General features: G+C 73.0%; 96 protein-coding genes, 1 tRNA gene, 3 pseudogenes and 1 riboswitch (1 of these 101 running past the window's edge). Of the genes and pseudogenes, 41 read left to right on the forward strand and 59 right to left on the reverse strand.

What is annotated here, in order from left to right:
• Positions 1 to 282 precede the first annotated feature (282 nt).
• Both ACH4PU_RS27950 and dapA read right to left on the reverse strand, forming a co-directional pair.
• A complete protein-coding gene (locus ACH4PU_RS27950) occupies positions 283 to 1,968 on the reverse strand; it encodes a ribonuclease J (RefSeq protein ID WP_398277734.1) in 1,686 nt (561 codons plus the stop codon).
• A 184-nt stretch (positions 1,969 to 2,152) separates the two neighbouring features.
• On the reverse strand, positions 2,153 to 3,052 hold the full coding sequence (gene dapA, locus ACH4PU_RS27955) for a 4-hydroxy-tetrahydrodipicolinate synthase (RefSeq protein WP_398277737.1): 900 nt from the start codon (positions 3,050 to 3,052) through the stop codon (positions 2,153 to 2,155).
• A 380-nt stretch (positions 3,053 to 3,432) separates the two neighbouring features.
• Between dapA and ACH4PU_RS27960 the strand changes: the two genes are divergently transcribed.
• Entirely contained in the window at positions 3,433 to 3,669 is a 237-nt protein-coding gene (locus ACH4PU_RS27960; RefSeq protein ID WP_398277740.1) for a hypothetical protein, read from the forward strand.
• Positions 3,670 to 3,737: 68 nt separating this feature from the next.
• Here ACH4PU_RS27960 and ACH4PU_RS27965 read toward each other — a convergent pair whose 3' ends face one another.
• The 6 genes from ACH4PU_RS27965 to eccD form a co-directional block, all read right to left on the reverse strand.
• Complete coding sequence (locus ACH4PU_RS27965) at positions 3,738 to 4,196, reverse strand: hypothetical protein (RefSeq protein ID WP_398277743.1); 459 nt, start codon at positions 4,194 to 4,196, stop codon at positions 3,738 to 3,740.
• Between the two features lie 6 nt (positions 4,197 to 4,202).
• Positions 4,203 to 4,955, reverse strand: a complete 753-nt coding sequence (gene dapB / locus ACH4PU_RS27970) for a 4-hydroxy-tetrahydrodipicolinate reductase (RefSeq protein ID WP_398277746.1) — start codon at positions 4,953 to 4,955, stop codon at positions 4,203 to 4,205.
• Between the two features lie 26 nt (positions 4,956 to 4,981).
• The gene (locus ACH4PU_RS27975; protein WP_398277749.1) at positions 4,982 to 6,361 is read right to left on the reverse strand and encodes a M16 family metallopeptidase; all 1,380 of its coding nucleotides are present in this window, start codon (positions 6,359 to 6,361) and stop codon (positions 4,982 to 4,984) included.
• A complete protein-coding gene (locus ACH4PU_RS27980; RefSeq protein WP_398277752.1) occupies positions 6,358 to 8,580 on the reverse strand; it encodes a polyribonucleotide nucleotidyltransferase in 2,223 nt (740 codons plus the stop codon). The genes ACH4PU_RS27975 and ACH4PU_RS27980 overlap by 4 nt, the downstream gene beginning before the upstream one ends.
• Positions 8,581 to 8,874: 294 nt before the next feature.
• Positions 8,875 to 9,162: a 30S ribosomal protein S15 gene (gene rpsO, locus ACH4PU_RS27985; RefSeq protein ID WP_185945964.1), complete on the reverse strand. Its 288-nt coding sequence runs from the start codon at positions 9,160 to 9,162 to the stop codon at positions 8,875 to 8,877.
• A gap of 180 nt (positions 9,163 to 9,342) precedes the next feature.
• The gene (eccD, locus tag ACH4PU_RS27990) at positions 9,343 to 10,821 is read right to left on the reverse strand and encodes a type VII secretion integral membrane protein EccD (protein WP_398277756.1); all 1,479 of its coding nucleotides are present in this window, start codon (positions 10,819 to 10,821) and stop codon (positions 9,343 to 9,345) included.
• Positions 10,822 to 11,025: 204 nt separating this feature from the next.
• Between eccD and eccCa the strand changes: the two genes are divergently transcribed.
• A complete protein-coding gene (gene eccCa, locus ACH4PU_RS27995) occupies positions 11,026 to 14,988 on the forward strand; it encodes a type VII secretion protein EccCa (RefSeq protein WP_398277759.1) in 3,963 nt (1,320 codons plus the stop codon).
• A gap of 41 nt (positions 14,989 to 15,029) precedes the next feature.
• Here the strand turns inward: eccCa and ACH4PU_RS28000 are convergent, their stop codons facing one another.
• The 5 genes from ACH4PU_RS28000 to ACH4PU_RS28020 all read right to left on the reverse strand — a co-directional run bounded on the left by ACH4PU_RS28000 (position 15,030) and on the right by ACH4PU_RS28020 (position 19,384).
• A complete protein-coding gene (locus tag ACH4PU_RS28000) occupies positions 15,030 to 15,620 on the reverse strand; it encodes an SUKH-3 domain-containing protein (RefSeq protein ID WP_398277762.1) in 591 nt (196 codons plus the stop codon).
• 95 nt (positions 15,621 to 15,715) lie between these two features.
• Positions 15,716 to 16,696, reverse strand: a complete 981-nt coding sequence (locus ACH4PU_RS28005; protein ID WP_398277765.1) for an SUKH-3 domain-containing protein — start codon at positions 16,694 to 16,696, stop codon at positions 15,716 to 15,718.
• Positions 16,693 to 17,079 carry a YwqJ-related putative deaminase gene (locus tag ACH4PU_RS28010; protein ID WP_398277768.1) on the reverse strand — a complete coding sequence of 129 codons (387 nt, stop codon included), beginning with the start codon at positions 17,077 to 17,079 and terminating at the stop codon, positions 16,693 to 16,695. Before ACH4PU_RS28010 ends, ACH4PU_RS28005 begins: the two co-directional genes overlap by 4 nt.
• Positions 17,076 to 17,552, reverse strand: a complete 477-nt coding sequence (locus ACH4PU_RS28015) for an SUKH-3 domain-containing protein (RefSeq protein ID WP_398277771.1) — start codon at positions 17,550 to 17,552, stop codon at positions 17,076 to 17,078. The genes ACH4PU_RS28010 and ACH4PU_RS28015 overlap by 4 nt, the downstream gene beginning before the upstream one ends.
• 17 nt (positions 17,553 to 17,569) lie before the next feature.
• Positions 17,570 to 19,384, reverse strand: coding sequence for a YwqJ-related putative deaminase (locus ACH4PU_RS28020; RefSeq protein ID WP_398277774.1), 1,815 nt, complete (start codon positions 19,382 to 19,384; stop codon positions 17,570 to 17,572).
• A 228-nt stretch (positions 19,385 to 19,612) separates the two neighbouring features.
• Here ACH4PU_RS28020 and ACH4PU_RS28025 point away from each other — a divergent pair, with 228 nt between their 5' ends.
• Positions 19,613 to 19,843: a DUF397 domain-containing protein gene (locus ACH4PU_RS28025; RefSeq protein WP_004947576.1), complete on the forward strand. Its 231-nt coding sequence runs from the start codon at positions 19,613 to 19,615 to the stop codon at positions 19,841 to 19,843.
• Between the two features lie 69 nt (positions 19,844 to 19,912).
• Here ACH4PU_RS28025 and ACH4PU_RS28030 read toward each other — a convergent pair whose 3' ends face one another.
• The 6 genes from ACH4PU_RS28030 to eccB form a co-directional block, all read right to left on the reverse strand.
• Positions 19,913 to 21,268, reverse strand: a complete 1,356-nt coding sequence (locus tag ACH4PU_RS28030) for a S8 family serine peptidase (protein WP_398277778.1) — start codon at positions 21,266 to 21,268, stop codon at positions 19,913 to 19,915.
• A 1,552-nt stretch (positions 21,269 to 22,820) separates the two neighbouring features.
• Positions 22,821 to 23,315 carry a hypothetical protein gene (locus ACH4PU_RS28035; RefSeq protein ID WP_398277781.1) on the reverse strand — a complete coding sequence of 165 codons (495 nt, stop codon included), beginning with the start codon at positions 23,313 to 23,315 and terminating at the stop codon, positions 22,821 to 22,823.
• Between the two features lie 123 nt (positions 23,316 to 23,438).
• A complete protein-coding gene (locus ACH4PU_RS28040) occupies positions 23,439 to 23,720 on the reverse strand; it encodes a WXG100 family type VII secretion target (protein WP_398277784.1) in 282 nt (93 codons plus the stop codon).
• Between the two features lie 41 nt (positions 23,721 to 23,761).
• On the reverse strand, positions 23,762 to 24,118 hold the full coding sequence (locus ACH4PU_RS28045) for a WXG100 family type VII secretion target (RefSeq protein ID WP_398277787.1): 357 nt from the start codon (positions 24,116 to 24,118) through the stop codon (positions 23,762 to 23,764).
• 184 nt (positions 24,119 to 24,302) lie between these two features.
• Positions 24,303 to 25,562, reverse strand: coding sequence for a type VII secretion-associated serine protease mycosin (gene mycP, locus ACH4PU_RS28050; protein WP_398277790.1), 1,260 nt, complete (start codon positions 25,560 to 25,562; stop codon positions 24,303 to 24,305).
• A gap of 25 nt (positions 25,563 to 25,587) precedes the next feature.
• Positions 25,588 to 27,129, reverse strand: a complete 1,542-nt coding sequence (gene eccB, locus ACH4PU_RS28055) for a type VII secretion protein EccB (protein WP_398277793.1) — start codon at positions 27,127 to 27,129, stop codon at positions 25,588 to 25,590.
• Positions 27,130 to 27,470: 341 nt separating this feature from the next.
• Between eccB and eccE the strand changes: the two genes are divergently transcribed.
• Positions 27,471 to 28,733, forward strand: coding sequence for a type VII secretion protein EccE (gene eccE, locus ACH4PU_RS28060; protein ID WP_398277796.1), 1,263 nt, complete (start codon positions 27,471 to 27,473; stop codon positions 28,731 to 28,733).
• Complete coding sequence (locus ACH4PU_RS28065) at positions 28,733 to 29,566, forward strand: hypothetical protein (protein WP_398277799.1); 834 nt, start codon at positions 28,733 to 28,735, stop codon at positions 29,564 to 29,566. The genes eccE and ACH4PU_RS28065 overlap by 1 nt, the downstream gene beginning before the upstream one ends.
• A 44-nt stretch (positions 29,567 to 29,610) precedes the next feature.
• Here the strand turns inward: ACH4PU_RS28065 and ACH4PU_RS28070 are convergent.
• The 3 genes and pseudogenes from ACH4PU_RS28070 to ACH4PU_RS28080 all read right to left on the reverse strand — a co-directional run.
• A pseudogene (locus tag ACH4PU_RS28070) lies at positions 29,611 to 30,254 on the reverse strand (serine/threonine-protein kinase); the annotation flags it as partial.
• A gap of 46 nt (positions 30,255 to 30,300) precedes the next feature.
• Positions 30,301 to 32,577 (reverse strand): PQQ-binding-like beta-propeller repeat protein, encoded by a 2,277-nt coding sequence (locus ACH4PU_RS28075; protein ID WP_398277802.1) that lies wholly within the window; start codon positions 32,575 to 32,577, stop codon positions 30,301 to 30,303.
• Positions 32,577 to 33,611: a serine/threonine protein kinase gene (locus ACH4PU_RS28080; protein WP_398277805.1), complete on the reverse strand. Its 1,035-nt coding sequence runs from the start codon at positions 33,609 to 33,611 to the stop codon at positions 32,577 to 32,579. The genes ACH4PU_RS28075 and ACH4PU_RS28080 overlap by 1 nt, the downstream gene beginning before the upstream one ends.
• Before the next feature lie 392 nt (positions 33,612 to 34,003).
• Here ACH4PU_RS28080 and ACH4PU_RS28085 point away from each other — a divergent pair, with 392 nt between their 5' ends.
• A complete protein-coding gene (locus ACH4PU_RS28085; RefSeq protein ID WP_398277808.1) occupies positions 34,004 to 37,087 on the forward strand; it encodes an SCO5717 family growth-regulating ATPase in 3,084 nt (1,027 codons plus the stop codon).
• Positions 37,088 to 37,274: 187 nt separating this feature from the next.
• Here the strand turns inward: ACH4PU_RS28085 and ACH4PU_RS28090 are convergent, their stop codons facing one another.
• The 3 genes from ACH4PU_RS28090 to ACH4PU_RS28100 all read right to left on the reverse strand — a co-directional run bounded on the left by ACH4PU_RS28090 (position 37,275) and on the right by ACH4PU_RS28100 (position 42,537).
• Positions 37,275 to 38,222: a bifunctional riboflavin kinase/FAD synthetase gene (locus ACH4PU_RS28090; RefSeq protein WP_398277811.1), complete on the reverse strand. Its 948-nt coding sequence runs from the start codon at positions 38,220 to 38,222 to the stop codon at positions 37,275 to 37,277.
• 53 nt (positions 38,223 to 38,275) lie between these two features.
• Positions 38,276 to 42,157 carry a serine protease gene (locus tag ACH4PU_RS28095; RefSeq protein WP_398277814.1) on the reverse strand — a complete coding sequence of 1,294 codons (3,882 nt, stop codon included), beginning with the start codon at positions 42,155 to 42,157 and terminating at the stop codon, positions 38,276 to 38,278.
• Between the two features lie 306 nt (positions 42,158 to 42,463).
• Positions 42,464 to 42,537 (reverse strand) — tRNA-Thr (locus ACH4PU_RS28100).
• A 208-nt stretch (positions 42,538 to 42,745) separates the two neighbouring features.
• Here ACH4PU_RS28100 and ACH4PU_RS28105 point away from each other — a divergent pair.
• The 3 genes from ACH4PU_RS28105 to ACH4PU_RS28115 all read left to right on the forward strand — a co-directional run bounded on the left by ACH4PU_RS28105 (position 42,746) and on the right by ACH4PU_RS28115 (position 45,312).
• A complete protein-coding gene (locus tag ACH4PU_RS28105; RefSeq protein ID WP_398278098.1) occupies positions 42,746 to 43,882 on the forward strand; it encodes an ABC transporter ATP-binding protein in 1,137 nt (378 codons plus the stop codon).
• A gap of 224 nt (positions 43,883 to 44,106) precedes the next feature.
• Positions 44,107 to 44,523 (forward strand): hypothetical protein, encoded by a 417-nt coding sequence (locus tag ACH4PU_RS28110; RefSeq protein ID WP_185941551.1) that lies wholly within the window; start codon positions 44,107 to 44,109, stop codon positions 44,521 to 44,523.
• A 66-nt stretch (positions 44,524 to 44,589) separates the two neighbouring features.
• Complete coding sequence (locus tag ACH4PU_RS28115; protein WP_398277817.1) at positions 44,590 to 45,312, forward strand: NDP-sugar synthase; 723 nt, start codon at positions 44,590 to 44,592, stop codon at positions 45,310 to 45,312.
• Between the two features lie 68 nt (positions 45,313 to 45,380).
• Here the strand turns inward: ACH4PU_RS28115 and ACH4PU_RS28120 are convergent, their stop codons facing one another.
• From ACH4PU_RS28120 to cysS, 3 genes are all read right to left on the reverse strand, one after another.
• Entirely contained in the window at positions 45,381 to 46,985 is a 1,605-nt protein-coding gene (locus tag ACH4PU_RS28120; protein ID WP_398277820.1) for a DoxX family membrane protein, read from the reverse strand.
• A 141-nt stretch (positions 46,986 to 47,126) separates the two neighbouring features.
• A complete protein-coding gene (rlmB, locus tag ACH4PU_RS28125) occupies positions 47,127 to 48,077 on the reverse strand; it encodes a 23S rRNA (guanosine(2251)-2'-O)-methyltransferase RlmB (protein ID WP_398277823.1) in 951 nt (316 codons plus the stop codon).
• Positions 48,078 to 48,167: 90 nt separating this feature from the next.
• Positions 48,168 to 49,556: a cysteine--tRNA ligase gene (gene cysS, locus ACH4PU_RS28130; RefSeq protein ID WP_398277826.1), complete on the reverse strand. Its 1,389-nt coding sequence runs from the start codon at positions 49,554 to 49,556 to the stop codon at positions 48,168 to 48,170.
• A gap of 235 nt (positions 49,557 to 49,791) precedes the next feature.
• Between cysS and ACH4PU_RS28135 the strand changes: the two genes are divergently transcribed.
• Positions 49,792 to 50,985, forward strand: coding sequence for an acyltransferase family protein (locus tag ACH4PU_RS28135; protein WP_398277829.1), 1,194 nt, complete (start codon positions 49,792 to 49,794; stop codon positions 50,983 to 50,985).
• 146 nt (positions 50,986 to 51,131) lie between these two features.
• Positions 51,132 to 52,355 (forward strand): acyltransferase family protein, encoded by a 1,224-nt coding sequence (locus ACH4PU_RS28140; protein ID WP_398277832.1) that lies wholly within the window; start codon positions 51,132 to 51,134, stop codon positions 52,353 to 52,355.
• 52 nt (positions 52,356 to 52,407) lie between these two features.
• Here the strand turns inward: ACH4PU_RS28140 and ACH4PU_RS28145 are convergent, their stop codons facing one another.
• The 4 genes from ACH4PU_RS28145 to ACH4PU_RS28160 all read right to left on the reverse strand — a co-directional run bounded on the left by ACH4PU_RS28145 (position 52,408) and on the right by ACH4PU_RS28160 (position 55,032).
• Entirely contained in the window at positions 52,408 to 52,806 is a 399-nt protein-coding gene (locus ACH4PU_RS28145; RefSeq protein WP_398277835.1) for a PPOX class F420-dependent oxidoreductase, read from the reverse strand.
• A 118-nt stretch (positions 52,807 to 52,924) separates the two neighbouring features.
• Positions 52,925 to 53,419: a 2-C-methyl-D-erythritol 2,4-cyclodiphosphate synthase gene (gene ispF / locus ACH4PU_RS28150; protein WP_398277838.1), complete on the reverse strand. Its 495-nt coding sequence runs from the start codon at positions 53,417 to 53,419 to the stop codon at positions 52,925 to 52,927.
• On the reverse strand, positions 53,406 to 54,200 hold the full coding sequence (ispD, locus tag ACH4PU_RS28155) for a 2-C-methyl-D-erythritol 4-phosphate cytidylyltransferase (protein ID WP_398277841.1): 795 nt from the start codon (positions 54,198 to 54,200) through the stop codon (positions 53,406 to 53,408). Before ispD ends, ispF begins: the two co-directional genes overlap by 14 nt.
• A 349-nt stretch (positions 54,201 to 54,549) precedes the next feature.
• Entirely contained in the window at positions 54,550 to 55,032 is a 483-nt protein-coding gene (locus ACH4PU_RS28160; protein ID WP_003953493.1) for a CarD family transcriptional regulator, read from the reverse strand.
• A 522-nt stretch (positions 55,033 to 55,554) separates the two neighbouring features.
• Here ACH4PU_RS28160 and ACH4PU_RS28165 point away from each other — a divergent pair.
• Positions 55,555 to 56,274 (forward strand): DUF461 domain-containing protein, encoded by a 720-nt coding sequence (locus ACH4PU_RS28165; protein ID WP_398277844.1) that lies wholly within the window; start codon positions 55,555 to 55,557, stop codon positions 56,272 to 56,274.
• A gap of 88 nt (positions 56,275 to 56,362) precedes the next feature.
• On the opposite strand, the gene ACH4PU_RS28170 is transcribed toward ACH4PU_RS28165, so the two are convergent.
• Both ACH4PU_RS28170 and ACH4PU_RS28175 read right to left on the reverse strand, forming a co-directional pair.
• Positions 56,363 to 57,043 carry a response regulator transcription factor gene (locus ACH4PU_RS28170; RefSeq protein ID WP_185941562.1) on the reverse strand — a complete coding sequence of 227 codons (681 nt, stop codon included), beginning with the start codon at positions 57,041 to 57,043 and terminating at the stop codon, positions 56,363 to 56,365.
• A 76-nt stretch (positions 57,044 to 57,119) separates the two neighbouring features.
• Positions 57,120 to 58,376 (reverse strand): sensor histidine kinase, encoded by a 1,257-nt coding sequence (locus ACH4PU_RS28175; protein WP_398277848.1) that lies wholly within the window; start codon positions 58,374 to 58,376, stop codon positions 57,120 to 57,122.
• Between the two features lie 211 nt (positions 58,377 to 58,587).
• Between ACH4PU_RS28175 and phoU the strand changes: the two genes are divergently transcribed.
• A complete protein-coding gene (phoU, locus tag ACH4PU_RS28180; protein WP_398277851.1) occupies positions 58,588 to 59,277 on the forward strand; it encodes a phosphate signaling complex protein PhoU in 690 nt (229 codons plus the stop codon).
• A 353-nt stretch (positions 59,278 to 59,630) separates the two neighbouring features.
• On the opposite strand, the gene ACH4PU_RS28185 is transcribed toward phoU, so the two are convergent.
• Entirely contained in the window at positions 59,631 to 60,392 is a 762-nt protein-coding gene (locus ACH4PU_RS28185; RefSeq protein WP_398277854.1) for a phosphoglyceromutase, read from the reverse strand.
• A gap of 143 nt (positions 60,393 to 60,535) precedes the next feature.
• Here ACH4PU_RS28185 and ACH4PU_RS28190 point away from each other — a divergent pair, with 143 nt between their 5' ends.
• Positions 60,536 to 61,807, forward strand: coding sequence for an MDR family MFS transporter (locus ACH4PU_RS28190; protein ID WP_398278101.1), 1,272 nt, complete (start codon positions 60,536 to 60,538; stop codon positions 61,805 to 61,807).
• A gap of 7 nt (positions 61,808 to 61,814) precedes the next feature.
• Here ACH4PU_RS28190 and ACH4PU_RS28195 read toward each other — a convergent pair whose 3' ends face one another.
• Entirely contained in the window at positions 61,815 to 62,342 is a 528-nt protein-coding gene (locus ACH4PU_RS28195; RefSeq protein ID WP_398277857.1) for a YbjN domain-containing protein, read from the reverse strand.
• Positions 62,335 to 63,702, reverse strand: coding sequence for a D-inositol-3-phosphate glycosyltransferase (gene mshA / locus ACH4PU_RS28200; protein ID WP_398277860.1), 1,368 nt, complete (start codon positions 63,700 to 63,702; stop codon positions 62,335 to 62,337). The genes ACH4PU_RS28195 and mshA overlap by 8 nt, the downstream gene beginning before the upstream one ends.
• Before the next feature lie 189 nt (positions 63,703 to 63,891).
• On the opposite strand from mshA, the gene ACH4PU_RS28205 reads away from it, so the two are divergent.
• The gene (locus ACH4PU_RS28205) at positions 63,892 to 64,707 is read left to right on the forward strand and encodes a class I SAM-dependent methyltransferase (RefSeq protein ID WP_398277863.1); all 816 of its coding nucleotides are present in this window, start codon (positions 63,892 to 63,894) and stop codon (positions 64,705 to 64,707) included.
• A 166-nt stretch (positions 64,708 to 64,873) separates the two neighbouring features.
• On the opposite strand, the gene ACH4PU_RS28210 is transcribed toward ACH4PU_RS28205, so the two are convergent.
• From ACH4PU_RS28210 to mshD, 7 genes are all read right to left on the reverse strand, one after another.
• Complete coding sequence (locus ACH4PU_RS28210) at positions 64,874 to 65,311, reverse strand: NUDIX hydrolase (protein WP_185941567.1); 438 nt, start codon at positions 65,309 to 65,311, stop codon at positions 64,874 to 64,876.
• Complete coding sequence (locus tag ACH4PU_RS28215; protein ID WP_398277867.1) at positions 65,308 to 66,456, reverse strand: CHAD domain-containing protein; 1,149 nt, start codon at positions 66,454 to 66,456, stop codon at positions 65,308 to 65,310. Before ACH4PU_RS28215 ends, ACH4PU_RS28210 begins: the two co-directional genes overlap by 4 nt.
• Positions 66,437 to 68,818 carry an RNA degradosome polyphosphate kinase gene (locus ACH4PU_RS28220; RefSeq protein ID WP_398277870.1) on the reverse strand — a complete coding sequence of 794 codons (2,382 nt, stop codon included), beginning with the start codon at positions 68,816 to 68,818 and terminating at the stop codon, positions 66,437 to 66,439. The genes ACH4PU_RS28215 and ACH4PU_RS28220 overlap by 20 nt, the downstream gene beginning before the upstream one ends.
• Positions 68,819 to 69,070: 252 nt before the next feature.
• Entirely contained in the window at positions 69,071 to 70,099 is a 1,029-nt protein-coding gene (locus tag ACH4PU_RS28225) for an ABC transporter permease (RefSeq protein ID WP_398277873.1), read from the reverse strand.
• On the reverse strand, positions 70,096 to 71,031 hold the full coding sequence (locus ACH4PU_RS28230) for an ABC transporter ATP-binding protein (RefSeq protein ID WP_398277876.1): 936 nt from the start codon (positions 71,029 to 71,031) through the stop codon (positions 70,096 to 70,098). The genes ACH4PU_RS28225 and ACH4PU_RS28230 overlap by 4 nt, the downstream gene beginning before the upstream one ends.
• A complete protein-coding gene (locus ACH4PU_RS28235) occupies positions 71,028 to 71,525 on the reverse strand; it encodes a GntR family transcriptional regulator (RefSeq protein WP_398277879.1) in 498 nt (165 codons plus the stop codon). The genes ACH4PU_RS28230 and ACH4PU_RS28235 overlap by 4 nt, the downstream gene beginning before the upstream one ends.
• 100 nt (positions 71,526 to 71,625) lie before the next feature.
• Positions 71,626 to 72,558 carry a mycothiol synthase gene (gene mshD, locus ACH4PU_RS28240; protein ID WP_398277882.1) on the reverse strand — a complete coding sequence of 311 codons (933 nt, stop codon included), beginning with the start codon at positions 72,556 to 72,558 and terminating at the stop codon, positions 71,626 to 71,628.
• Positions 72,559 to 72,769: 211 nt separating this feature from the next.
• Here mshD and ACH4PU_RS28245 point away from each other — a divergent pair, with 211 nt between their 5' ends.
• On the forward strand, positions 72,770 to 74,593 hold the full coding sequence (locus ACH4PU_RS28245; protein ID WP_398277885.1) for a bifunctional metallophosphatase/5'-nucleotidase: 1,824 nt from the start codon (positions 72,770 to 72,772) through the stop codon (positions 74,591 to 74,593).
• Positions 74,594 to 74,668: 75 nt separating this feature from the next.
• Here ACH4PU_RS28245 and ACH4PU_RS28250 read toward each other — a convergent pair whose 3' ends face one another.
• The 4 genes from ACH4PU_RS28250 to ACH4PU_RS28265 form a co-directional block, all read right to left on the reverse strand.
• The gene (locus ACH4PU_RS28250; protein WP_398277888.1) at positions 74,669 to 75,583 is read right to left on the reverse strand and encodes a hypothetical protein; all 915 of its coding nucleotides are present in this window, start codon (positions 75,581 to 75,583) and stop codon (positions 74,669 to 74,671) included.
• A gap of 286 nt (positions 75,584 to 75,869) precedes the next feature.
• On the reverse strand, positions 75,870 to 77,267 hold the full coding sequence (locus ACH4PU_RS28255; RefSeq protein WP_398277891.1) for a sensor histidine kinase: 1,398 nt from the start codon (positions 77,265 to 77,267) through the stop codon (positions 75,870 to 75,872).
• Entirely contained in the window at positions 77,264 to 78,049 is a 786-nt protein-coding gene (locus tag ACH4PU_RS28260) for a response regulator transcription factor (protein ID WP_398277894.1), read from the reverse strand. The genes ACH4PU_RS28255 and ACH4PU_RS28260 overlap by 4 nt, the downstream gene beginning before the upstream one ends.
• Before the next feature lie 228 nt (positions 78,050 to 78,277).
• Positions 78,278 to 79,519 (reverse strand): S1C family serine protease, encoded by a 1,242-nt coding sequence (locus ACH4PU_RS28265; RefSeq protein WP_398277897.1) that lies wholly within the window; start codon positions 79,517 to 79,519, stop codon positions 78,278 to 78,280.
• Between the two features lie 377 nt (positions 79,520 to 79,896).
• Between ACH4PU_RS28265 and ACH4PU_RS28270 the strand changes: the two genes are divergently transcribed.
• Entirely contained in the window at positions 79,897 to 81,150 is a 1,254-nt protein-coding gene (locus ACH4PU_RS28270) for a damage-control phosphatase ARMT1 family protein (RefSeq protein WP_398277899.1), read from the forward strand.
• A 155-nt stretch (positions 81,151 to 81,305) separates the two neighbouring features.
• Here ACH4PU_RS28270 and ACH4PU_RS28275 read toward each other — a convergent pair whose 3' ends face one another.
• A complete protein-coding gene (locus ACH4PU_RS28275; RefSeq protein ID WP_398277902.1) occupies positions 81,306 to 82,334 on the reverse strand; it encodes a LacI family DNA-binding transcriptional regulator in 1,029 nt (342 codons plus the stop codon).
• A 24-nt stretch (positions 82,335 to 82,358) separates the two neighbouring features.
• Entirely contained in the window at positions 82,359 to 83,162 is an 804-nt protein-coding gene (locus tag ACH4PU_RS28280) for a winged-helix domain-containing protein (RefSeq protein ID WP_398277905.1), read from the reverse strand.
• Positions 83,163 to 83,433: 271 nt separating this feature from the next.
• On the opposite strand from ACH4PU_RS28280, the gene ACH4PU_RS28285 reads away from it, so the two are divergent.
• A complete protein-coding gene (locus ACH4PU_RS28285) occupies positions 83,434 to 84,324 on the forward strand; it encodes an alpha/beta hydrolase family protein (protein ID WP_398277908.1) in 891 nt (296 codons plus the stop codon).
• A 205-nt stretch (positions 84,325 to 84,529) separates the two neighbouring features.
• On the opposite strand, the gene ACH4PU_RS28290 is transcribed toward ACH4PU_RS28285, so the two are convergent.
• Both ACH4PU_RS28290 and ACH4PU_RS28295 read right to left on the reverse strand, forming a co-directional pair.
• A complete protein-coding gene (locus ACH4PU_RS28290) occupies positions 84,530 to 86,425 on the reverse strand; it encodes an ABC transporter ATP-binding protein (protein WP_398278104.1) in 1,896 nt (631 codons plus the stop codon).
• A 224-nt stretch (positions 86,426 to 86,649) separates the two neighbouring features.
• A complete protein-coding gene (locus ACH4PU_RS28295; RefSeq protein ID WP_398277911.1) occupies positions 86,650 to 88,383 on the reverse strand; it encodes an ABC transporter ATP-binding protein in 1,734 nt (577 codons plus the stop codon).
• Positions 88,384 to 88,617: 234 nt separating this feature from the next.
• Between ACH4PU_RS28295 and ACH4PU_RS28300 the strand changes: the two genes are divergently transcribed.
• From ACH4PU_RS28300 to ACH4PU_RS28330, 7 genes are all read left to right on the forward strand, one after another.
• On the forward strand, positions 88,618 to 88,929 hold the full coding sequence (locus ACH4PU_RS28300) for a MoaD/ThiS family protein (RefSeq protein WP_398277914.1): 312 nt from the start codon (positions 88,618 to 88,620) through the stop codon (positions 88,927 to 88,929).
• Positions 88,930 to 88,950: 21 nt separating this feature from the next.
• Positions 88,951 to 90,387, forward strand: a complete 1,437-nt coding sequence (locus ACH4PU_RS28305) for a hypothetical protein (RefSeq protein ID WP_398277917.1) — start codon at positions 88,951 to 88,953, stop codon at positions 90,385 to 90,387.
• Between the two features lie 173 nt (positions 90,388 to 90,560).
• Positions 90,561 to 91,265, forward strand: coding sequence for a DUF2993 domain-containing protein (locus tag ACH4PU_RS28310; RefSeq protein WP_185941583.1), 705 nt, complete (start codon positions 90,561 to 90,563; stop codon positions 91,263 to 91,265).
• 169 nt (positions 91,266 to 91,434) lie between these two features.
• Complete coding sequence (locus ACH4PU_RS28315) at positions 91,435 to 91,515, forward strand: putative leader peptide (protein WP_398278107.1); 81 nt, start codon at positions 91,435 to 91,437, stop codon at positions 91,513 to 91,515.
• Positions 91,516 to 91,631: 116 nt separating this feature from the next.
• The gene (locus ACH4PU_RS28320; RefSeq protein ID WP_398277920.1) at positions 91,632 to 92,474 is read left to right on the forward strand and encodes a sulfurtransferase; all 843 of its coding nucleotides are present in this window, start codon (positions 91,632 to 91,634) and stop codon (positions 92,472 to 92,474) included.
• Between the two features lie 39 nt (positions 92,475 to 92,513).
• Positions 92,514 to 92,801 carry a DUF1416 domain-containing protein gene (locus tag ACH4PU_RS28325; protein WP_398277923.1) on the forward strand — a complete coding sequence of 96 codons (288 nt, stop codon included), beginning with the start codon at positions 92,514 to 92,516 and terminating at the stop codon, positions 92,799 to 92,801.
• A gap of 156 nt (positions 92,802 to 92,957) precedes the next feature.
• Positions 92,958 to 93,236: a DUF3099 domain-containing protein gene (locus tag ACH4PU_RS28330; protein WP_004949158.1), complete on the forward strand. Its 279-nt coding sequence runs from the start codon at positions 92,958 to 92,960 to the stop codon at positions 93,234 to 93,236.
• A gap of 27 nt (positions 93,237 to 93,263) precedes the next feature.
• Here the strand turns inward: ACH4PU_RS28330 and ACH4PU_RS28335 are convergent, their stop codons facing one another.
• The gene (locus tag ACH4PU_RS28335; protein WP_004949161.1) at positions 93,264 to 93,629 is read right to left on the reverse strand and encodes a DsrE family protein; all 366 of its coding nucleotides are present in this window, start codon (positions 93,627 to 93,629) and stop codon (positions 93,264 to 93,266) included.
• A 279-nt stretch (positions 93,630 to 93,908) separates the two neighbouring features.
• On the opposite strand from ACH4PU_RS28335, the gene ACH4PU_RS28340 reads away from it, so the two are divergent.
• The 6 genes from ACH4PU_RS28340 to ACH4PU_RS28365 all read left to right on the forward strand — a co-directional run bounded on the left by ACH4PU_RS28340 (position 93,909) and on the right by ACH4PU_RS28365 (position 99,146).
• The gene (locus ACH4PU_RS28340; protein ID WP_185941587.1) at positions 93,909 to 94,514 is read left to right on the forward strand and encodes an FABP family protein; all 606 of its coding nucleotides are present in this window, start codon (positions 93,909 to 93,911) and stop codon (positions 94,512 to 94,514) included.
• A riboswitch (cobalamin riboswitch) is annotated at positions 94,509 to 94,639 on the forward strand. (Overlaps the previous gene by 6 nt.)
• Positions 94,640 to 94,738: 99 nt before the next feature.
• The gene (locus tag ACH4PU_RS28345) at positions 94,739 to 95,827 is read left to right on the forward strand and encodes a FecCD family ABC transporter permease (RefSeq protein WP_398277928.1); all 1,089 of its coding nucleotides are present in this window, start codon (positions 94,739 to 94,741) and stop codon (positions 95,825 to 95,827) included.
• The gene (locus ACH4PU_RS28350) at positions 95,827 to 96,597 is read left to right on the forward strand and encodes an ABC transporter ATP-binding protein (protein ID WP_398277931.1); all 771 of its coding nucleotides are present in this window, start codon (positions 95,827 to 95,829) and stop codon (positions 96,595 to 96,597) included. Before ACH4PU_RS28345 ends, ACH4PU_RS28350 begins: the two co-directional genes overlap by 1 nt.
• A gap of 32 nt (positions 96,598 to 96,629) precedes the next feature.
• A complete protein-coding gene (locus ACH4PU_RS28355) occupies positions 96,630 to 97,655 on the forward strand; it encodes an ABC transporter substrate-binding protein (RefSeq protein WP_398278110.1) in 1,026 nt (341 codons plus the stop codon).
• A 19-nt stretch (positions 97,656 to 97,674) separates the two neighbouring features.
• Positions 97,675 to 98,112, forward strand: coding sequence for a Fur family transcriptional regulator (locus tag ACH4PU_RS28360; RefSeq protein ID WP_398277934.1), 438 nt, complete (start codon positions 97,675 to 97,677; stop codon positions 98,110 to 98,112).
• Between the two features lie 53 nt (positions 98,113 to 98,165).
• The gene (locus ACH4PU_RS28365; RefSeq protein WP_398277937.1) at positions 98,166 to 99,146 is read left to right on the forward strand and encodes a YgfZ/GcvT domain-containing protein; all 981 of its coding nucleotides are present in this window, start codon (positions 98,166 to 98,168) and stop codon (positions 99,144 to 99,146) included.
• A 246-nt stretch (positions 99,147 to 99,392) separates the two neighbouring features.
• Here the strand turns inward: ACH4PU_RS28365 and dtd are convergent, their stop codons facing one another.
• The gene (gene dtd, locus ACH4PU_RS28370) at positions 99,393 to 99,818 is read right to left on the reverse strand and encodes a D-aminoacyl-tRNA deacylase (RefSeq protein ID WP_398277940.1); all 426 of its coding nucleotides are present in this window, start codon (positions 99,816 to 99,818) and stop codon (positions 99,393 to 99,395) included.
• Positions 99,819 to 99,965: 147 nt separating this feature from the next.
• Here dtd and ACH4PU_RS28375 point away from each other — a divergent pair, with 147 nt between their 5' ends.
• The 5 genes from ACH4PU_RS28375 to ACH4PU_RS28395 all read left to right on the forward strand — a co-directional run bounded on the left by ACH4PU_RS28375 (position 99,966) and on the right by ACH4PU_RS28395 (position 104,225).
• Positions 99,966 to 100,619: an AmfC protein gene (locus ACH4PU_RS28375; RefSeq protein ID WP_398277943.1), complete on the forward strand. Its 654-nt coding sequence runs from the start codon at positions 99,966 to 99,968 to the stop codon at positions 100,617 to 100,619.
• A gap of 38 nt (positions 100,620 to 100,657) precedes the next feature.
• Complete coding sequence (locus tag ACH4PU_RS28380) at positions 100,658 to 101,650, forward strand: asparaginase (RefSeq protein ID WP_398277946.1); 993 nt, start codon at positions 100,658 to 100,660, stop codon at positions 101,648 to 101,650.
• Between the two features lie 156 nt (positions 101,651 to 101,806).
• Positions 101,807 to 103,045 carry a GNAT family N-acetyltransferase gene (locus tag ACH4PU_RS28385; RefSeq protein ID WP_398277949.1) on the forward strand — a complete coding sequence of 413 codons (1,239 nt, stop codon included), beginning with the start codon at positions 101,807 to 101,809 and terminating at the stop codon, positions 103,043 to 103,045.
• 180 nt (positions 103,046 to 103,225) lie between these two features.
• Positions 103,226 to 103,819 carry an NADPH-dependent FMN reductase gene (locus tag ACH4PU_RS28390; protein WP_398277952.1) on the forward strand — a complete coding sequence of 198 codons (594 nt, stop codon included), beginning with the start codon at positions 103,226 to 103,228 and terminating at the stop codon, positions 103,817 to 103,819.
• A 61-nt stretch (positions 103,820 to 103,880) separates the two neighbouring features.
• Positions 103,881 to 104,225: a winged helix-turn-helix transcriptional regulator gene (locus ACH4PU_RS28395; RefSeq protein ID WP_398277955.1), complete on the forward strand. Its 345-nt coding sequence runs from the start codon at positions 103,881 to 103,883 to the stop codon at positions 104,223 to 104,225.
• A gap of 52 nt (positions 104,226 to 104,277) precedes the next feature.
• Here ACH4PU_RS28395 and ACH4PU_RS28400 read toward each other — a convergent pair.
• Positions 104,278 to 104,697, reverse strand: a pseudogene (locus ACH4PU_RS28400) (GNAT family N-acetyltransferase); the annotation flags it as partial.
• Positions 104,698 to 104,782: 85 nt separating this feature from the next.
• Complete coding sequence (locus tag ACH4PU_RS28405) at positions 104,783 to 105,508, reverse strand: TetR/AcrR family transcriptional regulator (RefSeq protein ID WP_398277958.1); 726 nt, start codon at positions 105,506 to 105,508, stop codon at positions 104,783 to 104,785.
• Between the two features lie 104 nt (positions 105,509 to 105,612).
• On the opposite strand from ACH4PU_RS28405, the gene ACH4PU_RS28410 reads away from it, so the two are divergent.
• Both ACH4PU_RS28410 and ACH4PU_RS28415 read left to right on the forward strand, forming a co-directional pair.
• Positions 105,613 to 106,236 (forward strand): NADPH-dependent FMN reductase, encoded by a 624-nt coding sequence (locus ACH4PU_RS28410; protein WP_398277961.1) that lies wholly within the window; start codon positions 105,613 to 105,615, stop codon positions 106,234 to 106,236.
• A 296-nt stretch (positions 106,237 to 106,532) separates the two neighbouring features.
• Complete coding sequence (locus ACH4PU_RS28415) at positions 106,533 to 108,083, forward strand: MDR family MFS transporter (RefSeq protein ID WP_398277965.1); 1,551 nt, start codon at positions 106,533 to 106,535, stop codon at positions 108,081 to 108,083.
• 124 nt (positions 108,084 to 108,207) lie between these two features.
• On the opposite strand, the pseudogene ACH4PU_RS28420 reads toward ACH4PU_RS28415, so the two are convergent.
• Positions 108,208 to 108,906: pseudogene (locus ACH4PU_RS28420) on the reverse strand (LysR family substrate-binding domain-containing protein); the annotation flags it as partial.
• Positions 108,907 to 108,998: 92 nt separating this feature from the next.
• On the opposite strand from ACH4PU_RS28420, the gene ACH4PU_RS28425 reads away from it, so the two are divergent.
• Positions 108,999 to 109,496 (forward strand): GNAT family N-acetyltransferase, encoded by a 498-nt coding sequence (locus tag ACH4PU_RS28425; protein ID WP_398277968.1) that lies wholly within the window; start codon positions 108,999 to 109,001, stop codon positions 109,494 to 109,496.
• 16 nt (positions 109,497 to 109,512) lie between these two features.
• Here the strand turns inward: ACH4PU_RS28425 and ACH4PU_RS28430 are convergent, their stop codons facing one another.
• Positions 109,513 to 110,496, reverse strand: a complete 984-nt coding sequence (locus ACH4PU_RS28430) for a DUF5937 family protein (protein ID WP_398277971.1) — start codon at positions 110,494 to 110,496, stop codon at positions 109,513 to 109,515.
• 56 nt (positions 110,497 to 110,552) lie between these two features.
• Here ACH4PU_RS28430 and ACH4PU_RS28435 point away from each other — a divergent pair, with 56 nt between their 5' ends.
• Positions 110,553 to 111,845, forward strand: coding sequence for an MFS transporter (locus ACH4PU_RS28435; protein WP_398277974.1), 1,293 nt, complete (start codon positions 110,553 to 110,555; stop codon positions 111,843 to 111,845).
• 381 nt (positions 111,846 to 112,226) lie between these two features.
• On the opposite strand, the gene ACH4PU_RS28440 is transcribed toward ACH4PU_RS28435, so the two are convergent.
• Entirely contained in the window at positions 112,227 to 112,688 is a 462-nt protein-coding gene (locus tag ACH4PU_RS28440) for a hypothetical protein (protein ID WP_398277977.1), read from the reverse strand.
• A 359-nt stretch (positions 112,689 to 113,047) separates the two neighbouring features.
• Here ACH4PU_RS28440 and ACH4PU_RS28445 point away from each other — a divergent pair, with 359 nt between their 5' ends.
• Positions 113,048 to 113,342, forward strand: the 5' portion of a protein-coding gene (locus ACH4PU_RS28445) for a putative quinol monooxygenase (RefSeq protein WP_398277980.1). The gene runs 11 nt beyond the window's last position; the window shows 295 of its 306 coding nt (coding positions 1–295); the start codon lies at positions 113,048 to 113,050; its stop codon lies beyond the right edge, outside the window.

Below are 113,342 nucleotides of genomic sequence, written 5' to 3' on the forward strand. Positions count from 1 at the left end.
TTACCAGATCCGTTTTCCGTTCCGTTTCCGGTTCGGATTCCGTTTCCGGCCCCCTGTTGGAGCGGGGTTTCGCCTTCTCGCTTTCGCTTTCCGGCAGTTCCGACTTTATCAGATCCGATTCAGTCGGTTTTTCCGACCGCCTGACGTTCTTCCCTTCACGCCGAAGCGCTACAGGGTTCCCGTCGCGGTGGAGCCGTAAACGTACTGGACGGCCGCGCCCGGATGCAAATCGAGGCGGGCGCGGCCGTCCATGCGGCTGACGGAGCGTCAACCGGAGGTGCGTCAGACCTCGATGACCACGGGCAGGATCATCGGGCGCCGGCGGTACTGGTCGGAGACCCAGCGGCCCACCGCGCGGCGGATCAGCTGCTGGAGCTGGTGCGGCTCGGCGATGCCGTCCGCGGCCGCCTTGGCGATGGACTCCTCGATCTTGGGCACCACGGCGTTGAACGACGCGTCGTCGATGCCGGAGCCACGGGCCTGGATCTGCGGGCCGCTGACGACCTTGCCGGTCGTGGAGTCGACGACCACGAAGACGGAGATGATGCCCTCGTCGCCCAGGATGCGGCGGTCCTTCAGGGAGGACTCCGTCACGTCGCCGACCGAGAGGCCGTCCACGTACACGTAACCGGCCTGGACCTTGCCGACGATCTTCGCGGCGCCGTCGACCAGGTCGACGACCACGCCGTCCTCGGCGATGACGATGTGGTTCTTCGGCACACCGGTGAGCGCGCCCAGTTCGGCGTTGGCGCGCAGGTGGCGCCACTCGCCGTGCACCGGCATCAGGTTCCGCGGCTTGCAGATGTTGTAGAAGTACAGCAGCTCGCCCGCGGAGGCGTGACCGGAGACGTGGACCTTGGCGTTGCCCTTGTGGACGACGTTGGCGCCCCAGCGGGTCAGGCCGTTGATCACGCGGTAGACCGCGTTCTCGTTGCCCGGGATCAGGGACGACGCCAGGATGACGGTGTCGCCCTGGACGATCCGGATCTGGTGGTCCCGGTTGGCCATCCGGGACAGCGCCGCCATCGGCTCGCCCTGGGAGCCCGTGCAGACCAGCACGACCTGCTCGTCCGGCAGGTCGTCCAGTGCCTTGACGTCGACGACCAGGCCGGCCGGGACGCGCAGGTAGCCCAGGTCACGGGCGATGCCCATGTTGCGGACCATCGAGCGGCCCACGAAGGCCACCCGGCGGCCGTACTCGTGCGCGGCGTCCAGGATCTGCTGGATGCGGTGCACATGGCTGGCGAAGCTGGCGACGATGATGCGCTTCTGGGCGCCGGCGAAGACGGTCCGCAGCACGTTGGAGATGTCGCGCTCCGGCGGGACGAAGCCGGGGACCTCGGCGTTGGTGGAGTCCACCAGCAGCAGGCCGATGCCCTCCTCGCCGAGCCGCGCGAACGCGGGCAGGTCGGTGAGGCGGCGGTCCAGCGGGAGCTGGTCCATCTTGAAGTCGCCCGTGTGCACCACCATGCCGGCGGGGGTGCGGATGGCGACCGCCAGGGCGTCCGGGATGGAGTGGTTGACCGCCACGAACTCCAGGTCGAAGGGGCCGAGGGCCTCGCGGTGGCCTTCGACGACCTCAAGGGTGTACGGGCGGATGCGGTGCTCCTGGAGCTTCGCCTCGATCAGCGCGAGGGTCAGCTTCGAGCCGATCAGCGGGATGTCCGGCTTCTCGCGGAGCAGGTAGGGGACGCCGCCGATGTGGTCCTCGTGGCCGTGCGTGAGCACGATGCCCTCGATGTCGTCCAGGCGGTCCCGGATGGACGTGAAGTCCGGCAGGATCAGATCGACTCCGGGCTGCTCCTCCTCGGGGAAAAGCACTCCGCAGTCGACGATCAGCAGACGGCCGCCGTACTCGAAGACCGTCATGTTGCGGCCGATCTCGCCGAGACCGCCGAGCGGCGTGACGCGCAGGCCGCCCTCGGGGAGCTTCGGCGGGGGACCGAGTTCAGGGTGCGGGTGACTCAAAAGACTCTCCTCACCACGCACGCCACATGTCCCGGGGACACATGGCGCGCGTGACATTCGTGCACTTGCAGTTGTGGATGACCGGTGTTCGGTTGTTGGGCTTGTTCAGTTGTGAAGCGGTATTCGGTTGTGAAGTCTGCGGGCGGCCCGTCGCGCGGTGACGCGGACGGTCGCGCGCCCTCTCTTAGAGCTGTACCCCGCCGGCGGTCAGATCGCGCTTGAGCTGTTCGGTCTGCTCGGAGCCGAGCTCGACCAGCGGCAGCCGCAGGGGCCCGGCCGGCAGGCCCTGCAGGGCCAGTGCCCGCTTGGTGGTGATCACACCCTGCGCCCGGAAGACGCCGGTGAAGACCGGCAGCAGCCGCTGGTGGATCGCCGTCGCCTTGGTGACGTCACCCGAGAGGTGGGCCTCCAGCAGGGCGCGCAGCTCGGGGGCGACGAAGTGGCCGACCACGGAGACGAAGCCCACCGCGCCGACGGCCAGCAGCGGCAGGTTCAGCATGTCGTCGCCGGAGTACCAGGCCAGTCCGCTGCGGCTGAGGGCCCAGCTCGCCGCGCCCAGGTCGCCCTTGGCGTCCTTGTTGGCGACGATGCGGGGGTGCTCGGCGAGCCGGACCATCGTCTCGGTCTCGATCGCGGTGCCGCTGCGGCCCGGGATGTCGTAGAGCATCACCGGGAGCTCGGTGGCGTCCGCGACCGTGGTGAAGTGCTGGTACAGGCCCTCCTGAGGGGGCTTGTTGTAGTACGGCGTCACGGCCAGCAGGCCGTGGGCGCCCGCCCGCTCGGCGGCGCGGGCCAGCTCGACGCTGTGCCGGGTGTCGTTGGTGCCGGCTCCGGCCACGATGTGCGCCCGGTCGCCGACGGCCTCCACAACCGCCCGTACGAGCTGCGCTTTCTCCGCGTCGCTGGTGGTGGGCGACTCGCCGGTGGTGCCGTTGACGACGAGGCCGTCGTTGCCGGCGTCGACCAGGTGGGCGGCGAGCCGCTGCGCGCCGTCGAGGTCGAGAGCGCCGTCGGAGGTGAAGGGGGTGACCATCGCGGTCAGGACCCGTCCGAAGGGCGTCTGCGGTGTGGAGATCGGAGCCATGGGGGCCACGCTACTCGTTGCTCACCGTGAGGTACTCCCTCGGGGAGTGTGCAATGGATCCCGGCACTGCCTGCTCGGGGGTTCAAACAGTGCCGGGTCCGTTTATTCAGCCTAAATGAAGAGGTCGAAAGGTCGCAATACGGACAACCCGCCACCGGGGCTCATCGGGGTGCCCGTCCCTCCCCCGGGCTCCCGCGCTCCGGAGCGGCACGGCCCTTCCGGGGCGGCGACGGCGTGGATCGACTGCACCGACCCCGTCCGCCCGCCAGGTGTCCGGCGGTTGAGATTTTTCACAGACGTCCCAGAAATCGGGCACCAAATCGGGCGTTCGAGCGTCTTTACGGGTGACAACACCTTCGAGGTTCCTAGGAGAGCCCACCATGTTCCGCCGGCGAGAGCCCGTACCGTTCGCCTTCGTCGCCGAAGCCGAGCGGTATCGCAGCAACATCACGCCGCCTCCTCAGCGCGCCAGTCGCTCGCAGATCGTCGGGCGGGTGCTGATGGGGCTGACGGTCACCGCCGGGCTGGCCGGAGCGCTTCTGTTCGGCATGCCCGCGATGGACACCAGCCCGCAGAACACCCACCACTCGCAGAGCACTCAGGCGTCCAACCGCTGAGGGCGGTTCACCCGAAAAGGGCCCGGTCGACAAGACGACCGGGCCCTTTTCCGTACCCCGAGGGAGTCTCAGCGCGCCGCGCGCACCGGCTTCCCGTCGTGCAGCGCGATCGCCCGCTGCATGGCCTTGCGGGCCCGCGGAGTGTCCCGCGCGTCGTGGTAGGCCACGGCGAGCCGGAACCAGCTGCGCCAGTCGTCCGGGGCGGCCTCCGTCTCGGCCCTGCGGCGGGCGAAGACGGCGTCCGCCGAGTCCCGGTCCACCCGGCCGCTGGGGGTCCGCTCCAACTCGTCGACGGGCAGTCCGCCCTCGGCCTCCAGCTCGCGCGCCAGCCGGTTGGCGTCCCGCGCGAACTTGGTGGTCTGGTAGAGGAACCAGGCGCCGATGAACGGCAGGATGAGGACGGCGACGCCGAAGGCGACCGTGATGGCCGTGCCCTGCTCGATGAGCATGACGCCGCGGCTGCCGACCAGGACGAAGTAGACGACCAGGACGGCGGCCAGCCCGAAGTAGACGATCTTCGCGCGCATCGTCGATCAGCCCAGATCCAGGAAGTGCTCGAGGCCGAAAGTCAGCCCCGGAGTCCGCGGCACCCGGCGGGCGCCCAGCAGGATGCCCGGCATGAAGCAGCTGTGGTGCAGCGAGTCGTGCCGGATGGTGAGCGTCTCGCCGGTGTCGCCGAGCAGCACCTCCTGGTGGGCCAGCAGGCCGCGCAGCCGGACGGAGTGCACGGGCACCCCGTCGACGTCGGCACCGCGTGCGCCGTCCAGCGCCGTGGTGGTGGCGTCGGGCTGCGGCGCGCAGCCGGCCTCGCGCCGCGCGGCGGCGATGAGCTGCGCGGTGCGGGTGGCGGTGCCGGAGGGGGCGTCCGCCTTGTTCGGGTGGTGCAGCTCGACGACCTCGACCGATTCGAAGAACCGGGCGGCCTGCCGGGCGAAGGCCATGGTCAGGACGGCACCGATGGAGAAGTTCGGCGCGATGAGCACTCCGGTCGACGGGGAGGCGTCGAGCCAGGAGCGGAGCCGGGCGAGGCGGTCCTCGGTCCAGCCGGTGGTGCCGACGACGGCGTGGATGCCGTTGCGGACACAGAACTCCAGGTTGTCCATGACGGCGTCGGGGTGCGTCAGTTCGACGGCGACCTGGGCCCCGGCCACGGTCAGGGCCTCCAGGTCGTCGCCCCGGCCCAGCGCGGCCACCAGTTCCATGTCGTCGGCGGCCTCGACGGCCCGGACGGCCTCGGAGCCGATGCGGCCCCGGGCGCCGATGACCGCCACGCGCAGCTTGCTCATCGTTCCTGCTTCCTTCGACGGTGACACTAGGAGACGGCCTCGTGCAGGCGGGCGGCCTGCCTGTCCTTCAGCGGGCCGATCACGGACAGCGAGGGGCGCTGCCCCAGGACGTCGCGGGCCACCGCGCGGACCTCGTCCGGGGTGACGGCCGAGATGCGGGCCAGCATGTCGTCGACCGACATCTGCTCGCCCCAGCACAGCTCGCTCTTGCCGATGCGGTTCATCAGCGCGCCGGTGTCCTCCAGGCCGAGGACCGTGGAGCCCGAGAGCTGGCCGATCGCGCGGCCGATCTCCTCGTCGGACAGGCCCTCGGAGGCGACCAGGTCGAGCTGGTCGCGGCAGATCCGCAGCACGTCGTGGACCTGGCTGGGCCGGCAGCCGGCGTAGACGCCGAAGAGGCCGCAGTCGGCGAAGCCGGACGTGTACGAGTAGACCGAGTAGGCGAGGCCGCGCTTCTCCCGGACCTCCTGGAAGAGCCGGGAGCTCATGCCGCCGCCGAGCGCCGTGTTGAGCACGCCGAGCGCCCAGCGGCGCTCGTCGGTGCGGGCCAGGCCGGGCATGCCGAGGACGACGTGCGCCTGCTCGGTCTTGCGGCCGAGCAGCTCCACGCGTCCCGCGGTGCGGAGGGTGCGGGAGCCGGAGCGCGGCGCGACGGGCACGGCGTCCGTACGGGACAGCGCGCCGGCCCGGTCGAACGCGGCGCGGACCTGGCGGACGACCTTGGCGTGGTCGACGTTGCCGGCGGCGGCGACGACGAGGCGGGTGGGGTCGTAGTGCTTCTTGTAGAAGCGGGCGATCTGGTCGCGGCCGAGCGCGTTGATCGTGTCGACGGTGCCGAGGACCGGGCGGCCGAGGGGGGTGTCGCCCAGCATGGTGTGCGCGAACAGGTCGTGCACGCAGTCGCCGGGGTCGTCCTCGGTCATGGCGATCTCTTCGAGGATCACCCCGCGCTCGGCGTCCACGTCCGCGGCGTCGATCAGGGACCCGGTGAGCATGTCGCAGACGACGTCGATGGCCAGCGGCAGGTCGGTGTCGAGGACACGCGCGTAGTAGCACGTGTACTCCTTGGCCGTGAAGGCGTTCATCTCGCCGCCGACCGCGTCGATCGCGGCGGAGATGTCGAGCGCGCTGCGCTTGGCCGTGCCCTTGAAGAGCAGGTGCTCCAGGTAGTGGGTGGCGCCGTTGAGCGTCGGGGTCTCGTCGCGCGAGCCGACGTTGGCCCAGATGCCGAAGGTGGCGGAGCGGACGGACGGCAGGGTCTCGGTGACGACGCGGAGGCCGCCGGGAAGGGTGGTCCTGCGGACCGTGCCGATGCCGTTCTCGCCCTTGAGAAGCGTTTGGGTACGGGCGACGGCCCGCCCCTCCGAGGAGGTGCGGGCCGTCTTCCGTGTACTACGGGACGTCACTTGGCGGACTCGTCCTTGGTCTCGGCGGTGTCGTCGTTCTCGCCCTCGATCACGGGGACGAGGGAGAGCTTGCCGCGCTGGTCGATCTCGGCGATCTCGACCTGGACCTTGGCGCCGACCCCGAGCACGTCCTCGACGTTCTCCACGCGCTTGCCACCGGCGAGCTTGCGGATCTGCGAGATGTGCAGCAGGCCGTCCTTGCCGGGCATGAGGGAGACGAAGGCACCGAAGGTGGTGGTCTTGACGACCGTGCCCAGGTACCGCTCGCCGACCTCCGGCATGGTCGGGTTGGCGATCGCGTTGATCGTGGCGCGGGCGGCCTCGGCGGCCGGGCCGTCGGCGGCACCGATGTAGATGGTGCCGTCGTCCTCGATCGTGATCTCGGCGCCGGTGTCCTCCTGGATCTGGTTGATCATCTTGCCCTTGGGGCCGATGACCTCACCGATCTTGTCCACCGGGATCTTGACGGTGATGATCCGCGGGGCGTTGGGGGACATCTCGTCCGGCGTGTCGATGGCCTCCATCATCACGTCGAGGATGTGCAGGCGGGCGTCGCGGGCCTGCTTGAGGGCCGCGGCCAGGACGGAGGCCGGGATGCCGTCCAGCTTGGTGTCGAGCTGGAGGGCGGTCACGAACTCCTTGGTGCCGGCGACCTTGAAGTCCATGTCGCCGAAGGCGTCCTCCGCACCGAGGATGTCGGTGAGGGCGACGTAGTGGGTCTTGCCGTCGATCTCCTGGGAGATCAGGCCCATGGCGATGCCGGCGACGGGGGCCTTCAGGGGCACACCGGCGTTCAGCAGCGACATGGTGGAGGCGCAGACCGAGCCCATGGACGTCGAACCGTTGGAGCCGAGGGCCTCGGACACCTGGCGGATCGCGTAGGGGAACTCCTCGCGGGTCGGCAGGACCGGCACGATCGCGCGCTCGGCGAGCGCGCCGTGACCGATCTCGCGGCGCTTGGGCGAACCCACGCGGCCGGTCTCGCCGACGGAGTACGGCGGGAAGTTGTAGTTGTGCATGTAGCGCTTGCGCGTCACCGGCGAGAGCGTGTCGAGCTGCTGCTCCATGCGGAGCATGTTCAGCGTGGTGACACCCAGGATCTGGGTCTCGCCGCGCTCGAACAGCGCGGAGCCGTGCACCCGCGGGATGGCCTCGACCTCGGCGGCCAGGGTGCGGATGTCGGTGACACCGCGGCCGTCGATGCGCTTCTTCTCCTTGATCACGCGCTCACGGACCAGCTGCTTGGTCAGCGAGCGGTACGCGGCGGAGATCTCCTTCTCGCGGCCCTCGAACTCCGGGAGGAGCTTCTCGGCGGCGACCGCCTTGACGCGGTCCAGCTCGGCCTCGCGGTCCTGCTTGCCGGCGATGGTGAGCGCCTGGGCGAGCTCGGGGCGGACGGCGGCGGCGAGCGCCTCGAAGACGTCGTCCTGGTAGTCCAGGAAGACCGGGAACTCGCCGGTGGGCTTGGCGGCCTTCGCGGCGAGGTCGGCCTGGGCCTTGCAGAGCACCTTGATGAAGGGCTTCGCGGCCTCGAGACCGGCGGCGACGACCTCCTCGGTGGGCGCCTCGGCGCCGCCCGCGACCAGCTGGATGGTCTTCTCGGTGGCCTCGGCCTCGACCATCATGATCGCGACGTCGCCGTCCTCCAGGGCGCGGCCCGCGACGACCATGTCGAAGACGGCGTCCTCGAGCTCGGTGTGCGTCGGGAAGGCCACCCACTGGCCGTTGATCAGCGCGACGCGGACGCCGCCGATCGGGCCGGAGAAGGGCAGGCCGGCCAGCTGCGTGGACGCGGAGGCGGCGTTGATCGCCACGACGTCGTACAGGTGGTCGGGGTTGAGCGCCATGATCGTGGCGACGACCTGGATCTCGTTGCGCAGGCCCTTCTTGAAGGAGGGGCGCAGCGGGCGGTCGATCAGGCGGCAGGTGAGGATCGCGTCCTCGGAGGGCCGGCCCTCGCGGCGGAAGAAGCTGCCGGGGATCTTGCCGGCGGCGTACATCCGCTCCTCGACGTCCACCGTGAGCGGGAAGAAGTCGAGCTGGTCCTTGGGCTGCTTGGACGCGGTGGTGGCCGACAGCACCATGGTGTCGTCGTCCAGGTACGCGACGGCGGAGCCGGCGGCCTGCTTGGCCAGGCGGCCCGTCTCGAAGCGGATGGTGCGGGTGCCGAAGGCGCCGTTGTCGATGACGGCCTCGGCGTAGTGGGTCTCGTTCTCCACCAGGGATATCTCCTCGTCGGATCCATGTGCCGTCCGCGCCCGTGTGGCGGGGACGGTGGTGGAGGGGCGCGCTGTGCTCTGTGCGGGCCGGTCTTCGATCGAAGCACCCGGAATTCCCCGTTCCGGGGGCCACTACCGAGGACCGGCGGAGAGTCCGCGCTCCTCCTGACATGCGTCGTGTTCGTTATGCCGTGCGTTGTGCCGTTGTGGGACCAGAGTACAAAGCTTCCGTGTCCCACGAGATACGCGAAGGGAGCGGCCCCCCGAAGTGGGAACCGCTCCCTCGTTCACGTCTTACTTGGCGCCGGCGGCACCGCGGCGGATGCCGAGGCGCTCGACCAGGGCGCGGAAGCGCGTGATGTCCTTCTTCGCCAGGTACTGCAGCAGGCGGCGACGCTGGCCGACCAGCAGCAGCAGACCACGGCGGGAGTGGTGGTCGTGCTTGTGCTTCTTGAGGTGCTCGGTCAGGTCCGAGATGCGGCGGGTCAGCATCGCGACCTGGACCTCGGGGGAGCCGGTGTCGCCCTCCTTGGTGGCGAACTCGGACATGATCTGCTTCTTCGTAGCGGCGTCGAGCGACACGCGATACTCCTTATGAGTCTCGTTTGGCCACCGAGTGCCCCTGGTCTTGGTCTCAGGGGAGCTTCCGTTACTCGGGAGGCGGGGTCCGCTGGGCGCTGTCCCCAGACACCGCGAAGGGCGGTCCGGGGGCGCGTACACATACGGCCGTCACACAGCGTACCAGCAGCCCTGACCGGGGCGTCACCCGCTGGTCATGCTCCGGGCCGCGGAGTACACGTCCAGTACCGCCAGGCACAGCGGCACCAGGGCGAGCAGGAAGGCGCTCTCGGCGAGGTCGGAGAGGCGGCCCCAGAACGGGGAGAGCCCCTTCTTGGGGACGATCAGCGCGATGCCGACGATCAGCGCGGCCCCGGCGGCGACGGCCGCCGCCAGCCACACGGTGTGCACGTCGAGCGGGCCGCGGTCGCCCTCCATCACCATCTTGCGGACCGCCTCGCCCGGCGGGTTCAGGGACAGGCCGAGCACCAGCAGCCCGAGGCCCGCGAGACCGGCCGTGAGGACGGCCGCGACCTGCGCGGTGTAGCGGAAGAGGCGGGCGCGCAGCAGCATGGCGGCGCCGGTGGCCAGGGCCAGCAACTGCGCCCACATGTCGTGGGAGAAGCCGAGGACGGCACAGGCGCCGACGACGACGGCCGCGCTGCCGCCGACCAGGCCCAGCAGCATCTCGTGGCCCCGGCGGGCCTGCGCGGCGACGCGGTCCGCGTTGACGGGGTCCACGGGCCCGCCGGCCGGCACGCCCGGCTCGCGGTCGGGGTCGCCCGCGGTCGCCGAGCGCGGGGCGGCGTAGCCGATGGGCAGCCGGGCCACGCGGGCGGACAGCCCGGGGAGGAAGGCCAGGGCGCCGACCGCGACGACGGCGCAGACGGCGGCGGTGTCGGTGGGGCTCGCGCCGGCCAGGATCGCGCAGAAGGTGGCGAGGGTGCCGACCGCGGAGGCGAAGACGGCGGCGACGAAGGGGGCGTCCCCGCTGGGCATGACCGCGGCGAGCACCACGGAGGCGACGAGCACGGTGACGCAGCCGAGCAGGAACTGGAGGCGGCCGACGCCCTCGCCGCCCCGGAGGGCGATCAGGCCGGATCCGGCGATCATCAGGTGCGGCAGGGCGGAGAGGCCCATGGCGACGGCGGAGGGCCGGTCGTCGTAGACGCGGGCGCGGACGCCGGAGAGGGCCGTCAGCAGGATGCCGACCGCGGCGGCGATGATGCCGGGCAGGCTGTGCATGTCGTGCCGCGCCGGGTCGGCGAACCAGAGGACGAAGCCCAGCAGGACCAGCAGCAGGGAGCCGCCGGCCAGGCCGGAGCCGCGCAGCAGCCGCTCGTTCCACAGGGTGCGGTCGCGGGTGACGGCGGCGGCGACCGCGTCGGCGACGTCGTCGTAGACGGCGGGCGGCAGCGACTCGGTGAACGGACGCAGACGCAGGAGCGCGCCGTCGAGCACGCGCTGGGCACCGAGCGAACGCGCCGGTTCGAGCACGGTGCCGTCGGTGCCCACCAGGTGGTAGCCGGGCGGGGTGGTCCCCTCGGCGGTGTGCCCGGTGAGCCGGAGGATCTCCGGGAGGAGATCGGCGACGGCGACGTCGTCGGGGAGGGCGACGTCGATCCGGCTGTCGGGCGCGACGACCGTCACTCGGCTGTAACCGGTCGTTGTGGTCGGACTCACCTTGGAGGGCCCCCTCGTTGCCTGCTGTTCCACCCGCCGGTCCCGCGGTCTGCCGCCGGTGGTCCCGCGTGTTGACGGGCCGACACCATACCGGGGCCCACCGCTGTGTTATGCACGTAGGATCATCGTCGCGCGGAGACAGGCCACCACCAGGGGGGCGCCGGTCGCAACCGCCCAGTCCGCACGCGAGGGATTGATACTCCGGTGAGTCAGATCGTCGTCAAACGTCCGCCCCGGGTCATGCCGCCCGAGCCCGACGCGGATGAGCTGCAGCTCGAATCCCCTCCCGAACTGCCCCGCGGGCAGCAGGAGGGCATGGCGATGCAGCTGCTGCCCATGCTCGGCATGGGCTCGTCGGTCGTCTTCTTCTTCATGCCCGGCACCCAGCCGTTCATGAAGATCATGGGCGTGATGATGCTGCTCTCGACGGTCGCGATGGCCATCGCGCAGGTCGTCCGCTACCGCAAGGGCTCACAGGGGGCGGCCGTCGACGGCCGGCGCGACTACCTCAAGTACCTGGCGCAGACCCGGCGGAAGGTGCGGCGTACGGCTCGGGCGCAGCGGGACGCGCAGTTCTATCTGCACCCCGGGCCCGAGCAGCTGTGGGCGCTGGTCGCCGAGCGGAGCCGGCTGTGGGAGCGGCGCGTCTCCGACAAGGACTTCGGGCAGGTGCGGATCGGTCTGGGCCCGCAGCAGCTCTGGACACCGCTGGTGGCGCCGACGACGGCGCCGGTGGAGGAGCTGGAGCCGCTGTCGGCCGGTGCCATGCAGCAGTTCCTGGCGACGCACGGCTCGCTGGACGGGCTGCCGGTGGCGGTGTCGATGCGCGCCTTCTACCACGTGGTCGTCACCGGCGAGGCGGACGCCGTGCGGGGCGCCGCGCGGTCGATGGTGGCGGGCCTGGCCGCCCTGCACTCCCCCGACGACCTGGTGATCGCGGTGGTCGCGGACGGCGAGGCGGCGCCGGAGTGGGACTGGACCAAGTGGCTGCCGCACACCCAGGCACCCGGCACGGCCGACGGCGCGGGCACCAAGCGGCTGTTCAGCGACCACCTGCCGGAGGTCGAGGAGTTGCTGGGCAAGCGGCTGGAGGGGCGCACCCGGTTCAGCCGGGACGCCCAGCCGGTGCTGGACCAGCCGCACGTCGTGGTGGTGCTGGACGGCGGCGCGGTGCCGCCGGAGTCGCTGCTCGCCTCGCCCGAGGGGCTGCAGGGCGTCACCGTCCTGGAGATCGCCCCGGGCGAGGAGGACGAGCCGCGCGGCGGGCTGTGCGTCACCGTCCGGCCGGGCGCGCTGCGGCTGGAGTCGGCGACCGCCGTCTACCAGGGCGTGCCCGACGACCTGCCGGTGCCGGTCGCCGAGGCGCTCGCCCGGCAGATGGCCCCGCTCTGCGCGGGCGCCGCCGGGGACGACGAGGAACCGCTGCTGGCCAACCTGGAGTTCACCGACCTGCTGGGGCTGGGCGACGCCGCCTCCGTGGACACGGCCACGACGTGGCGGCCGCGCTCGCGGGCCGACCGGCTGCGGGTGCCGATCGGCGTCGGCGAGGACGGCGCGCCCGTCATGCTCGACCTCAAGGAGGCGGCGGAGGACGGCATGGGCCCGCACGGCCTGTGCGTCGGCGCCACCGGTTCCGGCAAGTCCGAACTGCTGCGGACGCTGGTGCTGGGCCTGGCCGTCACCCACTCGTCCGAGAACCTGAACTTCGTCCTCGCCGACTTCAAGGGCGGCGCGACGTTCTCCGGCATGGCCGAACTGCCGCACGTCGCGGCCGTCATCACCAACCTCGCCGACGACCTCACGCTCGTCGACCGCATGCGCGACTCCATCACCGGTGAGCTCCAGCGCCGCCAGGAGCTGCTGCGCGCCGCGGGCAACTACGCCAACCTCAACGACTACGAGAAGGCGCGGGCCGCGGGGGCGCCGCTGGAGCCGCTGGCCTCGCTGGTGCTGGTCATCGACGAGTTCAGCGAACTCCTCACCGCCAAACCCGACTTCATCGACATGTTCATCCAGATCGGCCGCATCGGCCGGTCCCTGGGCGTGCACCTGCTGCTGGCCTCGCAGCGCCTGGAGGAAGGCCGGCTGCGCGGCCTGGACACCTACCTGTCGTACCGGATCGGTCTGCGGACCTTCTCCGCCGCCGAGTCCCGTACGGCGCTGGGTGTGCCGGACGCGTACCACCTGCCGTCCGTCCCGGGCTCCGGCTACCTGAAGTTCGGCACCGACGAGATGACGCGGTTCAAGGCCGCCTACGTGTCGGGCACGTACCGCGACGGCGCGGGCGCCCTGACCCGTACCGGCCCGCTGCCCGCCGACCGCCGACCGGTGCTCTTCACGGCGGCGCCGGTGCCCGTCCGCTACCAGGCGCCGGACCCGGACTTCAGCTACACCCCGGCGCGGCCGGACGACGACGCGCTCGCCGACACCGTCCTCGACGTCATCGTCCGCCGGCTGGAGGGCCAGGGCCCGGGCGCCCACCAGGTGTGGCTGCCGCCGCTCAACAAGGCGCCGTCCATGGACCAGCTGCTCCCCCGCCTGACGGCCACCCCCGAGCGCGGTCTGCACTGCCCGGACCCCCAGACGACCGGCGGCCTGCGAGTCCCGCTCGGCCTGCTGGACAAACCGTTCGAGCAGCGGCGCGACGTCCTGGTCCGGGACTTCTCGGGCGCGGCGGGCCACATGCTGATCGTCGGCGGTCCGCGCTCCGGCAAGTCCACGCTGCTGCGCACCCTGATCGCCGGGTTCGCGCTCACCCACACCCCGCACGAGGTGCAGTTCTACGGGCTGGACTTCGGCGGCGGCGGGCTGAGCGCCGTCGAGGGGCTGCCGCACGTCGGCGGCATCGCGTCCCGGCTGGACCCGGAGAAGATCCGCCGGACGGTCGCCGAGGTGACCGGCGTCCTCAACCGGCGCGAGGAGTTCTTCCGCGACAACAGCATCGACTCCATCGCCACCTACCGCCGGCTGCGCGCATCCGGGCGGCTGCCCGACGAGCCGTGGGGCGACGTCTTCCTCGTCATCGACGGCTGGCAGACGTTCAAGACGGACTACGAGATGCTGGAGCTGTACATCGCCGACATCACCACGCGCGGTCTCGGTCTCGGCGTCCACCTCGTCGTCACCGTCTCCCGCTACATGGAGATGCGGGCCGCGCTCAAGGACCAGTTCCTGAGCCGGCTGGAGCTGCGGCTCGGCGACCCGCTCGACTCCGAGCTCGACCGGAAGGTCGCGGTGAACGTCCCGGTGGGCGTGCCCGGGCGCGGTATCACCGCCGAGAAGCTGCACTTCCTGGGCGGTCTGCCGCGCGTCGACGGCGGCTCGGGAGGCGGCGACGACCTCTCGGACGCCACCGCCGACTTCGTCAAGGCGGCGGTGGACGCCTGGCCCGGCCCGCACGCGCCGCAGGTCCGGATGCTGCCGCGGATGCTGTCCGCCCGCGAACTGCCCGACGGGCACGCGCAGCCGGGCCGCGGCGTGGCCATCGGCCTCGACGAGATGAACCTCGCGCCCGTCTTCGTCAACTTCGAGACCGACCCGTTCTTCGCGGTCTACGGCGAGAGCGAGTCCGGGAAGACGGCGCTGCTGCGGCTGCTGATCAAGCAGCTCACCGAGCGGTACACGCCCGAGGAGGCGCTGTTCCTCGTCGCCGACTACCGGCGCAGCCTGCTGGAGTGCGTGCCGGAGCCCTACCTCGTGGGCTACGCCACCACCCAGAACGCCTTCACCGAGTACCTCACCGACATGAACACCCTGATCGGCAGCCGCATCCCGGGCACGGACGTGACCCCGCAGCAGCTGCGGGACCGGAGCTGGTGGAAGGGCCCGCGGGCGTTCATCATCGTCGACGACTACGACCTGGTCGCCACTTCGTCGGGCAACCCCATGGCACAGCTGGTCGACAACCTGCCCTACGCGCGCGACGCCGGCGTCAACATCATCCTCGCCCGCAGCAGCGCGGGCGCGGGCCGCTCCGCGTACGAGCAGTTCATCCAGCGCTTCAAGGAACTCGGCGCCCAGGGCGTCCTGCTGTCCGGCAACTCGACCGAGGGCGAACTCCTCGGCAACGTCAAGCCGCGCCCGCTGCCGCCGGGGCGGGGGTTGTTCGTGTCGCGGCGGGGCGGGGCCTCGCTGGTGCAGACGGGGTGGGTGGCGGCTGCGGAGTAGGCGGGGCGTGGGGGGCCGTTTACTGCGCGGCCGGCCCGGGATCACGGTGTCCCGGGCCGGCGTGCGGGGAGCCTCCAGGCGTCGACGAGGGCGTGGCGGCGGCGGTTGGCGAACGCTTCCCGGGATCCGGTGCCGAGGTAGGAGGTGCCGGAGGGGTGGAGGAGGAAGAAGCGGTCGGTCTCGTCCAGGAGGTGGACTGACCCTTCGTACGTCTCGTAGGCCACGGGGAAGAGGCGCTGTCCCAGGTGCGCCGCGAGTTTCGCGACGTCCTCGGCGATGCCGACGTGTCCGCCGTCCGGTTCGGTGATGAGGCGCACCCGGTCCGCGAGGGGCAACTCCAGGCCGCCGTATGTGCGGAGGAACGCCTCCGCCGTCCGGGTCGGGGCCAGTTCCTTGCCCTGGTCGCGGAAGTCCCGGACGCGTTCGGCGACGTGGCCGGCGAGCGCGTCGCCGACGTCGCGGCCGGGGTACCAGCCGTGGGCCTTGAGCCAGAGCTCGGTCTCGTCGGTCCGGTCCGTCGTCGCCGGTCGGTCGTCGCGTTGCCATGGCTCCGATTGTTCCGGGAGGGCGGGGGCGCGTCGTCGGCTGTCTGCCAGCCGGTGGCCGGCCGGAGGCGAGCCGGTGAGGGGCATCGCCGGTGGGTGACCGGTCGGCCGTCGGCTCGGCAGGGGCCCGCCGACCGGTCGCGGATCGGCGGCCGGGTGAGAGCCCGCTTGTCGCCGGCCGGTCAGGGGGCAGCGCCGGCCGTCGGCTCGTTCTCGGGGACGGCCGTCGGAGTGAGCGGGCGCTGGCCCGCGTACCCGGACAGTTCACCGAGGGCCCCGGCGAGGCCGTCCCCCTTCTCCAGAACCGTGCGGGTCTCCGCCGCCAGCCGCACACCGATGCCCTCGGCGCCTTGCCGGCCGGCGGAGACGGTGCAGGTCACGCCGGGGTGCGGACGCTTGCTCGAGGTGCCGGGCAACAGCTCGACGGCCTTCTCGGCGGCCCCGAGCGGGATCGCGCCCACCGCCTCCCGGACGTCCTTCAGCAGCCGCTCCGCGATGTCGTCGAGCGAGCCGGCCGCGAGGCGGAAGGTCTCGTCCAGCCGGACGGGTCCGTGCCCGCGCAGGCCGACGACGCGGAAACGGGTGGCCCGGGTCGCGAGCAGGCCGTGCCGGTGCAGGACGTAGACGAGCACCATGGCCGTCTTGACGAGATCCGCCACCACGTCCTCGTCCGGCAGGCGGCCGAGCCGCCACTCGTGCGCGGCAGCGGCGATCCGCCGGGGCGCGCGCCCCTCGGCGAGAGCGGCCAACCCCTCTTCCACGGACTCCCCGAGGACCCACCAACCGCCGGTGTCGGCGGCGAACAGCCGCCCCCGCTCGTCGACGAGCAGCGGCGTCTCCCCGTCCGCGACGCCCAGCGGGAACAGCCGCGCCCCGATCTCCCGGCCGAAGTCGGCCGCGGCTCGGACGGTGTAGCGGGCGCGCGTCGGGTCGACGACGCAACCGCGTGCCGCCACCTCAGTGCCCGGCCCGGCGGGTGGCACGGTCAGGCCGTGAAACGACCGCAGCGCGTCCTCCGCCGCGGGGAAGGGCTCCCAGGACGCCTGGCCGTCCGGCGAGACGGTACTCACCGCCGTCAGCATGCCGTGCAGGGCGTTGTATCCGGCGTCGCGGCCGGGGGCCCAGCCCGCCGCGAGCAGGGCTTCGCGACCTCTCCCGCTCATGGGCGGCTGATCCCGACGCCCAGGCGGTCGAGGAGCGCGGTGCAGGAGCGGCAGGGCAACGTGACCTCGCCATGTTCCGGATCGCCCTGCTCGCGGATCTTGCGCGACATGACCAACGCCCCGGCGAAGTGCGGCGCCCCCTCCTCAAGGGTGGTGCTCCGACCGTCGCCACGGCTCTCGTCCAACCCCCAGAACTGGTCGGACACGAGGGCGGATTCGGCGCAGTAGCCGATGTAGGGCTCGCGAAGTTCGGCGGAGAGGGTGTCGAAGAACTGCCGCACGGCCGGGTGAAGATCCGGCTCCCCCTCGCCCACGAGGTTCATCATGCTGAAGATGCGCCCCTGGACAAGAAGGCTGGCGGCCGTACTGGGAAACGTACTCACGGCGCCTCCTCAAGCTCGTAGTGACGTCCCGTGAACAGACAACCGAGCACTTCGTAGCGTTCCTCACCCAAGTAATAGTCACCGGACCAGTGAGTGAGGAAAAACCTGCCGGACGGGTCCGCAAGAGCCATGGCCCGATCGTTGTTCACGTAGGCCACGGGAAACAGCGGGCGGTCCAGCCATTCCGACAGCTCGGCAATCGACTGGGAGAAGATCTCGTCCACGTGCCGGATGGTGAACGTGACGTAGTCCCTCTCCGGATCGAACCCCGGGAAGGGGACCCGTAGAAAACAAAACTCGCGGACGAAGTCCACTGCAGACGGGAACGGCTGCACCTCATACCCGTTACGCGCCATCGAAACGACTGCAGATTCGACCAGTTCGTCCGCTTCCGCCCCTTTGTCGCGCCCAGGCTCCCAGCCCGCGTCAACCAATCGACGCTCGATCTCCTCACGAGCCAGCTGAACGGCCACCCAATTCCCCTCGCTTCCTAGCCACTCCGACCGATGATACCCAGCTTCGGCAATACCTGGCGGCAGGACATACACGCGGGCTGATGCATACCGTGCGTCAGCACTTCACCCGTGTCAGGGTGACGTTGCTTGCCGATGACGCGCGTTTCCATAATGCCCCCCTCAAGAACCTTTCTGGCATCCTCGGGAGTCCGGATCGACTTACCCGTCGGATCCATCTGATGCAGACGGTCGGAGACCAAAGACATCTCTGCGCACTTGCCGTGCCCGACCCCGGTGGGCCCCCCGGAATTCAGTACGTCGTCGTACATTTTTCCCAGGACCGGGTGCACATCGGGCGTCTGCGCGGCGCGCGCTATCGCCCTCTTGTCTTCAGGCAGGTCCTGCGAGACCTTCTTCTGCTGAAAACTCGTATGGGAGGTGATGACTCCGTTGTGCAGGAACGCACCCGCACAGCCGGAGGGCATCTTGGCCTTCCCGGGTGGCACTTGGCCACCTGGCCACTGAACGGACTCCGTGGCCTTGTCCGCCAGATCCTTGGACTCGCGGGACAGTTCCTTGCTCTGCTGCTCCGGGCTCAGGTGCGCGACGTCCAGCGGCTCCCCCCGGTGGTGACGCGTCTCCTTGGCGGTACGGCCGTGCCAATCGGGACTCGGGTCCATCGGACGTCCCCGGTCGCCATCTCCCGAGGAACCGTTCCCTTGACCACCCGAACCGCCCGAACCGTTCCCTCCGTGGCCGCTGCCCCCGCCGGAGCCGTGCGCCGTTTTCTGGTCGGGGTGGCGGTTCTTGACGCCGTCCATGCTGTCCTGGACGTGCTTGTCGTGCTTCTTCTGGGCCTTGCCCGCCTCGGAGAGGCCGTCGCCGACGTCGTTCAGGTGCTTCTTGAGCTGCCCGTGCGCGTCACCGAGGGACTTCATCGCCTTCTCGGTGACCTCTTCGATCGCCTTGGCCAGCGAACCGCGGCCGCGCGTGCGGCCGAAGTGGTGGAGGGAAGCGTGGAGGTGCTTGCCGCCCTTCTCGTCGAGGTGCTTGGAGTGCTCGTGCACCTTGCCGGTGAAGGTGTTGTGCTCGTACTCGTCGAAGACGAGGTCGCCGCCGCCTCCGCCGCTTCCGTCTGCGCTGGCGAGGATGAGGCCACCGCCCCCGCCCCCTCCATAGGCGCCACCAGCGCCGCCCGCGCCGCCCGCGCTGGCGATCTTCAGGTTGTCCTTGCCCGCCTGGAGCGTCTGCTTGAGGTTGATGCCGTCCTGCGCGCCGAGGCCGTCGGAGACGACCTGGACGACGAGGTCCGTCGTCATCGAGTCCAGGGCGGCGAAGACCGGACCCGTCACCACGGACATCACTTCCTGCACGGCGGCCTCGGCCGCGCCCTTCAGGATGCGCTTGACGACCGTCCGCGTCACCGCGACCCCGCCCAGCGCGCCGAGCTCCGACAGGCCCAGGGTGAACGGCGCGGCGGCCTGCGCCGTCGCCACCTCGGCGGCGAGGATGCCCAGTTGCACGATGGCCGCGCCCTTGGCGCCCGCCACGACGACCGCCGCCGCGTCCAGACCGCCGGCGAGCAGCCGCCCCGCCTCCGCGAGGTTGTGCAGGTGTTTGCCGTTGAGCTTGCGGACGTGCCCCTCGATGGCCTGCGTCATCTCGCCGCGGTTGGTGGAGATGAGCCGGTTCAGGGCGACGTTGGAGTCACCCCGGCCCGCGTCCACGTCGGTCGCGAAACCGCGGAGCGACTTGGCCATCTCGCGGTAGTCGTCCTCGTCGACGTTCGGCCAGTTGACGCCGATCAGGTCGAGCACGAAGGCCAATTTGTCCGGTAGGACGACTCCCATCTCTGTTCCCCCGTCAGAACACTGTCAAGATCCGAACCCTCCGACCTTAGGCAAGAATCCGTTCGTCCTCAATTTCATTGCCCGTGGCGGAGCGCACACCTCCGTCGGCCCCCCTGCCGCACTTGCCGAAAGCCCCCGTGGCGCAAGCCCGGTGGCCGGTAGCCTGGCCGCGGGCTCGCGGGTGCGGGCCCGCGGCGCTCGTCATCCGTGCGGAAAGGAACTCCTCTGATGGCCACCCAGCGTGAGACGGAAGAGCTGTACGCCATGGACATCTCCGGCGTGGAATGGCTCAGCGCTCCGGACACCCCGACGAAGGAGCGCGTGGAGATCGCCTATCTCCCGGGCGGCGCCGTCGCCATGCGCAACTCCGAGGACCCGGACACGGTGCTGCGGTACACGGCGAGCGAGTGGCGGGCGTTCGTGTTGGGAGTGCGGGACGGGGAGTTCGACATCACGTGAGACGCGCGTGGCCTCCGCCGTCTCCTGAGGAGACGGCGGAGGCCACGGTGCGAGTTCCGTTCTCGCCGCTCAGGACCCGCTCTGCGTCGGCGGCTGCTGCGGCGGGTAGGGCGGCTCCGCCGGCGTCGTGCCTCCGTAAGGACCGCCACCGTACGGCCCGGCGGCCGCAGCCGCCTGCTGCCGCTGCTGCTTCGCCCTAGCCTTACGCCGCCCCCGCCGCACCATCAGCGCCACCAGCACCGCCCCCGGCACGGCGACGGCGATGGCACCGCCGATAAACCACGGAAGATTGTCGTCCTTGTCCTTGGACTTGCTCTTCTTGCCCGTCGCGAGGGCCGGTTCGTGGGTCACGGGAGCACTGGGCGTCGCGCCCTTCGCCGACGACTTCCCGTCCTTCTCGGCGGCTTCAACCAGCGGGTTGACGTCAGGCGGACCAGGGTTGCCCTTGTTTTCCAGCGCGTTCTCGCGCGGGCGGATCAGTCCGTAGCCGACGTATTCGCTGGGCACCTTGCCGCGCGGCGGCCTACCGGCGGTGTCCAGAAGGACGCGCAGGACCTGGTTACCTGTCCACTTGGGGTGCAGGGACCAGACGAGGGCGGCGCTGGCAGAGGCCAGAGCAGTGGCCTGGCTGGTGCCCCTGCTACGGCAGTACCCCGTCTTACCGCCGCATATCGTGGGAATATCGACTCCGGGAGCGGACAAGGCTGTCTGCGGGCCGTGCGTCGAGAACTTCCCCGCTTGCAGACGTGTATCGACAGCGCCGACGCCCACGACTCCTCGCATCGCCGCCGGATACTCGACAGCGTTGGTCTTGTCCCCCTCGTTTCCGACGCCTGCGAAAAGGAGCTTTCCCCGCTTTACCGCGTAGTCCACGGCACGCTGGATCTGCGCCTTCTGCTTGTCATCCACTGAGGCCGCAGCACTGGCAATGGACATGCTGATGATGCGCGCATCGCTGTCGGCCGCGTACCTAATGCCATCGGCAATGGCTGCGGTGTCGCCCAAACCCGACATGACCTTAACGGGCAGAATGTGCGCTCCGGGGGCGAGTCCCCTCACCTGCATGTCGCTTTGGCCACTGCCGGCGATGAGCGCTGACATAGCCGTGCCATGAAGATCGTCGGCTTCTCGACCGTCCTTGCCTTCCTCACCGAGAACATAACTCTTCCCGGGAAGCACCTTCCCCCGCAGCTCCGGCTGGGAAGCACGCACACCGGTATCCAGCACCGCAACGGTGATGCCTTTGCCTGTGGTCTTTTCCCACATGCGCTCGGCTTGCATGGTCTCCAGGTACCACTGTCCTTCGCGGACCGTTCCGGCATGCGCGGAGGGGGCGGCGACGCCCCCGACGGCGAGCAGAGAACTCAGGGCGGGCGCCAAAACCAGCAGGCGGCGACGAGCGCCCCTCATCATCGTCTTGTTCACGTGTTCTCTGCTCACCATCCGACGTCGGGTACGGGTGTTACTGGACCACTGGGGGAACGTTATCGGGCCCGCCCCCGGTCCAAGTTTCCTCGTCCTCTGTAAGGTAGCCGGGACCCTGAGCCTGCTTACGCTCCTTCTCCGCCTCGCGTTTGCCCGTTCCCGCAGCACCGCCCCCACGGATGAGCCCGCTTCCGCCCGGCGTGAATTCACGTCGGGCTCCCATGGCTCCCGCAGGACCTCCCACGACACCGCCGGACTGCGACGCATACCGCCTCGCAGCAGCCCCGGGTCCGCGAGAAGAGAAGCCTGAACCCATGCTCCCCGGAGCGCCCATCATTCCACGGCCCATTTGCTGCGCTTCGCCACCGATGACGGTTCCCCGCGGAATGCCGCGGCCGCTTGCCGCCCCGGGTCCCGATACGGGCGTGCCACCGATGACACCGGGATCGACTCTCGGCACGGCGGGCACTTTCCCCACCCCGGGGACACCGACACGGCCAGGGTCGACAGCGCTCCGGCCCGTCCTGCCCGTGTTCACCGGCGAAGTCCGCTGAGGGCCCGTTCCGTTGGGGCCTTGCGGCCATCCGCCCCCAGGGCGGGGATACCCGGGAAGTACCGGACCCGTCGGCAACTGCGGCATCGGTGGGACCGACCGGGAATGGTCGGTCGGGATCTGGGGTCCCGTGCCGGACGGAGTCGTCGTCGGAGCGGGCGCAGGAGGCGCAGCAGGGCCACTGTCGATGCGCGTGCCGGTCGTGCCCTGGTCGGAACCCGTGCCGTCGTGCCCACCCGCGGGCACGTGCACCGGACCCGTTCCGGTGTCGCCGTGTGCCGGAGGCGGGACCTGTGCGCCTGAGGCGTCCGGGTAGGCGGAACCGACCGTATGCGTCGCCGCACCACTCCCGCCTCGGGCTCCGCTGCCCGCCGCTGCGCTGTAAGGCTGCCTCCCGGCAGAACCGCCGGCGGCGGACCCGCCGGACGGGCCGTACGGCTCGCTCGAGTCACCATACGGGTCGTCAATACCCCATGAGCCGGGCATCGGCCGGAACTCCGGGATCTCCAGCTTATGGATCGTGGAAGCGGCCACCCTGCACTTCGAGGCAGCCGTTCTCACGAAAGGCATGACCTTTTCGCGCTTGGCCTCCACCGTCTTCATGCGGGCCTTTTCCTTGTCCGCATCCGCATAGCATTGCGCAACGGCATCGACTGGAGTGTCCGAGACGTGCTTGACAGCCGTCTGGAGGTCGCTGCCGGCATCAGCCATCTCCGCGCCGGTCACTCCGGCGACGTGGGCCAGTTTGATGATCTGCTTCGCGAAAGTGTCACCCCAGTCGCGGAAGGCATCGCCCCCCTCGCCCTTCCACTCCGTTCGGCCGACGTGTCCCTTCAGCTCGTGGCCGATACTTTCGATCTCCTCCTTGGCGTCCTTCAGGGCGTTGCCCTTGGCGCTCAACTCCTGGCCCTTGGCTCGGATAAAGGAGTAGTAGATGGTCTCGTAGGACAGCGACTCCACACTCGTGGACCCGTCACTCATACTGTGCCTCCCCCCGCATCACGGCGTGGCCTGGTCGGAGGATTCCTCGCCTCCGCCCTGCCCGGAGTGGTCTCCGGGCTTTCTGTGCTTGTTCTGCTCGTCCTGCTGCTTCAGCTTCTGCTGCTTTTCCCAGTTGGCGATGGATCGCTTCTGGATTTCGGCGAGCCGTCGCGCGTGCTCGTGATCAACATTCTTGTAGTCACGGTCCGCCATGCCCACCGCGAGGCTCATGGCCTCCAGTTGGTCACCCAGCATCTGGGACAGGAGTTCCAACCGCTCATGGATCCTGTCGTACTCCTTCGACAGGGCCTCTGCCTCGTCGAAGCTTCCGAACGCTTCCTTGCTGACCTTCTGGTCGGCGATGTGCTTGTGCGAAGCCGCCGACTTGTCCAGTTTGCCGAGGAGGCGGTCCACACGCTTTTTCAGGCCCTGGAGGTTGTCCTCGTCCCCCACATCCAGATCCGACGGACTGCCACCGCCCCCGCCGTGCTGTGCCGGATCCCCGGATCCCATGAGTCAGCCCCCTGTTGGTGAAAGTGCATGCACGATGAAGTCTGTTGGAAACGCCCGAGGGCGCGGTCTGCGGACAACCGGCCGCATCCGCGCCCACGGACGGAGAACGAGTGCGAGGACGGCTCAGTGGCCGAAGCGGGCCGCCTGGCGCTTGTCGTTGGCCTGGTAGCCGTCCGTGGCCTCCATGAGGAGGCTCGAGATCTTCAGCAGGGTCTGGTGCATGTCGTCCACGTTGGTCTTCCAGCCCTTGTGGCGGGAGTGGAAGGCCTGCCGGGTCTCACCGTCCCACTTGGCGACCTGTGCCTCGACGCGGGCGTCGAGCGAGTCCAGCTCGCTCTTGATGTTGTTGGCCGCCGACTTGACCGAGTTCGACGCCTCGACGACGGTGCCGTACTTGATTTCCATGAAACTGTCTCCTGACGCGATGCGGAAGCGGGAAGCGGCGGTCAGCCGTGGAACCTGCCCAGGACGCCGGTGACGCCGCCGCCCATGCCGTGGGTGCCGCCTTCGCCCACGCCCTTGAAGCTGTTGAGGCGGTCCTGCTCCTCCTGGTCGAAGCCCTGACGGCTCGACTGCATCGCGTCCTTGGTGAAGGCCAGCAGCTCCTTCAGCCGGCGCGTGTCCTCGTTCACGCGCTCCTGGAGGGTGTGGTACGCGGACGCCGCCTCGCCCTTCCAGCCGCCCTGCACGGTGGCGACGACGCCCTTGAGGCTGTTGATCTTGGCCTCGAGCGTGTCGTGCATGGTCCCCAGATCCTTGACCAGCTGATCGAGGTCTCCTACTTCAAGCCGAAGGTCGGCCATCGTTACACCTACCCCCCATGAATCGGATGTCCTGCGGGAGCCCTGAGAACGGCTCCCCCTTTGCATCGGACCGCAGTTGTCGGCTGCCACTCTAGCCACTCACACGAGGGCGTCCAACCGGTATGCCTTTGACGTGAGTTCGCGCACTCATGTCACACGAGTGCGAGGGTCATTGGTCCAGACATCAACCAAGCCGTCCACCACGTCGTCGCCGATCCCGCAGCGCCACTGCCGTTCCCGCGACCGCCGCGATGAGAACACCCGCCGTTATCAGTGCGTACGTGGCGAAGCGTTCGTCACGTTCGCGCGGCGTTTCGCCGATGGTGAGCGGGGCCGCTTTCGGTACGGCACGGCCGGCCGAGACGGCGCGGTCGGCCACCGGGGCGTCGATGGGGTGTTCGTCCTCGGTGAGCGCGCGCACCGGATCGGCCACGCCCCAGCCGACGAAGTCGTCACGGCCCTTGACGGCCCTTTCCGCGGTCTGCTCGATCTGGGCGACGACCTGATGCTGTTTCCAGTTCGGGTGTTTCGCGCGGAGAAGCGCCGCGATTCCGGCGACGTACGGCGCCGAGAAACTCGTTCCGCTGTCCACGCATTGGCCGCCCTTCGGCACGGTGGAGACCATTTCGACGCCGGGCGCGGCCACTCCGACGAAATCGCCCGTCTGGGAAAAGGCGGCGCGTTCATTGTTGCGGTCGGAGGCGGCCACGGCGAGTACGCCCGGATATGCCGCCGGGTACGTTTTCCTCACCTTGCCCTGGAGCCCGTCGTTGCCCGCCGAGGCGACCACGACGATGTCCTCGTTCAGGGCCTCCCGGACGGCCTGGGCGAGATCCGAGTCGGCGTGCAGCGGTTTCGCCGTGTCCTGCGAGATGTTGATGACGCGGGCGTGCCGGCTGATCGCGTGCCGGATGGCGGTGGCGAGCGTGCGCTCGGTGCCGGTGCCCTTCTCGTCGTTCTGCCGGATGGGCAGGATCGTGGCCTCGGGGGCGAGTCCGACGAAGCCCGTGCCCTCGCGCGGGCGGGCGGCGATGATGCCCGCGACCTTCGTGCCGTGGCCGACCGGGTCGGTGGTGCCGTCGGTGCGCGCGCCCTTCTCCTGCGGGGCGTTCTTGTCCTTGGGCAGCAGGTCCAGGCCCGCGGACCGGTCGACGGCCGGGGTCAGCTGGGGGTTGTCGATGTCGACGCCGGTGTCGATGACGGCCACCCGGACGCCCTTGCCCTTGGTGTCCTGCCAGAGCCGGTCGAAGACGACTCGCTGCAGGGCCCACGGCATGCCCGATATCTGCTGCTTCATCGGGAAGGTGCACTCGCCGTTGCCGTTCAGGACCAGCGCACCCGGAGCCGAGGCGCGCGGTCCGGCCGCCGCCGCGCCCGTGCCCGCCGCCGTCAGAACCGTGGCCATGACCATGGCCGACGCCGCGGCCGTTCTCCGTACCGTCATCGCAACCGTCATCGAACGGCCCCCCTCACGAGCTCTGCGGCTGGCCGGCGCTGTTGACGTCCAGCCGCGGTCCCTTGGGCAGGAAGGCGGACCAGTTGTCCGGCACCGGCACCGGCTTGACGTCCTTGTACCCGAGCCGGATCTGCGCCTCGTTGGCCTGCTTCGCCAGCTCCTCCGGCGTCTTCGGCTTGTCGTCGTCACCGATGCCCGAGCGGCCCGCGCTGCTGTCGTTGTTCGTCTGCACCGCGTACCGCAGTCCGGTGTCGGTCACCAGGAAGAGCGAACCGACGCTCGTGGACGAGCCGTTGATCTGGCGGTAGAGCAGGCCGCTGCCCGGGGTGACGTAGGCGCTGGTCGCGCCGTCCACGATCTCGGCGGGGTACTTGGCGCCGGCCCAGGTGGTCAGCTGGGGCACGCCCTTGCCGTCCACGCCGTGCATCACGTTGCAGACCGTACGGACGCCGGTGCCCGCGTCGTTGACCTGGGTGGGGACGAGCCCCGGCCAGCCGTACTGGCCGTAGAACCACTCGGGGGACGAGGTGAAGGACTGCGGACCGACCTCCTCCGCCCGCGCGTTCTGGTGCAGCACCACCGCGTCCGGGCTGGTGAGCAGCAGCCGGGCGACGAGGTCGGAGACGGGCGCCACCTGGCCCGGGAGCACCACGTAGTGCTGCATGCCCTTGCCGGCGACGGCGCGGATGACGGTGCCGACCCGGTTGAGCCGCGGGTCGAGGCTGCCGACGCCCGCCGGGGCGCCGATCCGGCCGGGGAGCCGGGGGAAGGTGATGGGCGTGCCCTCGTGCAGGGTGCCCAGCCACTCCTTGTCGACCTTCTGCGGGCGGGCGCCCTCGCTGAACAGCGAGCGGCGCAGCACCTGGTCGCGGGGGGACGGTTGGTCGCCGTCGGGCAGGCCGACGAGGTGCTTGGTGCCGCCCGGGTCGACGAGGTAGCGGTCACCGGTGGGCCCCTCGACGTACAGGGCCTGGCCGTCGCGCAGTTTCCCGCTGCCGGCGACCTTCGCCGCGTCGCGGGAGGCCAGGAGGAACACGGCCTTCTGCACCGTTTTGCCCCCGCTGCCCGGCTGTTCGCAGACGGCCCAGCTCTTCTCCTTGCCGGCGTCCTCGGGCGCGGGCAGCCGGTCGGGGGCGTACGGGATGCCGAGGGTGGGGCCGCGCTGGATCTTCCCGTTGTCGAGCTCGCCCTCGTCGACCTTTATCACCGAGGACTTCTCGGGCTTCAGGAGGAGTTTCGCGGAGGAGAAGTTGAGGACCGGGTGCAGCCGCTTGGTGCCGTCGGTCTTGAGGACGACGTACCGGGTGGTCGACTTGCTGCCCACGATGACGTGGGCCCCGGGCTCCGACCAGCCGGCCGGCGCCTTGGGCTTGAAGATGCCCCAGCCGCCGAAGCCCGCCAGGACGAGCGCCCCGACGACGATTCCGGGCAGGATCGCACGCACCGGGCGCGGGGCCGCCTCGTCCGTCCCCGCCGCCGAGGGCTGCAGGAACGCGGCGACCATGCGCTTGCGCGCGAAGGTGTAGGCGTTGAGCTCGTCCCGCCGTGTTGCCATGTGCCGAAGTACTCCCCCCGTCGCCGGGTTCCGTTCGCCGGGTTCCGTCCGGGCCCGCCGCCGGGCCGGCCGTCGGAACCGGCCGGACCCGCTGGTCGGACCTGCCCTCGGTCCGCGTTGTCAGACCGGCCCCCTACTATGCCTGTTGACGATCCGGTTCCGCCGTCCGGGTGCGATCGTCGCGCGGGCCCGGGTCCGCGGCGGCCGGTCCGCGCCCGTGGCGGGGGCGGTTCTTAGGACGATCCGGCACGCGTTCCGGCGCGTGTTCCGGCGCGATTCCGGTGGATGTGCCGGCACGTTTCCGATGAGTGTTCCGACGAGGATGAGGGGGGTGCGCGGGTATGGCGTCCGCGGCGCGATCGGCGCAGCAGGCCACGGTGGTGCGCAGGCGGTCCGGGCCGGGCCGGCTGGGCCCGGTGCGGCTGCAGCAGCTCGTGCTGCTGGAGGTGGCGGCGGCGCTGGTGCTCGTGGGGTACGCCGTCGACCCGCTGCTGACCGCCCCCGCCGGCGGAGTGGCCGTCGTCCTCGCGGCGTTGGCGCTCGCGCGGCGGCGGCAGCGGCCGGTGCCGGAGTGGCTGGGCGCGGTCCTCGCGCTGCGCCGCCGTACGCGCGGTGCCACCGGCGCGCCGGCCTCCCCCGATGTCGCGCCCGCCCTGGCCCCGCTCGTCGAGTGCGAACCGGCGCTGCGCGTGGAGTCGTTCACGGACCGCGAGGGCCGGCACATAGGCGTGGTGGGCGACGGGACGTTCGTGACCGTCGTCCTCCAGGTCGAGGCGGTGGACGAGCCGCTGCGCCCCCTGCGGGTCGAGAAGGCGCTGCCGCTCGGTCTGTTGCGGGACGCGCTGGACACGGCGGACGTCCGGCTGGAGTCGGTGCAGGTGGTGCAGAGCGCGCTGCCGGCGCCCGCCCCTCATCTGTCCGCCCAGGCGCTGGCCGCGCGGAACTACGCGCCGCTGCAGGCGCTGACGGGTGCCCCCGCGGTCCGGATGACCTGGGTGGCGCTCAAACTCGACCCGGAGCTGTGCCCGGAGGCCGTCGCGGCCCGGGGCGGTGGTGTCCGGGGGGCGCGGCGATGTGTGCTGCGCGCGGCGGACCAGCTGGCGAGCCGGCTGCGGAGCGCCGGCTTCCGGGCGGTGCTGCTCGCGGAGGAGGAGCTGGCGTCGGCCCTGTCGACCGCGGCGAACGTCAACCCGGCCGCCACGGCGCAGGCGAGCCGTTCGGGTACGGGCGCGCGGCGGACCGCCGAGACGTCCCGGACGTGGCGGTGCGACGACCGCTGGCACACCTCCTACTGGGTGGGCCGCTGGCCGCAGTTGGGCTCCGGGGCGGCGTCGCTGCCGCAGCTGGCGGCGCTGCTGACGTCCTTGCCCGCGCTGTCGACGACGCTGAGCCTGACGCTCGGCCGCGGGCGCGCCCAGGACGGCGGACATGTGCCGACGGTCACCGGGCACATACGGGTGTGCGGGCGCAGCGCCGACGAACTGGGCGACGTCCGGCGGGAGCTGGAGCGGACGGCGCGCGGGGTGAAGGTCGGGCTCGTCCGGCTGGACCACGAGCAGGCGCCGGGCCTCCTCGCCACGCTGCCGCTGGGAGGGACGCGCTGATGGGTCTGTTGTCGAGAACGACGCGGGCACGCCGGGACCCGGCCGCGCCGGCCGGTTCCCCGTCCGTCCCGCCGCCGGCCTCCCCGGCAGCCCCGGTCTCCCCGGCAGCCGCCGGCCGCACCCCGGCCCGGCGCCCGGCGCCCGGCTTCGGGCTGCTCGGCCCCCGCCGCGAGCGGCACGAGCTGGATCCCGACCGCTTCGCGGAGCTCGGCCTTCCGGTCGGTGACGACGGTGTGGTCGTCGGTACGGACGCCCAGGGCGCCCCGGCCGTGCTGGGGCTGGTCCGCCCGGCCGCGTTCGACGTGGTCCTGGTGGGCGGCGCGTGGACGGCGCAGGTCATCGCGCTGCGCGCGGTGGGCACGGGCGCACGGGTCGCCGTGGAGAGCGGACGCCCGCAGCTGTGGACAGCGCTCGCGCAGGCCGCCAACACCGGCCAGCAGTCCATCACCCTGCACGACGTGGGCCGCGTACCCCCGCAGGGCCCCTCGGTGCCGAGCCCCGTCCTCATCGTCCGCGACTGCGGCATACGCCCGCCGCTCGGCCGCGTCCGCTCCGCCCCCTGGCAGCCGGTACTGACCCTGCTCCCCTACCCCGGCCCCACGACCGCGCGCCTGATGTCCCAGGCGGACCTCGTCGGCGTCCAGCGGGTCGCCCCCGAGGAGGCCGTCGCGATCGGCCGCACCATGAACCTGCCCCGGGAGGACGTGGAGTCCCTCTCCACCCTCCCCGACGGCGTCACCCTGTGGTGCACCCGCTCGTCCCGGACGTACGTCACCACCCGGCCGACGGACCCGGAGGCGGGGTTGTTGGGGGCGGCGCGGCGGTTGGAGTAAGCGGGTCGGTCGCCGGGAACGGCATTGCGCCCGGGCCGTGTTCCGGCACTGTCGTACGCGCGGCGGCCGGTCGCCGCGTAAGCGAGGACCGCGCCCAGGGCGAAGACGTCGCCCGGCGGACCCACACGCAGCCCGAGCACCTGCTCGGGCGGGCCGTAGCCGGGGGTGACGGGGCTCGTTCCGGTGGCGGTGAGGGTGAGGCCGTATTCGGGGCGGGCGATGCCGAAGTCGATGACGCGCGGGCCGGCGGAGGTCAGGACGATGTCGGCGGGCTTGAGGTCACGGTGGACGAGACCGGCGGTATGGATGTCCTGGAGCGTGCGGGCGAGGGCCGCTCCCAGAGCGCGTACAGCCGTCTCGTCCAAGGGGCCCAGCCGTTCGGCCATCTCGTCCAGCGTCGGACCGGCCAGGTACTCGGTGGCGATCCAGGGCCGTTCACCCTCCGTCCAGGCGCCGAGCACGCGGGCGACGCCCGGGCTGGTCACCGCCTGCGCGGCCCGCGCCTCGCGGGCGAAGCGCCGGGACATGTGCGGGTCGTGAGCCAGCTCCGGAAGAAGCACCTTGATGGCGATGGTCCGGCCGGCGTCGTCCCGCCGAGGTAGACCTTGCCCATGCCGCCTTCCCCGAGGACTCCGAGGATCCGGTGCGGACCGAGGCGGATCGGGTCACCGGCGGCGAGTGGCTTCACGGTCGGAGAATTCCTTTCACAGGTGGCGCCGGGAGAGGGCGGAGCGCTATTCGAGCGGCCGGGCGCACACGTAGTCGCCGGACGTCCAGACAAGACGGCCTGCCCGCTCATGGGCGACGGGCGCAGCGCCGATCCGTCCCGGGACGTCCATCGACCAGGCGATCCGATGGGTGCGCAGATCGACCGCCCGGATCTGGTCGCGCGCACCGTCCGTCGCGGCGACGTACACGTACTTCCGGCCGGCCACCGGCGGCATGAGGCCGGGCGGCATACCGGGAAAAGGCGTCTCCCACAGCAGCTTCCCGGTGTCCGCGGACAGGGCGACGATGCCGCGCGTGCCCTCCGCCGCGTACACGACGCCGTCCTTGACCGTCGCCGGGCCGTAGGGGCTGGTTTCCGCGGGGACGTCGCCCTTGGGCCGGCCCTCGCCGAACGTCCACGCCGGCGTGCCGTCGGCCAGGTCGACGGCGACCACTTCCTCCCCGGTGAAGTAGACGCGCCGGTCGTCGAGTGCCAGCTTCCCGACATCCAGGAAGGCATCGTCGAGCCGCTGCCTCGGCATCTCCCGGTCCCACTCCCGCCGGCCGTCGGAGAGCCGGTGGCAGACCAGGAGGTTCTTGCGTGCGAAACGCATGGGCCGGGCGTACACCAGGTGGCGGCCGGCGACGCCGGCCACGATCCTGTCCGTCGAGCCGCCCGGGCTGTGGTCCCCGAGAGGCTGACGCCAGAGTCCTTTGCCCGTCCTGGTGTCGACGGCGAGAAGACACCAGGAGTCGCCGTTGCGGTCGCCTGCCTTGTCGGCGGCCAGGTAGACCACTCCGTCGGCGGCGGTCAGGGGTTCGGCGTGAGCGGTCGCCGAGGAAAGGTCGTCGAACGGGCCCGCGGCGTATTCCAGACCACCGGTTTCCGAGACGCTGTAGACCTTCAAGCCCGTGGTGCGCTGGCCGTCCGGCGCGTAGCTGTAGACGCGTTCGCCGTCCGCCGTGAACTCGTAGGACTCCTTGACCGCCGTGGCGGTCCATCGCTTGCCGCCGGTCTTCGCATCGTAGGCCACCAGGCCCGGTCCCCCGTGTACGGCCACGCGGTCGCCGACGGCAAGGGGCGGACGGCCGCCGTCCGCCTTGTCGAGGCGGGCCCACCAGGTGACGCCGTCGGGGATGTTGGCGGGGCGGGCGAAGTGGGTGGGGCCGGGGGTGTCGGTGTGCTTGCGGTTGTTCCACCAGAGCCAGCCGCCCGCGCCGGCCGCCGCCACGCCCAGGGTCGAGCCGCCGGCGATGCCGAGGAGGCGGCGGCGGGAGAGGGCGGGGCGGGGGCCGGTGGCGGTCGAGGTGGCGGCCTGGTCCGGGGGTGGGGGCAGGCGGTGCGGCTGGTGGCGCCAGACCTCGGTGGAGCGGCGGGCGATCTCGGCGAGGAGGGTGTCGGTGAGGGCGGTGGGGAAGCCCTCCGCGGTGGGCCATCTCTCCGCGGAGGGGGTTCTCCCCGCAGCGGGGAATGCCTCCGCGTCGTCCTCCCTGCCCGCCTCCGTCCCGGCCAGCAGCGCGGACAGTTCGGCCGTGCCGGGGCGACGGGTCGGGTCCTTGTCCAGGCAGCGGGACAGTACGGGGGTGAGGGCCGGGGGCAGGCCGGTCAGGTCGGGGGCCGCGTAGCGCACCCGGTAGAGGAGGTCCGCGGCCTGGCCGCCGCCGAACGGGGCGCGGCCGGTCGCCGCGAAGACGAGGACGCCGGCGAGGGCGAACACGTCGCCCGCGGAGGTGTGCTCGGTGCCCGCCGCCTGTTCGGGTGACATGTAGGCGGGGGTGCCGGCGGCCGTGCCGAGCCGGGTCAGCCGGTCGTCGCCGAGCGCCCGCGCCACCCCGAAGTCGATGATCTTCGGGCCGGTGGCGGTGACGAGGACGTTGGACGGCTTGAGGTCGCGGTGGACGACGTCGGAGCGGTGCAACTGGCCGAGTGCGCGGCACAGTACGGCGCCGAGCGCCCGTACCGTCCGCTCGGGGAGCGGGCCACACAGCTCGACGGCCTCGTCCAGGGGCGGGCCCAGTACGTACTCGGTGGCCAGCCAGGGCCGGGGCGCGAACGGGTCGGCGTCGACGACCCCGGCCCCGTACTCCCCGCCGATCACCCGGGCGGCGTCGGACTCCAGCCGGAACCGGGTGCGGAACGCCTCGTCGGACGCGAACCGGGGGTGCACGGCCTTGAGCGCGACCGTCCGGCCGCCCGCGGAACGGGCCAGGTACACGGTGCCCATGCCGCCACCGCCCAGCCGGGCGACGAGCCGGTAGGGGCCGAGCTGCCGGGGGTCATCGTGGTGGAGGGGCAGGGGCATCAGAACGGTCCGCTGTGGGGTGAGAGGGACGGGTGGAGTGATACGGCCGGAGGCGGCGGTTGCGCGGCGAGGACGGCGGCTGACTGCCGGACGAGCGCGGCGACCGCCCGGGCCGGCAGCCAGCCGGGGCCCAGGAGCGCGGCCGCCCGGCTGGGACCGCCGTCCACCACGGTGGCCCGCGGCGGACCGGCCATGACGGGCGGAGGGCCGAAACCGGGCGCGGTGCCCGGGAGTTCGTCCAGCAGCCGGCGGACCGACGGGCGGTGGGCGGGGTCGCGGGCGAGGCAGGCGGAGACGAGGGCGCGCAGGCCCTCGGGGAGTTCGTCGCGCTCCGGGACGGTGTGTCCCGTCGCCGCGCAGGCCAGGACCGCGCCCAGGGCGAAGACGTCGCCGGGCGGCTCGGGCCGTGCCCCGGCGAGCTGTTCGGGGGGCACCGTGCCCGGGGCCGGGCCGACGGGTCCGGTGCCGTCCGGTCCCGCCGGGGCCGCGGCGCGCACCGCGCCGTAACCCGTGAGGCGCGGGCCGTCGGACGTCAGCAGGACGGCCGTCGGGGAGACTCCCGCATGCGCCGCGCCCGTCGCGTGCACCGCCGCCAGGGCCTCGGCGAGGGCGGTGCCGAGCGCGCGGACGGTCCGTTCGGGCAGCGGACCACCGTGCGCGGCGAGCGCGGCGGGCAGCGGGAGGGCGGGGAGGTACGGGGTGGTGTACCAGGGGAGGGAGTTACCGCCCGCGGTTCCCCCGCTTGCCTCCCCTTCCGCTCCCACCTCGTCCACCACGGCCGTCCAGGGGCCGAACAGCCGCCGGGCGGCCTCCGCCTCGGCCCGGAAGCGGTCCGGGTCGGTGCCATGCGGAGGCGTGGTGAGGATCACCGTGCGGTCGCCGTCCCGGGACCGCGCGACGAACCGGTGCGCCGCGGCGGGGACAGCGCCCGCCAGGGCACCGACCGTCAGACCACCGCCCGCCAGGGCGTCGAGCCGGCCCAGCACCGCGTACGGGCCGATCCGCTCCGGGTCGCCCGGACGCGACGGTTCCATTCCGGCCCCTTCCCTCGGTCCCCTTCGTCCCCTCCCGGGGGACGGCATGCGTATGGATGACGAGCACAGATGACTGCCGTACGCGAGTACGACAGACGGACACAGGAGCCTACTCATGCGCCCGTCCGGCCCGGACACGGGCCGGACGCCCGGGTGGTGACGGGGGCTCCGGCGGCGATATCAGGCCGTGACCCGCGGGGCCGGTGCGGGAGCGTGCGGCCCTGCCGCAGTGCTACGGATGACGATTAGTCTTGATGACCGTACGCATGGAGAACCCGACGCCGGGGGCCCGCAGCGTGACGTATGGGGGAATCGGGCGGTCGTGCCCCGGGAACGGCCCGGTGCCGGCAGGCGATTCCCCGAAGCGCCGGACCACACCAGCAGGAGGCATTGTGAGCAGCGATCGGAACGAGATCCGCGCGGCCGGGACCACAGCCGGCGAGAACCGGTCCGACGCCGACCACGAGCTGGACCAGGAGCAGGAAGTCGAGCACACGGGCGAGTTCACCATCGATTACACGCCACCCGCCTGGTACGTCCAGACCTCCCCGCCCGCTCCGGCGGTCCCCCCGGTGCCTCCGGCCCCTCCGGCACCGCCCGCCTCGGGAGAGGGGACGGACGCCGGCGCGGCGCCGGCCACGGCTGAGGGCGCGGGGGAAGGCCGTGCGGCGGACACGCCTGCCGTCGACACTCCTGCCGTCGACGCCCACGCCGTCGGCGGGAAGGACGCCGACGGGAGCGCGGACCGCAGCGGCGACGCGCGGCCCGGCATCGTGGCCGGACACGGCCTCGACGGCTCGGGCGCCGGCGCCGACGAGGAGCCCGCGCCGGCCGGGGGGACGACGACGCCCGCGACCATGCGGTTCTCGGCCGCGGCGCTGCGGGACGAAATCGCCGCGCACGCACCGGAATCCGGGCGGCCGGAATCCGGGCGGCCGGAAGAATCCGGCGCGACCGTCGCGTCCGCGGAGGCGGACAAGTCGGTGGAGACAGACAAGTCGGCAGAAACGTCGGAGATTTCGGGCGAAGCCGACAACAGTGGCACTCTGCGCAGTGAGGGCACCATGCGGTTCTCGGCGAGCTCCTTGCGCAACCGGGCGGGAGCGGCGGCGTCCGGTGACGCGCCGTCGGCTCCGTCGCCGTCGCCGTCTGCGTCCGCTTCCGTTTCCGCTTCCGTGACGCCGGAGGAGACGGAGGCGCCCAGCGCGTCCACCGAGTCCTGGACCCCGCCCTCCGTTCCGCCGGCGTCCCTCCCGCCCCTGCCGCCGGACTTCCGTCCCGCGGAGCCCGCCGACGGCCAGGCCTCGCCGGCCCCGTGGACCGCGCCCGCGGCACCTCAGGCGGCACAGCAAGTGGTTCCGCAGACGGCGCAGCAGGCGCTTCCGCAGGCCCCCGCGATGCCGCCCGCGCCGCCCGCCGCTCCGACCGCTCCCCCGGCCTCCCCAGCCTCCCCGGCTCAGGCGGACACCGCGGGCGCGCCCGCATCCGCCGCGGCGGATGGTCCCGGGGCCTTCGCGCCGCCCACGGCGCCCGGCCCGGAGGCCGCTCCCTATGCCGGGAGCGCGGGCACCCCGTTCGCCACGGCACCGGCGCCCGCTCCGCAGGACGGCGCTCAGCCCGGCCCGTACGCCCCGCCCGCACCGCAGGCGCTCCCGGCGTACGGCACGCCGAACATCCCCGCTCCGGCCGCCGAAGCGGCATCCGACCAGGGCGATTTCCCGCTGGCCGCCGCCGGACAGCCGACTCCTTTGGCGGCACCCCCGACCCCGACCCCGCCTCCCGCGTACGGCGGCTACGGCGGGCACGGCGGATACGGCACCCCGCAGCCGGATCCGGCGGCGGCCCCGCCCGCGCCCACTCCGGCTCCGGCCCCCGCGCCGCAGGCACCCGTCACCCCGCCTGCTCCGCACGGCGGTTACGGCTTCCCACAGCCGACGGCATCTACGCCCGAAGCGCCCGCGTCCGCGCCCGCACCTCAGAGCGGTTACGGCTTCCCGCCCCCCGCGGCACCCACCGCCGGAGCCGCCGCGCCCGCGTCCACGCCGCAGGGTGGATACGGCTTCCCCCACCCGACGGGCGCCGCCCCGCAGGGCGGTTACGGCTTCCCGCATCCCGGAACTCCCGCCGGGGAGACGCCCGCGCCCCCCGCGCAGCACGCGTACCCCCTCCCCCAGACGCAGCCCCAGCCGCCCGCCGCCCCCCAGGGCACCCCGGCCCCCGGCCCGTACGCGCCCCAGCCGCAGGCCGGCCCTGCCGACGCCGGCGCCTTCACCCAGGGATTCCAGAACCCCCAGGGCGCGCAGGGACCCCAGGGCACTCCCGGCGCACAGCCCGAGCAGCCCGGTCCCGTCCAGCCCGTCCAGCCGGCCGACGCGTCGGCCGCCGGCCCCGTCGACCCGCGCACCGGCGGCTGGCCGACGGTGACGCCGGAGCAGCGGCAGCGGTCCGTGCACGGCGCGCCGCTCGGCTACACGGCCGCGGTCGAGCTGTCCTCGGAGCGGCTGCTCAAGAGCAAGCCGAAGCCGAAGAAGCAGAGTTCGGGCCGGTTCAAGTTCGGCGGGAAGAAGGAGGAGGCGGAGCGGCAGCGCAAGCTGGAGCTGATCCGCACGCCCGTCCTGTCCTGCTACCGGATCGCCGTCATCAGCCTCAAGGGCGGTGTCGGCAAGACCACGACGACGACCGCCCTCGGCGCCACCCTGGCCAGCGAGCGCCAGGACAAGATCCTGGCCATCGACGCCAACCCGGACGCCGGCACCCTCGGGCGCCGGGTGCGCCGCGAGACCGGCGCGACCATCCGTGACCTGGTGCAGGCCATCCCCGGCCTCAACAGCTACATGGACATCCGCCGTTACACCTCGCAGGCGCCGTCCGGCCTGGAGATCATCGCCAACGACGTGGACCCGGCCGTCTCCACGACCTTCAACGACGAGGACTACCGGCGGGCGATAGACGTCCTGGGGCGGCAGTACCCGATCATCCTCACCGACTCGGGCACCGGTCTGCTCTACAGCGCGATGCGCGGCGTGCTCGACCTCGCCGACCAGCTGATCATCGTCTCCACCCCGTCCGTCGACGGCGCGAGCAGCGCCAGCACCACGCTCGACTGGCTGGCGGCGCACGGATACGGCGAGCTCGTCGGGCGCAGCATCACCGTCATCTCGGGGGTCCGCGAGACCGGGAAGATGATCAAGGTCGAGGACATCGTGTCCCACTTCGAGACGCGCTGCCGGGGGGTCGTGGTCGTGCCCTTCGACGAGCATCTCGCGGCGGGGGCGGAGCTGGACCTGGAGATGATGCGGCCCAAGACGCGGGAGGCCTACTTCACTCTGTCGGCGATGGTGGCCGAGGACTTCGTCCGGGCTCAGCAGCAGCAGGGGCTGTGGGGGACGAGTGGGCAGCCGCCTCAGGCGGCTGCGCCGCCCCTTCAGCCCGGGCAGCAGAATCCGGCGGCCGGGGGGTGGCCGCAGCAGCAGTGAGGTCCGGCGGGGCCGGGGGGATGCCCCGGTCCCGCCCTTTCTCCCCCGGCTACCGCTGGGAGGTGCCCCCAGTTTCTTGCAGGGGCTGCGCCCCCGCACCCCCGAAGCGCGCTGAGCGGCGGAGCCGCGAAAAAGGGGGTCTGGGGCGCAGCCCCAGGAAACGGTGAGAGGGCGGGACCGGGGCCCCTCACCGAGCCGCCGCCACCAGCTCCCGCGCCCGCTTCACATCGTCAGCCATCCGCTCCAGCAGCGCGTCGAGCGTCTCGAACTTCTCCATCCCCCGCAGATAAGCGAGGAAGTCCACCGCGGCGTGCAGCCCGTACAGATCCAGGTCGACCCGGTCGATCGCATACGCCTCCACCGTCCGCTCCGTCGCGTCGAACTGCACGTTCGTGCCGACGGAGATCGCCGCGGGCATCGATTCGCCCTCGACGACGAGCCAGCCGGCGTAGACGCCGTCGGCGGGGATGGCGGTGTGGGGCAGGGTCTCGATGTTGGCGGTGGGGAAGCCGAGTTCGCGGCCGCGCTGGGCGCCGCGGACGACGACGCCCTCGACGCGGTGCGGGTGGCCGAGGATCTCCATGGCGCCGGCCACGTCGCCCTCGGCGACCAGGCGGCGGGTCAGCGTCGAGGAGAACGGCAGGCCGGCGCCGGCCTCGCCGGTGAGCTTGAGGTCGATGACCTCGACGCCGAAGTCGTAGGTGGTGCCGAGCTCCTCCAGCAGCGCGACCGTGCCCGCGGCGCGGTGGCCGAAGCGGAAGTTGGGGCCCTCGACGACGAGCTTCGCGTGCAACTTGTCGACCAGGACCTTCACCACGAAGTCGGCCGGCGACAGCTTGGAGAACTCCGCCGTGAAGGGCAGGACGAGCACCGCGTCCACGCCGAGTTCCGCGATCAGCTCCGCGCGCCGGTGGTGCGGCGCCAGCAGCGGCGGGTGGCTGCCCGGCCGTACGACCTCGCTGGGGTGCGGGTCGAAGGTCACCACGACCGACGGCACCCCCAGCTCGCGCGCCCGCTCCACCGCACGACCGATGATCAGCTGGTGTCCGCGGTGGACACCGTCGTACGAGCCGATGGTGACGACGCTGCGCCCCCAGTCCTGGGGGATGTCCTCCAAGCCACGCCAGCGTTGCACTGTGCCCGCTCCTCGCCCGAACCCGAACTCTTGTCTCTGTCGATTACGCAGGTCTAAGAGTGCCATGCCGGTTGGCGGCGGTCCGCATCGGCCGGGGCCCCCGGACCGTCCGCACCGCCCGGGCCACCGGAGCCTCCCGCCGTCAGCCGGATCCGCGCCCCCGGCCCCACCACGGGCGCCCACTGCGCGGGCGCGGTCCGCAGCCAGCGGCGCAGCCGGGCGCCGAACGCCGGGACCTCGCCCGCGAGCTGCACCAGCCGGCGGTCGAAGCGGGCCGCGCCCTCCGTGGTGCGGGCCAGCAGCTCCCCGACCCGGAGCACGAGGTCGCGGGTGCGCGCCTCGGAGCGTTCGGACGCGCCCTCGGCCGCCGCCCGCAGCAGCGCGTCGAGGACGTCGCCGCCCCGCTCGTACGGTTCCTGCTCCTCCCGTTCCAGCAGCACTTCCAGCAGCTCGCGCCGCAGCCCCCGGGAGGCGGCCGTGCCGGGCGCGGCGAGCACGGGGGCGAGGGCGCGGCGGACGGGGGCGGGGCGGGTGCGCAGCAGGTGGGTGACGAGCGGGAAGAGAACGGCGCGGGCGGACGGGCCGTCCTCCAGCCGCCGGTCGATGAAGGCGGCCACGTGCGGGGCGTTGTCCGGCCGGTGCTCGACGTGTTCGCGGACCAGGGAGGCCGCGCGGCGGGCCAGCGCCGGGTCGGTGACCTCGGCGAGGATCCGCAGGACGTCCGCCGGCCCGTCGCCGGGCTGGTAGAGGCGGGCGCGGAAGGCGCCGAGCACCGGCTCGGGGTGGGTGGTCAGCGCGGCGGCCAGGGCGGCGGCCGGGACCTGCGGGTCGCCTGCGGCGAACCGGGCGACGGCCTCCGGCAGGTGTTTGGCGCGGGTGAGCGGGTCGCGGACCAGGACGGCCAGCGCCGGCCCGCGCAGGGCGTCCTCGGCGGGACGGGCGAGGAGGGCCAGCGCGGAGTAGCGCAGCAGCTCGCGGTCGGCCTCGGTGGTGACGTAGGGCACGGCCCTCAGGCCGTACGCGGCGGCGGCGACGTGCAGTTCCACCCGGTCGTCGTGGGCCCAGCGGTCGACGGCCCGGCAGACGGCGGACGGCTCGTCCTCGGCGAGGGCGGCCAGCAGTTCGTCGGCCTTCGGGTGGGCGGCGCCGACCAGGGCGTCGGTGAGGTCGTCGAGGGCGCGCCTGCGGTGGGTGTGGAGCATGGCCTGGGCGGCCGTGGCGACGGTGGGCGCCGCGAACTCGGCGCCGCCGTCCGGTGCGGTCAGCAGCGTGCGGTCGTCGTCGAACCAGCGGCAGATCAGCGCCTGGGCGGCACACGGCTCGTCGCCGAGCAGGGCGGCCGCCGCCGGGAGGAAGCGGTCGGCGGCGGGCGGCTGGGGCGTCCCGCCGGCCGCGCCGGGCGGTGGGGCGTCGGCGGGGACGAGGCGGCGGAGCAGGTCGAGGCGGTCCCCGAGGCCCAGGCGCAGCCGGAGCCAGAACGGCGGGCCGAACCGGGTCAGGCCGCCGAGCGCCTCGGTGGCGGTGGAGTCGAAGCCGCCGGCCGCGCGGGCGCAGCCGGCGACCCGCTCGGCGAGCAGCCGCAGCACCCCGAGGTACGGGGTGGCGTCCGGGACCCGCAGCAGGGTCTCGGAGAGCAGGTGGGCGGCCCACCAGGCCGGGTCGGTGAGCACCGGAGGCCGGCCGTCGAGACGTTCTCCGGCCTCGACCGCACCGCCGCCCGCCGCCGGGGCGGGCGCGCCCTCCCGGCCGGAGAGCGTCTCGACGGCGTGGACCAGACCCGTCAGCCGCCGGGAGAGCTCGGTGGGGCCCGAGCGGCGGCCGAGCAGCAGCAGGGACTGGAGGACGGGGCCGATGCGGTGCCGTGGGACGGGCAGCAGCGTGGGCCGCTCCTGCCGGTCGTCGCCGCGCCGGCCCCGGCGTCTGGTCGGTGGCCGGGAGCCGGGAGGCGGCGGGACGTGCCCCTCGGGCGCCCGGGCCGGGCCGCCGCCGCGGCGGGACGGCAGCCGGACGGCCGCCTCGGCGGGCGGGCCCTCCGGCTCGTACCAGCGGTGGACGAGGGCGTGCAGGGCGGCGTCCAGGTCGAGGTGGGTGCCGTGCAGCCAGTCGGCGAACTCCTCGTGGGCGAACCGGTAGCCGCTGCCCGCCGGGACGAGCAGCCCCTCGGTGAGCACGGCGGAGGCCCAGCCGGTGCGCCAGGGGAAGAGCTGCTCGAACGTCTCCCGCTCCAGCTCCCCCTGGCCCGGGCCGAGGCACTGCCGGGCCGCCTCGTGCACCTGCCCGGCCACCTTGGCGGCCAGCCGGCGGACGGCCGTGCCGCGCAGCGGGGGCCGCCGGGCGGCGGCGAGGCGGACGGCGATGCGCAGGCAGACGAGGTCGAGGTGGGCGGCGAAGACGTCCCACCGGTCGGGGGCGGGGGCGCCCTCCGGCCGGTCCGCGCCGTCCGGGAGCGCGGCGTGGACCTCGGCCAGCAGCCGGAGGGCGAGCGGATGCCCGGCGTCCGCCGGGGCGAGCCCGCCGGCCGGGACGCCGTACGAGGCGCGGGCGCGCTCGGCGAGCTCGGGGGTGAGGCCGGTGAGCCGGACGCAGGCGGGCAGCGCGGCAGGCGGCGCGGCGGTGAGGGCCGGGGCGCCGGTGCCGAGGGCGGTGGCCGGGGAGTGCAGGGCGGCCGGCGGGAAGAGGGCGCCGGCCGTCTCCCAGTGCTCGGGCCGGCAGGCGACGACCAGCCGGGTGCCGGTCCGCTCCAGCCAGCGGGCGGTGGCCGCGGTCCAGGCGGGCAGCGCGTGGGCGAGCAGCGGCGGCATCTCCTCGGGCCCGTCGAGGAGGACGAGCAGGGGGCGGCCGACCCGGTGGCCGAGCCGGGCGACGGCCTCCGGGGTGGCCGCGGAGGTGTCGCCGACGGTGCCCTGGGCGCCCGCCGAGGCGGTGACGATGCGCCCGGCGGCCCGCAGTGCGCGGGCGATGGCGTCGCGCAGGCTCTCGTCGTCGGCGCGCAGGTCGGCGCCGCGCAGCCAGAGCGTCGGCGCCGGTTCCGCGCCGCGCGAGCGCCGGGCGGCGAGGGCGCCCAGCTCCGTGGTGCGCCCGGTGCCGGGCTCGCCGACCAGGCCCAGGACGTACGGCCCGCCGGGCCCGTGCCCGCCGGCGGCCCGGGTCAGGGCCCGCGCGCCGGGTGCTCCGCCGGCCAGGAAGCAGTCGAACTCGCGGATCGTCTCGGGCCGCTCGACGGGTTCGCGCCAGGTGCGGGGGGTGACCACCGAGCCGAGGGAGGTGCCGGTGAGCTGGAGGGCGCCGGCGAGGTTGAGGTCGCGGCCGTAGGCGGGCACGGTGGCCGCGTTCCGGTCCAGGAGCCGGGCCAGCGGCCCCTCGGGGTCGGCGGCGGCCGTGGCCCGCAGCGGGATCGCGTAGCCGCCCGCCCGGCGCTCGGCGTGCAGCGCGGTACCGAGGACGGCGACGACCGCTCCGGTGCCCGCGTCGAGCACCGGGCCACCGGTGGCCTCCTCGCCCAGCCGCAGCGGCGTCCGCTCCGGCAGGGACAGCTCCAGGGCGGTGCGCAGCAGGTGGAAGCGGTCCGTGGCGGTGTACGTGACCAGGGGTTCGCCGACGACCGCGGCGTCGTGCCAGCGGCCGGCCCGCAGCCGGACCTCGGTGCCGCCCTCGATGTGCTCGGTCGCGGCGACGGGGAGCGGCGGCAGGTCCAGGCCCTCCGTCCGGACCAGGGCCAGGTCGCAGTCGGGCAGCGGGGTGACGGCGTCGGCGCCGACCACCACCGTGCGGTCGCCCGCGGCGTGCAGCACCAGGCAGGCGAGGCCGTCGACCGCCTCGTGGCTGGTGATCAGGGTGGACCTGTCGTCGACCGGGAAGCCCGTGCCGCGCCGCCGCCCGGCGAGATCCCTGATGCGCACCAAGGACTCGTCCGCGTCGGCCCGCCGACCGCTCATCCGCCGAACCTCCCCGCGTGACCGTACGTGCGTACGCCCGTACGTTCCGAAGGTAGGCAGCCGGTGATCGGCAGGACAGATCGCGAGCCGAACGCGCCCCCTTGCACCCCCCTGGTTCACTCCGAGCGCCTGCCCGTTGGGGTGAATCGTGCGTATCAGATGGATAGAGATGGAGGGAGGGGGGTCGTGGGGGGGGGGGGGGGGGGGGGGGGGGGCCCCCCCCCCGGGGGCGGGGGGGGGGGGGCGGGACCGGGGCACGACAAAGCCCGGGCCACAGGGCCCGGGCTTCGCGCTACGCGCGACAAGAGCCGCCTGTCGGATTCGAACCGACGACCCCCTGTTTACAAGACAGGTGCTCTGGCCAGCTGAGCTAAGGCGGCACGCACAAACACGCGGCAAGCACGCGAGAGCAGTCTAACCGCAGACAGCCTCGTCGCTCCCCCCAATTTTCGCGACCGCGACCTGCTGACAACGGCCCCCTCCCCGGGTACCGTCACCGCATCCGTCCGAATTGGACTGGACCACTCAACACCACTCCCTCTACTCGGATCGTCCGGCACGTTCCTGCCGGTGAAGGGACCCACCACCATGGCCACGGTCACGTACGACAAGGCGACCCGGATCTATCCGGGCTCCGACAAGCCCGCCGTCGACCAGCTCGACATCGAGATCGAGGACGGCGAATTCCTCGTCCTGGTCGGCCCGTCGGGCTGCGGGAAGTCCACCTCGCTGCGGATGCTCGCGGGGCTGGAGGACGTCAACGGCGGCTCGATCCGCATCGGCGACCGCGACGTCACCCACCTGCCGCCGAAGGACCGGGACATCGCCATGGTGTTCCAGAACTACGCGCTCTACCCGCACATGACCGTCGCCGACAACATGGGCTTCGCCCTGAAGATCGCGGGCGTGCCCAAGGCGGAGATCCGGCAGAAGGTCGAGGACGCGGCGCGCATCCTGGACCTCACCGAGTACCTGGGCCGCAAGCCGAAGGCGCTCTCGGGCGGCCAGCGGCAGCGGGTGGCGATGGGCCGGGCGATCGTCCGCGAGCCGCAGGTGTTCCTGATGGACGAGCCGCTGTCCAACCTGGACGCCAAGCTCCGCGTGCAGACCCGCACCCAGATCGCCGGCCTCCAGCGGCGTCTGGGCATCACCACCGTCTACGTCACCCACGACCAGGTCGAGGCCATGACGATGGGCGACCGGGTGGCGGTGCTCAAGGACGGGCTGCTCCAGCAGATCGACTCGCCGCGCAACATGTACGACCGACCGGCCAACCTGTTCGTCGCGGGCTTCATCGGCTCCCCGGCCATGAACCTGGTCGAGGTGCCGATCACCGACGGCGGCGTGAAGTTCGGCAACAGCGTGGTGCCGGTCTCCCGCGAGGCACTGGCCGCCGCGGCCGACCGCGGCGACCGGACGGTCACCGTCGGCGTCCGGCCCGAGCACTTCGACGTCGTCGAGCAGAACGGCGAGACGGCGCGGATGCTGGGCAAGGAGGCCGCCGACGCCCCCGCCGGGCTGGCCGTCACGGTCAACGTGGTCGAGGAGCTGGGCGCCGACGGCTACGTGTACGGCACGGCGGAGGTCGGCGGCGAGCAGAAGGACCTGGTCGTCCGCGTCAACGGCCGGCGGGTGCCGGAGAAGGGCTCCGCCCTCCACGTCGTCCCCCGCCCGGGCGAGCTGCACGTCTTCTCGACCTCGTCGGGCGAGCGCCTGAGCGATTGATTCCCGCCGTCGTGCCGCCCCGGCGCGGGCGGCACGACGGCCGCCCGACGGGGGACGCGACGCCCCCTCACGGCCGGTCAACCGGACGCGTCACCGATTTGGCGCCGTCCTTCCCTGGTCCGGCACCCCGGGCGTCAACCCTTCCCACCGAAGGGCCGAGGTAATGCCACCCGATCGGGTGACTAAATGTCGCGGTCTCATTACGCCTCGCTACCATCTGCGGCATGAACCAGGCCGCCCGCCGCATCGGCAGAACCCTCGCCCTCGTCCTCCCCGTCGTCATGGTGCTCTCCGGGACCCTCGCCGTCACCCGGGTCCCGTGGGCGGCGCCCAACGCCGAGTCCCAGGTGCTCACCGCGTCCTCGGACACCGCCTCCAGCCAGGCCAGGGCCCGCGCCCCGCACGAGGTGCTGCGCGACAAGCTGCTCACGGAGCTCCAGGAGAAGAACCCCGGGGTGGCCCTGACCCACCTCCAGGCCGCCACCAACGGCCGTCCCTCGCTGGCCCGTTACTGTGTGGACATCGCCCGCGTCCTCGGCCAGGCCGCCGTCGCCAAGTACCACTCCGCGAAGAAGGCCCAGGCGTACTCGCGCCCGGTCTGCGACACCTCGTACGCCTCCGGGGTGGCCCAGGGCCACTGACGGCCCTCCCGCCCCCGGCGGCGGCCGGTCGCACCGCACCCCGCGGCACGGCATATCGTGCGGGGCATGACCGGCACGCACCCCGTCCCCACGCCCGCGCAAGCCGTGATCCTGGCCGGAGGCCAGGGGTCGCGGCTTCGCCCTTACACCGACGACCGTCCCAAGCCGATGGTCGAGATCCCCGGCACCGGCATGCCGATCATCGGCCACCAGCTGGCCTGGCTCGCCGCCGAGGGCGTCACCGACGCCGTCGTCTCCTGCGGCCACCTCGCCGAGGTGCTCCAGGCGTGGCTGGCGTCGGCCGATCTCCCGCTGCGGGTGACGACGGTGGTCGAGAAGGAGCCGCTCGGCCGCGGCGGCGGCCTCCGGCACGCCGCCGCCTCGCTCCCCCACCCGGACCGGCCCTGGTACGCCACCAACGGGGACATCTGGACGCGGTTCTCGCTGCGCGAGATGGCCGCCTTCCACCACGAGCGGGACGCCACCGCGACCCTCGCCCTGGCCCGGCCCCGGATCCCCTGGGGTGCGGTGGAGACCGACGAGTTCGGACACGTGCTGGACTTCATCGAGGCCCCGCCCTCGCCCTACCTGATCAACGCGGGCGTCTACGTCTTCTCGGCGGAATTCGCCGGCCTGCTGCCCGAGCGCGGCGACCACGAGCGCACCACCTTCCCCCGCCTCGCCCGCGAACGGCGGCTGGCCGGCTACCCGTTGCCGCACGGCGCCTACTGGCGGGCCATCGACACGGCCAAGGACCTGACGGAGGCGGCCAGGGAACTCGCCGGCTGACGCCCACCGCACGCGCCGCGGCCCCGTACCCAACCGGGTACGGGGCCGCGGCGCGCGATACCGGTGTGTCAGCCCAGGAGGCCGCCGAGGGCGCCGCCACCGCCCGTCGAGCCGCCGGACGTTCCCGTGCCGCCCGACGACGTCCCGCCGCTGCCCGAGCCGCCGGTGTTCGCGGCGCCCGAGGGACTGTGCGGTGCGGCCGGGGCGGCGGGACGCTGGTGAGGCGTCCGGGGCGCGGGGCGCGGGGCGCCGGTGCCGGCCTCCGCGTGGCCGGAAGTCGCCGCTCCCGTAGGCGTCTTGGCCGACCCCGGGACGGCCGGCTTCGCGCTCGGCGACGGGGACTTCCGGCCCGTGGCGCTCGGCCGGGGCGTCCCCGGCGTCGCGGGGCCGTGCGTCCCGCCCCGCGGGGAGGAACCGGCCGACGGACGCTGCGGGAGCGGCGAGCCGGGCAGGTTGTTGACCGGCGGGGCGGACGGGCCCGGCGCCGGAGCCGGCCGCGAGGAGCGGACCGCGCCACCGAGCATCGAACCGACCAGCAGGGAAAGGCCGATGAGCACCGTCGCCATGACCGTGCCGCGGCGCAGCACCCGCCGCCGCAGCTGCCCGATCCCGGCCCGGGGGCCGAGCCGCCGCCACGCCTCGCCGGCGAGCCGGCCGTCGACGGAGTACACCGGGGCGCCCGCGATCACCAACGGGCTCCAGGCGGCCAGGTAGATGATGTCCGGCGCGTCGTAGGCCGGCACGGTCCGCCAGCTCACGGTGACCAGCAGGGTGGCCGAGAGCAGGACGCCGATGGACGCGGCGAGGCGCTGCCAGAGGCCGAAGATGGTGAGGACGCCGACGATGATCTGGAGGAAGGCCACGGTCAGGCCCGCGCCCACCGGGTGGGCCAGCGCCAGTTCCCGGAGCGGGGCGGCGGCGGGCCAGGGGTGCAGCGAGGTCAGCCAGGTGACCATGGAGCCGCGTTTGCCGCCGTCGAAGTAGACGGGGTCGCAGAGCTTGCCCATGCCGGCGTAGACGGAGATCAGTCCGAGGAAGACGCGCAGCGGCAGCAGGACGACGCCCAGGTTCATCCGGCGCCCGGGGTAGTAGGCGTGCAGGACGGAGTCGCCGCGGTCGCGGCCTTCGCCCTCGTCGTCCTCGTCGGACCAGTCGTCGTCGGCCTCGTCGAACCCCCCGTGGCCATACGGCTGTTCGTCGAACGCGCCATGGGTCGGGCGGACGCCGCTGAGCAGCGGCTCCCCCGGCTCCAGGGGCCCGCGGGGGCCGATGACGGTGGTCGGGGCGTCGTCGACGCCGATCCGCGGCAGGACCTGGGTGGCCCCGGCCTCGCCGCCGCCGGCGGTGCGGGCGGCCCCGGACTCCCGTACGGCGTCGAGGAGCCGGGTCGGCGCCGCGTCACCGGGCTCGGCCCGCCCGCTCCACACCACGGGGGCCCGGCGCCTGGCCGGGCCCTTGACGGTGGGCAGCTGCGCCGTGTCGGCGGCGACTCCGGCGTAGTGCCGGGCGGCGGCGTGCGGGGGACGCGCGAGCTGCACGCGGAAGCTCAGGTGGTTGCCGGAGACCTGCGCGGGGTCGGACGGGACTTTCACCGTACTCAGCGCGGGCTGGTCGTCGTACCCGGAAGAGCTTCCCCCCGTAGGTGTGCGGGGTGTTCTGGTGTCCACGCTCATCTAACCGAGTGACCGGAGCTTAGGACACTGCCTTGACCGACACGGGTGTCCGAGACCCGTCAAGGCGGACAACGAGCGGGCCCGCAAGGGCCGGACGGGGCGCGAATCAGCCCGTCCGGGGCCTTGCGGACGGCGGGAAGCTCACGCCCGGCGGCGCGCCGCCTCGTACAGCACGACGCCCGCCGCGACACCGGCGTTCAGCGACTCGGCGCCGCCCGGCATCGGGATCCGCACCCGGAAGTCACAGGTCTCGCCGACGAGCCGGGAGAGGCCCTTGCCCTCGCTGCCCACGACGATCACGACCGGACCCTCCAGGGCGTCCAGCTCGTGCAGCTCGACGTCGCCGTCGGCGGCCAGGCCGACGACCATCAGGCCCTCCTTCTGGTACGCCTCCAGCATCCGCGTCATGTTGGTGGCGCGGGCCACGGGCGTCCGGGCGGCGGTGCCGGCCGAGGTCTTCCAGGCGCTGGCCGTCATGCCGGCCGCGCGCCGCTCCGGCACGACCACGCCGTGCCCGCCGAAGGCGGAGACGGAACGGACGACGGCGCCGAGGTTGCGCGGGTCGGTGATGCCGTCGAGGGCGACGATCAGCGCGTCCTCGCCGTCGGCCTGCGCCGCCGCGGTGAGGTCCTCGGGGTGCGCGTAGTCGTACGGCGGCACCGAGAGGACGAGGCCCTGGTGGTTGAGCCCGTTGGTCATCCGGTCGAGCTCCGGACGCGGGGCCTCCATGAGGTTGAGGCCCTTCTCCGTGGCGAGCTGGATCGCCTCGCGGACGCGCTCGTCGTTGTCCAGGTACTGCTGGACGTAGAGCGTGGTCGCGGGGACGCCCTCGCGCAGCGCCTCGACCACCGAGTTGCGGCCGACGACGAGCTCGTTGGTGCCCTTGGGGCCGCCGCGGCGCGGGGCCGGGCGGCGGGCGGCCTGCTTGGCCGCGGCGTTGGCGACACGGTTCTTCTTGTGGCCCTTCCGCATGCTCGCGGGCGGGGTCGGGCCCTTGCCTTCCAGGCCCCGGCGTCGCTGGCCGCCGCTGCCGACCGTCGCGCCCTTCTTGTTGGACGTGCGGCGGTTCCTGCGCTGGCTGTTGCCGGCCATGGGGTCACCTGTTTCTTCACTGCCAGAGCCGCTGGCCGCGGCTCAGTAGACGTACGTACGAAAAGTGTCGCTCAGGACGGCGACCGGCGCTCAGGACAGCGACCAGCGCGGGCCGGACGGGGTGTCCTCGATCGCGAGACCGGACTGCTGGAGCTGGTCGCGGAGGGCATCGGCGGTGGCGTAGTCCTTGCGGACGCGGGCCGCCTGGCGCTGCTCCAGCACCATCCGGACCAGCGAGTCGACCACGCCGTGCAGGTCGTCGCCGCGGCCGCCGCCGGACCACCGCTCGTCCAGCGGGTCCAGGCCCAGGACGCCGAGCATCGCCCGCACCTCGGCCAGGCGGGCGACGGCGCCCTCCTTGTCGTCGGCGGTGAGGGCCGCGTTGCCCTGCCGGACCGTGGTGTGCACCACGGCCAGCGCCTGCGGGACGCCGAAGTCGTCGTCCATCGCCTCGGCGAACGCGGGCGGCACCTCGGCCGCGGGCTCCACCGGACCGGCCTTCTCGACGACCCGCTGCGTGAACCCCTCGATCCGCGCGAACGCGGACTCGGCCTCGCGCAGCGCCTCCGGGCTGTACTCGATCATCGAGCGGTAGTGCGGGGTGCCCAGGTAGTAGCGGAGGACGATCGGGCGCCACTCCTTGACCATCTCGGAGACCAGCACCGAGTTGCCCAGCGACTTGGACATCTTCTCGCCGCTCATGGTGACCCAGGCGTTGTGCACCCAGTAGGCGGCGAAGTCGTCGCCGAAGGCCTTGGCCTGGGCGATCTCGTTCTCATGGTGCGGGAAGATCAGGTCGAGGCCGCCGCCGTGGATGTCGAAGGCGGTGCCCAGGTACTTGTGCGCCATGGCCGAGCACTCCAGGTGCCAGCCCGGACGGCCGCGGCCCCAGGGCGTCTCCCAGCTGGGCTCGCCCTCCTTGGCCGCCTTCCACATGGCGAAGTCGCGCGGGTCGCGCTTGCCGGTCTCGCCCTCGCCGGAGGGCTGGAGCAGGTTCTCCAGCTCCTGGTTGGAGAGGCGGAGGTAGTCGGCGTAGGAGCGGACGTCGAAGTAGACGTTGCCGTCCGCGGCGTAGGCGTGACCGCGCTCGATCAGCCCGCGCATCATCTCGATCATCTCGGGGACGTGGCCCGTGGCCCGCGGCTCGACGGTCGGGGGCAGGCAGCCCAGGGCGTCGTAGCCGGCGTTGAACGCGCGCTCGTTCTCGTAGCCGATCGCCCACCAGGGGCGGTTCTGCTCGGCCGCCTTCTTGATGATCTTGTCGTCGATGTCGGTCACGTTGCGGACGAACGTCACGTCGTAGCCGCGGTAGGCGAACCAGCGGCGCATGATGTCGAAGTTCAGCCCCGACCGGATGTGCCCGATGTGCGGCGCGGCCTGCACGGTCGCGCCACACAGGTAGATCGAGACGCAGCCCGGGACGAGCGGGGAGAAGTCACGGATCTGCCGGGCGCTGGTGTCGTACAGGCGAATAGTCACGGAACCAGGGTAGTGGGCCCACGGCAGTGCCCCGGGCGCCCGGCACCCTGATCCGACCCTGATCCGGACCCCCGGTGTCCTCGGGGGCGTGCGCGGCCGGGCGCGGAGCGGTCCGCGCGCGCCCCCTCGGGATGCTTTGCCCGCTATTTAATGTTTTGCGGCAAAAATGCAATTCCGCGTGGTAACTTCCCGGGCACACCTCGGGACCGGAGCGCCGCGGACACCAGGAGGGGCGTTGCACTCCACTCTGCCGGTACAACAGGACCACCCCCAACCCCGGGAGCGGCCACCGGCACCCCCCGCGCGCCGCCCGGGCCGGCTGGCCGCCCTGGACGGGCTGCGGCTGTGCGCGGCGCTGATGGTCGTCGCGTACCACTGGATCGCCTTCGACAGCGGCGCCTGGGGCCACCGCTCCGCCCGCGCCCTCTTCCCCACCGCGTACCTGCCGGCCTCCTACGGCTGGCTGGGCGTCCAGCTCTTCTTCCTGATCAGCGGGTTCGTGATCTGCATGAGCGGCTGGGGCAAGGACGTCGGGCGGTTCGCCGTCTCCCGGATCACCCGCCTCTTCCCCGCCTACTGGTTCGCGGTGCTGCTGGTCGCCCTCGTCGTCCGGCTGTGGCCCGTGGTCAACTCCCCCACCGCCCTCCAGGACGTCGCCGTCAACCTCACGATGCTCCAGGACCCCCTGGGAGTGGAACCGGTCGACGGCGTGTACTGGACCCTCTGGATCGAGGTCCGCTTCTACCTGCTGTTCGCACTCGTCGTCCACAAGGGGCTCGACTACCGGCGCGTGGTGGCCTTCTGCGGGATCTGGGGCGCCGGGGCGGTCGTCGCCCGGGCGACCGGCGACCCGCTGCTCGAACGCGTCCTGCTGCCCTACGACTGCTGGTACTTCATCGCGGGCATCGCCTTCTACCTGATGTACCGCTTCCGCCCGGCCCCGCTCCTCTGGCTGATCGTCGGCGGCACCTTCCTGATCGCCCAGCACGATCTGCTGGTCGCGGAGCGCCGCGCGGAGGCGTACATGGGCCACCGGGTGCCCCACTGGCCCACCCTCGCCCTGGTCGGCGTGTTCTACCTCTCCGTGATGGCGGTCGCACTGGGGTGGACACGGCGGCTCGACTGGCGTTGGCTGTCCACCGCGGGTGCACTGACCTATCCCCTCTACCTGCTCCACGAGCGCGTCGGGTGGGTGGTCATCCGGCACGCGGACGGACACCTTCCACGCCTGGTGCTGCTCCCCCTCCTGCTGGCGGGGGCGCTGGCGGCCGCCTGGCTGGTGCACCGGGGGATCGAGCGCCCGCTGGCCCGCCGGCTCGGGGACGCGCTCCGGCGCGCCGTCACCCGGCGGGGAGCCGGACCGCCGGGTGCCACCGGCACCGTCCGGTCACCCGGTCGTCACCGAACCGTCGGCGAAGGGCGTGGATGAATACCACCATCCAGGGGAGACGGTGGAGAAAAACAGGGACAGGAGACCACGGTCGCAGCCATGCGCACGTCCTCTGTGTCAGCATTCCCGCACACCCCCGCTCTGTATGACGATCCGACTAGCCCACGGAAACGGAAGAGGACGACATGCGCTTCGCCAGGCGAGGTGAACTCGACGGCGCCCCACGAGCCGTCCGGCGCCCGGCACCCCGGCTCGCCGTACTGGACGGACTCCGTCTGGTGGCGGCCCTCATGGTCGTGGTCTTCCACTACACCGCCCTGCGCGGCGGCTGGGACCAGCACCCGGACAAGGTCTTCCCCGTCCTGCGGACGGTCACCCGCTACGGCTTCGTCGGCGTCGAGGTCTTCTTCCTGATCAGCGGGTTCGTCATCTGCATGAGCACCTGGGGGCGGTCGCTCGGCGACTTCGTGGTCTCCCGCGTCTCCCGGATCTACCCCGCCTACTGGTTCGCGGTCTTCCTCACCGCCGGGGTGATCACGCTGTGGCCGCAGGTGCGCAGCGTGGAGAGCTGGGACGTCGTCCTCACCAACCTCACGATGGTCCAGGAGGCCTTCGGGGTGTGGGACGTGGACGGCGTCTACTGGACGCTGTTCATCGAGCTCAAGTTCTACGTCCTCTTCGCGATCGTGGTGGCCACCGGCGTCACGTACCGCAAGTGCGTCCTGTTCTGCGGCGTCTGGACCGTCGCGGCGGTCATCGCCCCGCAGTCCGGCAGCAAGCTGCTGGAGATGTGGGCGACACCGCTCTACACGCCCTACTTCGTGGCCGGCATCGCCTTCTACCTGATGCACCGGTTCAAGCCCACGGCGCTGCTCTGGGCCATCGTCACGGTCTCCCTGCTGATCGCGCTGCACGGGGTGCCCAAGCGGGTCGCCGACAACACCAACAGCAGCATCCCCACCTGGCCGGCCAAGCTGCTGGTGGTCGCGGCCTTCGTGATCATGGCGCTGATCGCGCTGGGGTACTTCAACCGGATCCAGTGGCGCTGGCTCACCACCGCCGGCGCGCTCACCTACCCGCTGTACCTGATCCACCAGTACATCGGCATGACCGTCATCCACGGCCTGCGCTCGTACATCCCGCCGTACCCGCTGGTGGCCGGCCTGATCGCGGTGATGCTGACGGCCGCCTGGCTGATCCACCGGTGCGTCGAACGCCCGGTGGGCAAACGTCTGAGGCGCGCGATGCAGCAGGGCATGGAGGAGATGCGCCGCAACTCCACCGTCCCCGCCCTGCGCGCACCCGACCCGCAGAGCGGCCTGACGATCCTCCAGGAGCCCCGCCACCCCAAGCCCTTCGAACCGGCCGACTCCGGCCGCGTGGGCGCCGGTACGGGCGACGGCGGCTGACGGACGACCGCACGTGCGCGCCCGCCGGGGAACGGCGGGCGCGCACGGCCGCTCAGAGGCTGCCGACCACCTTGCGGGGCGAGACGCGCACGACGACCCGCCGGCCGTCGTTCTTCGCGTCCGGGTTGAAGTCCGCGTACGCCTTGCCCGTGTACTTCCGGGACAGCTCCTCGATGAGCTCCTGACCGCCCTCGGTGGTCAGCTCCGCGGTACCGCGGACCTCGGCGTAGGTGTAGGGGGCGTTCGGCGGGTTCACCATGACGGTGATCCGCGGGTCGCGGCGGAGGTTCTTCTCCTTGCGGCGCCCGACGGTCGTGGAGATCAGCAGGTCGTCGCCGTCCCGCTTGACCCAGGTGACGGACAGCTGCGGGCTGCCGTCCGGCTGGACCGTGGCGACGGTGACGAAGGCGGGGTTGTCGTCCAGGTACTGCTTCAGGTCGTCCGAGAGCATCCGGGCCCTTCCCTCGAGTGACGGGCGCGCGCCGGGCGGGCGCGCGCACGACGGAGTGTCGGTACCCGATCACGGTATGCCACCGCGGCGGCACACAAGGGGACAACGCCCCAGGCGCTCAGCGCGGGAACACCAGCGCCGTCGCCACCGCCGCCAGGCCCTCCGCACGGCCGGTCAGGCCGAGCCCGTCGGAGGTCGTCCCGGAGACGGACACCGGCGCGCCCACCGCCTCGGACAGCGCGCGCTGGGCCTCGGCCCGCCGCTTGCCGATCTTCGGCCGGACGCCGATGACCTGCACCGCCACATTGCCGATCTCGAAGCCCTCGGCACGGACGATGCGGGCGGCCTCGGCCAGCAGGGTCACGCCGGAGGCGCCGGACCACTCGGGCCGGTCGGTGCCGAAGTGGGCGCCCAGGTCGCCGACGCCCGCGGCGGAGAAGAGCGCGTCACAGGCCGCGTGCGCGGCGACATCGCCGTCGGAATGGCCGGCCAGGCCGTGTGTCGCGTCCTCCCAGAGCAGGCCCGCGCACCACAGCTCGCGGCCCTCCTCGAAGGCGTGCACATCCGTGCCGATGCCCACCAGAGGCAGGAGCCCCGGGCTAAAAACCGTCATTTGCCCTCCTCCGGGCGATCACTGCCTCGGCCAGCACCAGGTCCAGCGGCCTGGTCACCTTGAACGCCTCCTCGTGGCCGGGGACGACCACGACGGGGACGCCCAGCCGTTCGACCATCCCGGCGTCGTCGGTGGCGCCGTCGCCGACCGCCTTCCCGAACTGCGCGTGGGCCGCGTCCAGCGTGCGCCGGTCGAAGCCCTGGGGGGTCTGCACGGCGCGCAGCAGCGCGCGCTCCGGGGTGCCGGTGACGGTCTCGGGAGCGGTCGCGTCCGCTCCGTCCCGCGGGGCGACCTGCTTGACCGTGTCGGCCAGCGGCAGGGCCGGCACCACGGCCGGGTGACCGGCGCGGACGGCGGCGACGACGGAGTCGACCGTGTCGACGGGGACGAGCGGACGGGCCGCGTCGTGCACGAGGACGGTCCCGACGTCGTCGGGCAGCGCCCGCAGGCCCAGGCCCACGGACTCCTGCCGGGTGGCTCCGCCGGGGACGACCACCACGTCGGTCCGGTCGCCCGCGAGCGGGAACTCGTCGAGCAGGGACCGCACCTCGGCCTCGCCGTCCGGCGGGGCGACGACCACGACCAGGGAGACCGCCCGGGAGGCGGTCATGGCGCGGACGGCGCGGACCAGCATGGGCGTGCCGCTCAGGGCGCGCAGCGCCTTGGGGGCGCCGGGGCCGAGCCGGACGCCGCGGCCGGCCGCGGGGATCACCGCGGCGGTCCGGGGCGCGGGCGCGCCGGAGCGCTCCGGCCGAACGGGAACGGTGGCTCGATCAGACATCGCGTTGGCGTTCAGGTTTGCTTCCTCGGCCGAGTTGGGTATGGCCTGGGGGAACCCCGAGCGCGCAGGGCTCGGGACGTGCCGGGCGCTCACCGTGACCAGCCCCTTCCGTGAACGACTGGTCCGGCCGCTCGCTCACCGGCGTCCGCGCACCGGCCTTCGGGGCGGTGGTACGGACATGGGTGGCGCGGGCGGGGAAACACCGGTTCCCGGCCGGAGCAGAGATGCCGCAGCGCCCGTCGGACGAGCTTTCGTTCGTCGGCGGGCACCGCGGCACTTCCACGTCGCGACCTCTGCGTCGCACTTCTGTTGTGCGGCGGGGAGCCGGCACCTGAGCGTCAGGTGTGCGTCAGGACGCGAGGACCTCGTCGAGCAGGGCCTCGGCCTTGTCCTCGTTCGTGTTCTCCGCGAGGGCGAGCTCGCTGACCAGGATCTGGCGGGCCTTGGCGAGCATGCGCTTCTCACCGGCGGACAGACCGCGCTCGCGCTCCCGGCGCCACAGGTCGCGCACGACCTCGGCGACCTTGATCACATCGCCGGAGGCGAGCTTCTCCAGGTTCGCCTTGTAGCGGCGGGACCAGTTCGTGGGCTCTTCGGCGTACGGCGCCCGAAGGACCTCGAAGACCCGGTCGAGCCCGTCCTGGCCGACCACATCGCGAACACCGACGAACTCCGCATTGTCCGCCGGCACCCGAACCGTCAGGTCACCCTGGGCGACCTTCAGCACCAAGTAGGTCTTGTCCACGCCTTTGATCTGGCGAGTTTCGATGGCCTCGATCAGCGCGGCCCCGTGATGGGGATAGACCACGGTGTCGCCAACCTTGAACGTCATGTGACAGGTACCCCTTCCGTGGCTATCCAGTCTAACACGGGAAGTGTTCGTTCTGAATGGCGTTTCCGCAGGTCAGGGCATATCTCGGGGCTTGACAACAACGGCCGGGACGTGCTGCGCGGGGGTTCCGGAAGCAGGTATTCGCAGGTCGGAGCGGTTGTCCGGGGCAAGCGAAACGGGCACGTTACACGTACCGGGACGGGCGCGCGAGCGGTCGAACGTCCCGTTTTGCCGGGGTCCGTTCGCGGCAGTTCCGGTACTCCGTTCGGGGCGGCGGGACCTTCCGCGCGCGCATTACGGAATTGATCAAGCCGAACTTGATCAATTCCGGAACTCGTTCCCCCTCACCACTCACATTCCTTACGGATAATCCACCGGACAGCTCCTCCGATAAGCCGGTGGTAGGACGCTCGGCGGCCGAGTGGACCTTGAGGGGCGGGTCGGGTGCGGGGGCCACGCGACGGCTCGGTAACCTAAGCCCGCTGACACACCTCTTACTTCGTCCAAGGAGATGCCGCCGCCGTGAGCAGCAGCCTTCGACGCGGCGCTCTCGCCGCCACCGTCCTCGCGCTCTCGATCGCCTCGCTCTCCGCCTGCGCGGCGGGCAACGACGCGCAGACGCTGCAGGTCAAGCCGGACAACGTCGCCGCCTCCGTCGGTGACATCAAGCTCCAGAACGTCAACGTGGTCACCCAGCCGGGGCAGACCACCACCGGACCGGCCGTGATCACGGGCCAGGTGTTCAACAACGGTGCCAAGGACCAGACGCTGACCGCCGTCAAGCTGCCCGGCAAGAACGTCGCGGTGCAGCTCACCGGCGCCAAGGGCAGCGGCCCGGTCGTCGTCCCGGCCGGGGGCTCGGTGACGCTGGGCGGCAAGGGCAACGCCTCCGCCGTCCTGCCGAACGGCCGCGAGAGCCTCAAGGACGGCGCGCAGCAGCAGCTGTCGTTCGTCTTCAGCAGCACCGGTGACGTGCGGATCGGCGCCTTCGTCGTCCCGGCCACCAGCTACTTCAAGGACTGGGGCCCGGCGGAGCCCTCCCAGTCCCCGCAGACCTCCCCGTCCCCGCAGCCGGGCAAGCCGGGCGGCGGCAAGCAGGGCAAGCCGGGCGGCGCGACCGCCCCGGCGTCCGGCAAGGCCGAGGACAAGTCCAAGAAGGACGGGAAGCCGGAGAGCGGCGACAAGAACGACAAGGGCGACAAGAACCGCCAGACCCCGGCGGCGCCCGACGCCGAGCACTGAGTCCGTCCCGGAATCCGGGACGGAAACGCGGCAGGGCCCGGGAGCCGTCGGCTCCGGGCCCTGGCCGCCGCCGCGGTGACTCCGCGGCCTACGGCTCGAACTTGTAGCCGAGGCCGCGCACCGTCACCAGGTAGCGCGGGGCCCCCGGGTCCGGCTCGATCTTGGCGCGCAGCCGCTTGACGTGGACGTCGAGCGTCTTGGTGTCGCCCACGTAGTCGGCGCCCCACACCCGGTCGATGAGCTGCATCCGGGTCAGCACCCGCCCGGCGTTCCGCAGCAGCATCTCCAGCAGGTCGAACTCCTTCAGCGGAAGGTCGACCTTGCCGCCGGCGACGGTGACGACGTGCCGGTCCACGTCCATCCGCACCGGGCCGGCCTCCAGCGCCGCGGGCGCGACCTCCTCGGGCTCCCCCCTGCGGCGCAGCACCGCGCGGATGCGGGCGACCAGCTCGCGCGAGGAGAAGGGCTTAGTGACGTAGTCGTCGGCCCCTATCTCCAAACCCACGACCTTGTCGATCTCGCTGTCCTTGGCGGTGACCATGATGACGGGCACGTTGGAGCGTCCCCGCAGCTGCCGGCAGACCTCGGTGCCGGGCAGGCCCGGCAGCATCAGGTCGAGCAGGACGAGGTCGGCGCCGTTGCGCTCGAACTCCTCCAGGCCCTCGGGGCCGGTGGCCGCGATGGCGACCTCGAACCCCTCCTTGCGCAGCATGTAGGACAACGCGTCGCTGAAGGACTCTTCGTCCTCGACGACGAGCACTCGGGTCACGGGGCGACCTCCGGTCGGATCTCGTTCTGGCGGTGCGGGCGGAAGAAGGCATCGGGGCGCGCGGGGCGCGGGAGCCTCACCGGAGCGGCTCCGAGCCGGCGAGGCCGTGGAGGTGGCCCGTCGCCTCGGCCGCGTCCCGGGGATCGTCGGAGTCGAGGTGGCGCAGCCGGAGCCGGTCGCGGCCGACGCCCGCCTCCGGGAGGCGGAGGGTGAAGGTGGAGCCCTGGCCCTCGGCGCTCCAGACGGTGACCTCGCCGCCGTGCGACGCGGCCACGTGTTTGACGATCGACAGGCCGAGGCCGGTGCCGCCGGTGGCGCGGGAGCGGGCGGGGTCGACCCGGTAGAAGCGTTCGAAAACCCGCTCGCGGTCCTTCTCGGATATGCCGATGCCCTGGTCGGTGACGGCTATCTCGATCAGGTCGCCGCCGGGTGCGGCGACCCGGCGGGCGGCGATTCCCACTCTGGTGCGGGCGGGGCTGTAGTTGACGGCGTTCTCGACGAGGTTGCCGAGGGCCGCGGCGAGCTGGCCCCGGTTGCCCCAGACGTGCAGGCCGGCGGCGCCGCCCGAGGCCATGGTGATCTGCTTGGTGCCGGCCTGGTGGCGGCAGCGGTCGACGGCCTCGGCGACGAGCTCGTCCACGCGGACGGGCTCGGCGTCCTCCAGGGGGTCGTCGTTCTGCACCCGGGAGAGGTCGATCAGCTCCTGGACCAGGTTGGTCAGCCGGGTGGCCTCGATCTGCATCCGGCCGGCGAAGCGGGTGACGGCCTCGGGGTCGTCGCTGGCGTCCATCACGGCCTCGGAGAGCAGCGACAGCGCGCCGACCGGGGTCTTCAGCTCATGGCTGACGTTGGCGACGAAGTCCCGGCGGACCGCCTCGATGCGGCGGGCCTCGGTGAGGTCCTCGACCAGCAGCAGCACCAGGCGGGAGCCCAGCGGCGCCACCCGGGCGGAGACCGCGAGGGCCTCCCCGCGGCCGGTGCCGCGGCGCGGGAGGTCCAGCTCGACCTGGCGTATCTCCCCGTCGCGGCGGGTGTCGCGGGCCATCTGGAGCATCGCGTCCACGGCCAGCCGGCCGCCGCGCACCAGGCCCAGGGCGTACGCCGCCGAGCTGGCCTTGACGACGGCGTCGCCCTCGTCGAGGACGACGGCGGAGGACCGCAGCACGGACAGGACGGTGTCGACACCGGGTGGCAGGACCGCGTCGGTGTGCAGCGAGCTGCGGCTGGGGCGTGCCTGGTCGCGCTCGCTCCAGCGGAACGCCAGCATGGCGATCACACCGGTGCACAGGCCGGCGAGGGCTGCCGCTGCGGCGACGGCCGCGTCCACGTTCATGCCTCCAGGTTATGCGGGGGCACCGACAGCCCCACAGTCAAAAGGGGGGCGCCTCGAACACACGTTGCCGAGAGTTCACCTTGAGGTCGGCGGTGGTTCACTCCGGGGGTCGACACCCGTCGCGTTCCGGCCGGATCGTGGTACCGGGCGGCCCCGAAGAGCACCGGCACGGCCCCGGCCGCCGCACCACTCGAAGCGAGAGAAGGACACGATGCGGGACGCGTACCACGAGGAGCTGGACTCGATAGGCGACGGGCTGGTCGAAATGGCGCGGCTCGTCGGCTCCGCCATAGGGCGCGCCACGACGGCGATCCTGGACGCGGACCTCAAGCTCGCGGAGGCCGTGATCGCCGGCGACAGCAAGGTGGACGACCTCCAGCGCGACCTGGAGGCGCGGGCCATCGCGCTGCTGGCCCGGCAGCAGCCGGTCGCCACGGACCTGCGGATCGTGGTGACGTCCCTGCGGATGAGCGCCGACCTGGAGCGTTCGGGCGACCTGGCGCAGCACGTCGCCAAGCTCGCCCGGCTGCGCTTCCCGGACACGGCGGTCCCGCGCGACCTGCACTCCACGGTGCTGGAGATGGGCCAGCTCGCCCAGCGGCTGATGGCCAAGGCGGGCGAGGTGCTGATCACCAAGGACGTGGACCTGGCGCTCCAGCTGGAGCAGGACGACGACGCCATGGACCTGCTGCACCGCGCCCTCTTCCAGCACCTGATGGACGACCGCTGGCAGCACGGCATCGAGACGGCCGTGGACGTGACCCTGCTGGGCCGCTACTACGAGCGGTTCGCCGACCACGCCGTCTCGGTCGCCAAGCGCGTCGTCTACCTGGTCACCGGGGAGCACGCCGACGAGCTCAACCAGACGGCGGGCGCCCCCGGCGCGGGCGAGGCTTCGTGATACCCCGCGTGCGCCCGTACGCCCCCTGGCGCATCCCGTGCGCCCACACACTCGTACATCGAGCGCATTGACGACCACCGCCGAGTGAGCGTTGAGTGGGGTGTGGCAGACCACCCATCGAGGAGGTACCGCATGACCGGTTCTCTCGCGCACACCCCTGAGCGTGTGGCCCCCGCAGCCCCCGCGATGAGCGGATGCAACTGCGGTCCCGGCTGCACGTGCGGCTGCCAGAGCGGCGGCTCGTGCAACTGCGGCGGCGGCTGCGGCTGACACGCCTCACACGTCACTCACGGGAAGGGCCCCCGGGCGGCCGATGCCGCCTCGGGGGCCCTTGCCCGTACCGCGCTGGTGCCTTACTTCTTCTTGCCCTGGTTCTTCACGGCCTCGATCGCGGCCTTGGCGGCCTCCGGGTCGAGGTAGGTGCCGCCGGGGACGACCGGGCGGAAGTCGGCGTCGAGCTCGTAGGCGAGCGGGATGCCGGTGGGGATGTTGAGGCCCGCGATGTCGGCGTCGGAGATGCCGTCCAGGTGCTTGACCAGGGCGCGCAGCGAGTTGCCGTGGGCGGCGACCAGGACCGTGCGGCCGGCCAGCAGGTCCGGGACGATGCCGTCGTACCAGTACGGCAGCATGCGGACGACGACGTCCTTGAGGCACTCGGTGCGGGGGCGCAGCTCCGGGGGGATGGAGGCGTAGCGCGGGTCCTCGCTCTGGGAGAACTCGGAGCCGTCCTCCAGGGCGGGCGGCGGGGTGTCGTACGAGCGGCGCCAGAGCATGAACTGCTCCTCGCCGAACTCGGCCAGCGTCTGGGCCTTGTCCTTGCCCTGGAGGGCGCCGTAGTGGCGCTCGTTCAGGCGCCAGGAGCGGTGGACGGGGATCCAGTGGCGGTCGGCCGCCTCCAGGGCCAGCTGCGCGGTGCGGATGGCGCGCTTCTGGAGGGAGGTGTGGACCACGTCAGGGAGCAGGCCGGCGTCCTTGAGCAGTTCTCCGCCGCGGACGGCCTCCTTCTCGCCCTTCTCGTTGAGGTTGACGTCCACCCAGCCGGTGAACAGGTTCTTCGCGTTCCACTCGCTCTCGCCGTGGCGGAGGAGGATGAGCTTGTACGGTGCGTCGGCCATGCCCTTGAGCGTAATCGACGGGTTGGGGGTGCCGCTCACGGCGCCGTTTGACGCACCTTGTCAATTGAATGGCGTGCCCACGCCAGACGCTCGTAACGTGCGTACTGCCGAGACGGCACTTACCACAGGGGGGCGGACGCGTGATGACGCGGATGGGCAGAGCGGCGAGGGAAAGCGTGGCGGGGCTCCCCCGCGCGTTCTGGTGGCTGTGGGTCTGCACGCTGGTCAACCGGCTGGGCGGGTTCGTCGCCACGTTCCTCGCGCTGTACCTGACGCTGGAGCGCGGCTACTCCGCGTTCTTCGCCGGGCTGGTCGCCGCCCTGCACGGGCTCGGCGGGGTGATCGCCTCGGTCGGGGCGGGCGTGCTGACCGACCGGCTCGGACGGCGGCCCACCCTTATGATCGCCCAGGTCGGGACGGCCGCCTCGGTGGCGCTGCTCGGCTTCGTGCATGACCCCGTGTCGATCTCGGGCGCCGCCTTCCTGGTGGGGCTGGCGAGCAACTCCTCGCGGCCCGCCGTCACCGCGATGATGGCCGACATCGTCCGCCCCGAGGACCGGCTCCGGGCGTACTCGATCAACTACTGGGCGATCAACCTCGGCTTCGCGATCTCCTCGACGGCGGCCGGGTTCGTCGCCGAGTACAGCTATCTGGCCGGCTTCCTCGGGGAGGCCGCGATCACGCTGGTGTGCGCCGTCCTGGCCTACTTCACGCTCCCCGAGTCGCGGCCCGAGCCGGCCGCGCCGTCGGCCTCCGGCGAGGCGGCGCCCGCCGTGGGGCTGGGCACGGTCCTGCGGGACGGCCGGTTCATGGGCGTCACCGGCCTGGCCTTCCTGGTGGCGCTCCTCTTCACGCAGAGCTCCGTCGCGCTGCCGGTGGCGATGGGCCGGGCCGGGCTCTCCACCCAGGACTACGGCATGGTCATGGCCGTCAACGGCATCATGATCGTCGCCCTCCAGATCCCGGTGACCCGCCTCATCGAACGCCGCGACCCCCGGATGCTGCTGGTCTTCTCCGCCCTGCTCGCCGGGTACGGCTTCGGCCTGACCGCGTTCGCCGGCTCGGTCGGCTTCTTCGCGCTGACCATCGCCGTCTGGACGCTCGCCGAGATCGTCAACGCCCCCACCCAGTCCGGCATGGTGGTGCGCTTCTCGCCGCGCCACGCGCGAGGCCGCTACCAGGGCGTGTTCTCGCTGTCCTGGACCCTGTCGTCCCTGGTCGCGCCGCTGACGGGCGGCGCGGTCATCGAGGAGTTCGGCGCCGACGCGCTCTGGGCCGGGTGCGCGGTGATCGGCACCTTCGCGGCGGCCGGCTACTGGCTGCTGACCCGGAACCTGCCGGAAGAAGGCGCCATGGACGCGGTCCGCGCGACCGGAGCGGAGCGGGAGGAGCGGCCCGTCCCGCAGTCCGCCTGACCTGCCGTCAGGCCGACGGGGTGTCAGGCCCCGTACGCCCCTCCCCCGTCAGCCGTCCGAACGCCTCCAGGTTGCGCGTGGACTCGCCCCGAGCGGTGCGCCACGCGTACTCCTTGCGGATCGCGCTCGCGAACCCCATCTCCAGCAGGGTGTTGAAGCTGCCGTCCGCGTTCTCCAGCACCACGCCGAGGATCCGGTCGACCTCCTCCGGCGTGACGGCCGCCAGCGGCAGCCGGCCGACGAGGTAGACGTCACCGAGGTGGTCGACGGCGTAGGCGACGCCGTACAGCCGGGTGTTGCGCTCCAGCAGCCAGCGGTGCACCGCCTCGTGGTTCTCGTCGGGGCGGCGCACCACGAAGGCGTTGACGGAGAGGGAGTGGTTGCCGACGACCAGCGACACGGTCGTCGACAGCTTCCGGGTGCCGGGCAGCTTCACGACGTACGTGCCGTCGGCCGGGCTCTCCCACTCGATCGCGGCCTCGGCGAGCGTGCGCTCGATGACGGTCCTCGCGTCGGACATCTGCCGTTCAGCCATGCGACGAGCGTAGGCGACGCCGCCGCTCGCCGATCGCCTCGGTGTACACCGCGGCCGTGGCGGCGGCCGCCGTGTCCCAGCCGAAGGACCGGGCGTGCGCCGCCGCCGCGGCGCCCATCGTGTCCGCGAGGCCGGGCGCGTCCGCGAAGCGTTCGAGCGCCCGCGCGTAGTCGACGGGGTCGTGGCCGTCCACCAGGAAGCCGCTGGTCCCGTGCCGGACCGCCACCGGAAGCCCGCCCACCGCCGCCGCGACGACCGGCGTGCCGCACGCCTGCGCCTCCACCGCCACCAGGCCGAACGACTCGCTGTACGAGGGCATGACCAGCACGGACGCCGCGCGGTACCAGTCCGCGAGCCGCTCCTGGTCGACGGGCGGACGGAATCTGACCACGTCGGCGATGCCCAGCCGGGCGGCGAGCTTCTGGAGCTCCTCCGGCTTCGCCAGGCCGCTGCCGCTCGGACCGCCGACCACCGGGACGACGATCCGCGACCGCAGCGCTGGCCGGCGGTCCAGCAGCTCGGCCACCGCGCACAGCAGCACGTCGGGCGCCTTCAGCGGCTGGATCCGGCCGGCGAACAGCGGGACCAGCGCGTCCTGCGGCAGCCCCAGCCGGTCGCGGGCGGCCGCCCGGCCGTCGGCCTCCCGGAACCGCTCCAGATTGACGCCCGGATGGACGACGGCGACCTTGTCCGGAGCCGCGTCGTAGTGCCGGACCAGCTCCTCCGCCTCACCCTCCGTGTTGGCGATCAGCCGGTCGGCCGCGCGGACGATCTGCGTCTCGCCGATCACCCGGGCCTGCGGCTCCGGGGTGTCGCCCGCGGCCAGCGCCGCGTTCTTCACCTTGGCCATCGTGTGCATCGCGTGCACCAGCGGCACGCCCCAGCGGTCGGCCGCCAGCCAGCCGACGTGGCCGGACAGCCAGTAATGCGAGTGGACGAGGTCGTAGTAACCCGGCCGGTGGCCCGCCCACGCCTGCGTCACCCCATGGGTGAAGGCGCACAGCTGGGCCGGCAGCTCCTCCTTCGCCAGCCCCTCGTACGGGCCGGCGTCGATGTGCCGGACGAGGACGCCGGGCGCCAGCTCCACGGCGGGCGGCAGCTGCCCGGTGGTCGCCCGGGTGAAGACCTCCACCTCGATGCCGAGCGCGGCGAGCCGCCTGGCGAGCTCGACGATGTAGACGTTCATGCCGCCCGCGTCACCCGTGCCGGGCTGGTGCAGCGGCGACGTGTGGACGCTGAGCATCGCGACACGGCGCGGCAGCCGGCCCTGCGCGCGGCGCAGGAACTGCTGGGGCCGGGAGAAGGGGCTGCCATGCGTACGGGTGCGGCGCGTGCCGCGCCGGGGTGCGTACTGGCTCACCGTTCGGGTCCTCCGTCCGCCTGTGGGGGGGGCGTGCGTGGGTCTGATGCGTCAGGGGGCCTCGTGCAGGGCCTGATGCAGGGGTCAACCCTTCGAACACGAGGCCGGGGGTTCCCCTTCCCTCCTTTACCAAAGAGTGATGCGGCCCTCACGGTCCGGCGCCGAACCGGAACCGCTTACGCTCGGTGCATGGCCGCCGCCCGACCCGCCCCCGCCCCGCCGCACCGACCCGTCGGGACGGCGACACGCGGCACGACCAATCCGAACCGGTTGCGCCGGATGGACCGCTGGATCACCGCCGCCCACGCCGCCGCCCTGCGCCGCGCCGCCGACCCCGTCGCCGTCGACCTCGGCTACGGAGCCGCCCCCTGGACCGCCGTCGAACTGCTGGACCGGCTGCGCCGGGTACGCGCCGACGCGCGGGTGGTCGGCGTCGAGATCGACCCGGCGCGGGTGGCCGCGGCCGTGCCCTACGAGCGGGACGGGCTGACCTTCGCCCACGGCGGCTTCGAAGTGCCCCTCGCGCCCGGTCGCCGGCCCCTGATCATCCGGGCGGCGAACGTGCTCCGGCAGTACGACGAGGCTTCCGTCGCCGACGTCTGGGCGCGGCTGTGCGCGCGGCTCGACCCCGACGGACTGCTCGTCGAGGGCACCTGCGACGAGATCGGACGCCGGCACGTATGGGTCGCGCTCGGCCCGGAGGGTCCGCGGACCGTCACCTTCGCGACGCGGCTGGGGTCGCTCGGGGCGCCGTCGGACCTGGCGGAGCGGCTGCCGAAAGCGCTCATTCACAGGAATGTGCCCGGGGAGCCCGTGCACGCCTTTCTGCGGGATTTCGACCGGGCCTGGGCGGCGGCCGCTCCTTACGCTTCGCTGGGGGCCCGGCAGCGGTGGATCCGGGCGGTGTCCTCGCTGGCCGGGGACTGGCCGCTCGCGGACGGGCCTCGGCGGTGGCGGCAGGGGGAGGTCACGGTGCGGTGGGAGGCGGTGGCCCCTCGGGGGTGACGGTGCCCCGGCCCCGCCCCTTCGCCGCTTCCTGGGGCTGCGCCCCAGACCCTGCTTTTCGCGGCTCCGGCGCTTGAGGACAACCGCGCGGAGCGCGGTTTCAGGGGCGCGGGCCCTCCCGCAGAAACGGTGAATGGGGGTGCCCCCTCTGGGGGAGGGACCGGGGCTACTCCACCCCCAAGACCACCAGCAAGGCGTCCACCAACCCCCGGTCCCGGTCGTGCGTCAGACGAGTCCGCGCCTCGTCAGGGGACAACCACGCCAGGCGGTCGACCTCCCGGTTGGGGACGAACGTGCCACTGACGGGCCCGGCCGCCCAATAGCGCACCTCTTTGGTGCGGCCGTCGGCCACCGGGTACCGCGAGGTCGGCAGGGGCGGCCCCAGGACGCAGTCCAGACCCGTCTCCTCGCGGACTTCGCGGAGCGCCCCGGACCGCGCGTCCTCCCCCCGCTTGAGCTTGCCCTTCGGGAACGACCAGTCCAGATACTTCGGCCGGTGGACGAGAGCGAGCTCGATCCCCTCCGGCCCGCGCCGCCACAGCACGCACCCCGCCGCGCGGACGACCGCGTTCTCCGCCCCGGCGGGCGGCCGCACGGGCTTCACCGGGCAGGCACCCCCATCCGCTGCCAGACCCGGACGAAGGCGAAGCGCGCGGCCTCCACCTCGTACCGCTGGTCCGCGTGGAGCACGCCCAGGGCGTACGCGGTGGCCGGGGCGATGCGCGGGGTACGGGCGGCGGCAGCGGCGTAGGAGGCGGCCTCGGCCGCGTCGCGGTGGCGGTCGAGGGCCTGGCCGGCGCTCAACAGCCTTATGGTGAGGCCGGGTTCCACTTCCGTCTGGTGCTGTTCGTCGAGCACCTCCTGCGCGTACCGGCGCAGCCGCACCAGCAGGCGCACCTGGTGCCAGGGGGCGTCCTGCCGGCTCTCGGCCGCGGGGACGCCCGCGTCGGCGAGGCCGCGGGAGAGCGCCTCGGCGTTGTAGGGCAGGCCGGCGGCGGCCAGCGGCAGGGTGTCGGCCGCCTCCAGGAGCAGCCGGTGGCTCTGCTCGGCCAGCAGCGGCAGGGCCTCCCGGGCCCGCAGGTCGTGGGCGGCGGAGTCGAGCGGCGGGTCGGTGGACAGGACGGCGACGGCGTCGGCGACCGCGTGGAAGCGTGCGGAGCCGAGCGCCTGGAGGGCCGCCGAGTGGGCGCGCGTCCGGGCCAGCGTGAGCTGGCGTTCCAGCAGCGCGCCGGCGCGTGCGGCGCCCACGGCGGGTGCGGCGGCGCTCCCGGCCTCGGCCGCGCCGGACAGCCGGTGCAACGCGCCCCGCAGCCGCGCGAGCCGGGCCGCGCACGCGTACTCGCGGCCCAAGGTCTCGGTCAGCCAGGCGAGTTCGGAGCGGAACTGGTCGGTCCAGGGCACCTCGGTCAGCGGGCGGAAGACCTGGAGCGTCCCCGCGATGCGGCGGGCGGCGCCGCGCAGCAGCCGGACGGCCTCGGCCGCCTCCTCGGCGGCGGTCCCGGCGCCGTGCCCGCTGTCGCCGTGCAGCCGCAGGCCGCGCAGGAACTCCGTCGCCTGCTGGTGGAGATAGCGGGCGAGGACGTCGGCGGCGCTGCCGGTGCCGTGCGGCGGCCGGTCCCTGCCCTCCGGCGCGCGGCGCGCCTGGGGCGGCGGTCCGCCGGTCGTCTCCGTCGTCGTGTCGGTCGCCATGTCGGTTCGCCCACCGGCCGCGGTGAGGGCGTCCGAGGCGTCACGGGGTCGCTGTGCCACGCCGGCGCCTCCGGGCGTCGATGAGGATTTCCTGGACGTTGCGCAGCGGCCGGCCGTCGGCGTCGGTCGCGTGCCGGGTCCAGCCGCCGTCCGGGCCGAGGTGCCAGGACGCGGTCCGGTCGGACATGCCGAGTTCCAGCAGCCGGCTGAGCGAGGCGCGGTGCGCGGGGTCGGTGACGCGGACGAGCGTCTCGATGCGCCGGTCGAGGTTGCGGTGCATCATGTCGGCGCTGCCGAGCCACACCTCGGGCTCACCTCCGTTCGCGAAGGCGAAGACACGGGAGTGTTCCAGGAACCGCCCGAGGACGCTGCGCACCCGGATGTTCTCCGACAGCCCGGGCACCCCCGGCCGCAGGGCGCAGATGCCGCGCACCCACACGTCCACCGGGACCCCCGCGCGCGAGGCGCGGTAGAGGGCGTCGATCACCGTCTCGTCCACCATCGCGTTGACCTTGATCCGGATGGACGCGGGCCGGCCGTCCCGGCGGTGGGCGACCTCGCGCGTGATGCGGGCGACCAGGCCGTCGCGGAGCGAGCGGGGGGCGACGAGCAGCCGCCGGTAGGTCTGCCGGCGGGAGTAGCCGGACAGCCGGTTGAAGAGGTCGGACAGGTCGGCGCCCACCTGCGGGTCGGCGGTGAGCAGCCCCAGGTCCTCGTAGAGCCGGGCGGTCTTCGGATGGTAGTTGCCTGTTCCCACATGCGAATAGCGCCGGAGGGTATCGCCCTCCTGCCGTACCACCAGCGACAGCTTGCAGTGCGTCTTCAGGCCGACGAGCCCGTAGACGACGTGACAGCCGGCCTCCTCCAGCTTCCGCGCCCACTTGATGTTCGCCTGCTCGTCGAAGCGCGCCTTGATCTCGACCAGGACGAGCACCTGCTTCCCGGACTCCGCGGCGTCTATCAGCGCGTCGACGATCGGGGAGTCGCCGGACGTCCGGTACAGCGTCTGCTTGATGGCGAGGACGTCCGGGTCGGCCGCGGCCTGTTCGAGGAAGGACTGGACGGAGGTGGAGAACGAGTCGTACGGATGGTGGAGCAGCACGTCCCGCTCGCGCAGGGCGGCGAACACGTCCGGTGCGGTCGCGGACTCCACCTCGGCCAGATCGCGGTGCGTCCCGGCGACGAACGTGGGGTACTTCAGCTCCGGCCGGTCCAGGGCCGCGATGTGGAACAGCGCGGTGAGGTCGAGCGGCCCCGGCAGCGGGTACACCTCCGCGTCGGAGATCTTCAGCTCGCGGACGAGCAGGTCGAGGACGTACGGGTCGATGGACTCCTCGACCTCCAGCCGCACGGGCGGGCCGAAGCGGCGGCGCATGAGCTCCTTCTCCAGCGCCTGGAGCAGGTTCTCGGCATCGTCCTCCTCGACCTCCAGGTCCTCGTTGCGCGTCACCCGGAACATGTGGTGCCCCAGCACCTCCATCCCCGGGAACAACTCCTCCAGGTGCGCCGCGATCACGTCCTCCAGCGGCACGTACCGTTCCGGTGACGCCTCCAGGAACCGCGACAGCAGCGGCGGCACCTTCACGCGCGCGAAGTGCTCGTGCCCGCTGACCGGGTTGCGGACGACCACGGCCAGGTTGAGCGACAGCCCGGAGATGTACGGAAACGGGTGCGCCGGGTCGACGGCGAGCGGGGTGAGGACGGGGAAGATCCGCCGCCGGAAGAGGGAGAAGAGGCGGGCCTGCTCCTTCTCGGTCAGCTCGGCCCAGCGGATCAGGTGGATGCCCCGCTCGGCCAGCTCGGGCGCGACGTCCTGCTGGTAGCAGGCGGCGTGCCGGGCCATGAGCTCGCGGGAGCGGGTCCAGATCAGCTCCAGCACCTCGCGCGGCTGGAGGCCGGACGCGGAGCGGGTGGCGACGCCGGTGGCGATGCGGCGCTTGAGGCCGGCGACGCGGACCATGAAGAACTCGTCGAGGTTGCTCGCGAAGATCGCCAGGAAGTTGGCGCGTTCGAGGAGCGGCGTCGCCGGGTCCTCGGCCAGCTCCAGCACCCGCTCGTTGAACGCCAGCCAGCTGCGCTCGCGGTCCAGGAAGCGGTTCCCGGGCAGCGGCTCGCCGTCCCGGGACGGGTCCTCCTGGCGGTCGTCGTAGCCGTCCGCGTAGTCGATCCCGGCGTCCGCCGCGCGGGCCTCCGCGTAGGGGGCCGTCGTGCGGGGGGCGGGCTCGTGCCCGTCGTACGCCTCGTACTCGGCGTAGCCGTCGAGGTCGGCGTCCAGGTCGGGTTCCGGTTCGGGGATGTCCGGGGCGGCCGGGCCCGCCCGGTGCGCGGCGGCGAGGAAGCCGCCGGGGCGCGGGCCCGCGTACCGGTCACCGGAGGGCCCCTCCGCCTCCCGGGGGCGCGAGAACGCCGGAGGATCTGCCATACCCTCATTGTTCCGCTCGTCCGGGAGGGCGGGCACGGCGGAGACCGCGGCGGCGCGTGGCCTGCGTTGTCGTGCGTGGGGGGCGACCGGCTGCATCCCGCAAGACTGGCAACCGCGGTTGAATCACGGGTAACGCCCACATGGCGTGCGGGGAACCCGGGAGCCTCCCAGGGGTGACCGGGGGATTCCGGTGCCGCGCCGCGGGGCGCCACCTGAGGATTGCCGTGCCGCGGCCGCGGGGCGCGGCCGGGCCTACGGCACGATGTGCCGTACCCACCGCAGCGCCGCCCAGGCGGCGAGCGCGGCCAATGCGGCGAGGATGCCCGCCTCCAGCCACGCCAGGGGCCAGTGGTCCCCCGGCGGATGGTGGTCGAGGTACCAGCGGTCGGCGTTGTGCGTGGTCAGACAGCGCTCCGGGGAGACTCCGACGCCGCACGCGTCGTCCGATATGTGTTCACCCGAACGAGTGAGCATCCCGCGCCCGATGACCCAGGTACCGTCGTTCGGGTACCCCGGCATGCGGAGCGAGACCGTCCGGGTGCGGGGCCACAGGTGGGGGCGGAGGTAACCCAGCGCGGAGCGCACCGTCCCGTACCCCACCAGCGTCAGGACCATCGCCGGCACCGTGCGCCGCGTCGCCAGCGCCGCGAGCGCCCCGAACGCGACGCCGCACAGGGCATCGGCGACCGGCATCGGGCCGAGCATCCCGAACGAGTCGTACCAGCGCTGGCCGGGCAGCAGTTCGGTGGGTACGGCGGTCCAGCACCAGGTGTAGAGCGCCGACATCAGCGACACCCCGACGAGCACCAGCACCGTGGGCACCGCGAGTTTGGCCGCGAGCCAGCGGGCCGGCGGGAGGGACTGGGTCCACGCCAGCCGCCACGTACCGCTCTCCAGCTCCCGGGCGACCATCGGGCCGGCCGTGAACAGGCCTGCCAGCAAGGGCACATACTGCACCAGCAGTCCGTTGAAGTGCAGCGCGTCACCGTACCCGGCCCGGAAGTCGGCGGCCGGCGACCAGCGTTCGGCGCACTCCCGGTCCCCGCCCGCGCAGAGGTCGGCGAGGGCCCGGATGTCCGCGTCCTTCCGCAACAGGTATCCCAGCAGCGCCAGTTGCACCAACTCGGCGACCAGCAGCAGCGTCAGGACGACCAGGGTCGCCCGGTGCTGGCGCAGGACGAGCCAGACGAAGCCGCGCGGCCGGAACCGGCCGCGTCCGGCCTCCGGTGCGGTGGAGGCTGCGGGTGCGGGTGAGGAGGCGGGGGGCAGAGTGGCGGTCACGCGGTGGCCCTCCCGGACCGGGGTTCGGCGCTCGGGGTGAGCAGCGGGGGGACGGCGGGGGCGCGGAGGTGGGCGAGGAGCAGGTCCTCCAGGGTGGGTTCCGACGTCTCCCACCGACCCGCGATCGGCCCTTCCGGCCGGAGGACGGCGGTGAGCTGCCGGCCCGTCGTCCGCGCCGAGACGACCGTGTGCGCGGCGAACGCCTTCGGCAGGCCCGGTCCCTCGTGGCGGCCCACGACGACGCGGTGGACGCCGATCAGGTCCTCGACCTCGCCCGCCAGCCGGATCCGGCCGCCGCCCAGCAGCAACAGGTAGTCGCAGACGCCGTCGAGCTCGGAGAGGACGTGCGAGGCCAGCACGATCGTGGTGGCGTGCTCGGCGGCCTCGGTCATCAGGGCCGCCGTGATCTCGTGCCGCACCAGCGGGTCGAGGTCGGCCATCGGCTCGTCCAGCAGCAGCAGGTCGGGCCGCTTGCCGAAGGCCAGGGCGAGCGCGACCCGGGTGCGCTGGCCCGCGGAGAGCGCACCGACGCGCGCGTGCGACGGCAGGTTCCCCTCCCGCACCAGACGTTCCGCCGCCGCCGGGTCCCAGCGGCCGGGGTTGAGCTCGCGGCCCATGCGCAGCGTGTCGGCGATGGTGAACTGCGGGTACAGCGGCATGTCCTGCGGCAGGTACGCCACCCGGGGCCGCGTCCCCCGGTGCCCCACCGGCCCGCCCAGCACCTCCAGCCGCCCCGACTCCGGCCGCCGCAGCCCCGCGACGACGGAGAGCAGGGTCGACTTGCCGGCGCCGTTGGGTCCGACGAGCGCGCAGACCCGTCCCGTGGGCACCCGGAACGAGCAGTCCCGCAACGCCCAGGAGCGCCGGTGCTTCACCCCCAGCCCGGCCGCCTCGACGGCGGTTCCGCCGGGGGTGTAGGTCAGATCGGTCATCCGGTCCCCTCGTCGGCGTGGTGGGCGTGACCAGAGCGGTCGGCGTGACCGGTATGACCGACGTGGTCGGTGCGGTCGGCACGGTCGAGGGCGTACGGACCGCCCGGCGGCGCGTCGCCGAAGCACTCGTCCAGGACGGACGCCATCAGCGCGGAGACGTCGTCCCGGTCGAGCCCGGCCGCGCGGGCCCGTTCGGCCCAGCCGGCCAGCTCGGCGCGGAGCGGCGAGTCGGCGGCGGCGCCCGGCCGGGCCAGGGAGCGCCGGACGAACGTCCCGAGTCCGGGGCGCGCCTCGACCAGGCCCGCGCGGTCGAGTTCGCGGTACGCCTTCAGGACGGTGTTGGGGTTGATGGCGGTGGCCGCCACGACTTCGCGGGCGGTGGGGAGCTGGTCGCCCGGCATCAGCAGGCCCAGCCGGAGGGCCTGTTCGACCTGCCGGGCGATCTGCACATAGGGAGCGACGCCGCTGCGGCGGTCGATGCGGAACTCGACCACGCCCTCACCCTGCTTCCACTGACCTATTCCACTAAATGCCTAGTGAAAGCAGGATGACGTCACTCCGCTTCCTCCGTCAATCCCCGTTCTCCGCAGGGGATCAGGACTCCGTGCGGTACATCAGGTCCGTCTCGTGGATGGTGAAGCCCAGCCGCTCGTACACCGTCACGGCCGGCACGTTGTCCGCGTCCACGTAGAGCATCGCCGTCGGCAGGCCGGCCGCGGCGAGGTGGCGGAGGCCGATGGTGGTCAGGGCCTTGCCGAGGCCGCCGCCCTGGGCGCCGGGCCGGATGCCGACCACGTACACCTCGCCGAGGCCCTCCTCGGCGTGCACCTTCGTCCAGTGGAAGCCGACGATCGCGCCGTCGCGTTCGGCGAGGAAGAAGCCCTCGGGGTCGAACCAGCCCTCGGCCTTGCGGTCGTCCAGGTCGCGCTGGGTGAGCGAGCCCTGTTCCGGATGGTGGGCGAACGCCTCGGCGTTGACGGCGAGCCAGGCCGCGTCGTCGTCCCCGGGCCGGAAGGTCCGGACGGTGACGCCGTCGGGCAGCCGGGGCTCGGGCAGGTCCAGGCCGTCCAGCGGACGCCGCATCTGCCGCAACTCGCGGAACAGGCTCATCCCCAGTACCTGCGCGAGGTGGCGCGCGGCCGGGTGGCCGCCGTGCGCCCAGACCCGCAGCCGCTTGCCGGACTCCCGCAGCAGCGCGTTGCCCAGCGCCCGGCCGTGGCCGCGCCCCCGGTACGCCGGGTGCACCACGAGCTCGCCCGCGGGCGCCTCGACGGGATCGGTGTCCTCCAGTTGCGCGTACCCGGCGAGGACCTCGGCGCCGTCGGTCACGTCGTGCAGCAGCAGGTGGCGGACGCCCGGCCGGCCGCCCTTCAGCTGGAGCCGGCCCTGCTCGGAGACGGCCTGCCGGCCGTCGGCCGCGGCGGCCTCCGCGATCAGCCGCAGCACGTCCCGCGCGCGCTCGGGCGCCGGCTCGTCCAGCACCTCGATCCGGCACCGCCCGCTGTCGTCGTTCCACTCGTCAGTCATGGCACCGAGCCTATGCCGCGGCCGGAGCCGGACGAGGGGGGTGTGAGGGGAGGGGCTGGGGCATACGGCGTACGGCACGGGGGAAACGCCCGAGCGCTACCGATTCGTCACCTCAAGGCTCCTGTGCACTACGCGCGTTGACCGTAGGCTGCGGCAGACCGCATCACCTGGCATGCGCCAGACCAGCACGAACATTCACAAAGGGGAACCCATGCACGCGACGCCGCCACGGAAGCGTCTCGCGAGACGGCTGACCGCCAGCGCCGCCGTCCTCGCCGCCACCGCCGGTGTCCTCGCCGCCGCGCCCGCCGGGGCGGCGACCGCGCACGGCCACGGCCACGGCCGCGACCACGGCCGGACCGTCGACGTCCAGCTGCTGTCCTTCAACGACCTGCACGGCAATCTGGAGCCGCCGCAGGGCTCGTCCGGCACCGTCACCGAGACGCAGAAGGACGGGACGAAGAAGGTCATACCCGCCGGCGGGATGGAGTACCTGGCCGACGCGCTCCGCACCGCGCGCAAGGGGCACGAGTACTCGATCACCGCCGCGGCCGGCGACATGATCGGCGCCAGCCCGCTGATGTCCGGCCTCTTCCACGACGAGCCCACCATCGAGGCGCTCAACAAGCTGAAGCTCGACGTCACCTCGGTCGGCAACCACGAGTTCGACGAGGGCCGGGCCGAGCTGCTGCGGATGCAGCGCGGCGGCTGCCACCCCAAGGACGGCTGCTTCGAGAAGGGCAAGAAGTTCCGGGGCGCGGACTTCCCCTACCTCGCCGCGAACGTCACCGACGAGAAGACCGGCAAGCCCATCCTCAAGCCGTACACGATCTGGCGGCACAAGGGCGTGAAGATCGGCATCATCGGCCTCACGCTCAAGGGCACCCCCGACGTCGTCACGGCCGAGGGCGTCAAGGGCCTGAAGTTCGCCGACGAGGTCGCGACCATCGACAAGTACGCCAAGGAGCTCGACCGCCAGGGCGTCAAGGCGATCGTCACCCTCGTGCACGAGGGCGGCATGCCGGCCTCGGGCGCGTACAACGACGACTGCGACTCGCCGGGCGCCGGCGCCGGCATCTCCGGCCCGATCGTCGACATCGCCAAGAAGGTCACACCGAAGGTCGACGCCTTCATCACCGGCCACACGCACCAGGCGTACGCCTGCACCATCCCCGACCCGGCGGGCAACCCGCGCACGGTGACCTCGGCCGCCTCCTTCGGCCGGCTGTACACGGACACCACGCTGACGTACGACCGCCGCACCCGTGACTTCGTCCGCACCCCGGTCGCCCGGCCGCACGCCACCAACCACGTCGTCGGCCGCGACCGGCCCAAGGCCGCGGACATGACCTCCCTCATCGCCCGCTGGAACGCGCTCGCCGCCCCGATCGCCAACCGGCCCGTCGGCTACATCAGCGCCGACATCAACGGCCGCGGCTCCGAGGCGTACGAGAAGCCGCTCGGCGACGTCATCGCCGACTCCCAGCTCGAGGCCCTGGCCCCGGCCGACAAGGGCGGCGCCCAGATCGCCTTCATGAACCCCGGCGGCATCCGCTCCGACCTCGCCTACAAGGCGGCGGGCGGCGAGGGCGACGGCATCGTCACCTACGGCAAGGCGTTCACCGTCCAGCCGTTCACCAACATGATGCAGACCGCCGACCTCACCGGCGCGCAGGTCGTCTCCGTCCTCCAGCAGCAGGTCAGCGGCGCGGTCAACGGCCCCCAGCCGAAGATCCTGCAGATCAGCAAGGGCCTGTCCTACACCCTGGACCTGACGAAGACCGGCGCCGAGCGCGTCGTCGCCTCGTCCGTCAAGCTCAACGGCACGGCGATCGACCCGGCGAAGACGTACCGCGTCGCGGCGAACGAGTTCCTGATGGGCGGCGGCGACGGCTTCGTCACCTTCAAGGAGGCCAAGAACAAGCGCGTCGGCGCGTCGGACCTGGACGTCTTCCTCGCCTACCTGGGCGCGCACTCCACCAAGACCAGCCCCCTGTCTCCGCCGAAGGCGGACCGGATCACGGTCGTGAAGTAGCCGGCCCCCGGCCGGTGGCCTCCTCCGCCGGGCACCGGCCCGGCGGAGGAGCGGCGGCCACACCGTCGCCCGCCGTCAGCGGCTTACGGCGAAGATCTCCTCGGCGCGGGAGACGGTGCAGGCACGGTCCACCCACGTGCCCAGTACCTCCAGGTCGGAGCAGCCGATGACGCGCTCCCGGACCTCCGACGGCACGGTGATCCCACGGACCTCCAGCATGCGCAGCACCATCTCGGCGCGCTCCTGGGTCCGCTCGGCGCGCTCCTCGGCCCGGCCCCTGGCCATGCCCTCCTGCAGCGTCTCCTCGATGATGGTCCCGCGTCCGGGAAAGTAGGTGCGGATGGCCATGAGCTTCCTCCAGGTCTCCCTCGCCTTGGTGTCTCCCAGGGCGACGTCCAACAGCTCCACGTAGTAGGGGGCGACAGCCCGGTCGGCCGACCCCAGGGCGCTTGCCAGTGCCTTCAGTATGTCCGGGATCTCGGGGTCCCGCGCGTGAGTCATCGCGGAGAATGTCGCGAGCGTCAGGTCGCGGGCCGCCGCCTCCGCGTCGAGGATCTTCGGCACGTTGCCCGGTCCCAGGACCAGCGGACGCACCGAGAGTGAGCGCCAGCTCTCCGGTCCCAGGTGGAACGGGCCCGCTGCCCAGTCCGCGGTCGCCTTGTCCTGGCAGGACACGAGGAGCAGCACCGGACAGGTGTACTTCGCCTTCAGGAACGCGAGGTAGTAGGCCCAGCTCAGGACCTTGTCCGCGTCCTTGCGTCCCTGCGATTCGATCGCTACCAGGAAGGTGCCGCTGCCGTCGCTGGGTTCGACGCGCAGCAGGCTGTCGACGCGCCGCTCCAACGGCCTGATCTCCGTGAGATCCGGCGACAGGACCTCCACGGATCTCTCGGGAGGCATGCGGACGCCCAGGAGCCGGAAGACGGGGGCCAGTAGGGGCGGTTGCTCCAGGAAGATCCTGTGCGATGCCTCGTGTTGCGGTGTGACCATGAGCCGAACGTAGGACCGCCGCACACCACGCACCCCGCTTTCGACGGGCGATCACTCATTCGCCCCCTGGCGCGGACAAGCGTTCCCTTGCGAACTCGCGTTCCTCGCCGTTCGCCACGGCGCACGGCGCATGCAGGAGCGCTGCTCGGCGGGAGCCCGCGCGGCGCCGTGCGCCCTCCGCGTGGCTCAAGGGGCGGGCCGGTCCGACGTGTTCGGGACGGGCGAGCGCCGCGCCGGCGCCGCCGAACAGGGTGCGTACAGAGGCACGCGGCGAACGCCTGCGGCCTCACCCGCCCGGCACCTCCGCCGGCGGCTCCACCGCCGCTCCCGGCAGCCGGACGACGGCCACCGTGCCGCCGCCCTCCGCCGGCCGGAGGCCGACCTCGCCGCCGGCGCGGCGGACGGTACGGGCGACGATGGAGAGGCCGAGGCCACTGCCGGGAAGGCCGCGCGCGGACGGGGAGCGCCAGAAGCGGTCGAAGACGTGCGGGAGTTCCTCGGCGGGGATGCCCGGACCGTGGTCGCGGACGGTGAGCTCGCCGCCGGACAGCCGGACCTCGATCTCCCCGCCGGGCGGGCTGAACTTCACCGCGTTGTCGAGCAGGTTGACGATCGCGCGCTCCAGCGCGGGCGCCTCGGCGCGTACGTACCAGGGGTCGAGCGCCACCGTCATCGTGAGCCCCGTGGCGCGCAGCCGGGCGCGTTCGACGGCCCGCGCCGCCGCCTCGTGCAGTCCGACGACCTGGACGGGCGCGGCGCCCGGGGCGCTGTCGGGCCGCGAGAGCTCCTGGAGATCGCCGATCAGATCGGCCAGTTCGGTCATCTGCGCCTTGACGCTGCCGAGCAGCGCCTTGCGGTCCTCGGGCGGAATGGCCCGGCCGGTCTCCTCGCTGCGGACGAGCAGGTCGATGTTGGTGCGCAGGGAGGTGAGCGGGGTGCGCAGTTCGTGGCCGGCGTCGGCGATGAGCTGCTGCTGGCGGTCCCGGGAGGAAGCGAGCGCGGCCGTCATGGAGTTGAAGGAGCGGGAGAGCCGCGCGATCTCGTCCTCGCCCTCGGCGGGGATGCGGACGGCCAGGTCCTCGGTGCGGGCGATGTGTTCGACGGCACCGGTGAGCTGGTCCACCGGGCGGAGGGCCGCGCGGGCGATGACGAGGCCGATGGCCGCCGCGCCGAGGACGCCGATGCCCGCGGTGACGACGAGGACGATGGCGAGCGCGTTCATGGGCCGGTCGACGTCGCTCACGGGCTGGGCGATCATCACGGCGAGCCCGGGCGTCACCCGGGAGGTGGCCACGCGCATCTCGGTGCCGTCGTCGGCCCGGGCGTCGTGCAGGGTACCGTCCAGCCGCCCGGTGGCGACGGCCAGATCCTCGACCGCGACGCGGATCGGGGACCGGCCGAGCTGGGTGCAGGCGACGCCGTCGGCCGTGACGGCCTGGATGGTGTACGGGGACGGGGAGACCAGCTTGTCGGGGACGCGGGTGCCGCACCGGTCGAGCAGTCCCTGCACGTAGTCGTCGGCGACCTTCTGGCGGCTGAGCGTGGTGTCCCGCTGCTGTTCGAGCTGTTCCTTGGTCAGTATCCAGCAGGCTCCGGCGGCCACCGCGACGGCGACGGCGACGGCCGCGGCCGTCAGCAGGGCGAGCCGGGAGCGGAGGGGCAGCCGGCGGAAACGCTTGATCATTCGGCGCCGTCCGCCCGTTCCGCGCCGTCCGCCCTTACGGCGTCGTCCGCCCGGAGGACGTAGCCGACGCCGCGCACGGTGTGGACGAGGCGCGGCTCGCCGCCGGCCTCGGTCTTGCGGCGCAGGTACATCACGTACACGTCGAGGGAGTTGGACGACGGCTCGAACTCGAAGCCCCAGACGTGCTTGAGAATCTGCTCGCGGGTGAGCACCTGGCGGGGGTGGGCGAGGAGGAGTTCGAGGAGGGTGAACTCGGTGCGGGTCAGCTCCACCTGGCGGGCGCCGCGCGTGACCTCCCGGGTGTCGAGGTCCATGCGCAGGTCGGCGAAGGCGAGGACGTGCGTCTCCTCGGGCGCGGCGGGGGTCGCGTACGCACTGCGGCGGAGCAGGGCGCGGATGCGGGCGAACAGCTCGTCGAGTTCGAACGGCTTGACGAGGTAGTCGTCCGCGCCGGCGTCGAGGCCGGTGACGCGGTCGCCGACGGTGTCGCGGGCGGTGAGCATGAGGATGGGGGTGGTGACGCCGGCGGCGCGCAGCCGGCGGGCGGCGGTGAGGCCGTCCATGCGGGGCATCAGCACGTCGAGGACGATCAGTTCGGGCTCGTACGCCGTGACCTTGGCGAGCGCGTCCAGGCCGTCGACGGCCAGTTCGGTGCCGTAGCCCTCGAAGGCGAGGCTGCGGCGCAGCGCCTCGCGAACGGCGGGCTCGTCGTCCACGACCAGGATGCGGGCGGGCGCGGGGGCGTGCGCGGTCGTGGACGCGGACGGGTCGGCGGAGCTCATCTCGACGTTCCTCACGTGTTTCTTTTCGGCGGGCACCTCGGCTGCTTCGGCGGTCGCCTCGGCTGCTTCCGGGGCCGTCTCGGCTGCTTCGGCGGTCGCCAGGGCTCGGTGGGCACCTCGGCGGTCAGCTCGGCGGTCGCCCGGGCGGCCGGCGGCCGGTCCGCCGGTACCTCAGCTTCCCACGCGGCTTCCCACGGGTCGGCTCCCCGCGGCCCGGTTCCCCACGGCTCAGTCGCCGCTGCCGCCCGTGCCGCCCGCGCGGAGACCGGCCAGGTCGGCCTTGACGTCGTTGACCGGGATGGCGAAGCCGAGGCCGACGCTGCCCGCGGAGTCGGACGATCCGCCGCCGCCACCGGAGCCGGGCGCGAACATGGCCGAGTTGATGCCCACGATCTCGCCGTTCATGTTGATGAGCGCGCCGCCGGAGTTGCCCGGGTTGAGGGAGGCGTCGGTCTGGATGGCCTTGTAGGTGGTCTTGGACGAACCGGTGTCGCCGTTGTACTGCTCGCCGCCGAACTCGAACGGCCACTGGGGGCCGTTGTCGCGCTGCCGACCGCCGCCGCCCTGCTCCTTGGGCACGGTGACCTCGCGGTTGAGGGCGGAGACGATGCCGCTGGTGACGGTGCCGGTGAGGCCCTCGGGCGAGCCGATCGCGACGACCTGGTCGCCGACCTGGAGCTTGCTCGAGTCGCCGAGCTTGGCGGGCTTGAGGCCGTTCGCCCCCTCGATCCTGATCAGGGCGAGGTCCTTGCCGGGGTCGGTGCCGACGACCTTGGCGTTCTTCGTGGTGCCGTCGTGAAGGGTGACCTGGACGGTGTCCGCACCGGCGATGACGTGGTTGTTGGTGATCACTTCGCCGCTCGCGCTGACGATCACGCCGGAGCCGGTGGACCGGCCGCCGGAGGTGGCCGCCTTGATCTCGACGATGCTGGGGCTGACGGCCTGGGCCACGGCACTGACACCCGCGCTGCGGCTGGCCGCGTTCTGCACCGGGGTCGGCCGGCCGGTGTCGCCACCGCCGCCGGTCAGCCCGGAGACCAGCGCGGCGGACCCGCCGCCGACCAGGGCGGCGACGAGGGCGCAGGTCGCGACGAGGGTACGGGCGCCACGTCGGCGCCGGGGCGGCTCGGGGGCGGGGGCGGGGTGACCGAAGGCGGCGTAGCCGCCGTGACCGCCATGACTGCCGTGGCCGCCGGGGTCGCCGTGAGCACCGCCGTAACCGTCGGGGCCTATGGGACTCCCGGGGCCGAAGGGAGCGTACGCGCCGCCTCGGTGCACGCCGGTGGCGTACGTGCCGCCGCCGTGGGCGGCACTCCCGTCGGCGCCGGTCCCCGTGGCGGCGCCGGGCCAGACGGTGGAGCCGTCCGGCGTGCTCACCGGGCCCTGCGGCGGCTGGGCCGGCGGGGCGGGGTAGGCACGGGGGGACTCAGGGTGCTGGTGACCGCTCGGGCGGGGGTTCTCCGTCGTCATATGTATGACTGTCCTCCCTGTTCATGAGAACAGTCTGAGTGAGCGCTGAGAAGCTCGCCAGAAGGATGCGCTGCCAGCGCCCCGGGCACCGCCCCGGCACCGCGCCTGCACCGCCGGGGCACGGCTCCGGCGTGGCACGGACGGGTCGTAGGGCGCGCGGGCACCCCCGAGCGCCCCTGACAGGGTTCCGTCATGGTCCGAACGGGCGATACGGCGCTGTCCGGTGGGCATCCTGATGTTGCGGAGGGGCAGGGACGGCTTCGGGAGCACCGGGCCGCCTTTCCCACCCCTCCCCATCCATTCGGTTTTCCCCGCAGCGCCCGGGACGGGCCCGGAAGCGCGCTCGGAGTGTTCGAGGAGTGAGGACGATGACGGCGATGACGACGCACGCGAACACGAACGGCACGGCCCCCGCCCCCGCCCATGGCATCGCCGATCCCGGCGCGTACGGCTGGGGGGTCTTCCACGAACGGCACCCCGTCCTCGTCCGGCGGCTGTGCGAGGGCAATCCGTACGGGCCGGAGCAGCGGGCCCGTCTCGACGCCCTGCTGGACGAGTCCCGCACGGGCAGGGTCCGGCCGCCGGCGCCGGAGACGGCCGCGGCCGCCCCTTGGGCGGCCCGGGACCGGCGCCGCTTCGGCCGGCCGTGGAGCGAGGCACCGTTCCTGTGGGCGGAGAGCTACTTCTACCTACGCCTGCTGGAGTGTGTCGACCACTTCTCCCCCGGCCCCTGGCAGGGTGTCGATCCATTCGCGCCCATGAAGAGCGCCGAACTGGCGGATCCCGGGCTGGAGTCCGATACCGCCTGGCTGGACGGGCTCGCCGGCGCGCCGCCCGACGAGGTGTTCCGCGCCCTGGTCCTGGCCTCCCTCTACGGCAACCGCGCCGACCTCGGGTTCCGGCTGGTCCAGGCCGTCACCGACCCCGCGGAAGGCGACTCCGCGAACGGCGATCGCTCGGACGGGGATCCCGCGGGCGGTCCGGGAGCCTCCGGCGTCCCCTTGCTCGCGGACGACATCGAGGCGCTGTGGAAGCACGTCAGCCGCCGCCCGCCCGGCGACGTCCACGTGATCCTCGACAACGCGGGCCGGGAGCTCCTCGCCGATCTGCTCCTCGTGGACCATCTGCTGGCGACCGGACGCGCGACGTCCGTGGTGCTGCACGTCAAACCGCGGCCCTACTACGTCTCCGACGCCACAGCCTCGGACGTCCGGGACTGTCTGATGCGCATGGCCGGCTTCGGGAACGAGGCGGGCCGGGCGGCCCGGCGCCTCCGGGAGGCCGCCGCCACCGGCCGGCTCCGGCAGGCCACCCACGACTTCTTCTGCTCGCCCCTCGAATTCGCCGGCATGCCCGCCGATCTCCGCGCCGGCCTCACCTCCGCCGGCCTGTGCGTGTACAAGGGCGACCTCAACTACCGGCGCCTGGTGGGCGACCGCGCCTGGCCGGCGGACCGCCCGTTCGCCGACGCCGTGGCCGGCGTGCCCGGTTCGCTCGTCGCGCTCCGCACCCTGAAGTCCGAGGTGGCGGTGGGCCTCCCGAGGGAGACCGCGGACCGGCTGGACGCCGCACGGCCGACCTGGCGCACGGACGGTTCGCAGGCCCTCGTCCAGACGCGGCTGCGGCCGTGAACGGGGCGGGCGGAGGGCGTCGGCGGCCGTGGGGACGGGAGCCTCGCGGCCGGCACGACCGACGGAACCGGCGGGGCCGGTGGCGCCCGCGAGATCGGTGGAAACGATGGCGCGGCCTGTGGTGCCCGCGCCGGTGCCGGGGGCCCGGCGGTCCGCTACTCCCCGCCGCACCCGCACGACCGCCGGACGACCAGCGCCGAGGGGAACTGCTTCAGCCGCTCCCGCCGCGTGCCCGCGAACCGCAGGCCGTCGTCCAGCACCAGGTCGACGGCCGAGCGGGCCATCGCCTGCCGGTCGGAGGCCACGGTGGTCAGCGGCGGGTCGGTGAGCGCCGCCTCCTTGACGTCGTCGAAGCCGGCGACGGCCAGCTCGCCGGGGACGTCGATGCGCAGCTCCCGGGCCGCGCGCAGCACGCCGATGGCCTGGTCGTCGGTGGCGCAGACGACTGCGGGCGGGCGGTCCGGGCCGGCGAGCAGGTCCAGGGCCACCTTGTAGGCGTCGTAGCGGTTGTAGGGGGCGTGGAAGAGCCGGCCCTCGGTGGACCGGCCGGCCTCGCGCATCGCCCGGCGCCAGCCCTCGACGTGGTCGGTGACCGGGTCGCCGACGGCCGGGGTGTGCTCGGTGCCGCCGAGGCAGGCGACGTAGGGGTGGCCGTGCTCCAGGAGGTGCCGGGTGGCGAGCTGGGCGCCGCCGATGTCGTCCGTCACCACGGCCACGTCGTCGATCGCGTCAGGGCGGCGGTGCATGAGCACCACGCGGGCGTCCCACGCGTCGATCTCTATGGCGGCGTGCTCGCTCGGGCCCTGGCTGATCAGGATGAGGCCGGAGACCCGCATGCCCAGGAAGGCCCGCAGGTAGTGCACTTCGCGTTCGTCGAGGTAGTCGGAGTTTCCGACGAGGACCATCTTGCCGCGCTCTGCCGCGGCCTGTTCGACCGCGTGCGCCATCTCCGCGAAGAAGGGCTGGCGGGCGTCCGGGACGATCAGGCCTATGAGGTCCGTCCGGCGGGAGGCCATCGCCTGGGCCACCCGGTCCGGCCGGTAGCCGAGCTCCTTGATCGCGGCCAGCACCCGCTCCCGCGTCGCCGGTGCCACCGGGCGCGGTCCATTGTTGATGACGTAGCTGACCACCGCGGTGGATGTCCCCGCCAGTCTCGCCACATCGTCCCGCGTCACCTTGGCCACGCGCGGCAGTCTACGCGGGTCCACCTACCGTTTGGCCGGTCGCGGACTCTTTGTTCGGCCGGGGGCCGGCGCCTCCGCGGCGGGGGTCCGCGCCGGCGGCTCCGCCACCCGTTCGGCCGCCGGAGCGGAAGCGTCCGCCTTCTCGCTCTTGTCCGGTTTCTCCGGCAGCACGAACCGGTAACCGACGTTCCGGACGGTCCCGATCAGCGACTCGTGCTCGGGCCCGAGCTTGGCACGCAGCCGCCGCACATGGACGTCCACGGTCCGGGTGCCGCCGAAATAGTCGTAGCCCCACACCTCCTGGAGGAGCTGCGCCCTGGTGAAGACCCGGCCCGGGTGCTGGGCCAGGTACTTCAGCAGCTCGAACTCCTTGAAGGTGAGGTCCAGCACCCGCCCCTTGAGCTTGGCGCTGTACGTCGCCTCGTCCACGGACAGGTCGCCGGTGCGGATCTCCATGGGGCTGTCGTCCGTCGAGATCTGCTGCCGGCCCATCGCCAGCCGCAGCCGGGCCTCCACCTCGGCGGGACCGGCGGTGTCGAGGAGGACGTCGTCCACTCCCCAGTCGGCGGTGACGGCGGCCAGGCCGCCCTCGGTGACGACGAGGAGCAGCGGGCAGCCGGGGCCGGTGGAGCGCAGCAGCTGGCAGAGGCTGCGGATGTGCGGGAGGTCCCGCCGGCCGTCGATCAGTATGACGTCGGCTCCGGGCACGTCCACCAGTGCGGGGCCCTCGGCGGGGGCGACGCGGACGCTGTGCAGCAGCAGCCCGAGCGCGGGCAGCACCTCGGCGGAGGGCTGGAGGGCATTGGTCAGCAGCAGGAGGGAGCTCATCGACGGTCACCCGCCCCGTTGTCCGTCCTCTCCCCCGGCCTGGCGTCGGTCCTGCCGTTCCTGTCGTGCGCGCTTCGCTCGCCCATGGCGTCGGTTCCTCCTCGGTCCCTGCGACGGGGGTACCACCCAGGCGTGGTGCTGGGGGAGTGTTCGGGTGCGCGCCCGGAAGCACGCGTGCGCCCGGTCGTCCGCGGGGCGCGCACGTCCGAATGCACAAAAGGACCCGGGGGCGACTCTGCCCGGATCCTCTCTGCGCAGCAGAATAGCCCACATGACTTTCCCGGGCGCCGACGACTTTGCCCGACCTTGTGTTTCGTCGATCACTTCGGGTGGTCATCGCATCGTCCTCTTGACAGCCGACGGAGTGCGGGTGGAGGCCGCCCACCAGCCCGGACCGCCGCCGTCCGGGAAGGGCCCGCGGCCCCCGGCCGTCGTGCTCGCGCACGGCTTCACAGGAGCCCTCGACCGGCCCGCGCTGCGCCGGGCGGCCGGGGTGTTCGCCCAGTACACCGGCGTGATCACGTTCTCGTTCCGGGGACACGGCCGTTCGGGTGGGCACTCCACCGTCGGCGACCGGGAGGTGCTGGACCTGGCCGCCGCCGTCGGCTGGGCCCGGCGGCTGGGGTACGAGCGGGTGGCGACGGTCGGCTTCTCGATGGGCGGGTCCGTGGCGCTGCGCCACGGTGGCCTGTACCTCCCGGAGACCGGCCGAGAGCACGCGGGGCGCACGGGGGCACACGCCGACATGGTGGTGTCGGTGAGCGCACCCGCCCGCTGGTTCTACCGGGGGACGGCCCCGATGCGGCGGCTGCACTGGGCGGTGACCCGGCCGGCCGGGCGGGCGGTGGCCCGGTGGGCGCTGCGGACGCGGGTGCACTCCGGCGAGTGGGATCCGGTGCCGGTGCCGCCGGTGGCGGCTGTGCCGTCGATCGCGCCTCGGCGCGTGCTGATCGTGCACGGGGATCGGGATCCGTATTTCCCGCTCGATCACCCGCGGGCGCTGGCGGCGGCCGGGGAGCCGTCGAGCACGGAGCTGTGGATCGAACCGGGGTTCGGCCATGCGGAGGCGGCTGCGCCGGACGCGTTGATGCGGCGAATCGCCCGGTGGGTGGTCGAGGGGCGGGTGCCCCGGCCCCACCCCTTCACCGGTTCCTGGGGGTAAACCCCCCAGGGCCCGAAAGCGGCTCCGCCGCTTGTCCTCGAACGCCGGACGGGCTGAAATGTGTGCCCGGGCACGGTATCCAGCCCGTCCGGCGTTCGAGGACGCGTGCCGCGGGCGCCCTTGGGGGTGCGGGGGCGCAGCCCCCGCAAGAAACTGGGGGCACCTCCCAGCGGTAGCTGGGGGAGAAAGGGCGGGGCCGGGGCCCTTACGCCTCCTCCGCCACCGGCTGGGCGAACTGTGCCGCGTACAGCCGCGCGTACGCGCCGTCCGCCGCCAGCAGCGACTCGTGATCGCCCTGTTCCACGATCCGTCCGGACTCCATCACGAGGATCACGTCCGCGTCCCGGATCGTGGACAGCCGGTGGGCGATCACGAAGCTGGTGCGGCCGGAGCGCAGTTCGGCCATGGCCTGCTGGATGAGCACCTCGGTGCGGGTGTCCACCGAGCTGGTGGCCTCGTCCAGGATGAGGATCTCGGGCTCGGCGAGGAACGCCCGCGCGATGGTGATCAGCTGCTTCTCGCCGACGCTGACGTTGCCGCCCTCCTCGTCGATCACCGTGTCGTAGCCGTCGGGCAGCGTCCGGACGAAGCGGTCGACGTGGGTGGCCTTGGCCGCCTCGACGATCCGCTCGGTCGAGGCCCCGTCGGCGCCGTAGGCGATGTTGTCCGCGATGGTGCCGCCGAACAGCCAGGTGTCCTGGAGGACCATGCCGATGTGGGAGCGCAGCTCCTCGCGGGAGAGGGTCGCGACGTCGGTGCCGTCGAGGGTGATCCGGCCGCCGTTCACCTCGTAGAACCGCATCAGCAGATTGACCAGGGTGGTCTTGCCGGCGCCCGTGGGGCCGACGATGGCGACGGTCTGGCCGGGCCGGACGGTGAGGGAGAGGTCCTCGATGAGCGGCTTGTCGGCGTCGTAGCGGAAGGAGACGTTCTCGAACGCGACCTCGCCGCGGACCCGGCCGAGCTTCCGCTCGTCGTCGTCCGGGGACTGCTCCTCGGCGTCGAGGAGCTCGAAGACGCGCTCGGCGGAGGCGACGCCGGACTGGACGAGGTTGGCCATGGAGGCGACCTGCATCAGCGGCTGGCTGAACTGGCGCGAGTACTGGACGAACGCCTGGACGTCGCCGATCGACAGCGAGCCGCTCGCCACCCGCAGTCCGCCGACGACGGCGACGAGCACGTAGTTGAGGTTGCCGATGAACATCATCGCGGGCTGGATGACGCCGGATATGAACTGCGCCTTGAAGCTGGCCCGGTAGAGCTCCTCGTTCTCCTTGCGGAAGACCGCTGCGGACTCCTCCTGCCGGCCGAAGACCTTCACCAGCGAGTGGGCCGTGTACATCTCCTCGACATGGGCGCTGAGCCGGCCGGTCGACGCCCACTGGGACACGAACTGCGGCTGTGCGCGCTTGCCGACGGCCGTGGCGACGTACACCGAGACGGGGACGGTGATCAGCGCGACGACGGCCAGCAGCCAGGAGATCCAGAACATCACCGCGAGCACGCCGACCATGGTCAGTACCGAGGCCATCATCTGGCTCAGGGTCTGCTGGAAGGTCTGGGCGATGTTGTCGATGTCGTTGGTGGCGCGGGAGAGGATCTCGCCGCGCTGGTGCTTGTCGAAGTAGCTCAGCGGCAGCCGCCCCAGCTTCTCCTCGACGTCCTGGCGCAGCCGGAAGACGGTGCGCTGGATGGCGGCGGTGACGACCCGCGCCTGGAGGAACCCGAAGAAGGACGCGGCGACGTAGATCAGCAGCACCCACAGCAGCACCGTGCCGACGGCGCCGAAGTCGATGCCCTGGCCGGGCGTGAAGTCGACGCCGGACAGGACGTCCGCGATGTTGCCGTGACCGCTGTGGCGCAGCCCCTCGAGGGCCTGGGTCTTGGTGGTGCCCGCCTGCATCTGCTGTCCGACGACACCGGCGAAGATGAGGTCGGTGGCGTGGCCGAGGACCTTGGGGCCGGTCACCGACATGGCGACGCTGGCCACCGCGAGCAGCAGCACGGCCCACAGCATGTGCTTCTCGGGGCCCATGCGGGCGAACAGGCGCCGGCCGGAGCCCTTGAAGTCGGCGGATTTCTCGGTCGGCTGGCCGCCCATGAAGCGGGCTATGCCGGAAGCGGGCGCGGGCCCCCGACGGGCCGGAGCGGCCTTCCCGGGCTGTTCACCGGGTTGCTTCCCCGGCCGCTTCCCGGGCTGCCCGCCCGGCCGCTGCCGCCCGGACGGCTCCGCCGGTCCGGCGGCGGACGCCGGTCCGGAGCCCTCGGTGACCGGCGGTTCGGGCCGCTCGGGCCCCGTCGACCGCTGGGACTTCGCCGGCGTGCTCACGCGGCCTCCTCCTCGGTGAGCTGGGACAGCACGATCTCCCGGTAGGTCTCGTTGGAGGCCATCAGCTCGGTGTGGGTTCCGGTGCCGACGACGCGGCCCTCGTCCAGGACGACGATCCGGTCGGCGTCGCGGATGGTGGAGACGCGCTGGGCCACGACGAGGACGGTGGCGTCCCCGGTCTCCCGGGACAGCGCCGCCCGCAGCCGGGCGTCGGTGGCGTAGTCGAGCGCGGAGAAGGAGTCGTCGAACAGGTAGATCTCGGGTCTGCGCACCAGGGTGCGGGCGATGGCCAGGCGCTGGCGCTGGCCGCCGGAGACGTTGGAGCCGCCCTGGGCGATGGGGGCCTCCAGCCCCTCCTCCAGGGCCTCGACGAACTCCCGGGCCTGGGCGGTCTCCAGCGCCGCCCACAGCTCCTCGTCCGTCGCGTCGGGGCGCCCGTAGCGGAGGTTGGAGGCGATCGTGCCGGAGAAGAGGTAGGGCTTCTGCGGGACGAGTCCCACCGTGCGGGCGATGAGGGCGGGATCGGCCTCGCGCACGTCCACGCCGCCGATCAGGACCTCGCCCTCGGTGGCGTCGAAGAGCCGGGGGACCAGCCCGAGCAGCGTGGACTTGCCGCTGCCGGTGGAGCCGATGACGGCGGTGACCTCGCCGGGGCGCGCGACCAGGGAGACGTTCCGGAGGACGGGCTCCTCGGCGCCGGGGTAGCGGAAGCCGACGCCGCGCAGTTCGAGGTGGCCGTGCCCGCGCAGCTCGGTGACCGGCGCGGCCGCCGGCACCACGCTGGAGTCGGTGCCGAGGACCTCGTGGATCCGCTCGGCGCAGACCTCGGCGCGCGGCACCATCATGAACATGAAGGTGGCCATCATGACCGCCATCAGGATCTGCATCAGGTAGCTGAGGAACGCGGTGAGGGCGCCGATCTCCATGTCGCCGCCGTCGATGCGGTGCCCGCCGAACCACAGCACCGCGACCGAGGCCGCGTTCACGATCAGCATCACGGCCGGGAACATGACGGCCGCCAGCCGGCCGGAGCGCATCGAGACGTCCATCAGCGCGGTGTTGGCCGCGTGGAAGCGCTCGCGCTCGTGCTTGTCCCGGACGAACGCGCGGATGACGCGGATGCCGGCGATCTGCTCGCGGAGGACGCGGTTGACGGTGTCGACCCGCTCCTGCACGTCCTTGAACATCGGGCGCAGCCGCCGGACGGTCAGCGAGATGACGACGCCGAGCACGGGCACGATGGCCAGCAGCAGGCCGGAGAGCGGCACGTCCTGCTTGAGGGCCATCACGATGCCGCCGAAGCACATGATGGGCGCGCCCACCATCAGCGTGAACGACATCAGGACCAGCATCTGGACCTGCTGGACGTCGTTGGTGGTCCGCGTGATCAGGGAGGGCGCCCCGAACCTGCCCACCTCGCGGGACGAGAAGGACTGCACCCGGTCGAAGACCTCCTCCCGCAGGTCCCGCCCGACCCCCATGGCGATGCGCGCGCCGACGTAGACCGCGCCGAGCGAGCACACGAGCTGGACGAGGGCCACCGCCGCCATCACCCCGCCGGTGCTGAGGATGTAGCCGGTATCGCCCTTCACCACGCCCTTGTCGATGATGTCGGCGTTGAGCGTCGGCAGATAGAGCGTCGCGAGGGTTTGGACGAGCTGAAGGAGCACCACCAGCGCCAAGGGGCGGGAGTAGCGCTTCATTCGGGCTCGGAGTAGGCGTACCAGCACACGAGAAGCCTATGCGAACGCCGTTCGTCCGATCTCCCGGTTTTCGCCGGGGGTTTCACCCCTTATTCCCCGCCGTCACTGGGGAATCCGCCCCGATTCCCTCCGGGTTCTCCCGGGATTCCGTCCGGATTTCGCGGCCGGGGGCCGGGGGCGGCCCGGTACCCGTCATCATGGAGGCGGAAGAAGCGGCGACGACGCAGCCGATTGCACAGGGAACCGAGACGCGAAAGCGGGGTGGCCGTGGCGACCGCAGAAACGGCACGACCGGGGCCGCCGGGCCGGACGGCGCCGACGGGCACGATCCGGTACTGGGCCGCGGCGAAGGCCGCCGCCGGCACGGCCGAGGAGCCCTACGCGGCACCGACGCTCGCCGACGCGCTGGCCGCCGCCCGGGAGCGGCACGCGGAGCACCCGGAGTTCGCGCGGGTCCTCGCGCGCTGCTCCTTCCTCGTGGACGGCGACCCGGTCGGCACCCGCGCGCACACCACGGTCCAGCTGGCCGAGGGCGGCACGGTCGAAGTGCTCCCGCCCTTCGCAGGAGGGTGACACCGGCACGATGAGGGCACGATGAGCGACCAGTACCACGACCCGTACCAGCCGCGGGACCCGTACGCCGGGTACGGCGAGTACGACGGAAACGGCCACCAGGGCGGTGCCGCGCACCAGAACGGCGCGCACCAGAACGGGCATCAGCACGGGCACCAGCACGGCGGTCACCAGGGCGGCACCGGCCACGACGGCTACGCCGCCTACGACCCGCGGGCCGGCGACGGCACGGCGGGCGGCGGCGCGTACGGCTACGCGTACCCCCCTCAGCAGCCGCAGCAGCAGGCGCCGCAGCAGCCGCATCACCATGCCCAGGGACAGGCCCACCAGCAGCAGCACCCGCAGGCGCAGCAGCAGACCGGGGCCGCCTGGCCCACGGCCGGCGGGCAGCAGGGCTGGGCGCCCGCCGACGACCAGCCGACGCAGACGTGGCAGGCCCAGACCTGGGAGACGCAGACCTGGCAGCAGCAGCTGCCGGTGGCCGAGCCGTCGTACGGGTCCCAGCCCTCCGTCCCCTCCCCCGCGCAGACGCCCGCGCAGGCCCCCGCCTGGGCCGGTGCCGCCGGGCCGGAAGCCGACGCCGCGGACTGGCCGCGGCACCGGCGGACCGCGCCGGCCGCCGCGTTCGGGACGGACCCCGGCGGCCGGCCGGGGGCGGTGCCCGCGCCGGTGCCGGCCGTCGTCGAGGAGCCGGAGCGGCCGATGACGGCCGCGGAGAAGGCCAAGGCGGAAGGCCGGCCGCAGATCCTGTCGCCCGGCCTGCGGCCCGCGCTGCTGACCGCCGTCCTGGCCGCGCTGGTGGCGCTCGCCGCGCCCCTGGGCCAGGCGGCGCTGGCCGTCCCGGTCGTGCTGCTGCAGGCGGTGACCGCGGCGGGCTGGTTCCGGCTCAACGGGATGTGGCCGGCACGCCAGGGCATCGCGCTGGCGTTCCTGGGCGGGCTGGTCGCCGACGCCGGGCTGCTGGCCGTCAAGGCCGAGCGGGCCCCCACGGTGGTCCTCGGCACGCTCGGCGTCTGGCTGCTGCTGGTGGTCATGCTCCAGCTGCGCAGCCACGCCTCGCCGGACGAGCGGCTGTACGGGCTGACGACGGCCGGCGGTTCGACCGTCCTCGCGGTCCTCGCGGCCGGCCACCTGGCCGCGGACAAGGACGCGGTGGTGGTCGGCGGCATCGCGGTGGCCGTGACGGTCCTGGCCCGGGCGCTGCCCCTGCCGTCGATGGCCTCCCCGGTCGTCGCGCTGCTCGCGGCGGCGGGCGCGGGCGTGCTCGGCGGGCAGCTCACGCACACCGGGGGCTCGGCGGCCCTGCTGGGCCTGGCGGCCGGCGTCTGCGCCCTGGCCGGTCTGCGGGTGGCGAGCTACGACTACCCGTCGCGCTTCGTGCACATGACCGCGGGCGTCGCCCTGCCGCTGGCGCTCGCCGCCCCGGCGGTCTACGTCGTGGGCCGGGCGCTGTTCTGACAGACCCCAAAGGGTTCGACGGGCCGTGTAACCCGTCACGTGGGCCGTCCCCGAAGAACCGGGGGCGGCCCTCCGCCGTCTCCATGGTCGTCAGGACCACCGGTGCCCGACCACCGGCTGGGTAGGCTCGCCGGAACGGCAAGCCCGAACCGACCCTGGGGGAACGTCACCCGATGCGCGCCATACGCACCCTGCTGATCCTCTTCGTGATCCTGGGCGGCCTCTTCGTCGCCGCCGACCGTGTGGCGGTCTGGTACGTGGAGGACGAGGCGGCGGGCAAGATACAGAGCAGCCAGAACATGTCGGGCAAGCCCGACGTCTCCATCAAGGGCTTCCCGTTCCTGACCCAGGTGGCGGACTCCAAGCTGGACGAGGTCGAGGTCTCGCTCGACGGCGGCGTCACGGCCGGCACGGGCGACAAGTCGATCCGGGTCAGCGACTTCGACGCGACCCTGCACGGCGTCCGCGTCGACAGCAGCTTCACCTCCGCCGTCGCCGACCGGGCCACCGGCACGGCCCACATCTCGTACGAGGACCTCAGCCGCATCGCCGGGCAGGGCATCACCGTCGGCTACGGCGGCAAGGACGCGTCCGGCACCAGCCGGGTCAAGGTGACGGGCAGCATCCCGCTGCCGATGGGTGTGGTGAAGCGGAGCGTGGTCTCCACGGTGAGCCTGGTGGGCGATACGCGGGTGCGGGTGCACGCGGAGAAGGTGCCCGCTGATCTGCCGGGGCTGGAGGGGCTGATCCGCTCGAAGACGGATTTCGAGCGGGAGATCACCGGGTTGCCCCGGGGGATCAAGCTGGAGAAGCTCGAGACGAACGAGAAGGGTGTGGAGATCACGCTCGGTGGGACGGGTGTCCGCTTGGCGGGATGAGCCCCAGTCCCTCCCCATCGCCGTTTCCTGGGGGCTGCGCCCCCAGACCCCCTTTTTCGCGGCTTCGCCGCTCGTCCTCAAACGCCGGACGGGCTAAATGGCGAGACGAACCGTCTCATATGTCGACACACCGGTGACACCCCTCCCCCACCCTCCCTACGATCGCACCATGAGGCGACAGGCGGATCTCACCAAGCGGCGGGCAGTCGACCTGTGCCGTGTGGCCGCCATGCTGTGTCGTCGTGCCTGACGGGGCTCCGCCCCCTCTTCGGCCGGCCGCTCCGGCCCCCCTCCCGCATCACCGCCATGTGCCGGCGCCCGGCGCGCCGTTGGCGTACCTCAGCAACTGCCCCGGAGGAGAACAGCATGAGCCGCAATGACGTCCTGGTGGATGCCGACTGGGTCCAGGCCCGCATCGACGCAGGCGACGCCAAGACCGTCATCGTCGAGGTCGACGAGGACACCTCGGCCTACGACAAGAACCACATCAAGTCCGCCATCCGGATCGACTGGCGGACGGACCTCCAGGACCCCGTCCGCCGCGACTTCGTGGACCAGGCGGGCTTCGAGGAGCTGCTGTCCGCGAAGGGCATCGCCAACGACGACACGGTCGTCCTCTACGGCGGCAACAACAACTGGTTCGCCGCCTACGCCTACTGGTACTTCAAGCTCTACGGCCACCGGGACGTCCGCCTCCTCGACGGCGGCCGCAAGAAGTGGGAGCTGGACTCGCGCGACCTGGTCGCCGAGGTCCCGCGGCGGCCCCGCACGGAGTACAAGGCCAAGCCGCAGGACGCCTCGATCCGCGCGTTCCGGGACGACGTGCTGGCCGCGATCGGCAGCCTGAACCTGGTGGACGTCCGGTCCCCCGACGAGTTCAGCGGCAAGCTGCTCGCCCCCGCCCACCTCCCGCAGGAGCAGTCGCAGCGCCCGGGCCACGTCCCGTCGGCGCGCAACGTCCCCTGGTCCAAGGCGGCCAACGACGACGGCACGTTCAAGTCGGACGACGAACTCCGGGCCGTCTACGAGGGCGCGGGCGTGGACCTGTCGAAGGACACCATCGCGTACTGCCGGATCGGCGAGCGGTCGGCGCACACCTGGTTCGTCCTGCACGAGCTGCTCGGGCAGTCCAACGTCCGCAACTACGACGGCTCGTGGACCGAGTACGGCTCCCTCGTCGGCGTGCCGATCGAGCTCGGCGCCAACTGATCCGTCCGACGACAGCACGAACGAGGAGAGGTACGCAGCATGTGTGGAGCCAAGGCCGGCGGCCCCGACGCCTCGACGGCCAAGCCGGGCGAGACGACCATCCAGGGTTCCGTGACCCGTGACGGGGTGCCCGTCGCCGGTTACGTGCGTCTGCTGGACAGCGAGGGCGAGTTCACCGCGGAGGTCCCCACCTCGGCGACCGGGCAGTTCCGCTTCTACGCGGCCGAAGGCACCTGGACGGTCCGCGCGCTCGTCCCGGGCGCGACCGCCGACCGTACGGTCGTCGCGCGGCCCGGCGGGCTGGCGGAGGTGGCCATCGCCGTCTGAGCGAGCCGCATAAAGCACGGCGCCTCGCGCGCCGGACGGCCGGAGGGCCGCACCTCGGGGTTGGGACGACCTGATGGCGGGGTGCGGCCCTCCGGCACGCTCTCGGACGGGCCGCGCGCGCTGTACGGCGACCGGGCCCCGCCGTACCGTTGAAGCATGTACGCGCGGCGGCGCCACCTGTACTTCGCCATGATGGGCACGTGCGTCGGGATGTTCGTCCTGGCCTGGGCCGTCGTACGGCTGTGGTCCGTGCCCGCCGCCATCGGCATGTGCCTGTTCGCGATGGTCATCCCCCCGGTGGCGGCCATCGTGGCCAACCGCCGGGGTCCCGACGACCGCTGGTGGGACGAGGAGACGGGCGACCCCGAGTCCGACCGCTGGTGGAACGAGCTGGACGACCGGCGCGGCCGCGACGACCAGCGGGATGGTCAGTGACGGCTCAGCGCGACGGCCAGTGACGGCTCAGTAGACCAGCGCCTGCACGCCGTCCGCCATGGCCTCGCCGACGAACACCTGGGCCCCCGCGATGCGCGCGCCCTCGATCAGGTCCTTCTCCTCGATGTCCCGCCGCGCCGCGCACTGCGTGCAGACGGTGATCATGCCGCCGCCCGCCCGGATGCCGTCGATCAGCTCCGGCAGCGGCGCCGCGTGCGGCAGTTCGAACTCCGCCGCCCGGCCCGGCAGGGCGAACCAGGACGACTCCCCGGTCAGCCACAGCGAGACCTCGACGCCACTCGCGACGGCGACGGCCGCCACCGTGAACGCCTGCGAGCACCGCTCGGGCGCGTCCGCGCCCGCCGTCACCTTGATCACGAGCTTCTTCCGCATGGGATCACTCTAGGCCGGGCGCCCGTTCCCGGGGGGCCTGTGCGGCCCGTACCACCTCGCACCGCCGATCCGGAGCGGGCCGACTAGACTCGTCGCAGGTCCGTAACCCCTCACTCCGACCGAGGAGCGCGCTCGTGCTTGAGGCATTCTTCACCACCCTGCTGGTTCTGGTCGCCGTCGGCGTTCTCGCGTTCGCCGGGCTGACCTGGAAGAAGCTGTACCAGGGCCAGCGCTGAGCCTCCCCGACCACCCCCCCTACAGATCGTCTGAGCTGAGCCCATGATCGAGATTCCGTCCGACCTCCACCGGGACCTGGTGCCCCTCGTCTTCCTCCTCGGCAAGTGGGAGGGGGCGGGCGTCGCCGACTTCCCGGGCTCCGAGAAGTGCAACTTCGGGCAGGAAGTCACCTTCACCCACGACGGCCGGGACTTCCTGGAGTACGTCTCGCACAGCTGGGTGCTCGACGCCGAGGGGAACAAGGTCCGTCCGCTGGAGACCGAGAGCGGCTACTGGCGGATCGACAAGGACCGCAAGGTCGAGGTCGTCATGATCCGCGACCAGGGCGTCGTCGAGGTCTGGTACGGCGAGCTCGCCGACAAGAAGCCGCAGATCGACATCGTCACGGACGCGGTCGCACGGACCGCCGCGTCCGGCCCGTACTCCGGCGGCAAGCGCCTCTACGGGTACGTCAAGGGCGACCTGATGTGGGTCGGCGAGAAGGCCACCCCCGAGGTGCCGCTGCGGCCGTACATGTCCGCGCAGCTGAAGAAGACCGCCGACGTGGCCGCTCTGGAGGAGTGGGCGCGGAACCTGCCGGACGACCTGCCGGACGGCGTCTCCTTCTTCCGCCCGGACGGCACCCCCTACAACCCCGAGCAGCCGTAAGCCCCAGGCTCTCGTACGAAGCGCCCCGCGGGGGAAGTCCGGTCGAAGTCCGGCGCTGACCCGCAACGGTAGGCAGAACACCCGTTCTGCGAGCCCGATCACCCGCGGCGGTGTCAGCTCCTGACAACTTGCCGTGGACTGCGAGGGGAGGCCCCCCGCGGCGCGGCGGGGCTCCTCCGGGCACGTCTCGCCCGGGCCCACGGCCCGAGCCGAAGGCGTCCCCCTTGGCGACCACCGCACACGCCCCGCCCGGTCCCGGCACCACCGCACCGGCGCGGCGGATCCCGCTGCCACCCCTGCTCGCCGGGCTGACCGTGACCCTGCTCGGCTCCCTGCTCTGCTGCGTCGCCCTCGGCTCCTCCGGCATCGGCTGGGGCCGGGTGCTGCACTACCTGGGCGCGGGGCTGACCGGCGGCAGGATCGGGGCGGACGAGGTCTCCGCCTACACCATCGTCTGGGAGCTGCGCTTCCCGCGCGCCCTGCTGGCGGCCGTGGTCGGCGCCGGGCTCGCCGCCGTCGGCGTGGCCACCCAGGCGCTGGTCCGCAACGCCCTCGCCGACCCGTTCGTGCTCGGCATCTCCTCCGGCGCCGCCGTCGGCGCCAACGCGGTGCTCCTCTTCGGCGTGCTCGGCTCGCTGGGCGTCTGGGCGCTGTCCAGCGCCGCGTTCCTCTCCGCGCTCGCCTCCATGGCCCTGGTCTACGCGGCGGCCCGCGGCACCGGGCACGGGCTGACCCCGCTGCGGCTGGTGCTGGTCGGGACGGCCATGTACTACGGCTTCTCCGCGATCACCACCCTGATGGTCTTCAGCGCGGACCGCGGGGACGCCGCCCGCTCGGCCATGATGTGGCTGCTCGGCAGCCTGGGCGGGGCGAGCTGGCAGTCCGTGCCGATCGCCGCCGGCGCCGTGCTGCTGGGCCTGGGCTACCTGCTGTGGTCGGCGCGCGGCCTGAACGTGCTGGCCATGGGCGACGAGACGTCGTCCGCGCTCGGCGTCGACCCCGAGCGGCGGCGCCGGGTGCTGTTCGTCGTGGTCGCGGCCGTCACCGGTGCCGTGGTGGCCGTCAGCGGCGCCATCGGCTTCGTCGGGCTGATGGTCCCGCACGCCACCCGGATGCTGGTCGGCGCCGACCACCGCCGGGTCCTCGCGGTCGCGCCGCTGCTGGGCGCTGTGCTGCTGGTGTGGGTGGACGTCGTCTCGCGGCTGCTGCTCGCGCCCGTCGAACTGCCGGTCGGCGTGATCACGGCACTGATCGGCGTGCCCTGCTTCATCCTGCTGATGCGCCGGCGCGGCTACACCTTCGGAGGGGCCTGATGCGGGTCGACATCGAGGACCTGTCGGTCGAGGTGGCCGGCGCCCGGCTGGTCCGGGACGTGGAACTGCGGGCCGAGAGCGGGCAGTTCGTCGGCGTCGTCGGACCCAACGGCAGCGGGAAGTCGACGCTGCTGCGGTGCGTCTACCGCGCGCTGCGGCCGACGCACGGCCGGGTGCTGCTGGACGGCGACGACCTGCACGGGCTCACCGCCCGCGAGGGCGCCCGGCGGCTGGCGGCGCTGCCGCAGGAGTCGGGCGGCGAGTTCGACTTCACGGTCGCCGAGGTCGTCGCGATGGGCCGGCTGCCGCACCAGCGGGCGGCCGGCCGCACCTCCCGCGAGGACACCGACGCCTGCGCGGCGGCCCTGGAGCGGGTCGGCGCCGGGCACCTCACGGACCGCGGCTTCCTCACCCTCTCCGGCGGCGAGAAGCAGCGCGTCCTGATCGCGCGCGCCCTGGCGCAGCGGCCGAAGGTGCTGGTCCTGGACGAGCCGACCAACCACCTCGACATCAGCCAGCAGCTCGAAGTCCTCGCGCTCGTACGGGACTCCGGGCTCACCGTGCTCGCCGCGCTGCACGACCTCAACCTCGCCACGACCCACTGCGACGTCCTGTACGTCGTCCACGGCGGACGGCTCGTCGCCTCCGGGCCGCCGGACGAGGTGCTGACGTCCGGGCTGCTGGCCGACGTCTTCGGCGTCCGGGCGCACCGGGTGCCCCACCCGGTGTCCGGCGTCCAGCAACTCCTCTTCGACCGCCTCCCCCGGTGATCCCCTTCCTCAGGAGCCCCGCCATGCGAGCCATGCGAACCGCCCGCGTCCTCGTCTGCCTGACCGCAGCCCTCGCCCTGGCGGGCTGCGGCGCGCAGGTGGACGAGGATCCGAAGGCCGAGGACGCGAAGAAGCCCTCCGCGTCCGGCCATTACCCCGTCACCATCGAGAACTGCGGCGTGAAGACGGTGTACGACAAGGCACCGCGCCGGGTGGTGACCAACGACGTGGGCATCGCCGAGATCATGTTCGCCCTCGGCCTGGAGGACCACATGGCCGGCTACGTGGCGCCGGACTACAAGACGAGCCGCAAGGACGACCTCCCCTGGAAGGACGGCTACGACAAGGTCAAGCGGCTGTCCACCAAGCAGATCAACAAGGAGATGGTCCTCGACGCCAGGGCCGACCTCGTCTTCGCCGGCTGGAACTACGGCTTCGGCGAGGGCGACGGCTTCACGCCCGCCGCGCTGAAGAAGCTGGGCATCGGCTCGTACGTGCTCACCGAGTCCTGCCGCAGCGGCAGCGGCAAGGAGCGGGGCGTGATGCCGCCGCTGGAGGCGCTGTACACCGATCTCACCACCCTGGGGAAGATCTTCGACGTCGAGGACCGGGCGGCGAGGCTCGTCGCCGGGTTCAAGAAGAAGGTCGCGGACGCGCAGGCCGCGATCCCGGCGGACGGCAAGCGGCCCAAGGTCTTCCTCTACGACGACGGCCGCGACAAGCCGGTGACCGCGGGCGCCTACGCGGGCCCGCACGACATCATCACCAAGGCCGGCGGCGACCATGTGATGAGCGACCTGAAGGACACCTGGACCACCGTCGGCTGGGAGACGGTGGTCGACCGGCGGCCCGACGTCATCGTCATCAACAACTACGGCGACGTCACCGCCGAGGAGAAGCGGAAGTTCCTGCTCTCCTACCCGCCGCTGGCCGACGTCCCGGCCGTGAAGAACAAGCGGATCTTCGTCCTCGACTATGTGGACCTCGTGGAGAGCCCGCGCAACCCGGACGCCGTCGCGGCCCTGGCCGGCTATCTCAAGGGGGTCAGGGAAGGCTGACCCCGCCTAGACTGGAGGCGTGGTGGACACCGACTGGCAGAGCGATCTCCGCAGGCGCGGTTACCGGCTGACGCCCCAGCGCCAGCTCGTCCTGGAAGCGGTGGACCGGCTGGAGCACGCGACGCCGGACGACATCCTCACCGAGGTCCGCAAGACGGCCGGCGGCATCAACATCTCCACCGTCTACCGGACGCTGGAGCTCCTGGAGGAGCTCGGCCTGGTCAGCCACGCCCACCTCGGCCACGGCGCCCCCACGTACCACCTCGCGGACCGGCACGACCACATACACCTGGTCTGCCGGGACTGCACCGGGGTGATCGAGGCGGGTCTGTCGGTGGCCGCCGACTTCACCGAGCGGCTGCGCGCGGAGTTCGGCTTCGAGACGGACATGAAGCACTTCGCGATCTTCGGCCGGTGCGGGTCCTGTGCCTCGGGGAAGACCCCGGCCGGCTCGTAAGGCGGACCGTACGGGGCATCGGCCCGCGCCCGCGCGAGTCGTAGGCTGGGCGCATGCTGCGTCAATCCAAGAGCCCTCTGCTGTCGCTGCCCGGCGCCGTCCCCGCCGAGGGCCCGGACGAAGGCGTCGCCGCGCACTACGGCGACCCGTTCCGCGAGCAGCGCGCGCTCGCCGACGGGTCCGGCTTCGTCGACCTCTCCCACCGGGGCGTGGTCGCCGTCTCCGGCGACGACCGGCTGAGCTGGCTGCACCTGCTGCTCACCCAGCACGTCAGCGAGCTGCCGCCCGGGCAGGCCACCGAGGCACTGATCCTGACCGCCAACGGCCACATCGAACACGCCCTCTCCCTCGTCGACGACGGCACGACCGTCTGGGCCCACGTGGAACCCGGCACCCAGGAAGCGCTGCTCGCCTATCTGGAGAGCATGAAGTTCTTCTACCGGGTGGAGGTCGCCGACCGCACCGACGAGATCGCCGTCGTCCACCTCCCCGCCGGCTCCATCACCGAGGCCCCCGACGGCGTCGTCGTCCGCGAGACGCCGCACGGGCGCGACCTGTTCCTGCCGCGCGAGCGGCTGGAGTCCTTCGCGGCGGAACACGGTCCCGCCGCCGGCACCCTCGCCCTGGAGGCCCTCCGCGTCGAGGCCCACCGGCCGCGGCTCGGGCTGGAGACGGACCACCGGACGATCCCGCACGAGCTCGGGCTCATCGGCACGGCCGTCCACCTGCAGAAGGGCTGCTACCGGGGGCAGGAGACGGTGGCGCGGGTGCAGAACCTGGGGAAGCCGCCGCGGCGGCTGGTCTTCCTGCACCTGGACGGGAGCGACGTGCGGCTGCCTTCCCATGGGGAGCCGGTCCGCCTGGCCGCGGATGGGGCCGGGGGGCGGCAGCTCGGGTTTGTGACCACGGCCGTCCGGCACTACGAGTTGGGGCCGATCGCGCTTGCCTTGGTGAAGCGGAACGTACCCGTGGACGCGGCGTTGGTCGTGGGCGAGGGGACGGCGGCGGCGCAGGAGGTCGTGGTCGAGCCGTAGGGTGCCCCGGTCCCGCCCTTTCACCGTTTCTTGCGGGGGCTGCACCCCCGCACCCCCCAAACCGCGCTCCGCGCGGTTGTCCTCAATCGCCGGACGGGCTGGATATGGCGCCCGGGCGCACGATTCAGCCCGTCCGGCGTTTGAGGACGAGCGGCGAAGCCGCGAAAAGGGGGTCTGGGGCGCAGCCCCAGGAATCGGAGAAGTGGGGGTCCCCCCTCTGGGGGAGGGACCGGGGCACCTTCCCCCTCACACCTCCAGCAGCACCGTGAACGGCCCGTCGTTCGTCAACGACACCTTCATGTCGGCCCCGAACACCCCCGTCTCCACCGACGCCCCCAACTCCCGCAGCCGAGCCACCACCTCATCGACCAAAGGCTCGGCCACGCGGCCCGGAGCAGCCGCGTTCCAGGTGGGCCGCCGCCCCTTCCGCGCGTCACCGTAAAGCGTGAACTGGGAGATCACGAGCAGCGGCGCGCCCACGTCGGAACAGGACTTCTCGTCGGCGAGGATCCGGACGGACCACAGCTTGCGGGCCAGCTGCGCCGCCTTCTCGGGGGTGTCGTCGTGGGTCACCCCGACCAGCACGCACAGCCCCTCGCCCACGATCTCGCCGACCGTCCGGCCGTCGACGACGACGGACGCCCCGTTCACCCTCTGCACCACGGCTCGCATGCCGTCCATGATGCCGTGTGCCCGTTCAGGGCCGTTCGGGTGGAGACGGCCTGCGGCCGGGCGGGGCGCAGTGGCACGATGCGTGCAGGCGGTGCGATATGCGGGCACAGCGTTCCGTACGCACCCGGCGCGAGGGGACGGAGCCGCATGACCACACCGATCGAGGACCACCTCAAGACACCCGAGAAGACGCCTGAGAAGACACTCGAAGCGCTCAGGGCGAAGGCATCGGAAGCCGGGGACGCCGTGGACAGTCTGCACGCGAGGCCGCCGAGCCAGCGGTCGGGGCGGCTCGCGGACGTTCCCGTGCGGCAGCTCGGGGAGCTGCGGCTGGCGGAGCTGCGGGCGGTGCGCAAGGAGGCCCGGCGGGAGGAGGCGGACCTCAGTTACGTCCGGCGGCTGCTCCAGGGCCGTATCGACATCCTGCGGGCCGAGCTGGAGCGCCGGACGGCGCCGGGCAGCCCGTCGTCCGACCGCCGGCTGCTGGTGGACCGGCTGACGGAGATCCTCACGGACGATCCGTCCGCCCACCGCTCCTCGGCCCGCCATGTGACGCTGGGGACGCCGCACGGCGAGGAGTACCGGCGGCTGGCCGAGGACACGCTGGGCGAGGTCGGCCTGTCGGACCTGGCCGCCCGGACGGACGCCGAGCTGCGGGCGGGGCTGGCCCGGCTCGCGGCCTACGAGCGGCACGTCTCCGAGCGGCGCCGGCAGCTCCAGCGGACGGCGGACGATTGCGGTGCGGAGATCGCGCGCAGGTACCGTGAAGGAGAAGCGCAAGTAGACGACCTGCTCCCGTGACACCCGGGGGCGGTCCCCGCCCCCGGAAGGCCCGGCCCATGAGCACCTCCACCCCTTCCCGGCCCGCGATATCCGCGCCGGACGACGACGCGATACGCCCGGTCCTCGCCGAGGTCGTCCGGTCCGGCTTCGTCGAGGGCCGGCACCGCGGCTCGCTGGTGCTGCTGGGGGCGGACGGGAGTGTGGAGCTGGCGCTCGGCGACCCCTCCGCGCCCGTCTTCCCGCGCTCCGCCAACAAGCCGATGCAGGCCGCGGCCGTCCTCCGGGCCGGTCTGGAGCTCTCCGGGGAGCGGCTGGCCCTCGCGGCGGCGAGCCATTCGGGCGAAACGTTCCACCTGGAGCTGGTCCGCACCATGCTGGACGAGTTCGGGCTCACCGAGGGCGACCTCCAGACCCCGCCCGACCTGCCGCTGGACCCCGCCGAGGCGGAGGCGTACCTGGCCGCGGGCCGGGTGCGGGACCGGGTCACCATGAACTGCTCCGGCAAGCACGCCGCCATGATCGCCGCGTCCGCCGCCAACGGCTGGCCGGTGGACTCGTACCTGGACCCCGAGCACCCCCTCCAGCGGCTCGCCCTGGCCGCCGTCGAGGAGGCGAGCGGCGAGCGCGTCGCGCACGTCGGCACGGACGGCTGCGGGGCGCCCCTGATGGCCGTCTCCCTCACCGGTCTCGCCCGCGCCTTCCGCCACTTCGTGCTCGCGGAGCCCGGTTCGCCGGAGCGGCGGGTGGCGGACGCGATGCGCGCCCACCCGGAGTACGTGGCCGGCACCCGCCGTCCCGACACCTGGCTGATGCGCGAGGTGCCGGGGACGCTGTCGAAGATGGGCGCGGAGGCGGTCCAGGCGGTGGCGCTGCCGGACGGCCGGGCGCTGGCGTTCAAGATCGACGACGGTTCGCTGCGGGCCCTCGGCCCGGTGCTGGCCCGGGCGCTGGAGCTGGCGGGCGTCGAGGCGCCCGTCCTCGCCCGGATCGCCGACGCGCCGCTGCTGGGCGGCGGCGAGCGGGTCGGGGAGATCCGCGCGGCGTTCTGAGCGCCGGCGACGAGGCGACCGGGGCGCCCCCGAGGCCGGCGCGGCGCCCCCGAGGCCGGCGCGGTGCCGGGAGGCCGACGTGGCGTCCCGGGAAGCCCACGTGGCGCCCCGAAAATCAGGGGCGCTCCCCCAAGGCACCCACCTACCGTACGCCGTATGGCACTTGACATACGGACGATCGACGACAGCGACCTGACCTCCTGGGTCACCGCCATGCGCACGGGTTTCCTCACCTCCCCCACACCCGACAAGGAGGAGGTGGAGGTCCGCGCGGCGGGCATGGACCGCGCCCGCACCCAGGGCGTCTTCGACGACGGGCGCTGCGTCGGCACGTTCCGCAGCCATCCGCAGCGGCTGACGGTGCCCGGCGGCGCGCAGCCCGCCGTGAACGCCATCACCAACGTCACCGTCTCCCCCACGCACCGCAGGCGTGGCGCGCTCAGCCGGATGATGGCGCGCGACCTGGCCGCCGCCAAGGAGCGCGGGGACGCCGCCGCGACGCTGGTCGCCGCCGAGTACCCGATCTACGGGCGGTACGGCTTCGGTCCGGCCACCACCTCCGCCGCCTGGGAGGTGCACATCGCCCGCAGCGGGCTCGACCGGCGGTACGCGGGCCCGGAGTGCGGCGGGCGGGTGGACTTCGCGGACGGCGCCGCCGTCCGCGAGCACGGCCCCGGCCTGCACGAACGGCTGCGCGCCCAGCGCCACGGCGTGGTCGACCGCACCGAACGGTGGTGGCGGTTCGCCACCGGCGACCTGCCCCTTCCCACGGGCTGGAAGGAGCCGTTCCAGGTGCTGTACCGGTCCCCGGAGGGGCGCGTGGACGGCCTGCTCACCTACGGCGTCGAGGACCAGTGGACCGCCATGCAGCCGGAGAACAAGGCCGTCGTGCGCGACCTCATCGCCGTCTCCCCGGCCGCCGAACGCGCCCTGTGGCACTACCTGTTCGCCGTCGACTGGATCACCACCGTCACCACCCGCGACCGCGCGCCCGACGACATCCTGCCGCTGCTGCTGCCGGACCCGCGCGCCGCCCGGATCACCGGCCAGACGGACCTCCTCTGGCTGCGCCCGCTCGACGTGCCGGCGCTGCTGGAGGCGCGGACGTACGCCGCCGAGGGCTCCCTCGTCCTGGAGGTCACCGACCCGGACGGGTACGCCGCCGGGCGCTACCTGCTGGAGGCCGGGCCGGAGGGGGCCGTCTGCTCGTCCACCTCCCGGGACGCCGATCTCACGCTCGGGGCGGGCGCGTTGGGGTCCCTGTACCTCGGCGACGAGTCGGCCGTACGGCTGGCGGCCGCCGGATCCGTCACCGAGGAGCGGCCGGGGGCCGCCGCGCGGGCGGACCTGCTGCTGCGGACGCCGCGCCGGCCGTGGTGCCCCGACATCTTCTGACCGGTTCCGACCGGGGGACGGGTTCCGACCGGTTCCGACCGGGGGACGGGCCGACGGGCTCCCGGCTTGACCTCAAGTGAGCTTGAGGCTTCAAGCTCTTCCTCGTCGTCCCGTCGCCCCCGCAGTACCCACGACGCCGGGCCCACCCATCGTTCGCCGTCACCGTCCGGAGGAACCGCCATGCCGCACGCCCCCTACCGCCTCGCCGTGATCGTCGCCTCCACCCGCGACGGCCGCTTCGGCCCGACCGTCGCCGGCTGGTTCGGCACCCACCTCGCCGAGCGCGACGACATCGACGTGGACGTCGTCGACCTCGCCGGCCTCCCGCTCCCGGCCCGGCTCAGCCCCCAGCCGGACGCGGACGACGCGGCGCTGCTCGCCGCAGTGTCGCCGCGGCTGGAGCGGGCCGACGCGTTCGTCATCATCACTCCCGAGTACAACCACAGTTACCCGGCCTCGCTGAAGGCCCTGATCGACTGGCACGCGACCCCGTGGCGGGCCAAGCCGGTGGCGTTCGTCTCCTACGGCGGGCTGTCCGGCGGCCTGCGGGCGGTCGAGCACCTGCGGCCGGTCCTGGCGGAGCTGCACGCCGTCACCATCCGCGAGACCGTCAGCTTCCACAGCCCCTGGGGCGCCTTCGACGCCTCCGGCCGCCACCTCGACGAGGAGGCGGGGAACCGGGCCGCCGGCGCGGCCAAGGTGCTGCTCGACCAGCTCACCTGGTGGGCCGTCTCGCTCCGCGAGGCCCGGGAGGCCCGGCCGTACACCGTCTGAGCCGCGTCCGCGGCACCCGCCGGCCGGCGCGGGAGGCGGGGCGTTGCGGCACGATGGGGGCATGACCAAGCTGATGCCGTACCACTGTCCGATCGACGCCGCCATGCATGTGATCGAAGGCAAGTGGAAGGTGCTGATCCTCTGGGAACTCCGGGACGGCCCGCGCCGGTTCGGCGCCCTCCGCAGATCCCTGCCGGGCGTGAGCGAGAAGGTCCTCACACAGCAGCTCCGCGAGCTGGAGACGGACGGCATCGTGCACCGGCGGGTGCACGATGCCGTGCCCCCCAAGGTCGACTACTCGCTCACCGAGGACGGACACGGGCTGAACGCCGCCCTCGCCCCGCTGGGCGCCTGGGGCGCCCGCCGCATGCTGCCCCGGGACGCGCAGGCGGACTCGGCGGCCTGACCCCGGCCGGGCGTCGGCCGGCGGCGGCGCCCGGGAGCGGGTCGTCCCCGAAGCTCGTCATCATCAGCCGGTCCGGGTCGAGGGCGGGCACGAACCCCGCCTGGGCGTACAGCCCGTGGGCTTCCTTGGTGCTGAGCAGCAGGCGCTTCAGCCGGTACGGGGCGAGGTGGTCGCGGACGGCCGTCGCGAGCCAGGCCCCGAGGCCGCGGCCGCGGTGGTCCGGGGAGACGTAGACGTCGCAGAGCCGGCCGAACGCCGCGAGGTCGGTGACCACCCGCGCGTAACCCGCCTGCCGGCCCTCGGGGTCGTACACCCCGAAGTCGAGGGAGCCCGCGACGGCCTTCTCGACGGTCTCCCGGCTGCGGCCGGTCGCCCAGAACGCGTCGGTGGACAGCCAGTAGTGGACAAGACCGACGTCGAGGCGGTCGAGATCGGTCGAGAGTTCGTACCCGCCCTGTCTGCGCATGGTCATGCGGCGGCATGCCGGCGACGGGCGGGGCGGGCGGCCCGCCGGCCGCCGGAGAGCTTGTCGGGTCGGCCGCGAGCCCCCGCCGCCCTCAGATGCCCAGCCGGGCCGCGATGCCGTCGAGCACGCAGTCCAGGCCCAGTGCGAACCGCCACTCGGCGTCGTCCTTGCGCTGGGCCTCCGCCAGGTAGCGGCGGGTCGCGGGGTAGCGCCCGGTGCCCATGAGCCAGGTCATCTCGGGGGCCAGACCCTCCCGGGTCTCGTCGCCCGTGTTCCAGCCCCGCTTGCGCATCATCAGCGACAGGCCGATCTCGGAGTCGACGGCACCGCGCACGTACGCGGAGACCGTGCGGAAGACGGCCATCATCGTGTCGGCGTCCAGGCCCAGGCCGCCCAGGGCGGCGAGAACGCGCTCGGAGACGGCGAACTGGTTCGGCGTGAGCGACAGATGGTCGGCCCGCGCCATCCACGGGTGCTCCAGCGCCAGGGCCCGGGTGCGCACGGCGACCGCGCGCATGACCGTCCGCCAGTCGTCGGTGGCGTCCGGCAGGTCCATCTCGCCGTGGACGAAGTCGACCATCAGCGCGATGAGTTCGTCCTTGCCGGACACGTAGCGGTACGCGGCCATGGGAGCCACGCCGAGGTCGGCGGCGAGCCGGCGCATGGTGACGGCCTCCAGGCCCTCCGCGTCGGCGATGGCGATCGCGGCGGCGGCGATGCGCTGGGGGGTGAGCGCGGCCGGACGCGGCGCGGGGGCCGGCCGTTCGAGCCGTTCCCACAGGCTGGGGGCGCCGCCGGCACCGTTCGCGTCCGCCATGCACCGCTCCTTCGTCCTGCCGGCGGCCGTGGCCCGCCGTCGAATGCCGCGTACAGCGTATCAGTGGTAGACGCCGTACACATCGGTGTGTACGTTGTACGCTCATGGATACGACGTACACATTCCGCACCGCCGCCGACCCTCTGCGCATCGCCGTCCTCAACGGCAGCACCCGGGAAGGGCGCTTCGGCCCGGTCGTGGCCCGCTGGGTGATGAGCCGCCTCGCCGAGCGGGACGACATGGACGCCGATCTCGTCGACCTCGTCGAGACCCCGCTGCCCACCGTCTTCCCCGCGTTCGGCGGCCCCGCCCCCGAGGGAACCGCGGAACTGCTCGCCGCCGTCTCGCCCCGGCTCGCGGCGGCGGACGGCTTCGTCATCGTCACGCCGGAGTACAACCGCAGCTTCCCGGCCTCGCTGAAGAACGCCATCGACTGGCACCACCGGGAATGGCAGGCCAAGCCGGTCACCTTCGTCTCCTACGGAGGCCGGTCCGGCGGCCTGCGCGCCGTCGAGCAACTGCGGCTGGTCCTGGCCGAGCTCGACGCGGCGACCCTGCGCGACACGGTCTCCTTCCAGCTCTCCGACGGCCCCTTCGACGCCGACGGCCGCCTGACCGACCGCCACGCCGAGGCCGCGGCCACGTCCCAGCTCGACCAACTGGCCTGGTGGGCGGGCGCGCTGCGCGACGCGCGGCGGGCGGGGCCCTACGCCGCGGCGGCCGCCTGAGGCGCGGACCGGGCCGGCCGGACCGGCTCCGCGCGACCGGCACGTCGCCGGCTCTGTGGGCGCGCGGGTACGGGGGCGGGGGCGACGGGGAGGCGACCGCCGACGCCCCGGGGGCGGCGGTCGCACCTCGCCGGCCGCCGGCCCAGCGGTCCGTCCCCACATCACGGAGGTCCGCCACCACCGGGCCCGTGCGCACCTCACACGCATCGTCCCGGGCCGCCGGCGGACGCCGGAGCCCCCCTCACACCCAGCTCACAGCCACAGCCACCACAGTCATCGACTTTCCGGGGGACCTCATGACCACCACCCCACAGGACGGACCGGAGCCCGCGCCCCGGCCGTTTCCCCGCCTCGGCGTCTTCGGACTGATGCTCGGCATCTTCCTGTCGGCGCTCGACGGCCAGATCCTCAGCGCCGCGCTCCCCACGGTCGTCGGCGACCTCGGCGGCGTCGACCAGCTCTCCTGGCTGGTCACCGCCTACCTGCTCACCGCCTCCGTGACCACCCCGCTGTGGGGCAAACTCGGCGACCTCTACGGCCGGAAGGGCGCGTTCCTGGCCTCCGTGGTCCTCTTCCTGGCCGGCTCCGCGCTGTCCGGACTGGCCTCCGACATGGAGCAGTTGATCGCCTTCCGCGCGGTCCAGGGGCTGGGCGGCGGGGGCCTGATGGTCGGAGCGCTGTCCGTCATCGGCGTCCTGGTCGCCCCGGAGGACCGGGGCCGCTCGCAGTCCATGATCGGCGTGATGATGCCGGTCGCCTTCGTCGGCGGCCCGCTGCTCGGCGGGTTCCTCACCGACCACGTCGGCTGGCGCTGGGCCTTCTACGTCAACCTGCCCGTGGGCGCGGTGGTGCTCGTGGCGACCGTGGCCGGGGTCCGGCTGCCCGCCGAGCGGATCAAGGCCCGCGTCGACGTCGCCGGCATCGCGCTGCTGACCCTCGCCATCCTCGCCCTCACCCTGCTCGGCAGCTGGGGCGGCACCCGATACGCCTGGCTGTCGCCGCAGACCGCCGCCCTCGGCGCGGTCGCCGCGGCGGCCCTCGCCGGGTTCGTGCGGGCGGAGCGGCGGGCGGCCGAACCCGTCATCCCGCCACGGCTGTTCCACAGCCGGGCCTTCGTCTCGGCGCAGATCCTGAGCTTCCTCAGCGGCGCCGCCATGCTCGCCGTCATCAGCTGCCTCCCGCAGTACCTGCAGCTCGCGCTGGGCGCCTCGTCGACGTCGGGCGGCACGCTGCTGCTGCCCCTGATGCTGGGCATGCTCGCCGCGCAGCTCACGGTCGGCCGGCTCGACGGGCGGCTCCGCCGCCACCACCCGGTCCCGGTCGTGGGCGGCGTCCTCATGCTCGCCGGAGCGCTGCTGCTGTTCGTCCTCGACGCCGGCACCCCGAAGCCCGTCGCCTCGGCGCTGACAGCCGTCCTCGGGCTGGGCCTCGGCACGGTCACGCAGAGCGCCACCCTCGCCACCCTGCGCGGCGCGCCCCCGCGCGACATGGGCGCCGCCGCCGGAACGGTCACGCTCCTGCGCACCATCGGCGGCACCCTCGGCGCGTCCGTCCTGGGCGCCGTCTACGCGAGCCGCATGGGCGACGGACTCGCCGCACGCCTCGGCCGGCCGGCGGCCGGCCGGCTGACCGGCGGGAGCGGGCTCTCGCCCGCATCCCTGGCGGAGTTGCCCGCGAGCGTGCGGAGGGCGGTCGGGGAGGCGGTGACCGAGGGGTTGTACGGGGTGCTTGTCGGCGCGGCCGTGCTGTCGGGGGTGGTCCTCGTCGTGGCGGTGGGTGCGTGGAGCCGGCGCGCGCCGGAGGCGGATGCTCCGTCGCAGGCGGAGTCGGAGTTGCAGCGCCTCTGACGAGGGGGTGCCCCGGCCCCGCCCTTTCACCGTTTCTGCGGGAGGGCCCGCACCCCGGCATCGCGGCTTCGCCGCGAGGTCCCCAAACGCCGGACAGGCTGGTGGTCACGGCCGGGCGCACCAATCAGCCCGTCCGGCGCTTGAGGACGAGCGGCGAAGCCGCGATCAGGGGGTCTGGGGCGCAGCCCCAGGAAGCGGCGAAGGGGCGGGTCTGGGGCGCCCTCACCCACCCACCTCCAAGCGGCACCGAACGAACTCCCCCACCACCGAACCCCCAAGCCACCCCCACCCGACTGGGACTCACCCCGCTCACCGCCCGGTACACCACCCCGGGCCGCGCGTGGAACCGAGCAACGGACTCAGGCGCCAGCGCGACGCCGTGCCCATGGGCGATCGCGCTGAGCCACTCGTCCGGCTGGTCGGTGACCGTCCCGACCCGAACGGGCCGTCCCTCCCGCTCGTCGGCGGCCGGCCGGTGGTCCCGCCAAGGGCCGGTCTCCGGCGGCGCGGCGACGAACGGTTCGTGGAAGGCGATCCGCTCCCGCGCGGCGGGCGGATGCCCGGTGGCGAGGGCCACGCAGCGCGGCTCGATGAACAACTCCTCGACGCGCAACGCCTCCTGCCCGGGGAAGGGAAGCCGCAGCAGAGCCACGTCGACGTCGCCGTCGAGGAGCCCGGCGGGCGGGTCCGACCAGGCAGCCTGCCGCATGTCGGCGCGCCGGCCCGGCCGCCGGCGGGCGAACTCGGCGACGATGCGCGGGGTCGCCTCGGTGGCGGCGCCGGCCAGGAAGCCGACGCGCAGCACGCGGCGGCCCGCTCGGCCGCCCGCCGGGTCGCCGTCGGTACGCTCGCGACGGCGTGAGCGGCCGCAGCTCGCTCAACTCGCGTCCCTCGCAGGCGCGGTACGCTGCCCGCGTGATCGCGATTCGTGAAGCCGGCCCGGCCGACGGCGATGCCCTCGGCGAGATCCACGCCGCGGCGTGGGAAGCGGCGTACGGGCCCTTCTTCGCGCCGGAGTTCGTCGCGAGCGCCGTACGGGACCGGCGCACGCGGTGGCACGCGCGGATCGCGGACGGGACCGGAACGCTGCTGCTCGCCACGCTCGACGACCGCCCGTCCGCCCTGTCCCGCTCCCTCCCCTCCCCGACCCGCCCGGGCCTCGCGGAGCTCCACAGCTTCTACGGGCACCCCGACGGCTGGGGCACCGGCGTCGCCGCCGCCCTGATGACCGCGACGCTGCACCGCCTGCGGGCCGACGGCCACACCCGCGTCCACCTGTGGACCGTGCGCGACACCCCGCGCGCCCGGCGCTTCTACGCCAAGTGCGGCTTCACGGAGAGCGGCGCGACCCGCGTCGTCGACTACGGCGACGGCACCCCCATCGCCCAGGTCGAGTACGAACGGGCCTGCTGAGGGCGCCCCTCGGGCCTCACGCCCCCGCCGCGGCCACCAGCGCCTCCCCCGCCCGCGTCCGCGCGTACAGCACCTGCCGCCCCACGCGGTGCGAGCTGACCAGGCCGGCCGTGCGGAGGGCCTTCAGGTGCTGCGAGGCGCCGCCGGGAGTGAGGCCGGTGCGGCGGGCGAGGCCGGTGGTGGAGACGGGGGCGGCCAGTTCGGCCAGCAGGGCCGCGCGCGAGCGGCCCACCACCCCCGCCAGGGCGTCGGAGACCTCCCTCGGGCGCGTCTCCCACAGCGTGCCGACGCCGCGCGGCGGGTAGTGCAGCGACGCCTGCCACGGCTCGTTCACCATCGTGAAGACGCGCGGCCAGGTGAAGGCCGAGGGCACCAGCACCAAGCCCTCGCCGTGCAGCCGGCGCGCCCGGCGGACGGTGCGGTGGGCCAGGCGCAGGGTGCCCGCCGCCCAGGCGACCTGGGGATCGAGGTCCGCGAACAGGTGCCGGGCACCGCCCTCCACCAGGCGCGCGGCGCGGTAGCGGATGTCGTCCTCCAGCAGGGCGAGGACGCGCGGCCAGTACGGGGCCAGGGCCAGTTCCCAGTAGGCCTCGACCAGGTCGGCCAACTGCCCCAGCCACCGTTCGGGGTCCGCGCGCAGCGCCGCCATCCGGGCCGGGGGCACCTCCGCGGTCGTGCGGAGCAGCGCCGGCGGCATGGCCCGTACGGCCGCCAGTTCCACGGAGAGCGAGGGCAGGGGCGTCGTGGGCGGCGGACAGAGGAACCCGGGGACGCAGCCCGACCAGGGGGACCGCGTCGGCAGGGGAACGAAGTCGAACAGCGGGGTGAAGTCGACGTCCGCCGCGGCCAGCCGGGGTCCCACTTCGTCCGTCCAGGCCCGGTGCAGCCCCTGCCCGTCCGCGCCTTTCAGCACCCGCACGCTCGCCATGACCTCCCACAGCGGGGACAGCGCGAAGCGGATGCGGGTGACGTCCTCCATCGCGAACTCGACCTCGATCATTTCAGCCGAGGGTAAATCAATGGGTGCGGCCGCGACAGGGCAGCACCGTACGGCACATGACCCGAACTCCCCGCTCCACCTGGCACATCCATGACTTCCGTGCCCTCTTCACCGCCAGTGCCCTCAGCCACCTCGGCACCAACCTCGGTTATGTGGCGGTCCCGCTGATCGCCGCCACCACCCTGGACGCGAGTCCGGGCCAGGCGGGTGCCCTGGCGGCGCTGTCAACGGCCGCGTTTCTGCTCATCGGCCTGCCCGCGGGCGCCTGGGTGGACCGGCTGCCGGGGCGCCGGCTGCTGGTGGCCGCCGACGCGGCGCGCGCCGCGCTGCTCGCCTCGGTCCCCGTCGCCTGGTGGCTGGACGCGCTGTCGCTGCCGCAGCTGTACGCGGTGGTGCTGTTCAACGGGTGCGCCACCGTGTTCTTCGACGTCGGTTCGCAGAGCGTGCTGCCCCAACTCGTCGGCCGGGAGCAGCTGGTGCCGGCGAACAGCGCGATCGTGAGCCTGATGGCCGGCGCCAACATCGCCGGCCGCGGCGCCGGCGGCCTCGCCGTCCAGCTGCTCACCGCCCCGGTGGCGCTCGCGGGCGCCGCCGTCGCCTACCTCGCGTCCGCCCTCGGCCTCCTCCGCCTCCGCCGGCGGCCCGCCCCCGTTCCCGCCACGGCCCAGACCGCACCCCGCCGGCTGCGGGCCGAGGTGGCGGAAGGGCTGCGGCACGTCCTCCGCCGCCCCGAACTGCGCGCGCTGGCCCTCTCGGGCGCCCTGGGCAACCTCGGCGCGCAGATGATCAACTCCATGCTGCCGGTGCTGTTCACCCGCCGGCTCGGCCTGTCGGCCGGGGCCCTCGGCCTGTACTGGGCGGTCGGCGGCGTGGGCCTGCTGCTCGGCGCCGGCTGCGCCCGCCGCCTCGCCGCCCGCCTGGGCCACGGCCGCGCCCTGGCCCTGACCTGGCTGTGGTGCGCCCCGGCCGCCGTCGCCGTGGCCCTGGTCGGGCGCGGCCCGTGGCTCTGGGTCGCCGGCGCCGGCTGGTTCCTGAGCATGACGGAGACCGGCGTGAGCAACGTCCTCGGGGTCAGCCTGCGTCAGCGGCTGACACCCGACGCCCTGCTCGGCCGCATGAACGCCACCTTCCGCTTCCTGCTGACCGGCGCCCTCGCCGTCGGCTCCGCGCTCGCGGGCCTCATCGGCGAACTGGCAGGCGTCCGCGTGGCGGTGTGGACGGGCGCGGCCTGCCTGGCGACCGCCTTCCTCCCCGTCCTCCGCTCCCCGATCCGCACCCTGCGCGCGCTCCCGCCGACGGCTGCTCCGCAGCCGGTCGCACCACCGAAGGAGGCGCCGGCGACGCCTTGAGCGACCGCGCCGCAGCGTGCGGCGGCGTGCGGCGGCGTGCGGCGGCGCGCGCCGTGAGCGGGTGCCGGAGGCCGGAGCGCGCTGTGAGGCGGTCCGGCGCGCGCTGTGGACCGGTCCGGCGTGCTGTGGGCAAGTGCCCGCAAGTGCCGACGCGCGCTACGAGCGGGTGCCGATCCGCGCCGTGCCTGGGGGCGACCCGCGCTGTGGCGGGTGCCGACCCGCGCTACGAGCGGATGTCGGCGCCCCGGAACCTCACCGCCCCGACGGCAGCCACTCCCGGGCCCACACCGCCAGCAGCCGCAGCGCCGCGTCGGACGGCGAACCCTCGTCCACCGTGTGCGGGACCAGCGCCTGGTCCGGGTCGTCGGGCAGCCGGAACGCCTAGAAGCCCAGGTCGAGTTCACCGACCGCCGGGTGCCGGTAGAGATACCGGCCGTGCGTCTTGCCCTTGAGCCGGTGCTCGGCCCACGCCTCCCTGAACTCCGGGCTCGCGGACGAGAGTTCCGCGATCAGTGCCGCCGTCTCCGGGTCGTCCGGGTGCCGCCCCGCGTCGAGCCGGAGGTAGGCGGCGACGTCGCTCGCCTTGCCGCGCCAGTCGGCGTACAGGCCGCGTACGCCCTCGTCCAGGAAGACCAGCCGGGCCAGGCTCCGCTGCCGGGGCGGCAGTGCGCCGAAGTCCGTGATGAGGGCCGCCCCGAGCCGGTTCCACGCCAGGACGTCGGTGTTCCGCCCGACGACGTACGCCGGCACGTCCGCCGCCGAGTCCAGCAGCCGGCGCAGCCCCGGCCGTACCCGCTGGGCGGGCGCGGCCCCGTCCGGCCGGTCGGTGTCGGGCCTGCTCACCGGCACCTTCTCGGCCGAACGCGGCGCGAACCTCCCCGCGGACGACTGGCGAACCGACCACCACGGCTTCACCACCGGCCTCGCCGCCGACCTCCGACTGGCCGACGCGCGGCGGCCGGTGGCCGAGCGGTACGGTGCCACGGTCGCCGAGACCGCCCTCGCCTGGGTGCTGGCCTGGCCCGGCATCACCGGCGCCATCGTCGGCGCCCGCACGCCCGCCCGGACGACGGCTGGATCGGCGGTGCGTCGGTGGACCTGTCGGCAGCCGATCTGGAGGAGATCGCCACCGCCATCACGACGACCGGCGCGGGCACCGGCCCCGCGCGCCCGTAACCCCTTCAACCGTCAGGAGACCTGTCATGTCCCTCTTCGTCGTCGCCGAATGCCTCGCCGCCCCCGGGAAGGAGGACCGGCTCCGCACCGCCCTGGAAGCGATGATCGAGCCGTCCCTGGAGGAGCCCGGCTGCCTCGCCTACCGTCCCTACACCGACCCCAACGAGCCCGCCCGCATGGTGATCGTCGAACAGTGGACGAGCGAAGAGGCGCTCGCCGAGCACTTCACCACCCCGCACTTCCGGCACGTGGCGGAGGTCCTGGACCAGATCCTGGCCGAGCCGCTGGCCATCCACCGCCTGGTCCCCGCCCCCGAGACCC

The organism is Streptomyces sp. NPDC021100 (genome assembly GCF_044333095.1).
Taxonomy (GTDB): domain Bacteria; phylum Actinomycetota; class Actinomycetes; order Streptomycetales; family Streptomycetaceae; genus Streptomyces.

Bases quoted from the DNA above. Each gene is read 5' to 3' on its own strand.
- ACH4PU_RS28000 (WP_398277762.1), bottom strand. From the start codon at position 15,620: ATGCCCCTCACCGGCTCGCCTCCGGCCGGCCACCGGCTGGCAGACAGC.
- ACH4PU_RS28045 (WP_398277787.1), bottom strand. From the start codon at position 24,118: ATGGCCGACCTTCGGCTTGAAGTAGGAGACCTCGATCAGCTGGTCAAG.
- ACH4PU_RS28140 (WP_398277832.1), top strand. From the start codon at position 51,132: ATGCGCTTCGCCAGGCGAGGTGAACTCGACGGCGCCCCACGAGCCGTC.
- ACH4PU_RS28160 (WP_003953493.1), bottom strand. From the start codon at position 55,032: ATGACGTTCAAGGTTGGCGACACCGTGGTCTATCCCCATCACGGGGCC.
- ACH4PU_RS28025 (WP_004947576.1), top strand. From the start codon at position 19,613: ATGGCCACCCAGCGTGAGACGGAAGAGCTGTACGCCATGGACATCTCC.
- eccE (WP_398277796.1), top strand. From the start codon at position 27,471: ATGGCGTCCGCGGCGCGATCGGCGCAGCAGGCCACGGTGGTGCGCAGG.
- dapB (WP_398277746.1), bottom strand. From the start codon at position 4,955: ATGAGCAAGCTGCGCGTGGCGGTCATCGGCGCCCGGGGCCGCATCGGC.
- ACH4PU_RS28185 (WP_398277854.1), bottom strand. From the start codon at position 60,392: ATGGCCGACGCACCGTACAAGCTCATCCTCCTCCGCCACGGCGAGAGC.
- ACH4PU_RS28325 (WP_398277923.1), top strand. From the start codon at position 92,514: ATGTGTGGAGCCAAGGCCGGCGGCCCCGACGCCTCGACGGCCAAGCCG.
- ACH4PU_RS28110 (WP_185941551.1), top strand. From the start codon at position 44,107: ATGAACCAGGCCGCCCGCCGCATCGGCAGAACCCTCGCCCTCGTCCTC.
- ACH4PU_RS28075 (WP_398277802.1), bottom strand. From the start codon at position 32,577: ATGCCCCTGCCCCTCCACCACGATGACCCCCGGCAGCTCGGCCCCTAC.
- ACH4PU_RS28175 (WP_398277848.1), bottom strand. From the start codon at position 58,376: ATGAACGTGGACGCGGCCGTCGCCGCAGCGGCAGCCCTCGCCGGCCTG.
- ACH4PU_RS28365 (WP_398277937.1), top strand. From the start codon at position 98,166: ATGCTGCGTCAATCCAAGAGCCCTCTGCTGTCGCTGCCCGGCGCCGTC.
- ACH4PU_RS27965 (WP_398277743.1), bottom strand. From the start codon at position 4,196: ATGCGCGCGAAGATCGTCTACTTCGGGCTGGCCGCCGTCCTGGTCGTC.
- ACH4PU_RS28330 (WP_004949158.1), top strand. From the start codon at position 92,958: ATGTACGCGCGGCGGCGCCACCTGTACTTCGCCATGATGGGCACGTGC.
- ACH4PU_RS28380 (WP_398277946.1), top strand. From the start codon at position 100,658: ATGAGCACCTCCACCCCTTCCCGGCCCGCGATATCCGCGCCGGACGAC.
- ACH4PU_RS28080 (WP_398277805.1), bottom strand. From the start codon at position 33,611: ATGGAACCGTCGCGTCCGGGCGACCCGGAGCGGATCGGCCCGTACGCG.
- ispF (WP_398277838.1), bottom strand. From the start codon at position 53,419: ATGACGGTTTTTAGCCCGGGGCTCCTGCCTCTGGTGGGCATCGGCACG.
- ACH4PU_RS28120 (WP_398277820.1), bottom strand. From the start codon at position 46,985: ATGAGCGTGGACACCAGAACACCCCGCACACCTACGGGGGGAAGCTCT.
- ACH4PU_RS28430 (WP_398277971.1), bottom strand. From the start codon at position 110,496: ATGATCGAGGTCGAGTTCGCGATGGAGGACGTCACCCGCATCCGCTTC.
- ACH4PU_RS28040 (WP_398277784.1), bottom strand. From the start codon at position 23,720: ATGGAAATCAAGTACGGCACCGTCGTCGAGGCGTCGAACTCGGTCAAG.
- ACH4PU_RS28305 (WP_398277917.1), top strand. From the start codon at position 88,951: ATGAGCGACCAGTACCACGACCCGTACCAGCCGCGGGACCCGTACGCC.
- ACH4PU_RS28250 (WP_398277888.1), bottom strand. From the start codon at position 75,583: ATGGTCACACCGCAACACGAGGCATCGCACAGGATCTTCCTGGAGCAA.
- ACH4PU_RS28435 (WP_398277974.1), top strand. From the start codon at position 110,553: ATGACCCGAACTCCCCGCTCCACCTGGCACATCCATGACTTCCGTGCC.
- ACH4PU_RS28310 (WP_185941583.1), top strand. From the start codon at position 90,561: ATGCGCGCCATACGCACCCTGCTGATCCTCTTCGTGATCCTGGGCGGC.
- ACH4PU_RS28405 (WP_398277958.1), bottom strand. From the start codon at position 105,508: ATGGCGGACGCGAACGGTGCCGGCGGCGCCCCCAGCCTGTGGGAACGG.
- ACH4PU_RS28355 (WP_398278110.1), top strand. From the start codon at position 96,630: ATGCGAACCGCCCGCGTCCTCGTCTGCCTGACCGCAGCCCTCGCCCTG.
- ACH4PU_RS28230 (WP_398277876.1), bottom strand. From the start codon at position 71,031: ATGACCGATCTGACCTACACCCCCGGCGGAACCGCCGTCGAGGCGGCC.
- ispD (WP_398277841.1), bottom strand. From the start codon at position 54,200: ATGTCTGATCGAGCCACCGTTCCCGTTCGGCCGGAGCGCTCCGGCGCG.
- ACH4PU_RS27960 (WP_398277740.1), top strand. From the start codon at position 3,433: ATGTTCCGCCGGCGAGAGCCCGTACCGTTCGCCTTCGTCGCCGAAGCC.
- phoU (WP_398277851.1), top strand. From the start codon at position 58,588: ATGCGGGACGCGTACCACGAGGAGCTGGACTCGATAGGCGACGGGCTG.
- ACH4PU_RS28285 (WP_398277908.1), top strand. From the start codon at position 83,434: ATGACTTTCCCGGGCGCCGACGACTTTGCCCGACCTTGTGTTTCGTCG.
- eccB (WP_398277793.1), bottom strand. From the start codon at position 27,129: ATGGCAACACGGCGGGACGAGCTCAACGCCTACACCTTCGCGCGCAAG.
- ACH4PU_RS28095 (WP_398277814.1), bottom strand. From the start codon at position 42,157: ATGAGCGGTCGGCGGGCCGACGCGGACGAGTCCTTGGTGCGCATCAGG.
- ACH4PU_RS28395 (WP_398277955.1), top strand. From the start codon at position 103,881: ATGACCAAGCTGATGCCGTACCACTGTCCGATCGACGCCGCCATGCAT.
- dtd (WP_398277940.1), bottom strand. From the start codon at position 99,818: ATGCGAGCCGTGGTGCAGAGGGTGAACGGGGCGTCCGTCGTCGTCGAC.
- ACH4PU_RS28280 (WP_398277905.1), bottom strand. From the start codon at position 83,162: ATGAGCTCCCTCCTGCTGCTGACCAATGCCCTCCAGCCCTCCGCCGAG.
- ACH4PU_RS28290 (WP_398278104.1), bottom strand. From the start codon at position 86,425: ATGGGCGGCCAGCCGACCGAGAAATCCGCCGACTTCAAGGGCTCCGGC.
- ACH4PU_RS28320 (WP_398277920.1), top strand. From the start codon at position 91,632: ATGAGCCGCAATGACGTCCTGGTGGATGCCGACTGGGTCCAGGCCCGC.
- ACH4PU_RS28145 (WP_398277835.1), bottom strand. From the start codon at position 52,806: ATGCTCTCGGACGACCTGAAGCAGTACCTGGACGACAACCCCGCCTTC.
- ACH4PU_RS28350 (WP_398277931.1), top strand. From the start codon at position 95,827: ATGCGGGTCGACATCGAGGACCTGTCGGTCGAGGTGGCCGGCGCCCGG.
- ACH4PU_RS28205 (WP_398277863.1), top strand. From the start codon at position 63,892: ATGGCCGCCGCCCGACCCGCCCCCGCCCCGCCGCACCGACCCGTCGGG.
- dapA (WP_398277737.1), bottom strand. From the start codon at position 3,052: ATGGCTCCGATCTCCACACCGCAGACGCCCTTCGGACGGGTCCTGACC.
- ACH4PU_RS28195 (WP_398277857.1), bottom strand. From the start codon at position 62,342: ATGGCTGAACGGCAGATGTCCGACGCGAGGACCGTCATCGAGCGCACG.
- ACH4PU_RS28020 (WP_398277774.1), bottom strand. From the start codon at position 19,384: ATGGGAGTCGTCCTACCGGACAAATTGGCCTTCGTGCTCGACCTGATC.
- ACH4PU_RS28390 (WP_398277952.1), top strand. From the start codon at position 103,226: ATGCCGCACGCCCCCTACCGCCTCGCCGTGATCGTCGCCTCCACCCGC.
- ACH4PU_RS28265 (WP_398277897.1), bottom strand. From the start codon at position 79,519: ATGACGACGGAGAACCCCCGCCCGAGCGGTCACCAGCACCCTGAGTCC.
- mycP (WP_398277790.1), bottom strand. From the start codon at position 25,562: ATGACGGTACGGAGAACGGCCGCGGCGTCGGCCATGGTCATGGCCACG.
- ACH4PU_RS28005 (WP_398277765.1), bottom strand. From the start codon at position 16,696: ATGAGCGGGAGAGGTCGCGAAGCCCTGCTCGCGGCGGGCTGGGCCCCC.
- ACH4PU_RS28415 (WP_398277965.1), top strand. From the start codon at position 106,533: ATGACCACCACCCCACAGGACGGACCGGAGCCCGCGCCCCGGCCGTTT.
- ACH4PU_RS28065 (WP_398277799.1), top strand. From the start codon at position 28,733: ATGGGTCTGTTGTCGAGAACGACGCGGGCACGCCGGGACCCGGCCGCG.
- ACH4PU_RS28115 (WP_398277817.1), top strand. From the start codon at position 44,590: ATGACCGGCACGCACCCCGTCCCCACGCCCGCGCAAGCCGTGATCCTG.
- mshD (WP_398277882.1), bottom strand. From the start codon at position 72,558: ATGACTGACGAGTGGAACGACGACAGCGGGCGGTGCCGGATCGAGGTG.
- ACH4PU_RS28260 (WP_398277894.1), bottom strand. From the start codon at position 78,049: ATGAGCTCCGCCGACCCGTCCGCGTCCACGACCGCGCACGCCCCCGCG.
- ACH4PU_RS28270 (WP_398277899.1), top strand. From the start codon at position 79,897: ATGACGACGCACGCGAACACGAACGGCACGGCCCCCGCCCCCGCCCAT.
- rlmB (WP_398277823.1), bottom strand. From the start codon at position 48,077: ATGGCCGGCAACAGCCAGCGCAGGAACCGCCGCACGTCCAACAAGAAG.
- ACH4PU_RS28105 (WP_398278098.1), top strand. From the start codon at position 42,746: ATGGCCACGGTCACGTACGACAAGGCGACCCGGATCTATCCGGGCTCC.
- ACH4PU_RS28245 (WP_398277885.1), top strand. From the start codon at position 72,770: ATGCACGCGACGCCGCCACGGAAGCGTCTCGCGAGACGGCTGACCGCC.
- ACH4PU_RS28340 (WP_185941587.1), top strand. From the start codon at position 93,909: ATGATCGAGATTCCGTCCGACCTCCACCGGGACCTGGTGCCCCTCGTC.
- ACH4PU_RS28220 (WP_398277870.1), bottom strand. From the start codon at position 68,818: ATGGCAGATCCTCCGGCGTTCTCGCGCCCCCGGGAGGCGGAGGGGCCC.
- ACH4PU_RS28190 (WP_398278101.1), top strand. From the start codon at position 60,536: ATGACGCGGATGGGCAGAGCGGCGAGGGAAAGCGTGGCGGGGCTCCCC.
- ACH4PU_RS28410 (WP_398277961.1), top strand. From the start codon at position 105,613: ATGGATACGACGTACACATTCCGCACCGCCGCCGACCCTCTGCGCATC.
- ACH4PU_RS28335 (WP_004949161.1), bottom strand. From the start codon at position 93,629: ATGCGGAAGAAGCTCGTGATCAAGGTGACGGCGGGCGCGGACGCGCCC.
- ACH4PU_RS28035 (WP_398277781.1), bottom strand. From the start codon at position 23,315: ATGGGATCCGGGGATCCGGCACAGCACGGCGGGGGCGGTGGCAGTCCG.
- ACH4PU_RS28385 (WP_398277949.1), top strand. From the start codon at position 101,807: ATGGCACTTGACATACGGACGATCGACGACAGCGACCTGACCTCCTGG.
- ACH4PU_RS28315 (WP_398278107.1), top strand. From the start codon at position 91,435: ATGAGGCGACAGGCGGATCTCACCAAGCGGCGGGCAGTCGACCTGTGC.
- ACH4PU_RS28375 (WP_398277943.1), top strand. From the start codon at position 99,966: ATGACCACACCGATCGAGGACCACCTCAAGACACCCGAGAAGACGCCT.
- ACH4PU_RS28255 (WP_398277891.1), bottom strand. From the start codon at position 77,267: ATGATCAAGCGTTTCCGCCGGCTGCCCCTCCGCTCCCGGCTCGCCCTG.